The sequence below is a fragment of the Candidatus Polarisedimenticolaceae bacterium genome, assembly GCA_036275915.1.
Lineage (GTDB): Bacteria > Acidobacteriota > Polarisedimenticolia > Polarisedimenticolales > DASRJG01 > DASRJG01.
Genome location: DASUCV010000011.1, coordinates 56,952 through 171,747, shown reverse-complemented (window position 1 = coordinate 171,747; position 114,796 = coordinate 56,952). Strand labels below are relative to the sequence as shown.

Genomic DNA, 114,796 nt, shown 5'->3' with positions numbered 1-114,796 from the left:
ACCCCCGCCTGCTCGAAGACCGGCCCGTCGAGGAGAACGCGCGTGAGCCCGCCACCGCCTTCCGCGCGGTCCCAGGCGTCGCGGTGGAATCGCGCGCCGGCGTCCTCGCCTTCGAGCGCGGCGCAGAGACGATCCTGCAGCTCGAGAAAGAAGGCGCGGACGCCGTCGACCGAATCGGAATTCACCCGCGCATTATGAATGGGGACACAGTGTCCCCATTCTCAGATCTCTCCGCCCGCCGAGATCGTCACCGAGCCGCCGGACGTGTGGACGTAGAGCAGCTCGCCGCCGCTCCCGAGCGACCCCTTGATGCTCGATCCCGAGATCTTGCCGACGACCTTCACCGGGACGTCGCTGCGCACCGAGCCGCCGGAGGTCGAAGCGTCGATGTTGAGGTTCGCGTTCGGGTCGAGGCTGACGCGGATCCCGCCGCCCGAGCTCTCGATCTTGCCGCCGGCCGAGTTGCCCTTCGCGAAGCTCACCTCGACGCCGCCGCCCGACGTATCGGCCTCGACGCGCCCGTGCGCACCCTTGATCTCGATGCGCCCACCGGAGGTCTCGACGTGGATGTCCTTCCCGACGTTCGCAACCTCGATGTGGCCGCCCGAGGTCTCGCCGTGAAGCATTCCCGTCACCCCGTCGACCTCGATGTGGCCGCCGGAGGTCTCGATCTTGGCATCGCCGGAGATCGAGTGGAGCGCGATGTGGCCGCCGGAGGTCTCGCCGTTGAGGTTGCCGGTGAGGTTCTCGACCTCGATGTGGCCGCCCGACGTCTCGAGCTTGCTGTCACCCGTGAGCGACGCGATCGAGAGGTAACCGCCGCCGGTCGTGAGGTCGGTCCGCGTCTTGGTCGGCACCTGGATCTCGAAGGAGATCTTCGAGTTGTTGAACCAGTTCGACCAGAAGTTGAGCGACTCCTTCTTCTTCATGGTGATCTTGACCTCGCCCGGCAGCTCCTCGAACTTGAGATCGAAGCGCTGCTCGAGGTCGTCCCGGGACGACGTCAGAAGGATGTGCGCGCCGGACGCATTGCCGCCGGTCACCTGGACGCTTCCCGCGTCGGCGACGATCGTCAGCTTGCCGCCGGAATCCAGCTTCAGGTTCTTCTCGATGCGGGTGTCGGCCAGCGCGGGAACGGAGGCCAGCACGGCGACCACGGCGGCCGCCATCGCGAGGCGAGGGAAGGAGCGGTTCATGAGGTCCTCCGGATCGGAACGCCGGGGAACCTCCCCCGGCGGCGCCCAAGAGAACGGTTGCGGTGGGGCCGCGGTTTCAGGAATGAGGGGACAGGCACCGATTTAATAGAAGGGGACAGTAATCAGTCCCTTCTATCGCGTCCCCCCTTCGCCGGGGTTGGCGGCGTCGAGCGCCTTGATGACGAGGCGGACTGTGATGAGGTCCTCGTCGCCCTCGGGATAGAAGAGGCCGCCGCAAACCCCGCCGACTTGGTGGAGTGGGGTCACGTGCATGACGAGCAGGTCGCCGTGGAAGACCTTGCGCGAGACGCGAACCTCGATCCCCTTGATCATGTCCCCGGCCTGAAGCTCGGGGAAATCGTTGGGAAGAACCAGCGAAAGGCCGGAAAGGCTGATGTCGCGGAGCGGGAGGTCGTACGGCACCCCCGCGGGCGCCGGATAACGAAATCGGAGCGTCGCGCCCGCATCGGGCGCCAGGTTGTAACGCCTTTGAAGGCGCCGATTCCGATACGGCGCCGCAGCCCTCGACTCGGTCATGACCACCCCCATGGTCGGAACGGCGGCGAATATGGGTTCCGGCGCCGTTTGCGGCCACTCCGGCGCGGGCGGACAATCCGGAACGTGCATCGGAAACCGGGGCACGCCGCTTGCTGGGGATATCCGGTCAGTAAGTCAGTCAGGAAGGAGGACGTCATGAGGCGATCCACCCCGGCGCTCGCCGGTTTGACCGCGATGCTTCTGACCGTCGTCGCAGGTTGTTCATCCGGGAACAACGAATCCCACGGCTCGCTCAGCGTGGCGATGGGAGCGTCGCTCGGCACCGCCGCAGCTTCCCGGACCGTCTCCGCCGCCGACCCGATCTCGCAGCTCCAAGCGGCGATGATCACCGTCTCGGCGGTCGAGGCGCACCAGACGAGCGGGACCTGGGTGGTCGTCGATGCCGGGCTTCCGGCGACCGTCGATCTGCTGGCGATCCTGAACGGCGGCAATCCGATCTCGCTGCCGGCCGACGCGATCCCCGAGGGCGCATACGACGGTCTGCAGGTCACGATCACGAAGGCCGATCTCACGCTGACCGACGGGACGCAGGTATCGATCACACCGCCGTCGGGCGGCTGGGTCGTGCGGATCCCCGTCGACTTCAGCGTCGTCGCCGGCCAGGTCACCGAGATCACGCTCCAGCTCCGCTGCGACACGTCGTTCAAGGTGATCGGAGGCAGCTTCGTGTTCGATCCGGAGGTGGATGTGCAGGGAGTGGCGCACCACTGAGAGAACAGTTCACAGTTGACAGTTCACAGTTGACATTACTGTTGACTGTTGACTGTTAACTGTCGACTGTTGACTGTTGACTGTCGACTTCCCTCACGCCCACCACGGCGACAACCGCTTGCCGGTCGGTCCCGGCAGCGTGGCGTAGTGCGAGACGTCGTTGTAGAGGACGAGGCGCGCCTCGGCGCCCGACTTCACATCGACCACGCTCAAGCCGCACGGGCTCATGTCGAGCTTGTCCCGGTACCCCGGGAGGTCGACGCCGAGGAGCGATCCGATCGCGAGGCGAAGCGTCGCCTTGTGCGAGACGATGAGCGCCGCGGCGCCCTCGTGCCGGCCGGCGATGTCGAGCACCACCGGGAGTGCGCGCGCGAGCACCTGGAGACCGGTCTCGCCGCCCGAGGGAGCGAAGGTGAACGGGTCACGCTCCCACCGCGCGTATTCCGCGGGGAACTCCGTGCGCACGTCCTCCCGCGTCTTCGTCTCCCAATGCCCGTGATCGGTCTCGCGCAGCTCCGGGCGGGGCACCACCTCGACGTTTCGATCCCCCAAGATGAGACGAAGGGTCTCCCGGGTACGCGCCATCGGGCTGACGTACGCGGCGGCGATCGGGACCCCGTCGAGACGGCGGCCCAGGGCGCGCGCCTGTTCGCGGCCTTCGTCCGAGAGTGGGACGTCGGCCGAGCCGGCGAAGCGGTCCTCGGCGGAGAGGGTCGTGGCGCCGTGGCGGACGAGGAATAACCGGGTCGGCATTCCGTGATCGTAATCGCGTCCGGGGCGCTTGACGGGATTTTCCGGATTCGGTGCCTATATTCGTGAGCGTGGAGTCTTCAGAGAGAGCGGGAGCCGGTGGGGGCCCGCTTCCCCTGCTTCCCCTGATCAACGGGGAGCCGGGGACCGGTGCGGGTCCCCTGATTGCGGACGTCAATCCCTCGACCGGGGAGCCGTTCGCAAGGGTGGCGTGTGCCGACCCGGCGGAGGTCGAGCAAGCGGTCGACGCCGCGACGTTCGCCGCGAAGCTCTGGCGCGGTGCGCCGTTCGACGAGCGCGCGCGGCGGCTGACCCGTCTCGCCGAACGCCTGCGTGAGGAGGCCGAGTCGATCGCCGGCCTCATCGCGCTCGAGCAGGGGAAGCCGTACGCCGAGGCGCTGGCGCTCGAGATTCTGCCCGCGCTCGACCACCTGCGGTTCCTCTCGCGTCACGCGCGCGAGCTGACGCAGGGCGAGGCGATCGAGCCGCGGCACCCCCTCTGGGCGCACAAGCGGGCGCTCTACCTCTACGACCCGATGGGCGTCGTGCTCCTCGTGACGTCGTCGTCGCTACCGTTCGCGCAACCGCTCATCCAGACGGCGTCGGCCCTGGCGATGGGGAACGCGGTGATCCTGAAGCCGTCTTCGCGCACGCCGCTCACCGCGCTCCGCGTCGGCGAGCTGTGCGTGCAGGCCGGCTTCCCGGCGGGGCTCGTCAACGTCGTTCCCGCGCCCCCGGACGAGACGCTGCGCTTGGTCAGCCACGACAAGATCGACAAGGTGTTCGTCACCGGAACCGTGCAGGCCGGCCAAGCGATGATGGCGATTGCCGCGGCGGCGCCGCGTCCCGTCGTCCTGAGCCTCGGCGGCAAGCACCCATCGATCGTCGCCGCCGACGCGGACGTCGCGCGAGCCGCGAAGGGCATCGTCTGGGGCGCCTGCGCGAACGCAGGACAGAACTTTGGCGCCATCGAGCGCGTCTACGTCGAAGAGCGCGTCGCCGCACGATTCGTCGAGGCGCTCCTCGCCGAGGTCGACAAGCTGCGCGTCGGCGATCCGCTCGAGGCCGGAGTCGACGTCGGGCCTCTCATCTCGGAGGAGCGGCGCCAGACGGTCCACGAGCAGGTGTCCGAGGCGGTGCTCTTCGGCGCGCGCTTGCTCCGCGGCGGCACCCTGCCCGACGGACCGGGCTACTTCTACCCGCCCACCGTCCTCCTCGATCCGCCCGAAGGATGCCGCCTGCTCCAGGAAGAGACGCTCGGTCCCGTCATCCCGATCATGACCGTCGAGAACGTGGAGCGCGCGATCGAGAAGGCGAACGACAGCCCGTTCGCGCTGACCGCCTCGGGATGGACCGTTTCCGACGAGACCGGAGAGCGCCTCATGATCGGGCTCCAGGCGGGCGTCGTCACGATCAACGACGTCCTCTACGCTTACGGCGAGCCGGCGGCGACCTGGTCCGGCTTCAAGCAGAGCGGCCTCGGCGCCAGCCATGGACTCGCGAGCCTCAAGGAGATGAGCCGCCGCCGCTTCGTCTCGTTCGACGGCACGTCGCTCGAGGCGTCCGCGTTCGCGTTCCCCTACGGCGACGAGGCCAACGCCATCGCCGAGTCGACGCTGAAGGCGCTCCACGGCCCCGGCTGGTTCTCGCGCACCTACGCGCTCGGCAAGCTGATGCGCCGCAAACGATTCCGCGCGCGTGTTCCGTGGGGCTCGTTCCTCTTCGCCCGCAAGCGCGTGGGATAGGAAGCCCGGGACAGTAACCAGGTTTTTCTCAGTCGATCTTGCGATACACCGGCGCCAGCGCTTCGAACACATCTCCGACCAGTCCGCTGAGCGCCGGAGTGGTCACCACGTCGATCGACTCGGGGAGCTTCCACACCCTCCCGAGCTCCCACCAGACGCCGCGCCGCGCGACCTCGACGAACGCCTGATCCCAGTCAGTGCCGGTCTCGAAGACGCAGTGTGACCCCGCGGGCCACGGTGCGGCGGCGTAGACGCGGAAGGTGAGCTGGGACGCGGCGGCGGTCTCGGCGAGGAGCGTCCCCAGGCCGCTGAGCCGGCAACGGAACTCGAAGCGGCCGAAGGCGTCCGCGCCGGTATCCCACGCGAGACGCGCGGCGATGTAATCGGCGTGGACCCCGACGTTGAGCTGCGGCCCCGCCTGGTAGCCGTGCGGCAGGCGCGAGAGGGCGAGCCACGTGCAGAACGGGTCGTAGCCCTTCGGCCAGTCGAGGCGCGGCAGGTGCGCGTGGAACCTCCCGGCGGGATCGGTGTCGACGAGCGGCAGCACGTCCTCGGCGAGGAGGCGCAGGGCCGGGTGAAAGGCTTCCATGATCGCGTGACGCCTTTCGTCTCGATTTCTCAGGGAGAAAACGTCGAATCCGTCCCGCGGAAAACCGGGAAATCGGGGCGGCGGCCGCAGGAGCATGGACCGATCGTACGGCACCTCGCTCCCGTGGGCGCCAGTTGGGTTAACGTAGGCGGCGAACGCCGAGGCGTTTCCTTGAGGAGTGACAGCATGCATCGACTGCGAGCGCTCATCGTGATGACGGCCGTGGCCGTCCTGGCCGCGCGCGGGATCCGCGCGCAGGACGTGAAGGCCTTCGAGCAGAACCTCACCGTCCACAAGCTGCCGAACGGCCTGACGGTCCTCATCTACCGGCGGCCGGTCGCGCCGGTCTTCTCGTTCTTCACCTTCGCCGACGTCGGCGCGGCGCAGGAGGTCCCGGGGATCACGGGCCTTGCGCACATGTTCGAGCACATGGCGTTCAAAGGGACGAGCGTGATCGGCACGAAGGACTTCGCCGGGGAGAAAGTCGCGCTCGACAAGGTCGACGCGGCGTATCACGCGTACGACGCCGAGCGCCGGAGCGCGAGCCCGGATGCCGCGAAGCTCGACTCGCTCAAGAAGGCGTTCAAGGATGCGCAAGACGCGGCGGACAACTACATCGAGAAGAACGAGTTCTCGACGATCGTCGACCGCGCGGGCGGCGTCGGGATGAACGCGTCGACGAACTCCGACCAGACGGTCTACTTCTACTCGCTTCCGGCGAACAAGGTCGAGCTGTGGGCGTACCTCGAGTCGTCGCGCTTCTACGACCCGGTGTTCCGCGAGTTCTACAAGGAGCGCGACGTCGTCATGGAGGAGCGGCGCCTTCGCACGGAGAGCACGCCGGGCGGCCGCCTCATCGAGCAGTTCGACGCGACCGCGTACCTCGCCCACCCCTACAAGCAGCCGGTCGTCGGCTACATGAGCGATCTCCAGTCGTTCTCGCGCGAGGACGCCGTCGCCTTCTTCAAGAAGTACTACGTCCCGGCCGATCTCACGATCGCGATCGTCGGCGACGTGAAAGCGGAGGAGGTCATCCCTCTCGTCGACACGTACTTCGGGCGAATCCCGGCCGGGCCGAAGCCCGACACGCTCCGCACCGTCGAGCCGAAGCAGACGGCGGAGAAGTCGGTCACGCTCGTGGATCCATCGCAGCCGGTCTACATGGAGGCCTACCACCGGCCGGAAGACACGCACGCCGACGATCCGGTCTACGACGTCATCGCGGGCGTGCTCTCGTCGGGCCGCACGTCGCGGCTCTACCGCAGCCTCGTGCGCGACAAGAAGATCGCCGCGGGAGCGGCCGCGTTCAACGGCCTGCCGGGGACGAAGTACCCGACCCTCATCGTCATGCGCGCGGTGCCGACGCCCGGCCACACGAACCAAGAGGTCCAGGCGGCGATCCGCGAGCAGCTCACGCGCCTCCAGAACGAGCCGATCTCGGACGACGAGCTGAAGTCGGTCAAGACTCGCACGCGCGCCGCCTTGATCCGCAGCCTCGACGACAACGAGGGCATCGCCCAGCAGCTCGCCTTCTGCCAGGCGCGCTACGGCGACTGGCACGAGATGTTCAAGAGCGTGGACAAGCTGGACAAGGTGACAAAGGAAGACGTCATGCGGGTCGCGAAGGCGACCTTCGTGCCGACGAACCGGACGGTCGGGATGATCGAGAGCGCGGACGCCGCGATGGCCGCGAAGTGAAGGGGGCGAGAGACATGAAGAGGATCATCACGACGGGCCTCCTGGCCGGCCTTCTCGCGGCGCTGCCGGCGGCGGCGCAGGTGAAGCGCTACACCGAGATCAAGTCCACGCCCCTCCCCCAGTTCAAGGTCCCGCAGCCGGAGACCTACACGCTCAAGAACGGGATGCGCGTCTTTCTCATGGAAGACCACGAGCTTCCCATCGTCGCGGTGCGGGCGATCATCCGGACCGGATCGTACTGGGAGCCGCAGAACAAGGTCGGGCTCGCTCGGTTGATGGGCGTCGTGCAGCGAAGCGGCGGCACCAAGACGATGACCGGCGATCAGATGGACGACTATCTCGAGGCGCGCGCCGCGTTCGTCGAGACCGGCGCGGGCGGCGACCAGTCGTTCGCGACGATGAACGTCCTCAAGCAGGACTTCGACGACGTCTTCAAGGTCTTCGTCGACGTCCTCCGGAACCCGGCGTTCGCGCAGGACAAGCTCGATCTCGCGAAGGTGGGGGCGAACTCCGCGATCGCGCGACGCAACGACAACGTCGGCGGCATCACGAATCGCGAGATCGGGCGGCTCGTCTACGGGGCCGCCTCGCCGCTCGTCAGCCTCGAGGAGTACGGGACGATCGCCGCGATCACGCGCGACGATCTCGTCGCCTGGCACAAGGCGTACTACGTCCCGAACAACATCATGATCGGGGTCTCCGGCGACTTCGATTCGAAGACGATGAAGAAGTCGATCGAGGCGGCCTTCGGCGGCTGGCCGAAGGGCACGTCGCCGGCGCTCGGCAAGATCGCCTACCAGGCGAAGAACAAGCCGGGCGTCTACTTCATCGAGAAGCCGGACGTCACGCAGGCCAACATCGCGATGGCGCACCTCGGGATCGAGCAGACGAACCCCGACTACTTCGCCGCGCAGGTCATGAACGAGATCCTGAGCGGCGGCTTCTCGGGCCGCCTCATGAACAACATCCGCACGAAGAAGGGGCTCGCCTACGGCGTGAGCGGGGGCCTCGGCGCGGCGTTCGATCGCCCGGGCCTCATGCGCCTCGGGATGCAGACCAAGTCGGCGTCGGTCTACGACGCGATCGCGGCGCTCAAGGACGAGGTGCGCGCTTTGACGGTGGCGCCTCCCACCGATCTCGAGATGACGCAGGCGAAGGAGGCGATCCTGAACTCCTTCATCTTCAACTACGACTCGCGGTCGGGGATCCTCGCGCAGCAGATGAACTACGCGTACCACGGACTCCCGGCGAACTACCTCGAGATGTACCGCTCCAACATCGAGAAGGTATCGAAGGACGACGTCCTCCGCGTCGCGAAGGCGTACGTCCACGTCGACGACCTGTCGCTCCTGATCGTGGGCCGCGCGGCGGACTTCCCGAAGCCGCTCGACACGCTCGGCAACGTCACGAAGCTCGACATCACGATCCCGAAGAAGCCGGGAGCGTAGGAGCCTAGAGCAGCTCGGCGCGCAGCACGGTGACGGCGGTACCGCCCAGCACGACCCGGTCGCCCAGGGCCCGGCAGTGCACGGTGCCGCCGCGCCGGCTCGCCTGGTAGCCGGCGAGCGCCAGCTTCCCGAGCTTCGCCGCCCAGTACGGCGCGAGCGCGCAGTGTGCCGACCCGGTGACCGGATCTTCGTCGACCCCGGCCGCCGGCGCGAAGAATCGCGAGACGAAATCGACTCCGCTCGACGAAGCCCTGGCGGTGACGATGACGCCGCGCCCTCCCACGGCCGCGATCGCCGGCAGCGCCGGCACCACGGCGCGTACCGCCGCCTCGCTCTCGACCTCGATGAGCCAATCGAACCGATTCTTGCCGGCAAAAACCGGCTTCACGCCCAAGCCCGAGAGCAGGCCGGGAGGCGCCGGCGCTTCGGAGGCGTGCTCGGCGGGGAAGTCCATGCGGATCATCCCGTCCTCGCGCCACGCCGAAAGCATGCCGCTCTTCGTATGGAAGACCGCGCGCTCCGATGACGACAGCGCGCCGATCTCCCAGAGGACGTGCGCCGAGCCCAGGGTCGCGTGGCCGCAGAGATCGACCTCGACCGTGGGCGTGAACCACCGCAAGTCGTAGGCCCCGTCGGCACGCCGCACGAGGAACGCCGTCTCGGCGACGTTCATCTCGGCCGCCACCGCCTGCATCCACTTCTCCGGCGCTTCACGCTCGAGCAGGCACACCCCGGCGGGATTGCCGGCGAACGGACGATCGGCGAACGCGTCGACCTGAAATATCTTCCACGACATGACGACGAGGATAGCGCACGATGACGGCGTGAGCGCGCCTCCTCTCCGCTACGGGTTCGTCCTCTTCGACGTCGGCGATACGCTGATCGGCCCGCGCGCGTCGTTCGGCGCCGTCTACGCGCGCGTCCTCGGCTCCCTCGGGATCCATCGCTCCGCGGAGGAGATCGAGAAGGCGCTCCGTGCGCACTGGGGCCGGATCAACGCCGCGCTCACGCCCGGGGTAGACCGGTACGGGCTCTATCCCGGTGGCGAGGAGGAATACTGGCGCCGCTTCGTCGAGGGGACGCTCGGTGATCCGGCCCTCGCCGCGCGCGCCGTCACGCCGCTTCGCGACGCCTTTCGCGATCCCGCTGCCTGGCTGGTCTTCGACGACACGGTGCCCACGCTGCGCGCACTGAGTGAGATGAACGTGAAGCTCGGTGTCGTCTCTAACTGGGACTCGAGGCTGCGGCCCCTCTTGGACTCCCTTGGCCTGACACGATGGTTCGACACGATCGTCGTCTCCTGCGAGGAGGGCATCGAGAAGCCGGATCCACGGCTTTTCCTCCGCGCGGTCGAACGCCTCGGAGGAACGCCCGAGCGCACGCTCCACGTCGGCGACGTCCCCGAGCTCGACGAAGCGGGCGCTACGGCCGCGGGAATCGCGAGCGTGCTCGTGGATCGAATAGGAAAGCTGCCGAGCAGCCACCGGGCACTGAGCGATCTCTCGACGCTGCCGACTATTGTCGGGTCACGCTGACAGCATCAGCAGAACGACGTACGTCGCAGCGCCGACGAGCGGGGCGACGAGACCCGACCAGATGAGGAGACGCTTGCGCACCGGCTTCGACGCGGTGAACGCCGCCGTGATGCAGCCGAGCCAGAGCGAGACCGCCGACGCGATCGCGATCCCGGCGCGCATGGAGTTGGCCTGGGCTTGTGCGAGATCGCCGACGCCCGGCGCATGGGCGGAATAGAGAAAGACGATGAACGCGGCGATCGCCGCAATCGCGAAGACGATGGGCACGACGTCGCGCGGCTTCACGGGCAAACCTTCGCAGAGAGCGGGTGCGGCGACAAGAGGAAGTTGCGCGCCACGCACATTCCGCGTATGAATCCGCCGCGATGAGCGAGACACCTTGGGGACCGCACGGCCCTAGAGTCCCTGCGAACACCACCACGCCGAACCCCACTGCCGCCGACACGCCGATGAACATCGGCGGCGGCGGCGACCAAGGCACCTTCGTCACCGGGGGTGGCGGTGGAGGCGGGCTCTTCGCGAAGATCGTCGTCGGTCTGGTGATGGTCGCGTTGCTCTGGATCCCGATGCTCTGCCTCTACCCGTTGACGGGGCTGGCGGCGCTCACGACCGGCTTCGTGCTGTTCTCCGTGCTCGCTCACGTGTTTCCGCCGGACTTCCGGGAATCGGCGGTCGTGCTCGGCTTCGGCGCCGGTGCCGTGGTCGCGTTCTTCGTCTACCGCTTCGAGCTGCGGCTTGCGGAGCAGCCGGCGTTCCGGCGGATGCGCCACGTCGTGCGGATGGCGCTCCTCGCCCTATGGGCCATTCCGATCATTCAGCTCTCGACGGGAGCCACCGCGCCGACGACCTCGACGCGCTACATCCTGGCGGTCATGACCAGCCCAGGCGCGATGATCTCGTACCTGATGAACCCGATCCACCTCGTGATCTGGGTGGCCGTCGTCATCGGCCTTCACTACTTGATCTGGTCCTCCGAGCGGGTGCGGCAATTCTGGCATCGCCTGCTGGTCTACGTCGGGCTGAAGTAAGCCTCAGAGCTTCCACAGGCCGTGATGCACGCCGCCCTGGATGTAAATGGCGAACGTACCGTGGCCCGGGATCTCGAGCGGCGGGTGCGCGACCTGCGCGCCGGCTTCGACCGCCGCCGCGAGCGCGCCTTCGATGTCCGTCACGAGCCAATAGGGCCGCACGACCGGTTGCTCCGTCGGGTGCAGAGGCGCGCGCACGCCGAGCAGACCGCCTCCCGGCAACGACACCGTCCTCGCGTTCCCGAGCCCGGCGTCGGGCTGACCGAAAGGCGCCCCGAGCGCCGCAGTGTAGGCGGCACACACGGCATCCACATCGGGAGTCACGATCTCCAGGTAATGGACCCTCATCTCGACCTCAGCTTCCGCTCGGTGCCGACGGATCGGGCGTCGTGTCCTCGTTGGACTTCGTGAACAGCTTCTTCAGCCAGGCGAACAGCGCGACGATGCCGACGAAGATGAACTTCTTGGCCGCCAGCAGCCCGACCCACAGCATCTTGAACAGGCCGGCCTTCGCGGCGACGGTCGCCACACCGCCGACGATGAGGCCCGCGATGCCGTACTTCGCGACCTTGTCTTTCCCGGGAAGGTAATCCGCGTAGCGGTGGCCCTCGTTGAACTCTACCGCGGACAGGAGCGACTGCGTCTCCTGACGGATCGCGGGGAGCTGGTCGATGCCCGAGACCGCGTTCAGGACGAGAACCCCGCGCCGGCCGAGGATGCGAATGTTGTAGTTGAGCGTGTGCTTCCCCTTGCCCTCGAACGCCAGCTCCTTGGCCCAGTAAATTTTGTGCGCCGCTGCATCGTAGGACGGCCGCTCGGCCCACCCGATGAGCGTGACCGCCTCGTAGCCTTGCTTCTTCCGCTCGGCATTCGCTTCGGCCATCCCCTTCTGCATCTCCGACAGCATCTTGTCGTAATCGATCTTCGCGGCGTCGTCGTCATTGACGAAACCGTCCTCGTCGAAGGTGATGACGACGCCCCAGCCTTCTTTCGAAAGCGGACTCGTGGCGGTGGGGATCAACATGCCCAGCACGCCTTCGGTCGCTACCGGCGGATTGCCCCATCCCTCGGTGAGCAACCGGCGGCTGCCCTCGGCGCCGATGAACCTGAACGACTCCGGCAGCCGAATGGTCGCGATGCCGCCTGGGAGCTGAACCGTCCCGGTCTGATAGCCGAGCTTGGCCTCGAACTCCTCGGCCGTCATCTGGACGCCTTTCGGCTCCTCGGCGAGGACGCCGGTCACGGCAAGGAGGCAGAAAAGAATCGCAACCTTCCGCAAGCACCACGTGCACATGACATCCCCCTGTTTCTGCACGCATCGTACGACGATGGCGCCGCCCCTCCAAGATCGGGATTGTCTTGTGTATGCTCGCGCCTATCTTCGTCTCCAGGGGGAGCCCATGACCGAAATCGGTTCGAGCGTCGTCGCCGAGACCTGCGCACAGTGCGGCAAGACTCTCTCGACGGGCGATCGTGTCGCCAGCGGCGACAAGGTGTTCTGCGGTTCGTGCTATGCGTCGCTGCGCGCCGAGCTCGAGCACGCCGTCGGCTCGATGTCGACGGACATCCCCTGGGCCAAGGCGGCGGCCGGCGCCGTGCTGGGCGGCGCCGCAGGTGCGCTGGCGTGGTGGGGGTTCACCGTGATCACGCACGTCGCCCTGGGACTCATCGCGGTGGCGATCGGCTTCCTCACCGGCCAGGGTGTCGTCCGATTCTCGGGGGGCAAGCGTTCCGCCGGGCTCCAAGGACTGTCGGTGGCCGTCGCGGTGTTGAGCTTCTTCTTCGCGACCTACCTCGTGAACATGACGCTCATCAACAAAATGCTCGCCGAGAAGGGCACACCAGGTCACGTCCCCTTCCCGCCGACGTCGCCTGATATGTTCCTCCGCGTGATCTCGGCCGGCTTCGGCGTCATGGACCTCGTCTTCCTCGCGATCGCGATCTACGAAGCGTGGAAGATCCCGCGTCCCGTCAAGCTCCCCCGGGCACCCGCGTGAGCGAGCCGCAGGGCCCCGACGCCGAGCGGCGGCGGATCGAGAACCTCCGCGCCGTTCTCGCCGGGCCGCCTCCTCCGAAGCCCGCACCGACCGTCGCGCCTGCGCCGACCGAAACGCCGGACGCGCCTCGCTCGCCGCGAACCTGGAAGACCGCCCTCGGCGGCATCGGCGCGACGATCGCGATGCTCCTCGGCAAGTTCAAGTTCTTGGGCGTCCTCGCGGGCGCGCTGAAACTCAAGACGCTCGCGAGCATGCTGATCAGCATCGCGATCTACGGCACGCAGTGGGGGCTCCCGTTCGCGACCGGATTCGTCGTGCTCATCCTGATTCACGAGCTCGGTCACGTGGCGGTCTTGAGGCAAGAGGGAATTCCCGCGACGGCGCCGGTCTTCATCCCGTTCGTCGGTGCGTTCATCGCCATGCAGGGGCGGCCGCGCGACGCCTACGTCGAGGCGAAGGTCGGGATCGGCGGTCCGATCGCCGGCTCGATCGCGGCGTGGATCACCCTCGTCGCCGGCCTCGTCCTCGACAAGGGGCTCCTCGTGACGCTCGGCCACGCCGGCATCCTGCTCAACCTGTTCAACCTCGTCCCGGTGTCGCCTCTCGACGGTGGCCGGATCGCGGGCGCCTTCACGCGCGCCTTCTGGATCGGCGGCTACGCGCTCGGCGTCGTCGCGCTCGTCCTAACCCGCTCGCCGATTCTGCTCATCATCCTCGTCGTGGGCTTGTTCACGCTCTGGCAGCGCTGGAAGAACCCGATCCCCGGTTACGACGAGATCCCGCGCGGGAAGCGGTTGGCCATCGGTCTCGCGTACGCCGTGCTCGTCATCGCGCTCGCGGCGACGCTCCCGATCGGGATGCAGATCCATCCGGCGGCCGGCCAGGTCTGACGAAGATCAGTCCCTGAGCAACGGCTGCTTCGTGTATTCGGCCGGAATCGACACGATCGGCTCGTCCAGGCGGGTGTCATCGCGGAGCCGGCCGACGGCGCGAACGTAACCGAGCGTGCGGCCCTGATCCGCCTCGACGGCGGCAATCTCGACGCCATTGTCGGGCGCGATCTCGCGCTGCCAGTCGAGCCAGAAGCGCCAACCGTCGGTGAGCTCGTCCGCCGTGTCGACGGACACGATGCCCGTGCGTTCCCAGTGGCGGCGCCACCACGCGGCCGAATGGAGACAGCAAAGGCTCGGCTCCCACCACGCGCGAAGATGCTCCGGGACGTCGCCTTCGATCTCGTGCATGAGGCCGGTTTGCGCGATTCCAACGATGCCTCCCGGCTTCAGGAACCGCGCGAGATAGTTCAGGTAGAGATCGTCGGTGCCGTAGTACATGAACGAATCGATCGATAGGATCGTATCGAAGAAGCCCCTCTCGAACGGAAGCGACCGCGCTTCCGCATGGACCGCGAAGACACCGTCGATGCCGGCGTCGACGACGCGTTGCGCATTCGCTTCGGCGGCGAACCAAAGGTCGGCCGCCCACACCTGGACGTCGAACTCGCGGCGCAAGAAGATCGAGGACGACGCCTTCCCGCATCCCAGATCGAGCACGCGCATTCCCGGCTTGAGCGCGATCGCCTCGGTCAGCCACTCGGTGAGCCAGAGCGCGTTGGCTCCCCCGCTGACGCCGGCGGCGACCCACTCGGGGTGGTACCGGGACGAGCGTGGAAACCGGTCGCTCGAGAATCGTGGAGAGACGGGGCCCGCGTCCATTGCGCCATCTTAGGGCAATGGATGCGGGCCCGCGTAAGGGACAGGATCACGCGGCCTTCGGGAGCTTGGCGCCGAGCACTTCGATGCGCTCGATGACCGGCGGCGACGAGAGCATCTCCGGCGCCTTCGCCATCAGAGCCTGGGCGATCGGTCCGTTGAGGTGGGCCTGACGCCCGGCCTCGTCGGCGAACGCGTCGAAGACGCCGAACGTCGACGGGCCGAGACGCAGCGCGAACCAGACCGCCGTCGTCCCCTCCTGGCGCGCGAGCTGAAGACCCTGCGCGAGGAACTCCTGCACCTCGTTCTCCATCCCCGGTTTCGCTTCCATGCGCACGAACAAGCTGAGCATCGGCATTGTCGTTCTCCTTTCCGCTTCGGCAATACGCCGAAGCTGCGTGTCACGTTAGGACGCGGCCTCGGGTTCCACCATTGGCAAGATTGCCATCTATGATATTGTTATTGCCATGAGGGTCCATGTGCTGGCCGTCGATGGCGTTTTCGACCTCGGGCTCGCGTCCGTGCTCGATGCGTTCCAGACGGCGAATGAGCTCCTCGAAGCGACGGGGCTCGACGTCGAGCCGTTCCAGGTGAAGACCGTCGGCGTGCGGCGCCGCGTCACGACGGCTCAAGGCCTCTCCGTTCCCGTCCACTCCCCCGACCGGCGCACGCCCGATTGCGTCGTCGTCCCGGCGATCGGAACGAAGATGCCGGCGCCGCTCGAGAAGGCGTTGGCGCGGCCCGACGTGCACGACGCGGCCGAGCTTCTCCGGGACTACGCCAAGCGCGGTGCGACGATGACCGCCGCGTGCATCGGCACTTTCCTCATGGCGGAGTCCGGCCTCCTGAACGGCCAGCGCGCGACGACCACCTGGTGGCTCGCGCCGCTCTTCCGCCGCCGCTACCCCGACGTCGCGCTCGAGGACTCGAGCATGATCGTCGAGTCGGGCCGTTTTGTGACCGCCGGCGCCGCGCTCGGCCACATGGATCTGGCGCTGTGGCTCGTGAGGCGTGTCAGCCCGCAGCTGGCGGCGTTGACGGCGCAATACCTCATCGTCGATTCGCGGCCGTCACAGTCCGCGTACGCGCTGACCGACCATCTCGTGCACTCCGACCCGCTCGTGCAGAAGTTCGAGTCATGGGCGAGAGCGAGCGTCGCGCGAGGATTCTCGCTCGACCGCGCCGCCAGGGCGGTCGGATCGAGCAAGCGCACGCTCGCTCGGAAGCTTCAAGCCGTCCTCGGCAAGTCACCGCTCGAATACTTCCAGAGCGTGCGGGTCGAGCGCGCCGTCCATCTCTTGAAGACGACGCCAGCGAGCGTCGACGAGATCGCCGCGCGCGTCGGCTACGCCGACGGTGTCACGCTGCGCGCGTTGCTGCGGCGGCAGCTGCACCGGGGCGTGAGGGAGATTCGGCTCGGAGGCGGCGGCTGATCCTAGTCGCGCTCCGCTCGTTTAGGGCTCTTCCCCGTCCAACGCTTGAAGGCCCGCGAGAAGGCGGCCGCGTCCGAGAAGCCCACGAGCTGCGCCGTCTGGCGCACGGTGAGTTTTTCTTCGGTGAGGTACCGCACGGCGCGTGCGCGACGAAGCCTTTCCAGCACTGCGCCGAAAGTCACGCCTTCGGCTTTGAGCCGCCGGAGAAGTGTCGCTCGACTGAGACCGAGCTGACGGGCGATCTCCTCCATCCCGACTCGGCCATGCTCGAGGCCCCGGAGCAGGGCGTCCTCGACGGCCGCTTGCGTCGACGCCGGTCCCCTCAATCGAGCGAGAAGTTGCTCAGCTCGTTCGGTCAACGTTGCCGCCGCGGCAGGGAACGGCTTGGGCATCGACAGTGAAAGGAACGCCGGGTCCACGACGATCGCGTTCATGTCGCTCTCGAAAGTCAGCGCGACGCCGAACACCCGGTCGTACGCGTCTCGATGAGCGGGTTCGGCGTAGGTGAAATGGATCGCGTCGGGGAACGCGACGTCGGCCGCGCGGCCGCCGAGGGCCTTCATCATGCGGCGGGCGCCGGAGACCGAGCGCGCGACGCCCGACTCGGTGAGCACCCGATACCGTGCGTAAAGCGGGCTGGCGAGCTTCAGGCCGACCTTACCGCCGAGCCGGACGAGCTCCAGGCTCTCTCGATCTTCGCCGTCGTCGAGCGCGAGCGGCGCATAGCGGTTCGTCTTCTCGCGCGCGTCCTCCGCGTCGCGGCCGCTGATCGCGACCAGAGGCAGGATCGTCAGATCTTCCGCCGGCACCTCGTCCCCATAGAGCAGCGCGAGCGCGGGCTCGCGACAAAGGTCGATCGCCGCTTCCATCATGGCGACGTAGCGCACGACGGGAACCCTCGCATCGGCATCCGCCAGATCCGCCGGCTCGACGCCGGCGCGGCGCAAGACCGTTCGACGATCCGCGCCCCGCGCCACGGCGAACTCGAGAAACGCCTTGGGCGCGCTCGCGATCACGGTCGGCTCACGCATGACGCGGCACGGTGAAGCGGACGGACACGTCTTTGACGCGCGAGATCATGGTCGGTTGCGGGCCGCAGGCGTAGCGTCTCGGCGCATGGCAACGAGCTTCGGCGAGCAGGTTCATCCGGAAGGAGAGGGTACCAGGGCCGGCCGCCCGAGGTGGACTCCCGCGCAGGTGGCGCGCGCCGCCGCGATCCTCAACATCGCGAGCGGCGTCGGGGCCGGCTTCTCGGTCTCCGCCCTCTCGAAGATAATCGTTCGAGACGACGTCGCTCACACCGCGGCCAACCTCCTGCGCTTCGAATCGAAGTTTCGCTTCGGCATGGCGGCGGAGCTTTGCGCGCTCGGAGCATTCGCGAGCGCCATGCTCTTGGTCTACGCGCTCTTCAGACCGGTAGGCGACCGCTGCGCGCGGGCCTTCGTGGCTCTGACGCTGATGGGCGCCACGATCCAAGCCGCAGACGTGCTCACCGACGTCGCCGCGCTGATCTTCGTGAAGGGTGGGCCCGATCTCGCCGCCCTCCCGGTCGCGTCTGCGCAAGCGCTGGCGTACACGTGCCTGAGAATGCACTCCTTCGTGTACACCGTCGCGCTGATCTTCATGGGTTTCGGATCGCTCTGTCTCGCTCTGCTGGTGCGGCGCGCACGGTTCCTGCCGCGCCTCATCGGTTGGATCTACCCGCTCGATGGACTGGGCATCCTCGTGAGCGGCTTCGCCACCTTGCTCGTACCGGCGCTCGCCCTGCGCCTACGACCGATCGTGCCGTTCGGCACCGCGTTCGTCGCCGAGGCATCCCTCTACTTCTGGCTCCTCATCCGCGGTGTCGACGAGCACGAATGGAGCGAGCAGAGCCGCGCGGCCGAGTGAGTCACTTGGCCTTCGCCGGCTGCCAGAGCTGGATCGGGTTGCCTTCCGGATCCTCGAGCCGGGCGAAGTCTCCGGAGGGGTCGCTCCCCTCTTCTTCGACCTTGATCCCCGCCGCTCGGAGCTGCGCCATCATCGCCTTGAGATCGGCGACACGGAAGTTGACCATCCACATCTGCTCCGGCTTGCCGAAGTACTTTGTTTCCTTCTTGAACGGCGCGAAGACGGTCGGCCCCGCTTCCTGATGCCAGGGCTCCTGCCCCATGGCCGTCGGCGTGAGCGAGATCCCCAAGTTCGTCTCGTACCAGGCCGCGAGCTCCTTCGGATGCTCCGCCTTGAAGAACAGACCACCGATGCCGACAACCTTTTGCTTCGGCGCGTCGGCAGCGAAGACGAGCCCTCCGGTGACGATGACGAGGGTCGCGAGCAACAACGTGCGGAACCGCTCCTTCATGGGATCTCCTCCGAGGCTCCAAGGATCCTACAACGCTCGCTACCACCTCGCGGCCACGATGAAATCGCTCGCCGGCCGGTCGAGCCACGCCACGATGCGCATGGCCAGGCGCATTCCGATCGCGTAACGGGCGATTCGGATCCCCGTGAGCTGACTAGACGTGCATCGCAGCTCGACGGCGGCCGCGGCCCACGTGAGCTCCCGAGCCCTCCGCTCCGAGTCGAGCGCGGCGGCGAGCGCCTTGAGATCCCACCGAAGCCGGCGGTGAGGACCGACTGCCGGCGGTCGTACGCGCGTCTGCTTCGAGCCCGGGACGAATCGCTCCGGCGGCTCGCCTAGCCACCTCAGCATGAAGAGAGCGTGCTGACACGTGCAGTCGCCGCGACGCCCCAGCCCCGTGAGCGTCGCCGGACTGATGGGATGGTCGGCGCGCTTCGCGTTCAATGCGGCGGACTGCGCCCAGATTTCCCTTGCGACCTGTGGCCATGAAAGCTCTTCCTTCGAGCGCTTCGCGTCCATGGCGCGGAACAGCGCGAGACCGTCGAATTCAGCGATCGCGGGCCGCGTGCGTGTCATTGAGTGAAGATCGTCGTCACGACGTCTTGCTCCACTCGGACGCGAGAACGGCGTATACGGCGACGTCCTCGAAGCGGCCGAATCGTACGTACGCACTCCGATGAACACCCTCGAGGCGCATCCCCAACTTCTGCAGGACGCGCCCCGATGCCACGTTGCGGGTGAAATGGCGGCCTTGTACGCGCTCGAGGCCGAGCTTCTCGAATGCGAACGCCGTGACCGCGCGCGCGGCTTCGGTCGCGTATCCCTTGCCCCAGTGCGGGACGCCGATCCAGTAGCCGAGCTCGCCGTGCCGGTGTGCCATCAACATGGCGAGGCTGACTGTCCCGATCAGCACACCGTCGGCTGATCGGTCGCAAACCGCGAGAGCGAGTCCATGGCGGCGCTCCCACGCCATGGAGTGAGTGGCGATCCACTGCGCTCCTCCGCCGACGGGATACGGATGCGGAACGGTCAGCGTCGTATCGGCGATCTCACGAGCGCCCGCGAGGTGCTCGACTTCGGGACCGTCAGCCGCTTCGAACGGCCGAAGCATGAGGCGCGGCGTCTCGAGCCGAGGGATGTCAGTCGACATTGGGAATCTTAACGATGCGGCCATTGGCCTGCGCATCGTTCGGATCCTCGACGACGGTGACGTAGAGCTCCTTGTCGCCGGGACCGAACGCGACGTTGGTCGTGCCGTCGCCGGCGGCGATCGGGAACACGTGCAGCAGCTTGCCCTGGGGGGAGATCTTCAGGATCTTCCCACCGAACCACTGCGCGACGTAGAGGTTCCCCTTGCCGTCGATCTTCATGCTGTCGGGCCCGAGCCACCAGCTCTCGTTCTTGTTCGGCACCAGCAGGTTCAGCAGAGCGAAGTTCGAGCGGTCGCTTAGCGAGCCGTCGGCGTTGACGTGGAACTTGAGGATGCCGTTCCCCACCGTCTCGCTGACGTAGAGCGTCCGCTGATCGGGCGAGATACCGACGCCGTTGGCGTAGTTGAGATCGTTCGCCACCTCGACCCACTTGGTACCGCCTGCTGCGAGGTGAAGGATCTTGCCCGTCACCCCGGTCGGTGTGGCCTCGTAGTGGCCGAACACCGTGGCGTAGGCGCCGCCGTCGCGCGCGACGACGATGTCGTTGATGCCGCCGATGAATTTGCGGCCCTTGTCATCCGCGTCCCATCGCCGGAGCTGCCTTCCGGCCATGTCGAGCTCGAGGATCGCGCCCTTCTCGTCGGTGCAGGCCACGAGGAAGGTTTTCTGCTTGGTGAGGGCCAGCCCGTTGTGGCTGCAGCCTCTCAGGTTGTTGAGGACGGTCGCCGTCTTGCCGTCCCATTTCGACAGCGTGCTCGACGTCCATGCGACGTAATAGAGGTTGCCGTTGACGAAGAGCGGCCCTTCCGGGCCGAGCACATTGGCGACGACGGTGACCTCTTCGGCGCGGGCCGCGGATGCGGTCGCCTGAATGCAACAGACGATGATGACGATCGACAGATGCCTCAGATGGCGTCGTTTCATCCCGTTCACGGTGTGGCCAGACTACTCCGCCTGCGACGCGAACCGCTCGAGAATGTCCGCGATCTCCCGCGCGCGCGACACGTGCGGGCAATGCCCTGCCTGGATCTCGATCGGTGGTTGGCCGAGCAGGCGGCGGGTCGCGCGTCGGCCCCAGTCCGCCGTGAGGGTTCGATCGTCCGTTGCCACGATCGATGCCGTGCGCACACGCCGCCACTCGGCGAACGAGGCCGGCTCCGTCACGAGGTGCCGCGTGTCGAAGAGCTCAACCGTCTCGAGCGCCCAGGCGAGCGTCGCGTCGTCGCAGTCGTGGAAGAGGAACTCGCGGGCGAGGCCCGCCTGTTGCGACGTGTCGAACCATCGCGATCCCGCCTCGATCCAGCCGGGCGCGAACATGCCCGCATCCTCTGCGAACTGCTCGCGAACGCTCTTACCGGGCTCGGGGATCACCGCGGCCAGAAACACCAGACGAGGGCTTTCGCACAGCTCGGGCAACAGCGGGAGGAACACGCCGCTGAACGAGTGGGCAACGACCACACTGCCCGGCTCGGAGGCCGCCCGGGCGATCTCCGCGGCGTAGTCGACGAGCTTCCACTCCGGAGCGCGCTTCGGCAGGTCAGGGGCATCGACCGCGTGGCCTCGCGCCGTCAACACACGGGCGACTCGTGACCAGGAGTCAGCGTTCTGACCCGAGCCGTGGACGAGAACGAAGCGTGTCGGCGAGCCTAGCCCTTCGGCCCCGGCGTCTTGAGCAGCTCGCGCTTCTTCGCTTCGAGGGCTTGGCCGAGGTCGGTTTCGCCGGAGAGGAGGACGGAGTCGACGACGCCGTCGGGGCGGATGACGACGATGGTGGGTGTCGAGATCACCTGGTACTGGCCGCCGATCACCATGTCCTTGTCGACGAAGGTGGGGAAGACGAAGCCGCTGATGCGGCAGTACTCGGCGGTGCGGGTCTTCGTGGCGTCGTCGGTGACGCGCGCGGCGCCGATGACGTTCATCCCGTCTTGATGGCCCTTGAGCCAGTCGTTGAGCTTGGGAAGGCTCGCCTTGCAGTGGGGGCAATCGACCGACCAGAAGACGAGGACGTTGAGCTTCGTCGTGGAGAGCATGGAGTTGAAGCTGCGCGAGACCCCGTCACTCAGAAGCGGGGCGTCGAAGTCGGGGCACTTCTTGCCGACGAGCTCGGTGACCGGGTAGTACTGCTGAAGGAGGCCGTAGGTGCCGAGCTTGCCGGTCGAGGCGACGCGCTTGATCGCGCCCTCGACGTCGAGCTTGTATTCGAGGGTCTGCTTGAGGCTGCCGCCGTTGGAGAGACGCAGCTTCCCTTCGATGTCGACGATCGCGATGTTGGGGACCGAGTGGACGGCCAGCTCCTGGAGAACGCGGAAGCCTTCGTCGTAGAGGACCGGCGTCTTGAGCTTCAGCTCGCCGACGCGGGTCTTGAGAGGCGTGGTGTCGGACGAGCCGTACGGCGGAGCGGCAAACGAGAGGCAGACGACCTTCTCGCCGGCGGCGTCACACACGGCCTGCGTCTCTTGGAGGATCTTCTCGGAGCGCGGATTGTTGGCCATCCAGTAGATGAAGACCATCGGCTTCTTGCCGAGATAGGTGGCGAGATCGACGCTTGCCGGTTGGCCGGGGGCTGAGTTCATGTTCGCGAACTTCGCGGCCGGGAGGGCTTCACCGAATTGGACCACGGCTACGGCGGCGAGGCCGGGCGCGGCGGGCGGTGCGGCGGCCGGAGCCTGGGTCAGCGTCTGGGCCCGGCTGGCCGCCACGGCGGCGAGGAGCGCCGCCGAAAGGGTGACCGCTGCGAGCGTCTTCGGTCGGTTCATCGAAACCACCTCCACGGAACCACGGATTGTAGCCCAGGCGGGGCGGGGCCGCAGACCGGGAGCGCCGGCGGGGCGGCTCGAGCGGGAATAGAACTCGGTGCGCGTTTTTCGTCGCTCCCTGTCGCAACTCCGTAATTCGAATGCAGAGGTGCTGGAGTCTGTCGGGCTGATGCCGAACGGATCCCGCACGCACAGCGTTTAAGGATTGTCTCGGCGGCAGCCGGGACCTAGACTTCCCGCCGATGCGCGCGAGGTGCCTTCTGGCGGCGGCGGCTTTGGCCGTGAGCGGTTGCGCCGGCACCACCCATCGAGCTTCCGCGAACGTTCCCGTGCAAGAGGTCGCGCCGAAGGTACCGGAGGCGGCTTCGATCGCCGCGGTGACGGCTCCGGCCGCTCCCTCGAGCGAGGCGGCCCCTACGGAGGCGGGTGAGTCCGAGGACGGCGTCATGCACGTCGTGCAGCCGGGGCAAACGCTCTGGCGTATCGCGCGCGCCTACGACGTGCCGCTCGAGACGATCGCCCGCGTGAACAACATCGCCGATCCCACGCGCGTCGACGTCGGGACCCCGATCTTCATTCCGGGTGCCCGCGCGACGATCGACGTCGCGCCGTTCCCGGCACCGCTCCCCGGCTCGCGTCCGCCCGCGACGCTTCCGATCACGACCGCCGGGTCGTACATGTGGCCGGTCGAGGGCGGCGAGTTCATGCGCCCGTTCGGCGAGCCGCGGCGGCATCACATCCATGCAGGCGTCGACATCCGCGGCCTCAAGGGCCAGGACATCCTCGCCACGCGCGACGGCGTCGTCGCCTTCGCCGGGCACACCGCGAGCGGCTACGGCAACATGGTGATCCTCGACCATGGCGACGGCGTACAGTCGCTTTACGCGCACGCGATCTCGCTCATCGTCCACACCGGCGACTCGGTCACGAAGGGTGAGCCGATCGCGCACGTCGGCCGCACCGGAAACGCGACGACCGAGCACTGCCACTTCGAGCTGCGCCTCGAGAACCACCCGGTCGATCCGATGCCGTACTTCCAGTCGGTCGCGCAGGTCCGCCGGTGAAGGTCGAGATCCGCTGCGCGGGCTGCGGGAAGGGCTATCTGGTCGACGAGGCGAAGCTGCCGCTCGAAGGCGGGTTCGTCGCCTGCCAGGCCTGCGGCGCGACGATCGTCCTCCATCCGCGGCCGATCGCGGCGGAAGCCGCGGATGCGGTTCCCGCCGCCCCTCCGGCGCCAGCTCCCGCGCCGGCTCCCGCGCCGGCTGCGATCGCGGCTCCCGTGGGAGAGGTGTGCTGCCCGCGCTGCGGCCTCCACTTCACGCCGTCGGCCGAAACGCGGCGCGAGACGGGCGCGCGCCCGACGGTGCTCATCGTCGAGGACATGGAGTACTTCGCCCAGATCGCCCGCGACGCGCTCGCGGAACGGTATGAGGTGAAGCACGCGAAGACCGTCGCCGAGGCGAAGAGCTTCCTCGCCCAGGGCGGGATCCACCTGCTCCTCCTCGACCTGACGCTCGAGGGGGGCCAGGACGGGCTCCGGCTCCTCCGCGAGTTGCCGGGGAAGGTTTGCCCCGTGCTCGTGTTCACCGCCCAGGACGAATCCGAGATGTACGGCGAAGGCTGGAAGAAGCTCCAGGCGATGGGGATCGACGACGCCGTCATCAAGGGGATGAACATGGGCGAGTCGCTCGTAAAGAAGGTGGCCGCCCTCCTCGGCGAGACGCTGCCTCAAGACACCCTACAGCGCTAGAAGCGCAGCGCGCCTCCGACGAAGAACGAGAAGCCGCCCAGCTCGAGCCGCCCGGGTGGAGGCGACAGCGTCGAGAAGCTACCGCCCACCGCGGTGTCGCACCACGCGTAGCGCCCTTCGAGCGTGATCCCCCAGTTCGGAGAGACCGGGAACTCGAGCCCCGCGAACGCGTGCTGCTCGAACTCGACCCCCGAGTCGACGAATCGCGAGTAGACGATCGAGAGATCCGTGGCGACGAAGTCGCCCTGCTCCTCGTACTGCCAGTACACCGCGCCGATCCCGCCGCCGATGTACGGCACCGGATGGCGCACGTAATGATTGCCGCCCGTACCGCGGCGCGCGTAGCGCCCCGTGGGAAGGAACTTGAGATCGAGCGTGAGCGGCACCTCGTAGAGGCGCGTGTCGTGGAAGATCGGGTTGCCGATGGAATCGCTGAAATTCCGATCGGCGGAGCGGACGACCTCGTTGTAGAAGTCGATGTTGCCGCCGACTTCGAAGTAGTTGTTCACGGCGCCGGTGTAGCCGACGCCGCCGATGATCCCGTCGAAATCGCTGTGGTCGAGCGTGAACGCCGCCTCGTTCGCCCTCCAGAAATCGCTGTCGCCGCTCGGAAAGAACCCGCCGAGACGGAAGGTGAACGCCCCGGACGACCCGGCAGGCGCCGCCGACGCCGAACCGGCGGTCAGACATGCGGCGGTGATGCATGCGGCGAACACGAGGCTTCGTCTCATCGCTCGTCCTCCGATCGCGCGCGCGGCGCTCGAAGTCATTGAGGGTGCAACGGGCAGGCCAAGCGCCACCAAGGAAAAAGGGCCGGGATTTCCCGGCCCTTTCCCTCCCGCTGTCCCCGGGGTGGGACGTGCGAGACCTCCGAGCGTGACAGGGTTACCGCTGCACGGTCACCGTGGCGTTCTCCTCGAGCTTGAGCGCCAGGGTCGATCCGGCGGGCCATTCGACCTCCTGGCCCTTGGTCGCGGCGGCGGCGCCGGTACCCGCCGCGGCGCCGACGGCGGCGCCGATGAGCGTGCCTTTGGTCTTGTCGTGCTTGCTCAGGAGCCTCCCGAGAAGAGCACCGCCGGCGGTGGCGCCGGCAATCGTTCCGGCGTCCTTGCCGGTCTCGCTCTTCCCCTTCTGCTCGATGCTCGCGACGATCGGCACGCTGTGACCCTCGGCGAGCTCGAGCGTGTCGAACTTCACGCCGAGGAGCGCCTGGCCTCCGATCTTGCTCAGGGCGTGCGCCTCGGTGATCGTGCCGCTGATCGTCGCGCCGGCAGGGACGACCGTCATGCCATCGAGCTCGATCGCCTGCGTGAGCTTGGCGCGGATCGCGTCACCGATCTGGCTGGTCTTGCTGGACGCCGCGCTGACGAGCTGGATGTTGAGACCGGTCCCGGCCGGAAGAGTCTTGACGATCGGCTCGGGCGGCGGCGCCGGCTTCGACGCTTCCGCGACGGCCGCCGGAGCGGCCGTCGGGGCGGCCGTGGTCTCGTGCTTCTCGTGCTTGGGGGCGGGTGCTTGTGCTTGCGTCTGAGGTGCGGGTGCGGGTTGCGGCGTTGCCGGAGCTGCCTCTGCGGGCGGCTGCGCCGCCGGCGGTGTCGCCGTCTGGGCGGCGGCATCGGGCGCCGGCGCATCGTCGTGGTGGCCGCAGCCGGCAGAGGCCAGCGCCGCCAGCGCGACGAGCGAGGCGGCGACGACCTGGGCCCTTCGTGCAGTCATGGTGCGTTCCTCCTTGGTGGTGTGGTCAATCATTCGGTCCGCGCGGGCGAAATTCCAGTGCGCTTCTCCGCGGGGATCGCTTCGGCCACATCGAGCGCGGTCTGGTAGCGCCCGAACGGCGCGGAAATCTGCGTGCCTTGCACGATGGAGAGCAACGCGGCGAGCGTCTCGCGCGCGATCGCGATCCCTTCGATGCGGGCCTTTTCCTTCGTGTCGGCGCGGCGCATCCGCTCGAGCACTGCGTCGGGCACGCTGACGCCGGGGACTTCGTTGTTCATGAACTCCGCGTTGCGGAACGAGGCGAGCGGCCACACGCCCGCGATGATCGGGATCTTCGCGGGGCCGATCCGCTCGAGGAACCTGAGGAGCGCCTCGACGTCGAAGACCGGTTGGGTGATGCAGAATTGCGCGCCGGCATCGACCTTCCACTCGAATCGCGCGATCTCGCGATCGAGGTCGGGCGAGCCCGGATTCACGCCGCAGCCGACGAAGAACGAAGTCGGATCGCCGATCGCGTTGCCGCCGACGTCGTGCCCGCCGTTCAGGCGCGTGACCATATTCGTGAGGCCGATGCTGTCGACGTCGAAAACGGCGGTGGCGTCGGGGTAGTCGCCGAGCTTCGGCGGATCGCCGGTGATGATGAGCACGTTGCGAAGCCCGAGGGCGTGCGCGCCGAGCAGATCGGACTGCATGCCGAGGAGGTTCCGGTCCCGGCAGCAGTAGTGGATGATCGTCTCGATCCCGACCTGGCGCTCGAGGCTCACCGCCATCGCCATCGGGCTCATCCTGGCGGAAGCGCGCGGCCCGTCCGGGATGTTGATCGCGTCGACGCCGGCGGCTTGGAGCGCGACCGCTCCCGCGAGGTTCTTCGAGAGATCGTGGCCCCTCGGCGGCAGCATCTCGACGCTGACGACGAACTTCCCCGCGGCGATCGACGCCGCGAGGCGCGATCGCTCGGCGACCGGGACCGGCGGGACGCTCGCCTGCGCGCCGGCCGACGGCGCGACGACGGCAAACGTGCGACGCGCGGGTGACACGGCGCGCACCGCACCACGGATCGCCTTGATGTGGTCGGGTGTCGTGCCGCAGCAGCCCCCCAGGATTCGCACGCCGGCTTCGATGAAGCGCTTGGCGTAGACCGCCATGTACTCGGGGCTGCAGAGGTAGAGGTTCCGGTTGTCGACCGCGCGAGGCTTGCCGGCGTTCGGCTGCGCCGCGATCGGGAGGCTCACCGCGGTCGCCATCCGCTCGACGGCGTCGAGCATCGCGGCGGGGCCGACGGAGCAGTTCACGCCGACCGCCTGGACCGGAAGGGCGGCGAGACGCGGTCCGAACACTTCCGGCGCAACCCCCTCGAGGCTGCTTCCGTCGTCCTCGAGGGTCATGTGGGCCACGATCGGAAGGGATGAGACACGGCGGATCCCGAGGACCGCGGCCTCGACCTCGGCCAGGTCGTAGAACGTCTCGACGGAGAAGAGATCGATCCCGCCTTCGGCGAGACCGGCGGCCTGCTCGCTGAAGATGGCGATCGCCTCGTCGACCGAGGTCGGTCCCCACGGCTCGATACGGACGCCGAGCGGGCCGATCGCACCCGCGACGAGGGCGTCTTCACCCGCCGCCTTGCGCGCGAGTCGCGCGCCCTGCGCGTTGATCGCGGCGACCTGGTCGCCGAGCCCGTGCTTGTCGAGCTTGAGACGGTTGGCGCCGAAGGTGTTCGTCTCGATGACGTCGGCGCCCGCCGCGACATAGGAACGGTGCACCGTCTCGACGAGGCCTGCGTTCGAGAGGTTCAGCTCGTCGAAGCATTTGTTCAGGAACACGCCGAGATCGTAGAGACGCGTTCCCATGGCGCCGTCGAAGAGGATGATCCTCTCGGAGAGTCGATCGACGAAATCGCGTTTCATGTCTGCAATTTACCAGCGCCGGACACACGAAGGGCCGGCCCGTGTGACATAGCCACGGAGCCGGCCCTTGAGGATCCGATCGTGTCTACTCGAGGACGCGGATGACGACGCGGCGGTTCTTCGCGCGGCCGTCGGCGGTGTTGTTCGCCGCCACCGGCTTGGTCTCGCCGTACGAGATAACGTTCATCGCGTGGAGCGGAATCCCGCCGGTCTCGGCCAGGTAGTTCCGCACCGCCTCGGCGCGCATCTCACCGAGCTTCTCGTTGTAGGTGTCGCTGCCGATGTTGTCGGTGTGGCCCTCGATCTCGAGGTAGACCGTCTTGTCGAGGCCCTTCACCTTCGAGGCGAGGTCGTTGAGGATCGCCTGGGCGTCGTCGGGGATCTTGTCGCCGTCGAACTTGAACTTGACGCTGTCGTCCGACAGGGTCGTCGTCCAGAGGATCTTCCCGCGGGCGAGCTTCTGAGCGTCCTGCGCCGTGCTCATCGCCTGGTTGCCGATCTCGACGCCCTTGTCCGCCGTGGCCTTGACCTCGGTGATCTTGGTGTCCGTGTCCTTGGCGAGATCCGACGTCCGCTTCTCCTGAGTCTCGAGCCCGCTCTCGACGCCCTTGATCCGGGTGTCGGTCGCCTCGACGTTCTGTCTCCAGACCTTCTTCGTGACGCAGCCGTTCGCCGAGATCAGCGAAACCACCGCCACGCCCGCGACTGCCCAACCCAACCTCTTGTGCATATTTTTCGCTCCTTCGACTTGACCGTCGCCGACGCCACCAGGCGTCGTCGCGTGACGGTGAAACGTGTTGCGCGCCGCTCCGAACGGCTCCACGGCTTGGAATCGCGCTCCAACTTTACAAATTTGCTCGATTTCTCGCAATGGCATCCCGTCCAGTTCCGGACCGCATCCGGACTATTCTCAAGGGACGTGCCATCACGAAAGCGTCGTCCTACTTACAAATTCGTGGGATTTCCCGGGGTTAGAAGGCCCGAGTGACGCCTCTGCGGCGCGGCGGGAGTGTCAGATTTACGTGGGGCGGGAACTTAACCCGTCACGGGTTCGCGTAGTACCCCTTGCGGGTCTTGACGACGTAACGGCCGTTCCTGGCCTGGAGCTGGATCGAGCGGAAGTGGCCATCCCACCGCTGCAGGCCGGGCGAGTACCCGATCAGGTATTGGTAACGCAGGCTGGTCGAGATCTTGTCGACCGCCTCCTTCATCTCGTCGGGATCCTGGACCACGAAAGTGTCGCCCCCGGTTTCATCCGCGAACATCTTGAGCACGCCCATGTTCGTGGTCAGATCCGTGGGCTTCCTGTTGGTCTCCCAGGGGAGGGTCGAGAAGCCGATCGAGTAGATCGGCACCTCGACGTGGCGCGCGGTCTTGACCGCATCGTAGACCGTCAGCTTGCTCGCGTTGTCGACGCCATCGGTGATGAGGACGATCGCCTTCCGGCCGGTCGACGCCTCGTCGACGAGCTTCGGCGTGGCGGCGACCGCGTCGTTGAGCGCGGTCTGTCCGTACCCCTCCTGCACCGCCAAACGCTCCAGGAACACGGTGCGATCGGAGGTGAACTGCGTGACCCACGACACCTGCTCGTCGGCGAAACAGATCAGCGCGAAACGGTCCTGCGGGCGGAGCTGATCGACGAAGAAGCGGATCGCTTCTTTTGCGGCGTCCAGCTTGCCGCTCTGGCGCATGCTGCCGGAAACGTCGAGCACGAACGCGATCGCGACCGGAGCGTCGTTCTCGATCGAGAAGTACTTGATCTGCTGGGGGACCTTCTCGTCGGAGAGCTGGAAATCGTTCGCCTTGAGACCCGTGACGACGCGGCCGTGCTTGTCCTCGACGCTCGCCGGAATCAGGACGACACGCACCGCGACCTCTTCCTGATCCTGGAGCTTGAGGATGCGCTCGATCGTCGCGTCGTCGAGCTTCTTGCCTGGGACGGGCGGCGTGGGTTGCGCCGCGGCGGTCAGCGCCGGATCCGCGGCGGGCCCGTCGGCCCCGGCAGGCAGACCCGCCATGAGGATGGCGAGCGACGCGACAAAAATACCTTGTGTCCGGCGCATGTTGGGCACTCTCCGGTCATGCCGACGGTGCAATCGCCGGGCCAGGCAGCAGCGGGACGTCGCCCGCCAACTCCCGCACCGGAAGGCCGACGACTTCGAAAAACGAATCCGTGCTCGGATCGAGTCGCGCGGGCTTTTGGCGTACCACGTCGAGATGGCCGATCTCGTTTCCGAGCCGCGAGCGCAAAGTTCGTAGCGTCAGGAGTTCGGCCAGGCGGCGCTTCCAGCCGTCCCCCTGCTGTCGCAGCGACCAGCGCGCGACGGCCCGGGACGGCCAGCCGCGGCGGGCGATGTCGTCCTGCCAAGCCTGGGCCAGACGAGAAAGGGCGTGAGTCGAGAGGAGCGCAGACCGTACGGGCCTCTCGTCGAGGCCGGTGTCGGGGCGCTCGAGCGCGTCCGCGAGGAGGAGCGACCCGTCGCGATCGCCGATCGCCACCGCGGCGGCGAGACGCACAGGGCTTCCGGCCTCGACAGCGACGAGGACAGGCCGTCCGCGCCCAGGCTCGACCGCGGAGACGATCCTCTCCGTGAGCGTCGCCAGGCCTGACCGAGACAGCGCCTCGGATGCGCCGGCGACTCGCCAGTACAGGACCGCCGGATCCGACGGCTTCGCCGACGCGAGCGCCGCGCGGAGCATCTCGGGCTCTCGCTCGAGGTGTGCGTGGCCGGCCGCGACGGCGGAAGAGACGAGCAACGCCGCCGGTCTCCTCTCGGACGGCTGCGCCCGCATGAGCAGGATGAGCTCGAGGCTGGGCAGCTCGGGCCTCAGGGCGAGCAGGAACGCGAGATGGCGCTCGTCGCAGGCGATCGCCTGTACGACCTCGGATGCGGCGAGGGCGTGCGCGAGGCCGCGCTCACCGAGAGCGGGATCCGGCGAGACGAGGCAACCGCCGGCGACGAGAACCGCCAGCTCGGCTCGGAGGGCGTCGGCTCCCGCCTGTCCAAGGACAGCCACCCGTCCGGCGGGGGCGAGGCCGTAGCCGATCATCGCCGCGGCGAGCGCGCGGACGTCGGAGCCGAAGGCGGCACCCCCGTCGTCCCATCCGGACGAGGTGCGCACGCGCACCTCCGGCCGGGCGGTCGACGTCAGTCCGTCGAAGATCGAGGATGGGACCGACGCCGCCACTGCAAGGTCAGAATCGGTACTTGAAGGTGCCGCCGAACAGGTTGATCGACGTTTGGTAGGTGCCTGGGAGAACGCCGTCGGCCGGCGTGCCGGTCGCCGTCACGTCGTCGAAGTCGAGGCGCATCGCATAGACATCGATGCCGAACTTTTTCCCCTGCCATCCATAGCCCAGGCTGTAGCCGGTCCGGTCGGAGTCGGGAATCGAGGGACGGAGGTATTGGGTGGGGACCGGCGACTGGTCGACGTAGGCGCCGGCGCGGATCTCGTGGTGGCCTTCTTGGTCGATCCGGAACGCGAGGCCGAGCCGGTAGGCCCACACCGCCTTCCAGTTCTCGACGAGCGACACCGACGTCAGCGGGCTCGGCGTTTGGATGATGAGGCTCTGGAACGAGTTCCACGCCGTGTGATAGGCATCGGTCTCGACGTCGAACCGCTTGGTCGACCAGGCAACCGCGATGGTGGCCTCGGAGGGAAGGTCGATTGCCGCCGTCGCGGAGGAGTTGAAGAGGTTCCCCGCCGCGCCGCTGAAGCGGATCTGACCGTTGATCTTCGGCGTGAACCCCGACCGGTACGTCCCCGCGATCGAGAACCCGGCATGCCGGAAGGCGAGCGCGGCGTTGTAGCCGATCGCATCGCCCTCGCCGGTCAGGTTGCTCGTCGTTGGCGGAACGGCGATGTCCCGCGAGAATTCATGGACCTCGGCCGTCAGGTAGTCGAGCCCGATTCCGAGCGACCAGTACTCGTGGAGCTTGAAAGCAATGTTGGGGTTGATCAGGTAGGTGACCAACTCCGCGCGCTTGCTGAACTGCGATACGGGCGACGGCCACTCGGTCGCCAGGCCGAACGGGTTATTGACCCCGACCCCCCACGCCACGCGGTCGTTGATCTTCTGGGAGAAATAGATCTGCGCGGGCGTCTCGACGTTGCTGATGGCGTCGAAGGTACCGATGCCGGTGACGAGCTTCGTGTCGGAGCCGACGTCGAGGTAGTTCACACCGAACTGAAGCTCGCGGCCGCTCATGAACGCGAGGGCGGCAGGGTTGTACCAATTGGCCGACGCATCGTCGGCACGGGCGACCCAGGCGCCGGCCTGGCCGGAGGCCTTCGCCCCCTGCTCGTAGAACGCGAACCCCGACCCGAACGCCGGACCGACGGCTAGGGCCGCCGCGGTGGCCACGACGAACGCGAGACGCTTGTCCATCTCCCCCTCATTTCTGCGTGTGGAGCGCGCTGCGACGTGAAAATCGCTCGGACGTCCGGCCGGCGCATGGAGCGGCTGTCCCCAAAGCGGGCGGATCATAACACTGCACACATGCAGCGCGAATCGGCCTCGAGACCACCGAACACCCGAGCCGTGCTTGACGGGCGTCTGTCTTTTCTCTATATAGGCAGACTTTCGTATCAGTAGTGTGGCCGACGAGTGGCTTCGAGAAGCCGTGGTGCGGGGCGAAGCGCAGGGGGCGTTGCATGATCGGGTATCGGAGGGTGGTGGCTGTGTGCGTCGTGGCGCTCGGGGTGGCGTTCAGCCCCGCGGCCGCAGAAGACCCAGCCCCCAAGAAGACGGAAGCGACCCCGCCCGCGGAGCCGCCGAAACAGAAGGAGCCGTTCTTCGGCGACCACTTCGCGCTCTACCTCGAGGTCAGGGGTGGACCGGCGACGATCCACGACCTGGAGAACCCCGTGTCGAGCGGCCCCGACGCCTCGACGTCGAGCAAAGTCCAGCTCAACGGGAGCCAAGCCGGGCTGTTCACGGTCGGCTGGACGCTGCCCCGTGGCCGGGGCCAGTACCTGTTCACCTACAACGGTCTGCATGACGGGTCGTACGACCTTCACGCGACCGGCTACGAGCGCGCCTTCCCCGGCGGTGGCAGCACGGTCCTGCCCTCTCAGCTTCCGTGGTGGCACCTCGACATCGACAGCGGCCACTCGCACGTGACGCAGATCCCGCCGTTCTGGGACCCGTCCCACGACACCAATGGCAACGGCCTCCCCGACACGAACGAGTTCACCTACCCGACCACCACGGTCGACCTTTCGACGACCGTTCCCAAGGACCTGAACAACCGCCTCTCGACCTACGACCTCTACTACCGCCGCGACTGGGGCGGCCTCCGGTTTCACGGCGCCTGGACCGCGGGCATCCGCTATCTCGACTACCAGGGGGCCGTCCCGTGCCCGGCGTGGGTCATCGGCTCGAAGCAGGTCGTCGGCTTCGGCTTCACCGACACCGTCGCCACGAAGATGCTCCTCATGGGCGAGTCGACGAAGGGGTGGGGGCCGCTCGGCTCGGGTGAAGCGCAGTTCAACTTCTTCCGGCAGCGCCTCTCGCTCTACATTCAAGGCCAGGCGGCGCTCCTCCAAGAGAACCTCAACGTCGACTCGGGACCGTTCACCTACTTCGCGTTCCAGTCGATCGGCGGCGTGACCGTCGCCGTTCCAGGGTACGGCGTCCTCCAGCAGTCGGTCGGCAAGACCGCTTGGAACACGATGGTGGAAGCGGGCGCGCGCATCAAGGTGCTCGACGGCTTCCACGTCATCATCGACTGGAACACCACCGGCTACCTCGACACGGTTCTTCTTCCCGACAAGCTCTCGGTGCCGGCGAACGCCGCGCAGGTTTCGTTGGGCGCGGTCGCAACCTACGTCTCGCGTGACATCGTGCGCTCGACGATCAACGTGGGGTTGAGCTTCCAGTTCTAGTCAACAGTCGACAGTTCACAGTCGACAGTTCGGAACTGTGAGCGGTTATCTGTCGACTTTTGACCACTCTTCGAAATCTCGCCAGAACTGCGGATACGACTTCGCGACGACGAGGTCGTCGTCGATCGTTACCCCCGGCACCCTGAGGCCCGCGACGGCGAATGCCATCGCGATGCGGTGGTCGCCCATCGTCTCGATCGTCGCGCCGTGGATCGCCGGGCCCGGCGGCGTGATGCCGATCGTGCCGTCCGACACCGAGACGGCGGCGCCCATCCTCTCGAGGTTGCGGCGGATCGCCTCGACACGATCGGACTCCTTGAGACGCAGGTGATGGAGCCCCGAGAGGCTCGACGGCCCCTCCGCGAAGAGCGCGAGCACCGCCGCCCCGGGCGCGAGATCGGGCGCGTCGGATAGATCCCATGCGAACGCCGGGATCGCCCCGTCGGCGTCGACGACGATCCCGCCTTCGCTCTCGACGACACGAGCGCCGAGGCCGGCGAGGTCGCGGAGGAACCGTGCGTCGGGCTGTGCGCTCGCGCTCCTCAAGCCGGCGGCCGTCGTCCGCCCGCCGACCACGACCGTGGCGGCGAACGCGTACGACGCCGAGGAGTGATCGGCCTCGATCGTCACCGTCGTCGCCGTGAGCCGTTGCGGCGGCACGGCGAGGCCGCCGTCGTCCGCCACGACGACACGCGCGCCGAACGCTTCGAGCATCTCGATCGTCATGCGGACGTACGACCACGAGACGCGCGGCTCCGGGACGACGAGCTCGATGCCCTCGCGGCACGCGCAGCCGATCAGGAGCAGGGCGCTCGCGAACTGGCTGCTGCGATTGCCGGCGACGACGAGGCGGCCGCCCCGGACGGCGGTTCCGCCCGCCGCGAGAGGAAACCTTCCGCCCGCGCTCGGTGCGACGTGCGCTCCGGCCGCCGCGAGCGCATCGATCAGCTCGTGCATCGGGCGCTCGCGCAGGCGGGGCGTGCCGTCCAGGCGCGACGGTGCGCGGCCGAGCGCTGCCAGCGCCGTCAGGAATCTCGCCGATGAGCCGGAAGCGCCGAGGGCCACGTTGCCCCCGCCCGGGACGGGGCCGCCCGTGCCCGTCACGTGCCAACAGTCCCCCTCATCCGACACCGGTATCCCGAGCGCCGCGAGCCCGTCCAGGGTCACCCGTGTGTCCTCGGCGTCGAGGGGCAGGCGAACGGTGCTGCGACCGGACGCGAGAGCCGCCGCGAGGAGCGCGCGATGTGTCGCGCTCTTCGACGAGGGTGCGCGAAAAGTGCCGCGCAACCGGCCTCGTGCGGGTTCGATGCAGCGCGGCGGCATGAGAAACGGAGTGTATTATGCGTTGGGTGATGAACGTCCGCCTCAACGCGGCCGCCGGCGCGCTCGTCCTCTTCGCTTTCTCCAATCTTCCCGCCGAGTCTCCGACCGACGAGCTTCTTCGCTATGGGACCGAGATGGCGAAGGAAGGGAACTGGCGCGAAGCGAAGTACCGCTGGGAGCGCGCCCTCCGCGACGACCCGTCGGACGCACGCCTCCTCAACAATCTCGCGGTCGCGTCGGAAGCGCTCGGCGATGCCGACGCGGCGCGCTCTCTGTTCGAGAAGGCGGTCGCGGCCTCGCCGCGCGACGCGCGCATCCGCGACAACGCCGCGCGCTCCGCGATCTTCTGGCGCAAGGTGTCCGACGACGGCAAGGCCGGGCCGGGCGTTCCGCTCGAAGGCTCGAAGAAGAAGGGCCACGACATGGTCGAGGTCACGGTGTCGCTGCCGATGCCGGCGCGCGTCAAGGTCGACGGCGCGAAGACCCTCCTCGTCGCGGGATTCATCGTCAACGACTCGGACCTCGTCGACGTCAACCGGGAGATCGTCCACTTCTTGAGGAACGAGCTGCGCAAGCACACCTCGTTCGCGATTCTCGACGTCACGCCGCCGCCGGCCGTTCCGGAGCAGACACTGGACGACATGGCGAAGAACGCAGAGTTCTTCAAGTGGCTGGGGCGCGAGCACGGCGCCGACATCGTCGTCTCGGGCGCGGTCCACTACACGAAGCGCGACGCGTCGGGGTTCGAGGACGTCGACATCGTGAGCGAGTCGACCGGTCAGAAGGTCCGGCAGACGCGCTTCGTCGAGCAGGAGGAGTTCACCTTCGAGCTCGAGGCGCTCTACTTCCGCGGCGCCGACGGCTCGCTCCTCTTCCGCGACAAGACGCAGCGGCAGGCGGTCTACCGCGGCTCCGCGAACGACCCGATCAGCGCCTTCTACGAGCTGGGGAACGCCGCCTCACCCGACGTGCTCGCCGTCCTCGCCCCGCGCAACCTGCCGGACGTGCGCTTGCTCTTCAAGGGATGAGACGCACCCCGGCACGCTCGGGCCTCGCCCTGGCGCTCGCGGCCGCCGCCGCGATCACGGCGCTGCCGTCCCACGTGAACGCGCAGGCTTACACGTACTTCGGCCAGAACAAGATCGCCTACGACAACTACAAGTGGAAGGTGTACAAGGCTCCGCACTTCGACATCTACTACTACCCCGCCTCCGAGCCGTTCCTGGACGACGTCGTCTCCTACGCCGAGAGCGCCTACGTGCGGCTCAGCAAGGAGCTCGATCACGAGCTGCGCTTCCGGGTCCCGATGATCATCTACAAGACCCACGGCGAGTTCGAGGAGACGAACGTCTCGTCCGAGGAGCTCCCCGAGGCGGTGGGCGCCTTCGCCGAGCCGATCCAGAACCGGATGGTCCTTCCGATCGATCAGCCTCCGGACAAGCTGTACAAGCTCATCTCGCACGAGCTGACGCACATCTTCCAGTACTCGCTCTTCTTCGAGGGGTACATCGGCCGGGCGCTGCGCGCGCGCATCCCGACGTGGCTCATCGAGGGGATGGCGTCGTACTTCGGGCAGGACGAGGACAACCTCGACCGGATGGCGATCCGCGACGCGGTCGTCAACAACTACATCCCGCCGCTGCAGTACCTCGACCAGCTCTCCTACTTGAACTACCGCTTCGGCCACGCCGTCTTCGATTACATGGAGAAAGAGTACGGGAAGGAAGGCGTCCGCAGCTTCATCTACGAGTACCGCAAGGTCCTCCTCACGGGGAACATCCCGAAGGCGATCAAGGAGGCGTTCGGCATCGAGATCGAGGCGTTCGACCGGAACTTCAACCGCTATCTCCGTCAGAAGTACTTCCCGGTCCTCCTCGAGAAGAAGAGCCCCGACGACTACGGGAAGGAGGTCGGGATCCGCCAGCCGGGAATCTACTCGTTCTCGCCGACACTCTCGCCGTCGGGCGAGCTGATCGCCGCGCTCTCGACCCCGACCCAGATGGACCTCGACCTCGTCATCTTCTCGGCGGAGGATGGCAAGAAGGTCCACAACCTGACCAAGGGTTGGACGAACAAGTACCGGTACCTCGTCGCCGAGGCGTTCTCGGGGCGGCGCGACCTCTCGTGGTCGCCCGCCGGCGACGAGATCGCCGTCTTCGTGAGGAAGGAGAACGAGCGCCCGCTCGCGATCTTCGATTCGCTCCACGGCAAGCTGCAGAAGATCATCCCGTTGAAAGGCATCGCGCAGTGCTCGAGCCCGGCGTTCTCGCCCGACGGCACCAAGGTCGCGTTCGAGGGGAACAAGGACGGCGTCGTCGACATCTTCGAGCTCGATCTCAAGACGCACAAGGTCCGCAACTTGACGCAGGACGACGACTTCGACGCGAACCCGTGGTACGCCCCGGACGGCACGTCGGTTCTCTACAACCGGCGGATCGGCGAGTCGTGGAAGATCTTCTCGGTCGACGTCTCCGATCCCACGAAGAAGACGCAGCTCACGTTCGGTCCGTCGCTCGACATCCAACCGTCGTACTCGCGCGACGGGAAGACCGTCTACTTCTCCTCGGACCGGGGCGGCTTCGGCGTCTTCAACATCTTCGCCCTCGACATCGCGACCGGCGAGACGCGCCAGTACACCGACGTCGTGGGCGGCTGCTTCGCGCCGGTCGAGATGGCGCCGCGCGGCAACGAGACGAACCTCGTCTACGACGCGTACCAAGACGGGACGTTCCGCCTCTTCCGCATGCCGGTGAAGCCGACCGAAGTTCACACCGCGGCCGAGACGACCGTGCCCGGCGCGCCCGAGGCGGAGCCGTTCACTCCGCCTCTCCAGCTCAAGGCCGACCCGGCGACGGCGAAGAAGTACAAGCTGAAGTGGGACATCGAGGCGCCGCAAATCTCGGTCGGCGTCACCGACGACGGCACATTCCTCTCGAACGTCGCCCTCGAGGTCGCGGATCTGCTGGGCGACCACCGCGTCTTCGTCAACTTCTACAGCGTCGCTGATTTTTCGAACTTCCTCGTCAGCTACACGAACCTCAAGAACCGGACCCGGTGGGGCGCGACGATCTTCGACCTCCGCGACTACTACCTGTCGAGCAACGGTTACAACCTCAACCGCCAGCAGGTGCAGCGGAACACCGGCGCGCAGTTCTTCGTCCAGTACCCGTTCAACCGCTACTACCGGATCGACACCGCCGTCGGCGCGGCGGACAACACGCAGGACGTGTTCACCGGATACGCGAACGTCGGCGGGTTCGCCCAAGCGCAGTTCCAGAGCGTCAACGACAAGTTCCTCACCTTCCAGCCGAGCGTCATCGGCGACACGACGCGCTACCAGTCGTGGGGGCCGTTCCAGGGGAAGCGCCTCGACGTCGGTTTCCTCTACGGCTACAACCTCGGCAGCACCTATCCGGGAAACATCCTCCAGTACTCGCTCGACTTTCGCATGTACAAGCAGCTCACGAAACGCTCGCTCCTGGCGACGCGTTTCGTCGGGGTCTTGAATCGCGGAGGCCGGCAAATCTTCTACGGCGTCGGCGGGCTCAACACGCTGCGCGGCTACGGTTTCCGTACGCTCTACGGCTCGAACATCGCGGGGGCGCAGATGGAGCTGCGCTTCCCGTTCGTCGACGAGCTACGGTTCCCGCTCGGGCCGATCCGGAACATCCGCGGATTCCTTTTCCTCGACATGGGTACCGCGTGGCTCCCGGGCGACCTCTTCTACGACCCGGACGCCCACCAGATTCGCGCGACGCAGGCCAGTCCGGGAGCCCCGCTCGTTCCCATCAAGTTCAGGTGGTTCGATACCACGAACAACCGGCTGGAAGACCTGCGCGGCTCGTACGGCGGCGGCTTCCAGTTCTTCTTCCTCGGCGGGCTCCAGTTCAACTGGGCCTGGGCGAAGCGCCTCCCCTACACCCGCTACATCGACGACCCGTCGACGCCCTTCACGTACGACCCGATCCCCGTCAAGGCGGCGCTGCCGCCGTGGGACAGCGAGTTCTACATCGCCTTCGACTGGTAGGAGCAGGCGAGCCACGCTGAGGCGAGACCGAGGAGCGCGCCGGTCCCGACGAGCAGCGCGGCGGGCGCCAGAGCCAGCGGCCGGCCCGCCACGATCCCGAAGAGACCGTCGCCCGCCGTGTAGAGCGTCGCGGCGCGCCGCGCCGCCTCGACCGCGAAGATCGCGAGCGCTGCGCCGGCGAGCCCGTGGACGAGCCCGGTCACGAGGAACGGTCCGCGGACGAGCATCGGCGGCGCGCCGACGAGGTGCATGATCTCGATCTCGTCGCGGCGCGCGTGCACGGTGAGCCGCAGCACGCCCGCGACGACGAAGCCGACGGCGGCGAGGATCACGAGACCGAGCGCCGACCCGCCCCACCGCGCGACGTCGAGGAGGGAATCGACCTTGTCGAGGAACGCCTGGTCGTAGCGCACCTCCTCGACCGCCTTCGACCCCGACGCCGCCGATCCGATGTTCTGCGCCGTCACCTTCGCCTGCGCCCCGCCGCCGAGGTAGACCTCGAGCGAGGCGGGAAGCGGGTTCGTCCCCAGCTCGGTGGGAACGTCGGCGAGGTCCTTGAACGACTTCCGGAAGCGCGCGAGCGCCTCGTCCTTGTCGACGTACTCGATCTTCTCGACGCCGGCGACCCCCTGAACCTTCGCGCGGAGCGTCTCGACGTCGGACGCGGACGCGCCGTCGGCGAGATAGATCGACAAGCGAAGGTCGGACTTCCACCCTGCGACGCGCGCCGAGAGGTTCGTGAGCAGGAGAAGATTCACACCCGCGACGAAGAGCACCGCCGCCAACGTCGCGGCCGCGAGGACGTTCGGCCCGGGACTGTGCCGCCACTCGTCGAGCGCGTCGGTCACGAAGTACCGGAGGTGCGCGCCGGTCATACGAGCACCGCGCCCTCGGCGAGGCGCCCCTGATGGAGCACGATCGTCCTGCGCTGCATTCGCCGGATGAGGTCGCGATCGTGCGTCGCCACGACGACCGTCGTGCCCCGCGCGTTGATCTCGCGGAAGAGGCGCATGATCTCGACCGCAAGATCGGGATCCAGGTTCCCCGTCGGCTCGTCGGCGAGGAGCAGCTCCGGCTCGTTGACGACCGCCCGCGCGATCGCGACGCGCTGCTGCTCGCCCCCCGACAGCGCCTCGGGCGTCACGCCCAGCCGATGGGACAGGCCGACGCCTTTGAGCGCGTGATAGGCGCGGCGCTTCTGCTCGGCTCGCGGGATTCCCGCGACGTTCAGCACGTAGGCCACGTTCTCGAGCGCCGTCTTCCGCTTGATGAGCTTGAAGTCTTGGAAGACGACCCCCATCGATCGGCGCAGCTCCGGAACCTTCCGCGCGGGAAGGGTCGTGAGATCGCGTCCGAGGACGGAGATGCCCCCCCAGGTCGGTTTCTCGTGGCGCATGAGGAGCCGCAGGAGCGTCGACTTCCCGGAGCCCGACGGCCCCGTGATGAAGACGAACTCACCGCGGCCGACTTCGAAGGAAACGTCCTTGAGGGCGATCGCCCCCTCGGGGTAGCTCTTCGTCAGTCCGTCGATCTTGATCAGGGCCGCGCTACCAGCTCGTGTTGACTACGAGATCCTCTGCGAGGATCTCGCCGTCTTTGTTGAAGTAGACCTTCTCCGGCTCGTCTGGAACGATGACGCGGAACGGCGTCTCGGGGCCTTGCACCAGGAGCGGCTTCGCCGACTTCGTCTCCTTTCCGTTCAAATCGACGAACGAGAGAGGCGCCACGCCGCGGTAGTAGACGTCCTTCAGGGTGACCTTGTCCTTACCGAAGACGACGCGCTGCTTGATCGTGCCCTCGACGATCCACTTTCCCTGCTCGTTCTTCCGCTTCGTCCAGTTGATCGCGTACTGGGGGAGGCCGACACCGCGGACCCATTGATCGAAGAACCAGTCCATGTTGCCGCCGACGACCTTCTCCATGACGTCCTGCATATCGCGCGTGACGATTTCCTTGTGCTGGAGCTCTTTCGTCATCTCCTTGAGGAGCGCGAAGAACTTGTCGTCGCCGAAGGTGGATCGGAAGATGTGGAACGCGTACGGACCCTTGTTGTAAATGTTCGCTTGGGTCGCGTTGAGCGAGCCGCCCCACATCGTGTACCCCGACTGGACGTTCGAATCCGGCTCACTGCCGAGGATGACTTGACGCCAGTCGGCGACCTTGTCGAGGTACTTCTTCTTCCCCGCCGTGGTCTCGACGTACAACGCAGCCGACAGCTCGGCCATGCTCTCGACGAACCAGTAATTGCGTTGGTTCGCGTTCGTGATCAGGCCGCCCCACCACTGATGTCCGACCTCGTGCGCGACGACGTCCCGGTTGAATTTCGAGATCTGAGAAGCGTTCCTGTCCGTGGCGTTGATGATCGTACCTTCGCCGCGGAAGACCCCGAATCCGAGGTACACGATCGATGCGGGCGACTGCCCGTAGAGGAAACCGTTGGGGTCGGCGACGAGATCGAGCTTGGCGAACGGGTAGTCCGCGCCGTAGAGATCCTTGTAGTAATTGAGCGCGACGGCGGCTTGCGTAGCGATGGCCCCGAGCTGCTTGCCGCGGATGTCTCGTGCGCCACCGTTGAATCCTTCTTGGTCCGAAATTCCCTGCGTGCTGACCTTGTCGACGTAGACCCGCACCGGGATGACCGTGCCATCGCTTTTCTTCGCCTCGTACTTGCCGGCGTCGTCGCTGATGTACTCCCCGAAAATGATGGTCGGGAATGTGACGGGGCTGTCCGATCCCCAGACGGTGGTGCGGACGTCGTTCTGCACGTTTTCGGACACCTTCTTGCCGATGCCCAGGATCTCGTACTTCGCCGGGAGGCGTGTCGTCATGTGGAACGTGTCGATGAAATCCCCGAAGCGCACCAGGGGAAGCCAGCCCTCACGGTCGAGGGAGGCATACGACGGGTTGAGACGCGAGATGGAATCGAGATTCTCGAACTGAAGACGCAGTGTCAGCTTCGTTCCGGCGGGAACCATCTTCGGGAAGATGATGAGCCCGCTGAGCGCGCCCTCTTTCACCCAGGTCAGCTCGTTTCCGTCGCCGTCCTGGACCGAGTTCACGAACAGCTTGGGGCTCCGAGGATCCGTCACGGTGGCACCCGCGATGTGGCTGCGCGGAATGGCGAAGGGAAGCTCGCGAAGGTCGCGCTTCATGTTGATCTGATAGGTCACGTCGCCGACGAGGGAGTCGGGCTCGTCGAGCCCGATCTCGACCTTGGCGTCGAGACCTGCCAGATCGAAATCACGCGCGTCCAGGTCGTCGCGCTGCTCGAGAAGATACGGGGGCGTGCTGCCCTTGCGCGTCGCCTCGTCGTAGTAGCCGAACAACGGAATGTCGAACTGCCGTCCGTAGTCGGTGGCGTACATCGTCACCTGCCACGGGGCCCAGTTGTCCCAGAGCATGTCGACGAACCGCTCTTTGCCTGCGGTCTTGGTGTGAAACTCCACCTGCCAGAACCGCCGATCGGCTTCGGGAACCCTCGCGAACCCCCCGTACGAATTCTCGCGCCAATATTTGCGAGCGATCTCGCGCTCGCGCGTGAAGACGCCGAAGGGGTTCTTCGACTTCGTCGCCGCCATGTCGGACTGCGACGACGCCAAGTCGCTCTTGGCATTGCTCCACGCGCCGCCGGTCCCGCTCGTCGTCTTGTCCAGGCCGGAAAAGATGCTCTTCATGAAATCGTTGCACGTCGCCGGATCGCAGGCGATGTCGGCCCAATCCGTCTTGAAGACGATGTCCTGGGGATGGTCCTTGAAGATCTTGTTGCGAATCGCGCCGTAGTAGCCGGTGTCGGACGGCGGAACGAAGTCGTAGGTCAGGTCGTCCGCGAACACGCGAAACGCGACCGTCGAACCGTGACTGACGTAGGTGTAGAGATAGCCGTTGCTCGCGGAGAGCTTCAAGCCCTCTTTGTCCCACGTGAGCTTGTCGAACTTGTAGAGGTCGGGAGCAAAATCGCCTCGAAAGAGGCCGATGTAGGTGTCCTTCAGCTCTTCGTTCGCGATCGACCAGTTACCGCCGGAGCCCTTGAGCGTCAGCAAGTAACGCTCCGTCTTGAGCTGCTGGGTCAACGGGAACGTCGTCGGCTCGATCGTATCGACGTGGAAGGTTGCTTGGTACGTCCCGGCGTCGACCTTCTTGTATGTCTGAGAATAGGTCCCTCTCTTGTCGGGGTTACCGTCCTTGTCGTGCGATGCGAGGAGCTTCGAGACCTTGTCGTGGAGAACGACCGTGATCCCTTCCTGCACGGTGGCCGCAGGGGACTCCGCCGCGGCGAGGGCGCCGGTTGCGCTGCCGACCCATGCTCCAAGGAGCGCACCGACGACCCATTGAACTCGCATCGTGTTCCGCATGCCCATCCTCTCGTCGCTCTGATTGAGAGCGCGGTGAAGCTTGGATTCTAATCCCGGCTCCAAACGAAGTCGTTGTTCAAACGGTCCCGAACAGAGCCGGTTTCACGCCGGGTAAAAACGCCTCTCTTCGCGCACCATATCGCGGAGGAGCGGAGCCGGGCGAAACCTCTCGCCTTGGGAATCGGCGAGGCGCGCGAGCCGGTCGACGAGCACGGCGAGGCCGATCGAGTCGGCGTAGCGGAGGAGACCGCCGCGGAATGGAGGGAAACCCGTCCCGAAAACCATGCCGATGTCGACGTCGCGCGGCTCGCGGACGACGCCGTCCTCGAGGCAAACCGCGGCTTCGTTGACCATCGCCAGGACCATGCGCTCTTGGAGGGTCTCGACGGGGAGCGAGAGCTCGGGGCCGGAGGAGGCGAGCTTGGACGCTGCCGGGTCGGAGCCGGTGCGCTTGCCGTTCTTGTAGTGGTAGAAGCCCTTCCCGTTCTTCTTGCCGAGGCGGCCGGCGGCGACCTGCGCCTGCAGGATCGGCGTCGCGGCGCCGATGCGCTTCCCGAAGGCGCCTTCGAGCACCGCGGCGGCGTGCTGGCCGGTGTCGAGGCCGATCTCGTCCAGGAGCGCGAACGGACCCATCGGCATGCCGAAGTCGCGCATCGCGGCGTCGGCGGCGTCGATCGTCACGCCCTCGGCGAGGAGGCGGAGCGCCTCGTTGAAGTAGAGCATGAGGATCCGGTTCACGAGGAAGCCGGGGGCGTCGCGCACGACGACGGGAACCTTGCCGAGCTCGCGTGCGAAGGCGTGGACGGTGGCGACCGCTTCGGGCGAGCTGCGCACGCCGGCGATGACCTCGACGAGCGGCATGCGGTGCACGGGGTTGAAGAAGTGGAGGCCGACGACCCGCTCGGGGCGCACGGCACGCGCGGCGATGTCGGAGATGGGGAGGGTCGAGGTGTTCGACGCGAAGACGGCGCGGTCGCCGATCTTCTCCTCCATCGCGGCCAGCACCTTCTGCTTGACCTCGAGGTTCTCGACGACCGCTTCGAGCACGATGTCGACCTTGGCGAAGCCGGTGTCGTCGAGGGTCGGGGCGATGAAGCCGAGCTTCTGGCGCATCTCGCGGGGGGAGAGCCGTTTCCTGACGACCTGCTCCTTCCAGAGGCCGGAGGCGTGGCGGAGCGCCGTGAGGAGGGCTTCGCCCCTCACGTCCTTCATGCGGACCGGGATCCCCTTGTCGGCGATGAGCTGCGCGATGCCGCCGCCCATGATCCCGGCGCCGAGGACGGCGGCCCGTCTCACCTTGCGCGGCAGCGCGACGATGCCGCCGGCGTCTTTCTTGAGCGCCGATTGGCTCTTGAAGATCCAGATCAGGTTCTTCGAGGTGCGCGTGGGTACGAGCTCGCCGACGATCCGCGCCTCGAGGTCGAGCCCTTGGGAGAGCGGGAGCGCGAAGGCGGCGTCGATCGCCTCGATCGCGCGGAACGGCGCCGGGTACGCCTCGGGGGTCACCTTCGCGGCGGTCGCCTTCTCGGCCTTCTGCAGGACGAAGCGGCGTACCGGGGCGATCGACTCGACGAGGCGGGGGACGAGCGGGCGCCGGCGCTTCAACCCGGACGCCGCCTTCTGCATGAGCTTGATCGTCTCGCGCTCGAGGTACTCCTCGGGGGCGACGAGATCGACGACTCCGGCGCGGAGGGCGCGCTTCGCGTCGAGCTGCTTGCCGGTCAGGATGAGGTCGAGGGCCGTCGTGAGGCCGACGAGCCGCGGCAAGCGCTGCGTGCCGCCGAAGCCGGGGATGATGCCGAGCTGCGTCTCGGGGAGGCCGATCTTCGTCGCCTTCGTGTCGGCGGCGACGCGGACGGTGCAGGCGAGCGCGAGCTCGGTGCCGCCGCCGAGGCACGTTCCCCCGATGGCGGCCGCGGAAGGAACCGGCAGGTCGGCGATCTTCTGGAAGACGATCTGGCCGAAGCGCGCGCCCTCGGCGGCCTTGAAGGCGTCCGTGAAGGACGCGATGACCTCGACGTCCATCCCGGCGATGAAGCAATCCGGCTTGGTGCTCGCGAAGAGCAGGCCTCGCACCTCGTCGCGGCCGTGGACGGAGTCGAGGAGCTGCCCGAGGTCCTCGAGAATCGCCGGCGTGAGCAGGTTGACCTTGTCGTTCGGGCGGTCGAAGACGATGTGGACGATCCCGTTCGGATCGATCCAGTGGTTCATTCCGGACGGATCGCTCACCTAGCTCCTCTCGACCACGACGGCGCCGCCCTGCCCGCCGCCGATGCACAGGGTGGCGAGGCCCAGCGAGACATCGGCCCGCTGCATCTCGCGGAGAAGACTCAGGATGAGCCGGCCGCCGGAGGCGCCGACCGGGTGGCCGAGCGCGATCGCGCCGCCGTTGACGTTGACCTTTTCGAGCGGCGGCGCTCCGACTGCGCCGCTTCCCAGCGTCGCTTCGCAGAACGCCTTCGAGTCGAACGCCTTGAAGCAGGCGAGCACCTGTGCCGCGAACGCTTCGTTGATCTCGACGCGGTCCATGCGCGCCATCGAGAGACCGCCCGCGCGGCGGAGCGCGATCGGAGAGGCGACGACGGGGCCGAGCCCCATGCGCTCGGGGTCGCAGCCGGCGAACGCCCACGACCGGATCTTCCCCATGACCGGAAGGCCGAGCGCGCGGGCCCGCTCGGCCGACGCGAGCACGAGGGCGACCGCGCCGTCGGTGATCTGTGAGGAGTTCCCCGCCGTAACCGTGCCGAACTTGCGATCGAAGATCGGCCGGAGCTTCGCGAGCGCCTCGGGAGTCTGGTTCTCGCGGAAGCCGTTGTCTCGATCGACAGCGTCCTCGAAGCGGGGCGGCACCGGGACGGCCACGACCTCGCCCTGCATCCGGCCCTCGTTCCACGCCGCCGCGGCGAGCTTGTGACTTCTGAGGGCGAAAGCGTCCTGGTCCTCGCGCGGGATGCGGAATTCGCGCGCGAGCACTTCGGCCGTCTGGCCCATGTTGAGCCCCGAGACCGGGTCGGTGAGCCCGAGCTCGAGCGCGACGACCGGCTTGAAATGCCGTGGCCGGAAACGGGCGAAGGCGGCGATCCGCGCCGGAAAGCTGCGCGCGCGGGCGACCTGCGTCCAGATGTCCTGCGCCTCGTCGGAGAAGAGGAAAGGGATCCTCGACATCGACTCGACGGCGCCCGCGACGATGAGGTCCGCATCACCCGCGCGGATGCGATAGGAGGCGTCGACGACGCTCTCCAGTCCCGACGCGCAATTGCGGCTGACCGTGACGGCGGGGACCTTCTTCGGGATCTTCGCTTCGAGGGCGATCACGCGCGCGACGTTCGCGGCGTCGGCCGGACCTGCGATGTTGCCGACGACGACCTCGTCGATCGCCTCCGGGTCGAGCTCGGCCCGCTCGATCGCCTCTCGGACGGCGATGCGCCCGAGCTCGACGGCGCCGACGCGCCGCAGCGACGTGTTCGCCTTGACGAAGGGAGTCCTCGCCCCGGCGACGACGACGACATCTCGGTCGCCGATCATTCGGCGTCCCTACGTATACCGTAGGTCTCGAGCTTCTTGTAGAGGTTCGAGCGCGGCGTGTCGATCGCCTTCGCGGTCGCGGCGACGTTCCAGTCGTGCTCCTCGAGCTTCGCGAGGATGAACGCCTTCTCGGTGGCGTCCTTGAACTCCTGGAGGGTCGCCGCCTGGGAGACGGCGCCCGCGCCTGCGGCCGCCGGCTCGGCGGCGGGCGCCAGGCCCAGCCCCGGCGGAATGTCGGCGGCGCGGATCGACGGGCGCGGCGTCATGATGAGGAGCCGTTCGACCGCGTTGCGCAGCTCGCGCACGTTCCCGCGCCACGGCAGGCGGGCAAGCGCCGCGATCGCGTCCTCCGTGAAGGTCTTGGGCCTCATCCCGTTCTCCGCGCAGAACGCGGCGGCGAACTCCGCGACGAGCGCGGGAATGTCGTCGCGGCGATCTCTGAGCGGCGGCAGATGGATCGGCACCACGTTCAGGCGGAAGAAGAGGTCTTCTCGGAAGCGTCCGCCGGCGATTTCGTCGGGGAGGTGCTTGTTCGTCGCGGCGATGACGCGCACGTCGACCACGAACGACTTCGCGGCCCCGACCGGCTCGATCTCGCCGTCCTGGAGTGCGCGGAGGACCTTCGACTGGGTCCTCAGGCTCATGTCGCCGACCTCGTCCAGGAAGATGGTGCCGCCGTCGGCCTGCGCGAACTTGCCGAGCTGGTCGCGGCTCGCCCCCGTGAACGATCCCTTCTCATGGCCGAACAGCTCGGACTCGATGAGCTCATCGGGGATCGCCGCGCAGTTGACCTTGATGAAGGCTTTCGCCGCCCGCGGACTGTTCTTGTGGATACCACGCGCCACGAGCTCCTTGCCGGACCCCGACTCGCCGGTGATGAGGACCGAGGCCTTGGTCGGCGCGGCGAGGGCCATCGCCTCGCGCACCGAGGCCAGCGGCGCCGACGACCCGATGAGCTTGAAGCGCTCCTCGTAGCCGAGCTTGAGGTCGCGGTTCTCGTCCTCGAGGCGGCGCCTCTCGAGGGCGTTCCGCAGGACGAGGAGCACGCGGTCGCGCTCGAGCGGCTTCTCCATGAAATCGAAGGCGCCGAGCCTCGTCGCCTCGACGGCCGTGGCGATCGTGGCGTGTCCGGAGATCATGATGACGGGGAGTGTGGGCTCGGCCTGCTTCACCCGTGCCAACGCTTCGAGGCCGTCCATGCGCGGCATCTTGATGTCGCAGATCATCGCGTCCGGGCGCTCCCGCTCGATCCGCGCCAGCGCATCCTCGCCGGAGGCCGCCTCGACGAGGGCGTACCCTTCGTACTCGAGGATCATGCGCAGGGACGACCGGATGTCGCTCTCGTCGTCGACGACGAGCACGAGCGGCTTGCGGCGCGTCGCCATGCCGGAAAAATAACACACGCCGCGCGACCCTTTCGGGGCCGCGCGGCGCCTTCATCGTGGCGGGGAAAAGGTTACTTCGCTCCCGACTGCGGGACGGCGAGGAAGACGAACTCGGTGCGGCCTCCGACGAAGACCTCGACCTTGACCGTGTCGCCGGGCTTCAGGCCCTTGACGACGTGGTTCCAGTCGGCGACCGAGCGGATCGGTTTGTCGTCGAGCGAGACGACGAGCTGGCGCGGCGTCAGACCTTCGTCGGCCGCTTGCGATTCGGGATCGACCGAGCTGATGAGGACTCCCGCGTCGTCGTTCCCCAGCTGGAGCTGCGAGCGCAGGGCGGGAGGGATCGCCTGAACTTTGATGCCGAGCCCCTGCGCGGAGGAGGGCGCCGCCTGGTCGTCATCCGGCTCGGACTGCTGATTGCCGTTCTTGTCGAACGTGACCGGGCGCGTGGTCAGCTTGACGTCGACGTGGACCGGCTCACCGTCGCGCATGATCTCGAGGCGCACGGTCTCGCCGGGCTTCCGCGACGCGATGCGCGCGAGAAGGTCCTGGTTGTCCTTGACCGCCTCGCCGTCGATCTTGCGAACGACGTCGTTCTTGCGGACGCCGGCCTCGGCGGCGGGGCCCTTCGGGGCGACCTCGGCGATGATCACGCCGGTCGTGTCCGGGAGCTTGTAGTACGCCTTCGCGCGGTCGTTGACCGGGGACGAGTTCATCGTGATGCCGAGGTAGCCGCGCTTGACGCTGCCGCCCGCGCGAAGCTCCTCGGCCGCCTTGCGCGCCTCGTTGATCGGGATGGCAAACCCGATCCCCTCGGCCCATTCGCCTCGGAAGATGGCGGTGTTGATGCCGACGACGCGGCCCGCGCCGTCGAGGAGCGGCCCGCCGGAGTTGCCGAAATTGATCGCAGCGTCGGTCTGGATGAAGTTCGCAAGCGCGGGAACCGTGTCGCCGATCGGCACCTGGCGCTTCTTGCCGGACACGACGCCGACGGTGACCGTGCGCTCGAGTGCCAGCGGATTGCCGACGGCCATCACCCACTGGCCGACGCGCAGCGAGTCGGAATCGCCCAGCGGCACCGTGGGGAGCTTCTTCCCCTTCGTGTTCACCTTGATCAGCCCGAGATCGATCATCGGGTCGGTGCCGACGACGTCGGCCTCGTACTTCTCGCCGGTGTCGAGCGTGACCTCGAGCTTGGTCGCACCCTCGACGACGTGGTTGTTCGTCAGGATGTAGCCGTCGTCGGTGATGATGAAGCCCGAGCCCGACGAGACCTTCCGTTGCGGGCTCCGCGGCATCATGCGGGGAGATTGCTGCTGGTGCGGCCCGCCCGGGCCGAAGAAGAAGCGGAAGATCGGATCGTCCGGATCGCCGTTGCCGCTGCCGTCGTCGTCGCCGCCCTCGTCGGGAACGCCCTTCTTGTCGACCGTGGTGTTCTGGACGCCGACGACCGCGGGGAGGGTGGACGCGGCGATCTCCGAGAAATCGGGGAGCGCGATGGTGTGCGTCGGGCCCGTCGCGGCCGCGAACGCCGCCGGCGCGGCGCCCTGGGTCGCCGACGCCGCCTTGATCGCCGGGGGCGCGTTCAGCTTGCCGCCAAGCACCATGCCGAAGACGATGCTCGCGCCCACGACCGCGAGCAGCGCCGCGAAGCTCGACTTGCGATTCATAGCTCGACTCCCGTTGTCACGACGCACTATACGCGCGCCGATTGACCGAGATTCAGCCGGCGAGGTTCGCCGCCTGAGACCCGTCGGTCGGAAGAAGCTCCGTCATCACCGTGCGGAGTGAGCCGACGTCGACCGGCTTCTCGAGGATCTGGTCGACTCCGAGGTGACGCGCCTGCTGGCGAACGGCGTCGTTCAAGAACGCCGAGACGAGGATGCAGCGCGCCCGGAACTCCCGGCGCCGGAGCTCCGCGAGCAAGCTGAGGCCGTCCATCTCGGGCATCTTGTAATCGACGAGGAGCAGGTCGACCTCGCCCAGGTCGCGGCCTTCGGTCAGGACCTTGCGCGGGTTGCTCTCGACGAGGGTGCGGTAGCCGGCACGTCCGAGCAGCTTGCGGTAGCAATCGAGCACCGAGGTGTCGTCGTCGACGACCAAAACCGTGTACTGATGGTGCCCGAGCGGTGTCATGCCGCTCTTCGAGAAGGGCAATTGTCGTGCCGGGGCGCCGGCGGCGAGCCTGCCGCAAAAGCCTCGTTCTTCCGGGCAGCCCGCGGACGGCTGAGCGTCAAACTGGCGCCCAGGGCGCTCATCCCGGCCGCTTTGGCGGCCCGCTGCGGGTCAGGACTCGATGTCCGCATACCCGGCAACCTTGTACTCCTTCAGCTTGCGCTGGAGCGTACGCAGGCCGATCCCGAGCATCTCCGCGGCCTGCGTCCGGTTCCCGCCGGTGCGCTCGAGCGCCGCGAGGATGGCGCGCCGCTCGATCTCGTCCATGGTGAGGACCGCGCCCGGTGGGGTGGCGGGCGGCGCCGGGCGCGTGGCGGTGGCGGCGTCAAGCTCCGCCGGCCCGGTCGAGGTCTGCGTCGCCCGCAGCTCGTCGGGCAGGTCTTGCAGACCGATCTCGACGGTCGGTGTGAGCACGACGAGGCTCTCGACCAAGTTGCGCAGCTCGCGGACGTTCCCTTCCCAGCGCGCCTCCATGAGCGCGCGCATCGCCTCCGGCGCGAACTTCATCCCCTCCCGCTCGTTCTCCTTCGCGAACGCCGTCAGGAAGTGGGTGGCGAGGAGCGGGATGTCCTCGCGACGCTCTCGAAGCGGCGGGATGCGCAGGGTCACGACCTTGAGCCGGTAGTAGAGGTCGCTCCGGAACGCGCCGCGCTCGACCGCCGCCTCGAGATCCGCGTTCGTCGCCGCGACCAGCCGGATGTCGACGCGGATGTTCTCCGTGCCGCCGACGCGCATGAACTCGCGCGTCTCCAAGACGCGGAGGAGCTTGACCTGCATGTCGAGCGGCAGCTCCCCGATTTCGTCGAGAAAGAGCGTGCCGCGATCCGCGAGCTCGAACTTCCCGATCTTGCGTCCGGTCGCGCCGGTGAACGAGCCGCGCTCGTGGCCGAACAGCTCCGACTCGAGGATTTCCGCAGGAATCGCGGCGCAGTTGATCGGAAGGAACCGCGCGTCCTTGCGCGGCGAGTTGTCGTGGAGCGCGTTGGCGACGAGCTCCTTGCCGGTCCCGGACTCGCCGACGATGAGCACGTTCGACCGCGTCGGCGAGACGAGGTCCATCTGGCGGAAGAGCGCCTCCATCGGCTTCGAATGGCCGACGAGGCTGCCGAATTTCTCGACGAGGCGGCTCTCGAGCTCGACGACGCGCCGGCTGAGCAGCCGCTTCTCGACGATCGCCGACGCGCGCTTCCTGAGCTCGAAGACGTCGACCGGCTTGGTGAGGTAGTCCTCGGCGCCCCGTTTCATCGCGTCGACCGCCGACTCGACGGAGCCGTGTCCCGTGATCATGAGCACGCCGATCTCGGGGTCGATCTCACGCGCCGCGGCGAGGACGCCAAAGCCGTCGATGCCCGGCATGATGAGGTCGGTCACGACCAGGACGACGTCGCGGTGCGCGCGGAGGAAGTCGAGCGCGGGCGCGGCCTGGCCGAAGCCCGTGACCTTGTAGCCGATCTTCGAGAGCGCGCGCTCGTAGCTCTCGCGGCTCGGCTGCTCGTCCTCGATGACGACGACGTGGATGACATCGCTCATGCGCTCATGCCCGCCGGGGGATACTAGCAGCCAGAAGCTCGGCGAATTCGTCCGGGCCGACGACGCGGACGCCCAGGGCACGCGCCTTCTCGAGCTTGCTGCCGGCGTCCTCGCCGGCGACGACCATGTCGGTCTTGGCGCTCACGGATCCCGCCACGCGCCCGCCGAGCGACTCGACGAGCGCCTTCGCCTCTTCGCGGCCCATCGCCGGCAGCGTTCCGGTGAGAACGACGGTCTTGCCTGTGAACGGACTCTCGGCCAGCGCCGGCGAGCGTTCCTCGGGGGCCGCTTCCATCGTGAGCCCGGCCTCGCCGAGACGCCGGAGGAGGTCGCGGTTCGTCTCCTGGTCGAAGAACGTACGGACCGCGGCGGCGGTCTTGGGCCCGACCTCTCGCGTCGCCTCGAGCGCCTCGACCGAAGCTTTCCCGAGCGCCTCGATCGAGCCGAAGGCCGACGCGAGCACGCGCGCGGCACGCTCGCCGACGTGGCGGATGCCGAGCGCGAAGAGGAGGCGGTGCAGCGGCCGCGCCTTCGACGCGTCGAGCTCCGCGATGACGTTCGCGGCCGACTTCTTCCCCATCCGCTCGAGGCCGGCCAGCGTCTCGACCGGCAGCGCGTAGAGATCGGCGACGTCGGCGACGAGGTTCTTCTCGAGGAGCTGGGCGACGAGCGCGTCACCGAGCCCCTGGATGTCCATCCCGGTGCGCGAGGCAAAGTGGAGGAGCGCCTCGCGACGTTTGGCCGGACAGGCGACCCCGGTGCAGCGGCTCGCGACCTCGCCCTCCTCGCGCACCGCCTCTGAGCCGCACGCGGGGCAGACCTTCGGCATGACGAACGGCACGGCGGTCTCGGGGCGGCGCTCGACGACGACGTGGAGGACCTGCGGGATGATCTCGCCCGCCTTCTCGATGACGACGGTGTCACCGACGCGGACATCCTTGCGGGCGATCTCGTCCTCGTTGTGGAGTGAAGCCCGCGACACGGTGGTTCCCGCGAGCACGACCGGCGCCAGCTCGGCGACCGGTGTCAGAGCTCCGGTCCGGCCGACGTGGACGGTGATCGCGCGCACCGTCGTTTCCGCCTGATCGGCCGGGTACTTGAACGCGACGGCCCACCGCGGGAACTTGCTCGTCATGCCGGCGGCCGCCTGGACGTCGTGAGCGTCGGCCTTCACGACGGCGCCGTCGATCTCGTACGGGAGGCCGCCGCGCGCCGCCTGGATCTCGCCGATCCGTACGATGACCTCCTCGAGCGTCCTGCGCGTCGCGTTCTCCGGATTCGTGGGAAGACCCAGCTCCGCGAGCCGCGCGAGCGCAGCGCTCTGCGACGCCGGGGCCGCAGCCCCTTCGATCCCCGCAAGGAAGTAGAAAAAGACGTCGAGGCGTCGCGACGCGGTGACCTTCACATCCTGCATTCGAAGGGTCCCCGCGGCCGCGTTCCGCGGATTCGCGAAAGGCGCGAGACCGGCCTCGGCGCGCGCCGCGTTCAGCGCCTGGAACGACGCGCGCGGGAAGAAGATCTCACCGCGCGCCTCGACGAAGCTCGGGGCGCCGACGAGGCGCTTGGGCACGGCCTCGATCGCACGCACGTTGGCCGAAACGTCCTCACCGACCACACCGTCTCCACGCGTGAGCGCGCGCTCGAGGCGCCCGTCCCGGTACCAGACGGCGATCGAGAGGCCGTCGATCTTCGGCTCGACGACGTAGGCGTCGACCGGCCGGCCGGCGGCCCGGCGCAGGCGATCGTCCCAGGCCTTCAGCTCGTCCAACGAGTAGACGTTGTCGAGGGACAGGAGCGGAGAGCGATGGGGCGCGTGCGGAAGCGACGGCGCCGCTTCTCCTCCGACGGTCTGCGTCGGCGAGTCGACCGTCACGAGGTCGGGGAACGCCGCTTCGATCGCGCGGAGCTCCCGCTCGAGCGTGTCGTACTCGGCGTCGGAGATCTCCGGCGCGTCGTCGAGGTAGTACCTCCGCCGGTGGTGCGCGATCCGCTCGCGAAGCTCCGCGGCGCGCCTCTCCGCCTCGGGGCGGGTCCCGCTCACCGTGCGCGCCCCGGCGTGACGGACGCGGCGGCATCGTGGCGGCGCGGCAGCCGGATCCGGAAGGTCGTTCCCCGGCCGAGATGGCTCTCGACCTCGATCCGTCCACCGTGGGTCTCGATCATCTGTCGTGCGATCGCCAGGCCCAGACCGGTCCCGCCGGCGCGCTTCGAGAAGAACGGCTCGAAGATCCGGTCGAGCATGTCGGGCGGGATTCCCGGACCGTCGTCCGCGACCTCGACGAGGACCTCGCCCCCGGACCCCGCACGCGACGTGAGGCGCACGTGGCCGCCCTCCGCAACGACCTGCCGCGCGTTGCCGAGGATGTTGAGCAGCGCCTGGCGAATCTGCGCCTCGTCGAACTCCACGGTCGGGAGGAGCGGCTCGAGGTCGAGCGCGAGATCGACCCCGCTCCGGCGGAAGTCCGCCTGGAGAAACCGCGCGATCGTCGTGAGCGCGTCGTTCAGGCTCTTGACCTCGAACTGCGCGGGCGCCGGGCGGGCGTACTGGAGGAAATTGTCGATCAGGTTCTTGATCCGCTTGATCTCCCCCTGCATCGAGCGAAGCATCTCGACGTGCTCGCCCCCTTCGAGCCCGGGCACGCCCTGCAGCTCCTCCTCGAGCATCTGCAGGTTCATGTTCATCGAGTTCAGAGGATTGCGGATCTCGTGCGCCAGCCCCGAGCCGACGACGCCGCGAAAGGCCGCGCGCGCGGTGGATTGACGCGCGCGCTCGAGCGCGCGGTTCTTCCGGATCAGATGGAGGACGTACGCGAAGCCGAGGACGAGGAGGATCGCCCCGATTGCGGCGACCGAGATGACCTTGTTCCGGAGCGAGCGCTGGAGCCGCTCGATGTCGCGATCGATCGCGTCGGTCGAGATGCCGACCCGCACATCGCCCTGCGGAATCCCGGCGACGACGAGCGTGTACTCCGCGGAGAGCGTCGCGGCATGGGCGGCCGCGAGGGACGAGCGCACCTGCGCGATCGGAATCTGGAACCGGTCCCGTATCTCGACCCAGCTGAAGTCGGGCTGCCGAGCGAGACGGTCCTGAATCCAGCCGGTGATCATCGGGCGGTTTTGCTGGATCCGGTAGAAGTCGATCCCGGTGGGCCCCCGCCCGAGCGCTGCGATGGCATCGGCGACGTGTCTCGCCTCCCGCGTCCCCTTCTGAAGCTCGATCTGGACGGCGAGCCGCCGGACGTCGCCGAGGGAGGCCGCGTGGGCGGTCCAGACCAGCCCCGCCAAGAGCGCGGCAAAAATGGCGAAGGCCCGGACCGTCTCGCCGCCACCGGGAGGGATCCAAGCCCGTCCGCGAGAGAAGATTTGCGCCATCGGTCGCGACATTCTAGGGGGCGAACCCTCGGATGTCGCGGATCCGGCCGCTGCAAGATCCCCGCACGCCAGGCCCCCCGAAAGAACTGCCACTTGCCGGGTCGAAAACGATGATGTAATTCATTGTGGTACCGGAGTCCGCGGACAGATTCTGGCGATTCGACGAAGCACCCGTTCAAGGGGCTCACCGCCAGGATGAAAGCGGCCGGGGAGCGGAGGGGACATGGCGATGGAAGCCCAAGCGGAAAACGCACTCAAAGGGAGCGTGCGCCTCGGGAACTACCTGAAGCGGCTCCGGGCTGGGTACGGGTACTCGCTCAGGAGGGTCGAGGAGCGCGCCAAGGCCGAAGGCGGCGAAATCGACAACTCTCAGCTCTCCCGGTATGAAAAGGGGATCTGTTATCCCTCGTTCGACAAGCTTCGCGTCCTGGCCAGCGTCTTCAACGTTTCGGTTCAGGCGTTCTCCGACGTCGTCGACCTGGAAGCTTATGAAGAACTGAAGCCGATCGAGGGTGATCCGGCCGCCATGGTCACGGAAGGCAATCTCGCGCTGAAGGCCGGCGACTTCGGCCAGGCTTTCGCGTACTACGAGTTCGCCCTCGACCGCCTTCACGACGGCACGACCGAGGGCGGGGACGTGCTCATCGCACAAACCCGGGTCAATCTCGCCATGGCGCTCTCGCGCCTCGGCAAGCTCGCGCTCGCGGAACAGGAGCTTCGCCAGGCGCTTCGCGGCGGGCCCGGCCTCAGCACGCTCATCAGCGCCCGCGCGCTGCTCAATCTGGCGAATCTCCACGCGGACCAGGGTGACTTGCTCCTCGCGGAGATCGAGGCTGAAAAGGCTCTCGGATTAGCGAAAACCGAGGAGCAGAGCATCCTCGCCGCGCGTGCGCTCCACACCCTCGGGCGCGTCCTCGCCTCCCGGCAGCGGCATCTCGAGGCGATCGAGCGGTACCGCGAGGCCGGAACGCTCTACGACACCTGCGGCGAGCCGCATGAAGCCGTGCGCGTCCGCATCAACGTCGGCGACAGCTACGTCGCCTTGGGCAAGACGAGGGAAGGGATCCGGCTGCTCCGGGCATCCTTGGCCGAAGCGCGGGCGATCGGACACCGCCGCCTCGAAGCCCAAGCGTGGAGCAATCTGGGCGAAGCGTGCCTGCGCGCCTCGGACCCCACCCAGGCCCAAGCGTGCTTCCGGCAGTCCGATGCGCTTGCCGGCTCGCCCGAGAAGTACCCCGACGTCCTGTTTTTCAACGCGTACTACGAATGGAAGATGGCGATCGATCAGGGGAACCCGACACGGGAAAAGATCGCTTTCGGACGGCTCAAGGTGCTCCGTTCGAGCCTCGAGCGCCGATTCCCCGAGGTGGAAGCTTTCGATTCGTTCGTCGAAAGGAGGCGGAGCGATGCTTGACCGTCGCGCGTTCCTCTCTTGCGTCATCGTTCTCGGCGTCGCGGCCGGCGGTGCGGCTCATGCCGGCATCGGCCGCGCGGACGCCGTCGCCCAGCCCGCGGCAAGCTCAGCTCATGCGCCTCTGCCCATGTTGAGCGTCCCGGCGACGCAGCGCGCCTGGCATCGCGTGCTCGCGACCTATGGATCGCTGCTCGGACTGGGCGGAATGCACTTCGTCGTCCTCCCCGAAGAGCCGACGATCGAGGGAATCCAGGACGGACCTGACGGCGTCGATCCGCTCGGGATCAAGGGATTCAAGGGTCTCCAGCCGAAGTACCAGGACGACCCGAACCCTTCGCGCTGATTTTCGTTCTGTTTTCGCCCGAGCGGCTGGTCGAATTCTGCCAGAAAACCCGTTGACACCCTTCATTTAGCTCCCTATCATCCGCGAGGTGGTCGGAAGTGGAATGAAGTGGGCCGACGTGCCCCTCCTCCTCCCCTTCTGATCGTCCACGGGCGGCTGAAAAAGACGAGGCGAGGTCTGGCGCGCGCGAATCCTGTCGCGCAACCGCCCGCTCTCTCCTGAGCCCGTGGACGGGAGGCGGCGATGTTGCGTGGGAGCGCTCTGGCGAAGCTCGACGACAAGGGCCGCCTGAAGCTTCCCTCGACGTTCCGGCCGGTGCTCGACGCCAAGCATTCGAGCGACTTCTTCGTCACGAGCCTCCGCGGCGAGTCCGTTCGGGTCTATCCGATGGACGTCTGGTCGCGCATCGAGGAGCGCCTGTCGCACGCGTCGTCCATGAACCCCGCGGTCATGCGGTTCAAGAACGCCGTGAATTACTACGGTCAGTCGTGCCCTCTCGACGCCCAGGGCCGGATTTTGGTTCACCCGTTGCTGCGCGAGCGAGCCGGCGTCCGCGGCGAGGTCGTCGTCCTGGGCCAGCAGGATCACCTGGAAATCTGGAACCGGGCAGCGTTCGAGGAGCGCTTGGCGGCCGAGCCGCTCAGCGATGCCGATCTCGGGACGCTCGCCGATCTGGGCATTTGACATGCTTGCCGAGCGGATGATGAACGACGCGGAAAGGGTCCACGAGCCCGTCCTGCTCGAGGAATCGATCGAGCTGCTCCGGGTCGTGCCCGGTGCCGTCGTCATCGACGCGACGCTGGGGCCGGGCGGCCACGCCGAGGCCCTGCTCGAGAGGGTCGGTCCCGAGGGCCGCGTCATCGGGATCGATCGCGATCCCGCGGCGCTCGATCTCGCGCACCGGCGCCTCGCGAGGTTCGGACGGCGATTCGAAGCGCACCAGGGCCACCATCGGGACATCGCCGCTCTCATGCAGGACTCGGGCGTCGTGATCGTCGATGCCGTCCTCGCGGACCTCGGCATCTCCTCCGCTCAGCTCGACGATCCGGCCCGCGGATTCTCGTTCGCCGCCGACGGCCCGCTCGACATGCGCCTCGATCCCGCGTCGGGCGAGCCGTCCGCCGCCGATCTCGTCGCGCGCTTGGGCGAGGGCGAGCTGCGCGAGCTCATCGCGACGTGGGGCGAGGAACGGCTGGCCGGCAGGATCGCGCGTGCGATCGTCCGCGCGCGTGAGGAACGGCCGATCCGTACGACCGGTGAGCTGGCCTCCCTGGTCGAGCGGACGGCGGGACCCGCCGCGCGGCGATTCCGGATCCACCCGGCGACGCGCACGTTCCAGGCGCTCCGGATCGCCGTGAACCAGGAGGTGTCCTACCTGCCCGCGTTCGTCGCCGGCGCGGTGTCGCTCCTCCGGCGTGGCGGGCGCCTGGCCGTCATCTCGTTCCACTCGCTCGAGGACCGGGCGGTGAAGCGCGCGATGCACGGTCTCGCCGATCGTTGCGTCTGCCCGCCTGGACTTCCGGTCTGCGGCTGCGGCCGCGAGAACATCGTCCGCATCGTCACCTCCCGCGCGGTGGTTCCCGGCCAGGCCGAGGTCGAGGCGAATCCCCGCGCGCGGAGCGCGAAGCTGCGCGTGGTCGAGAGGTTGTGATGGGACCCCAAGCATCCGAGCACGTCCGCCGTTGGCGGAACCAATCGATCCACCGCGAGGTCGACAAGCGCCATGCGCGCTGGGTTTGGACGGTCGCCCTCGGCCTCGCCGTCGCCGGCATCCCGTTCATCGTCTACCTCCTGCAGACGATGAGCTACGTGCAGGCGAGCTACGCCATCGAGAACATCCGCGCGAGCGAGGCACGCCTCGACGAGCGGGAGCGGCGCCTGCGCATCGACAAGGCGTCGCTCGAATCGCTCCCGTCCGTGGAGTCGCGGGCGGTCCGCGACCTCGGCCTCGAGCATCCGTCTCCCTCGCGCGTCGTCGTCGTCGCGCCGGGAGAGCTTCCGGCCGCCCGGCCGCGCTGATCGGAACGGTGACCGTGCGCGCGGCAGCCGAGGATCCGTAGCGTGAGGAAGCAAGACCCGATCCGCAGTCGCGCCGTGATCGTCGCCGCCGTACTCGGATGCGCCGCGTGCGGGATCGCGTGGCGTCTCGTCACCCTCCAGATCTTCGAGGCGGATCACCTCCGGGCGCGCGCGCGGCGGCAGCACGAGCAGGTCATCGAGGTCGGCGGGCAGCGCGGTTCCATCCTCGACCGGAACGGCCGCGAGCTGGCCGTGAGCCTCAACACGCAATCGCTCTACGCCCACCCGTCGCGTATCAAGGATCCCGACCGGCTCGCGCACCTCATCGCTCCCTACCTGGGACGCCCCGAGCAGGAGCTTCGGACGCAGCTGCGGTCGGACGAGCCGTTCGTCTGGCTGAAGCGCCGCATCGACCCCGTGCAGGCGAAGCCGATCGCCGAGCTCGATCCGCAGATCGGCCACGGCGGCCCGATCGACTTCCAGGAGGAGCCGAAGCGTTTCTACCCGCAGGGGGCTCTCGGCGTGCATATCGTCGGGGCCACCGATACCGATCAGCACGGGACCGCGGGAATCGAGAAGAAATACGACGACGCGCTCCAGGGTGACTCGACGAAGTTCCTCGCCGTGCGTGACGCGAAGGGCGCGATGCTCCTCCAGCAGCTGCGCCCTCCGGCCAAGCGCAGCGGGGACGTCGTCCTCACGATCGACCTCGTGCTCCAGCACATCGTCGAGCGCGAGCTGGACCGCGCCATGGAAGAGACCGGCGCGCGGGCGGCCACCGCGATCGTCGTCGACCCCAAGACGGGCCAGGTGCTCGCCCTCGCCAACCGGCCGACGGTCGACGCTCAGTCCTACGGCAAGGGATCGGACGAAAGCCGGCGGAACCGCGCCGTCGAATCGCTGTACGAGCCGGGCTCGACGTTCAAGCTCGTCAGCGCGTCCGCGGCGATCGAGCGCGGCACCGTCACACCCGAGCAGCGGTTCGACTGTTCGAAGATCACCGTCGCCGGCAAGACCTACACCGACGTCCACAAGTTCGGCGTCCTGTCGGTGCGCGAGATCCTGGAGCACTCGTCGAACGTCGGGATGGTGCAGGTCGGAAGGACGGTCCCCAAGGAGTTCCTGCGCGAGACGATCGTGAACTTCGGGTTCGGCCGCAAGACCGGCATCGAGCTGCCTGGAGAGCGGAACGGGAACATCACGTCGCTCGCCCGGATGTCGCTCAACACGCCGTGCGCCTTCTCCATCGGCTACGAGATCGACGTGACGCCTCTCCAGATCGTGCAGGCGTACGCCGCGATCGCGAACGACGGCGTCCTCAATCCCATGCGCATCGTCCTCGGGACCCGCGACGAGAACGGCACGGTCACGCCGGTCGAGGCGCCAGAGCCGCGGCGGGTTGTCTCGTCCCGCACCGCGGCCTCGATGACGAACATGCTCGAAGGGGTCGTCATCCGCGGCACGGGCGAGAACGCGAAGATCCCCGGCTATCACATCGCCGGGAAGACGGGCACCGCGAAGAAGGTGCTCCCCGGAGGCGGGGGCTACACGGAGCACGAGTACTTCGCGTCGTTCGGTGGATTCGGCCCGCTGAACGATCCGCGCCTTTGCGCGTTCGTCGTGCTCGACACGCCGCGCGGGAGCTTCTTCTACGGCGGCCAGGTGGCCGCTCCCGTCTTCGAGCGCATCGTCGCGGACGGCCTCGCTTACCTGCGCGTGCCTCCGGACGACGATCCCTGGCAGGCGCGACGCGACGAGCTGAAGGCCGCGGCGGAGAAGAAGGCGAAGGCCGAGAAGGGAACGAAACGCAAGGACGAGGAGAAGTCCGACGGTCCCGCGCTCGTCGAGACCGCCTCCGGCCAGGTGCCCGACGTACGTGGGAAGACGGCGCGCGAGGCGATCGCGGCGCTCGTCGCGCGCGGCTATCGCGCGCGGGTCGAGGGCGACGGCGTCGTCGTGCGCGTGACGCCGGCCGCGGGAACGCCTCTCGCCGCGGGTCAGGCGTGCGTCCTTCACCTCGGCGATCCGAAGGCGATCGAGAAGGATCCGGCGCCGCTCGACTCCGGGACCGACGCCCCCACCCTGCTCGCGGCGCGCAAGACGTCACGGCGGGCGCGATGACGCCACGTCCTCTGGCGTCGCTCCTGGCCGGAGCCGGGGTCACCCCTCGATCGATGCCGTCCTCCGATCCTCCCGTGAAGGGACTGAGCTCGGATTCGCGCCGCGTCGCGTCGGGCGATCTCTTCTTCGCGCTTCGCGGCCTCAAGGACGACGGCGTCCGGCACGCGGGCGAGGCCGTCGCGCGCGGTGCGGCCGCCATCGTCGCCGAATCCAAAGCACCTCCCGGAATCGGCACGGAATGGGTCGAGGTCGCGTCGGCGCGGCTCGCCATGGGTCTCGTCGCTCGTGAATGGTTCGGCCGGCCCGACGAGGCGATGACGCTCGTCGGCGTCACCGGCACGAAGGGCAAGACGACCGTCACCTACCTCGTCGAGTCGATCGCGGCGGCGGCCGGGCGTCGCGCAGGACGGATCGGGACCGTCGGCGTCGCCTACGGCGGCCGCGAGACGACGGCGGAGCGCACGACACCCGAGGCCACCGACCTCTACCGCTTGCTCGCGGCGATGCGCGATGCGGGCACCGATCTCGTGGCGATGGAGGTGTCGTCCCACGCGCTCGTCCTCGACCGCGTCGCCGGAGCGCGCTTCACGGTGGCGGCGTTCCTCAATCTCGGCCGGGATCATCTCGACTTTCACGGCTCGCCGGCCGCGTACTTCGAGGCGAAGGCGCTCCTGTTCGACAGGCTGCGCGTCGGCGATACGGCGGTGTTGTCGGCCGACGACGAGGCGCACACCGCCCTCGCCGCCCGGACGCGAGGGCGCGTGCTCACCTTCGGGCGCAGCCCGGGCGCCGCGGTATGGATCTCGTCCGAGCGCTCCGGGCTCGACGGATCCGCGCTCCGCCTCGAGACGCCGAAGGGCCCGCTGGATCTCGAGACGCCGCTTCCCGGCCCGTTCAACGTCATGAATGCCGCCGCCGCGGCCGCGTGCGCCCTCGCGCTCGAGGTCCCGCCGGACGCCGTCGCCACGGGCATCGCTCGGGTCGCGCGCGTCCCCGGGCGGCTCGAGCCCGTCGGTTCCGGGCAGCCGTTCGCGGTGCTCGTCGATTACGCGCACACGGAGGAGTCGCTCGACGCGGTCTTGCGGGCGGTCCGCGCGATCACGCCCGGCCGGCTCACGGTGGTGTTCGGATGCGGCGGCGACCGGGACCGCGGAAAGCGGCCGGGGATGGGCCGGGTCGCGGCGCGTCTCGCCGACCGCGTCGTCCTGACCTCCGACAATCCGCGCAGCGAAGATCCCGAAGCGATCCTGCGGGACGTTGCCGCGGGAGCGCTCTCCGAAGGCAGGAGCCGGGTGACGACGGTCTCCGATCGTGCCCGCGCGATCGCGACCGCGCTCGGCGAGGCGCAGGCCGGCGACGCCGTCGTCATCGCGGGGAAGGGCCACGAGACGACCCAGACCTTCGCCGACCGCGTGGAGCCGTTCGACGACCGCGACGTGGCGCGCCGCGTGCTTGCCGATCTCGGATATGCCGGAGGCCGACGTGCCGACGCTTAGCGTCGAAGAGCTGGTCGAGGCGACCGGCGGACACCTCGTGTCCGGCGATCCACACGTGCGTGTCGCGTCGTACGCGATCGACACGCGCAAGCTGGCGGCCGGCGGGGCCTTTTTCGCGCTCCCCGGCACCAAGACCGACGGCCATGCGTTCCTCGGGGACGCCGCCCGCGCGGGCGCCGCTGCGGCGATCGTCTCACGCGTCCCCGAGAGCGGCCGGCCGTTTCCCGGAGCGCTGATCCAGGTCGACGATGTGACGGCAGCCCTCGCGCGCTGCGGCGCCTACGCCCGCCACCGCGTCGGCGCCACGGTCGTCGCCATCACCGGAAGCGCCGGCAAGACGACGACCAAGGAGTTCGTGGCGGCGGGGCTCGCCGCGGGGCAGCGGGTCCACCGCACGACCGGCAATCTCAACAACGAGCTCGGCCTCCCCCTCTCGCTGCTCGGCTGCCCCGACGATGCCGAAGCCGCCGTGTTCGAGATGGGAATGAACGGCCCGGGCCAGATCGCGTTCCTCGCGCACCTCGCGGATCCGGACGTCGGACTGGTCACGAACGTCAGGCCGGTCCACCTCGAGTTCTTCAGCTCGATCGACGACATCGCCGCGGCGAAGGGCGAGCTGTTCGCCGTACTTCGCGACGACGCGATCTCCGTCGTGAACCTCGACGATCCGCGCGTGCGGGTCCAGGCCGCCCGCCACGCCGGCCCGCGCGTCACTTACGGCCGGTCGGAGAGCGCCGACCTCGTCCTCACCGGCCTCACCGACCGGTTCGTGCCCGGCGCGACCGTGACGTTCCGCCACCAGGGCCGCTCGTACGAGATCGCGCTCAAGATCGGCGGATCGCACGCGGCGCTCGACGCCTTCGCCGCGGCGGCGGTCCTCGTCGCCTGCGGCGCGCCGCTCGACCACGCGCTCGAGGCGATCGCGCGCGTCGAGCCCGCGCCGGGGCGCGGCAGGCTCTCCCATCTGCCGGGCGGCGTCATCGTCGTGGACGACACCTACAACAGCAACCCTGAGGCGCTCGCGTCGGTCCTCGCGACGCTCGCCGCCAGCACGCCGCCGGGCCGCCGCGTCCTCGTGATGGGCGACATGCTCGAGCTGGGACCGGAAGCGCCCGAGTTCCACCGATCGTCGGGAGAGCTGGCGGCGCGTTCCGGCGTCGCGCTCGTCGTCGGCGTGGGCCCGCTCGCGCGTCACGCGGTCGAGGCGGCGCGCCGCGCGGGCGTCGACGCTCAGGGCGCCGACGATGCGGCGCAGGCCGCGCGTCTCGTGCCGCCGCTCGTCCGTCCGGGCGATCTCGTCGTCGTCAAGGGCTCGCGGGGTGTGAAGCTCGAGCTCGTGGTGGAAGCCCTGGTCGCACGGCAGGGCGAGGCTGCCTGATGTTCTACCACCTGCTCTACCCGCTCCACACCAGCCTGCGGGTGTTCAACGTCTTCCGTTACATCACGTTCCGCACGGCGATGGCGATCCTAACCGCGATGATCGTCTCGTTCATCCTCGGGCCGTGGCTGATCCGCCGCCTCCGCCTCTTCCAGATCGGCCAGGAGATCCGCGAGGAAGGGCCGAAGAGCCATCAGTCCAAGCGCGGCACGCCGACGATGGGCGGGCTCCTCATCCTCACCTCGGTCCTGCCGACGACGCTCCTCTGGGCCGATCTGACGAACGTCTTCGTGTGGATCGCCGTCGTGTCGATGGCCGCGTTCGGCGCGATCGGATTCTGGGACGACTACACGAAGGTCGCGAAGAAGAGGAATCTCGGCCTCACCGCGCGCCGCAAGTTCACGCTCCAGATCGCGCTCGGTCTCGTGATCGGTTTCTTCCTCTACTGGATGTCGCTCGAGGGCGTGTTCTCGACGCGCCTCATCTTCCCGTTCTTCAAGTCGTTTTCGCCGATGCTCGGCGTTGCGTTCCCGCTCTTCGTCGTGCTCGTCCTCACGGGGGCGTCGAACGCCGTGAACCTGACCGACGGATTGGACGGTCTCGCGATCGGCTCGACCCTGATCGCATCGACGACCTTCATGGTGCTCGCGTACGCCGCCGGGAACGCGATCGTCGCCGACTACCTGGGCATCGCGAACGTCAAGGGCACCGCGGAGCTGACGATCTTCTGCGGTGCGCTCGTCGGCTCCTCGCTCGGCTTCCTCTGGTTCAACGGCCACCCGGCCGAGGTCTTCATGGGCGACGTCGGGTCGATGGCGCTCGGAGGCGCGCTCGGGACGGTCGCTCTCTTGATCAAGCAGGAGTTCGTGCTCGTCATCGTCGGCGGCCTCTTCGTGCTCGAGGCGTTGTCGGTCATCCTTCAGGTCGCGTCGTTCAAATCGCGGGGCAAGCGGATCTTCCTCATGTCCCCGCTGCATCACCACTTCGAGCTGTCGGGCTGGAGCGAGACGAAGGTCGTGATCCGTTTCTGGATCGTCGCCATCATCTTCGCGCTCCTCGGCCTCGCGACGCTCAAGCTGAGGTAGCCGTGCCGAAGCGCCGCTCGTTCGACCGATGGCTCCTCCTGACCTCGCTCGTCCTCGGCCTCGCGGGGTTCTTCATCGTCGGCAGCGCGTCCCACTACATCGCAATGAGTATGGGGAAGGACCCGACCTACTTCCTCGTGCGCCACGGCGTCTTCCTCGCGGTCGGGGTCCTCGCCATGGCGGGAACGATGGCGCTGCCGCTCGAGCGCTTGGACGAGCGCCGCACGGCGCTCTCGCTCGTCGGCATCACAGTGGTCCTCCTCCTCCTCGTGCTCGCGATGCCGGCCGCGGGCGGCGCGCACCGGTGGTTCCGGCTGGGTGGGCTCGGGCTGCAGCCGTCGGAGCTCGCGAAGATCGCGACGGTGATCCTCCTCGCGCATCTCCTATCGAGGAAGTCCGCCGCCGAGGTCAACGATTTCCGCCGGTCGCTCGGACCGATCGCGGCGCTCGTCGGCGCGATGGCCTTCCTCATCGTCATCGAGCCCGACCTCGGATCGGCGGTCATGGTCTTGGCGACGGCCGCCGTGATGGTCTTTGTCGCCGGCCTCGAGTGGCGTTACATCGGCGCCGCCGCCGGAGTCGGGATCCTCTTCGTCGTGCTGGCGGTCGTCGCGCAGCCGTATCGGATGAAGCGCATCGAGACGTTCCTCCACCCCGAGAGCGACACGCAGGGCGCCGGCTTCCAGCTCGCGCAGTCGCTGCTCGCCGTCGGGAGCGGCGGAGCCACCGGGGTCGGGTTCGGCATGGGCCAGCAGAAGGCGTACTACCTCCCGGCCGCCCACACCGACTTCGTCTTCTCGGTCGTCGGCGAGGAGCTGGGCCTCATCGGCACGCTGCTTCTCCTCGTGGGTGTGGGCCTCTTCACGTGGCGGGGCCTGAGGGCGGCGGTCTATTCGCCCGGGCGGTTCTCGTTCTACATCGCGCTCGGGGGCACGATGCTCGTCAGCCTCCAGGCGCTCATCCACATGGGGGTCTGCGTCGGCCTGTTGCCGACGAAGGGACTTCCGTTTCCGCTCTTGAGCTACGGCGGCTCTTCGCTCATCGCGTCGTTCGCCGTGATCGGGCTCGTCCTGAACGTCTCGCAGCATTCGAACTGAGGAGCCGGGTGGCAGCGTGGAGAGGAATCGCGACATCGTCTTCGCCGGCGGCGGGACCGGTGGCCACCTCTTCCCTGCGCTCGCCGTCGCGGACGAGCTGCGCCGCCGCCATCCCGAGCGCCGGGTCCGCTTCGTCGGGGCGCGCAACGGCCTCGAGGCGAAGCTCGTGCCCCGGGCCGGGTACGACCTCACGCTGCTGCCACTGTCCGGACTCAAGGGTGCCGGGGCGCTCGCCCGTCTGCGATCCGCGGCGTCGGCCTCGCTCGCTGTGGTCCGCTCGGTGGGAGCGTTCGTGCGGCGCCGGCCCGCGCTCGTCGTCGGGGTCGGCGGGTACGCGTCCGGGCCCGCGGTGCTCGCGGCGTGGCTCGTGCGGGTCGAAACGATGCTGATGGAGCAGAACCACTTTCCCGGAGCGACGAACCGCTGGTTGGCGCCGCGCGCCTCGGCGGTGTGCGTGCCGTCCGAGGCGGCCAAGGCCCGGCTCCACGGGATCGGCATCGTCACCGGAAATCCAATCCGTCCCGAGTTCGCGGCGATCGGGCCCGCGCCGGGAGGAGCACGCCTCTCGCTCCTCGTCTTCGGCGGCAGCCGGGGGGCGAGGTCGATCAATCGGGCGGCCGTCGACGCCCTCCCGCGCCTCGCCGCCATGAGCCCGCCGCCGCGGGTCGTCCACCAAACCGGCGTGGAGGCGCACGAGCAAGTGGCGCAGGCCTACGCGGCGCACCCGGAGCTCGACGCCCTCGTCCGGCCGTTCTTCGACGACATGCCGGAGAGGCTCGCCGCGGCCGACCTCGTCGTCTCGCGCGCCGGGGCGACCACGCTCGCCGAGCTGGCGGCCGCCGGCCGCTCCGCGATCCTCGTGCCGTTCCCTCACGCCGCCGACGATCACCAGAGGATGAACGCGGAGGCCGTGCGGGACGCCGGCGCCGCCGTCGTGATTCCCGATGCGGAGCTCGAGGGCGCGCGCTTGGCCGCGGAGATCGCCTCGCTCGCGGCCGATCCGGCCCGTCGCGCGAGCATGGCCGCCGCCGCGAAGACGCTCGCGAAGCCGGACGCCGCGCGACGGATCGCCGATGTCGCCGATCTCCTCCTCGGCGGGACGACGGAGGGCCGCGGTGTTTCGTAAGGTGCGCCGCATCCACTTCGTCGGCATCGGCGGCTCGGGGATGAGCGGCATCGCGGAGGTCCTCGTCAACCTCGGCTATCGCGTCACGGGATCCGACCTCGCCCAGGGTGACGCCACGCGACGGCTCAAGAAGCTGGGTGCCAAGGTCATGAAGGGTCATCGCGCCGATCACGTCACGTCGGCCGACGTCGTCGTCGTCTCGTCGGCGATCCGGCCCGACAACCCGGAGGTCGTCGAGGCCCGCCGGCGAAAGATCCCGGTGATCCCTCGCGCCGAGATGCTCGCCGAGCTGATGCGGCTCAAGTACGGGATCGCCGTCGCCGGAGCGCACGGGAAGACGTCGACCACCGCGATGATCGCGGAGGTGCTCACGGAGGGTGAGCTCGATCCGACCGTCGTGATCGGCGGCCGAGTCAAGTCGCTCCGCTCGGGGGCGAAGGTCGGCAAGGGCGAGTTCATGGTTGCTGAGGCCGACGAGTCGGACGGCTCGTTCCTCAAGATGAAGCCCACGATCGCGGTCGTCACCAACATCGACCGCGAGCATCTCGACCACTACGCCGGCCTGGGTGAGATCCAGGACGCCTTCGTGAAGTTTCTCTCACGCGTCCCGTTCTACGGGGCGGCGATCGTCTGCCTCGACGAGCCGAATCTCCGCGCGATCCTCCCCCGCGTCGACCGCAAGCTCGTCACCTACGGCCTCTCGAGCGACGCCGATCTCACCGCCGACCACGTGACGTTCGACGGCTTCGGCGCGACGTTCACCGCGCGGCAGCGGCGGGACAAGCTCGGCTCCGTGCGTCTCAAGGTACCGGGGCGCCACTCGGTCGCGAACGCGCTCGCCGCGATCGCGGTGGGCCTCGAGCTCGACGTGCCGTTCTCGAAGATCGCCAAGGCACTGCGCCGGTTTCGCGCGGTCGACCGGAGGTTCCAGCTCAAGGGCGAGGCGTTCGGGGCGCGCGTCGTCGACGACTACGGGCACCATCCCACCGAGATCGAGGCGACGCTCGCGGCGGCGCGCGACGGCTTCGGTGCGCGCACGGTCGTCGTGTTCCAGCCGCACCGGTACACCCGGACGCGCGCGCTTCTCGAGGAGTTCGGCCGCGCATTCGCGCTCGCCGACCGCGTCGTCGTCACCGAGATCTACGCGGCCGGCGAGCCGGCGATCGAAGGGGTCGACGGCCGCTCGGTCGCGGAGGCGATCGCGCGGAGCGGCCACCGTGACGTGACATTCGCCGAACGCCTGGCCGAGGTGCCGAAGATCGTCCGCGCGGCGATCCAGCCCGGGGATCTCGTGCTGACGCTCGGCGCTGGAGACGTCTGGAAGGTCGGCGATGCGCTCCTCGCCGAGGCGGCGGAGGCGACACCGTTGCGCCGCAGGAAGGAGGCCCGTTGATCGAAGAGGGCCGCACCTTCCCCGAGCCCGACCGCCGCTACTGGCGTCGCCGCGTCAACCGGCACGTCCGGAAGGCCCGGCGCACGCGCGTCCTCCTGCGGTGGGCCGGAATCCTCGCGGCCAACCTCGCCATCGGCGCGATCCTCGTCGCCTTCGGAGCGTCGGTGGCTCGGCACTTCGCGACCTCGACCGAGCTTTCGGTGAAGACGATCGATGTCGAGGGCGTCCTTCACACGAACGCCGATTCGGTGCGCGCCGTCCTCCGGCCGTACGTCGGCCGGAACCTCGTCGAGCTCGATCTCGACGAAGTCGCGAAGGCCGCGACGAAGGATCCTTGGGTCAAGGAGGCGACGGTGAAGCGGGTCCTGCCGGGGGTCCTGCGCGTTTCCGTCACCGAGCGCACGCCGGGCGCGCTCGCGCTCCTCCGGGGAATGGTTTACGTCGTCGACGACGGCGGGTTCGTCATGGGTCCGGTCGGCCCCGATTTCCCGTACGACTTGCCGCTCCTGACCGGGCTCGACCGCTTTCAGGGCGAGGCGCTGGGAGCTGCGCTCGCGCGCGGCGTCGGGCTCCTCATGACCCTCCACCGTTCGCGGACCGCTTGGGCGCGCGGAATCTCCGAGCTAGATCTCTCCCAGCCGGACCGCGTCGCCGTCTCGCGCGTCGACGATACCGCCGAGATCCTCCTCGATCCCGACGACGTCGATCGCAACCTCGATGCGTACCTCGCCTTGAAGCCGATGATCGCGCGGAAGGTCGGACCCGGGGGACGGGTCGATCTCCGCTGGAACCGAAGAATATCCATCCTTCCCGCCGCGGAACCTCCCGCCATGGAGAGTGATTAGACATGCCGAAGAACGAGCGCTACATCGTCGGACTCGACATCGGAACCACCAAGATCTCGTGCGTCGTCGCCGAGATGCGGGAGAGCGGGTCGGTCGACATCGTCGGCCTCGGCTCAGCCCCTTCGCGCGGCCTGAGGAAGGGCGTGGTCGTCAACCTCGATGCGACGGTCGATGCGGTCCGGTCGTGCGTCGAGGAGGCCGAGATGATGGCCGGGGTCGCCGTCGAGTCGGCGACCGTCGGGATCGCCGGCGGCCACATCCGCTCGTTCAACAGCCGCGGGGTCGTCGCGATCGCCGGGAAGGAGCGGACGGTCTCCCGGGAGGACCTGCGCCGGGTCATGGACGCCGCCCGCGCGGTGTCGATCCCTCAGGACCGGGAGATTCTCCACGTGCTCCCGCAGGAGTTCGTCCTCGACGACCAGGGCGGGATCACGCAGCCGGTCGGGATGACCGGCGCGCGCCTCGAGGCCAACGTCCACATCGTGACCGCCGCGACGACCTCGATCCAGAACCTCGTCACATGCGTGAACCGCGCCGGGATCGAGGTGCGCGACACCGTGCTCGAGCAGCTCGCGGCCTCCGAGGCCGTCCTCGCCGCCGACGAGCGCGATCTCGGCGTCGCCCTCATCGACATCGGCGGCGGCACGACCGACCTTGCGATCTTCGAGAAGGGATCGATCTGGCACACCGCAGTGCTGCCCGCGGGCGGCGATCACTTCACCAACGACCTCGCGGTCGGCCTGCGGACGCCGATCCCCGATGCCGAGCGCCTCAAGAAGAAGCACGGCTGCTCGCTCGCGACGCTCGTCGAAGGCGATGAAGGGATCGAAGTGCCGTCGGTCGGCGGACGCAAGCCGCGCATGCTCAGCCGTCAGGTGATGGCGGAGATTCTCCAACCGCGCGCCGAAGAAATTTTTACTCTCATCCACGAAGAGGTCGGACGCGCCGGCTTCGAAAAATTATTGAACGCGGGAGTCGTTCTCACGGGCGGAGGCAGCCTACTTCCTGGTATGGTGGAGGTCGCGGAGCAAGTGTTCGATCTCCCCGTGCGCCTCGGGCAGCCCGGGGGGGTCAACGGCCTGACCGAGCCCGCCTCAGGACCGCAGTTCGCGACTGCGGTCGGCCTTGCGCTGTACTCGGCGCGACACACGAAAGATCACCCGCGTGGCTTCTCCGTGGCACCGGGCATGTTCGTGAAGTTGGGCCATCGCGTTCGTAATTGGTTCGCGGAGATGTTCTGACCATGACGAGGAGATCGCGCATGATCACGATGGACGACAACTCGGGTCGCAAGAATCAGCCCGTCAAGGTCAGCTTCGACGACACCGCACCGGCCGCGGCGAAGATCCGCGTCATCGGTGTCGGCGGAGGCGGCGGCAACGCGGTGAACCGCATGATCGCCGCCGGTGTCGCGGGGGTCGAGTTCGTCGCCGCGAACACCGACGTCCAGGCGCTCCGCAGCAACCGCGCGCCGCAGAAGCTGCAGCTCGGGATGAAGCTGACGAAGGGGCTCGGCGCCGGCGCGAACCCCGAGGTCGGGAAGAGCGCGGCGAACGAGGACAAGGAAGAGATCCTCGAGGCGCTCGCGGGCGCCGACATGGTGTTCATCACCTCGGGGCTCGGCGGCGGCACCGGCACGGGAGGCGCGCCAGTCATCTCGCAGATCGCACGTGACGCGGGAGCGCTCGTCGTCGCGGTGGTGACGAAGCCGTTCGCGTTCGAGGGCCGCCGGCGCCGTATCCAGGCCGACGAGGGGCTCGCCGCCCTCCGGCAGGTCGTCGACACGGTCATCACGATCCCGAACGACAAGCTCCTCCACACCGTCGAGAAGGGAACGCCCCTCGCCGAGGCGTTCCTCATGGCCGACGACATCCTCCGGCAAGCGGTGCAGGGGATCTCCGACCTCATCACCGTTCCGGGCGAGATCAACCTCGACTTCGCCGACGTCAAGACGATCATGTCGGGGATGGGCATGGCGCTCATGGGAACGGGGATCGCCGACGGTGAGCACCGCGCCGTCGAAGCGGCCCAGCGCGCGATCTCGTCGCCGCTCCTCGAGGACACGTCGATCCACGGCGCGCGCGGCGTCCTCATCAACATCACCGGCGGCGAGGACATGTCGCTCCACGAGGTCTCGGAGGCGGCGAACATCATCCAGGAGGCCTCCGACCCCGACGCCAACATCATCTTCGGGACCGTCATCGACCGTGCGATGCAGGGCAAGGTCAAGGTCACCGTCATCGCGACTGGCTTCAACCGCGACGACGTGCGCTCCGGGATGTCGATGTCGATGAAGACACCGGTCCGGACGATGGAGCGGATGGCACCGCCGGAACCCGCCGACGAGCCGGTCCCGAACCGCCCGAGCCGCGGTTTCTTCCGGCGCGGGCGCGTCGAGGAGCCGGAGCTCGAGCCGGCCGATCAGGGATTCGGCCCGAACTTCGGCAAGATGAAGGACGATCTCGACGTCCCGGCGTTCCTGCGCAAGCAGATGGATTGACGGGAAGTTCACAGTTGACAGTTCACAGTCGACAGTACTGTTGACTGTGAACCGTAGACTGTAAACTTCCCCCGCGTGGACACCGTACGCATCCTGGTCGTCGACGACGATCCCCAGACGGCGCGGCTCGTCCGCGAGTGGTATCGGAATCAGCCGTTCGTGATCCTGGAGGCGGGCGACGGCGACGAAGGAGTCCACCGCGCCGCCTCGGAGCACCCCGACATCATCCTCATGGACCTGATGATGCCGCGGACGAACGGGTTCGCCGCGTCGAAGCGCCTGAAGTCTTCCGCCGCCACTCGGAACATCCCGGTCATCCTCCTGTCGGCCAAGCGCGACCCGCAGACGAAGCGTGAAGGGTTCGACGACGCGGGGATCGACGACTACGTCGAGAAGCCGTTCAATTTCGACGAGGTCGACGCGCGGATCCGCGCCATGCTGCGGAAGCGTGAGGTCCTGCTCACGCTCGAGACGACCAACCGCGAGCTGCAAGCCTCGAACGCCCAGCTCGAGGAGATGGCGACGATCGACTCGAAGACCGGACTCGCGAACTACCGGCTCTTCATCAAGCGTCTCCACGAAGAATGGGTCCGCTCGGAGCGCTACGGACAGGCGCTCTCCCTCGTCATGCTCGATCTCGACGACTTCAAGAGGATCAACGACACGCTCGGCCATCAGGCGGGCGATCGCGCCCTCCGCGAGTTCGCCATGCTCGTCTCGGGCGGCGCACGCGCCACCGACCTCCCTGCACGCTACGGCGGCGAGGAATTCGCGGTTCTCTTGCCTCACACCGAGGGCGAGCAGGCCGAGCGGGTCGCCGAGCGTATCCGCGCGGCGGTGGCCGAGTTCAACTTCCTGGAATCCGACCACCGGCTCAGCCTGACGGTCTCGGCAGGTGTCGCGACCTTCCCCTCGAACTCCGAGATCGCCTCCGCCGATCAGCTCGTCGCCGCGGCCGATCGCGCGCTCTACGCGGCGAAGAAGGCGGGGAAGAACCGGATCGTCGTCGCTCCGGCCTAAGGACGGAGCTCCCGCCAACCGGCGAATACGTCGCCGATCGAGACATCGATCGCCTGGACGACGCGATCGAAGAACGCCTTCGCCTTCGACGGATCGAGAACGGGCGCGCCTTCGCCCTTCGTCTCGGGGCGGTCGAGGATGATCGAGGCGGGAAAGGGGCGCGCGCGTAAGCCGTGACGTCGGGCGAACCGGCGAATCGCCGTCGCACGCTCCGTGTCGATGAGATCGGGCGCCACCGCGAGCACCATCGCGGTCTCCTCGACACCGGCGTGGCCGGAGACCGTGCCGGGGTAGATCTCCGCCGTCGCGTCCTCGGCGAACCCCCACCACTCGACCGCGACGGCGAACGCGCGTTTCTCGTTCCAGAGCCGCGCGACGACGTCGGCCACCTCTTCGCTCTGACCGCCGTGCCCGTTCAGGATGACGATCCTCCTGAAGCCGGTGTCGACGAGCCCCGCCGCCGCCTCGAAAAGATAGGCACGGAACGTCGCCGAGGAGACGGTGGTCGATCCCGGATACGGAAGCAGAGAGTTCGTGACACCGTAGGCGACGCTGGGTGCGATCAGCGCGTTCCACTTGGGCGCCAACCGCACGGCGAGCGCCTCCGGGATGATCGTGTCGGTCCCCAACGGGATCGCGCCGTGCGCTTCGATCGTCCCCACCGGAACGATCGCGAGATCGCACGAAGCGGGAACGAGCGCGCGGAACCGCTCCCAGCTCAGATCGTTCAAGCGATGTGTCATCGGGATCGTCTCCATGCGGCGGCGCAGGCGGTGACGAGCCCCGCCGCCGCGAGCCAGGCGGGAACGTCGCCCGCGCGATCGTAAACCGTCGGCGGGCCTGCGAGCGGCAGCTCCCCGACGCGCACGTCCTCGACATTGAGATCGGTCCACGCGAGATCCCGGCCGAGAGGATCGATGAACGCCGAGATACCGCTGTTGGCGACGCGGACGAAAGAAGTACGGTTCTCGATCGCCCGGAGGCGGTCGGTGTTCGCCTGGTAGGTCTGGAAGAAGGTGGTGCCGAACCAGGCGTCGTTCGTGATCACCGCCTGGATCTTCGCTCCCGCGTTACGGAGCTTCCGCTGCAAGTCGAAGTACAGCTCCTCGTAGCAGACGCTGACGCCGATCGCCGTGCCATCCACCGGCAGCGGTGCGATGCGGGGCCCCGGCGTGAACCCGCCGGCGAGCCAGTGCATCCATCCCCCGCGGCCGGACAGGAGCGGGCCGAGGACCGGCTTGAACGGCACCGCCTCGACGAACGGCACGAGGTAGACCTTGGCGCTCCACGCATCGTCGAGCTTGCCGTCGGGGTGTACGACGAAGACCGCGTTGTAGAAGGCCTGCGGCCGGTTGTTGCGCACGATCCCATACTCCGCCCCGACGACGAGCGTCACCCCCAGCTCGCGTGCGAGCGACTGCACGTCACCGATCGCGTAGGTTTGCGGCCGGTCGGGCCAGTGGTAGAACGGCCTCGGCCACGCGGTTTCCGGCCATACGATGACCTGGGCCCCCTGCCCCGCCGCACGGCGCGTGAGATCGAAGAGCAGCTTCTGCTGCGCCGCGTCGGTGGCGGGATCCATCTTCTCGAGGAGCGGGACGTTGGGCTGGACCAGGCCGACCTTGAGCGTGCCGGCGGGTTGCGGAGGATGCCCCCACGACCAAGCGTCGTACGCCAGGACACCCCCGATCAGAACGAGCCACGAGGCCACCGCGAATGCGCGGGGCTTCCGCCCCGAAGCAGACCACGCGTCGAACAGAAACACGTTCGAGAGCAAGAGCACCAGACCGATTCCGTACGGACCCCCGAGATCGGCGAATTGAACGAGAAACGGGTACGTCGCGGCGGATTGGCCGAGGTGTTGCGCGGTCATTCTGAGGTCGCCATGGGCGAGCACCCACTCGAGGGTGAGCCACACCGACGGCAGGAGGATCGCGTACGACCAGCCGGTCCGCTTCCGCGTCCACGCGAGAACGATCACGAGCAGGGCACTTCCGGCGGCAAAGATCGCGGCGAGGCCGACGTAAGCGAAGATCGCGAGGAAGCTCATCTGCAGCATCGCGCGCATCCAATGCAGGATGAGAAGGTTCCACGCCATGCCGAAGACGAAGCCGCCGTTGCGGAAGAAGCGCCACGGCCGGTCGAGGTTCGCATCGAGCCAGATCAGCAAGGGGACGAGCGCGACGAGGCTGGGGACGACGAGGCCGAGCGTGAAGTAGCCGAAGGCGAGGAGGACGCCGGCGAGGACGGGAAGCTTGAAGGGGTGGCGAGCGAGAGCGGTCAAAGCGCGATGCTATCATCCGCTCGATGGGGAAGTCCAGCAGAGAGAACGAGATCAAGCTGGCGTTCCCTTCGGCAGGCCTCGCGCGGGAAGCACTCGAAAGAGCGGGCGCCCGTCTCTCCATCCCGCGCCGGTTCGAGGACAACGTCGTCTACGATCGCGACGGCGGCGCGCTCGCGCGGAGCGGTCGCGTCCTTCGCGTGCGCCGCGACGGGAACCGCATCGTGCTGACCCTGAAGACGCCGGTCGAGGGGACGCACGTGCACAAGCTCAAGAACGAGTTCGAGACCGAGGTCGGCGATCAAGGAATGCTGATGCGCATCTTGGCCGAGCTCGGTTTCGCGCCTGCGTACCGGTACCAGAAGTACCGGACGTCGTTCGCGCTCGACGAGGTCGATGCCGAGCTCGACGAGACGCCGATCGGCACCTTCGTCGAGCTCGAGGGTGGCCCGGAGGCGGTCGATCGCGCCGCAGCCTCGCTCGGTGCCTCGCCGGGTGACTACATCGTGTCTACGTATCGCGAGCTGCACGAGCACGACGCTTTGCTTCGGGGTGTCCCCGTGGGTGACCTCTTGATGACGGAGGAAGCATGAAGGCGATGCTCCTCGCGGCGGGGATCGGCGAGAGGATGCTTCCGCTCACGCAAACGGTGCCGAAGCCGCTCATCCCCGTGCTCGGCCGGCCTCTGGCACCTCAGATCATCGCGCGCCTCGCCGCCGAGGGAATCGAGGAGGCCGTCGTCAACGTGCACCACCTTCCCGACGAGCTCCGTCATGCTCTCGGCGACGGACGCCTCCTCGGTCTGAACGCGCTCGATTTCTCGGTCGAGAGCGAGCGCCTTCTCGGGACCGGCGGAGGCCTGAAGGCGGCGGAGGCGATGCTGCGCGGGAGCGGGACGATCCTCGTCCGCAATGCGGACTTCCTGGCCGACATCTCGCTCGCGAGCGCGCTCCGCTCTCACCTTCGCTCGGGATGCCTCGTCACGCTCGTCGTCGTCCCGCATCGGCCGGGATACACCCCCCTCACCGTCGGCGACGACGGTCGCGTCGTCGCCTTCGGAAGCAAGAAGGACAAGGGCGGTTCGGGCCGCTACCTCTTCACGGGCTACCACCTCATCGAAGAGGAGGTGCTCGACAGGATCCCCAGCGGCCGGCCGTCCGACATCGTGCGCGAGGTTTACTTCGATCTCGTCGCAGGGGGACAGCTCAACGCCTACGTGCACGACGGCTTCTGGTGGGAGTTCGGTGAGCCGCACGAGTACCTCGAGGGATCGATCCGGCTCGTCTCGATGGATCCCGAAGCGCGGGCGCGCCTCGGCAACTTCGACCCTGTGCGCACCTTCGATACCGCCACGGTCGCCGTCGGGCCTGGGGCCGATCTCCACGCGGAGCACATCCGACTTCGTGGCACGCTGGCGATCGGCCTGGGGGTCATGGTGGGAGAGCACGCCGTTCTCGAAGATTCGGTCGTCATGCCCGAGAGCTGGGTGGGACCGGGCTCGTCCCTGACGCGGTGCATCGTCGGCCCGGGCACCGAGATTCCGATCGACTTCGAGGCGGCGAATGCCGTCATCGTGGCGGCGCCGGAAGGCGACATGGCCGTGCCCATGGGGGCCGAGCGCATCGCAGACCTCCTCGTTCGGCGGTTCGACGGGGCGTCCGCCCGTTGACCGCACTGCGGCCCGATCTCGGATCGGCCATCGAGGCGCTCCACCCGGGCGCACGCTGGTCGACGCTGCCGGGAGACGCATCGACCCGCCGCTTTCATCGCCTCTTCCTCGAATCCGGCGGCACGCGCATCGTGATGGACTATGGGGCGCCGTTCACCGGCGAAACCGATGACGTCAAGCTCGCGAGGATCTTCGAGCGCGCGGAGCTCCCCGTGGCGCGCGTCCTCGACGTGCTACCGGATGCCGGCGCGATCGTCCTCGAGGATCTCGGCGACGTGACGCTGGAAGAGGCGCTCGGTCGCGCCGATGAAGGGCGGGCGCGGTCGCGCCGCGAGCTCTACGGCTCGGCGGTCGGCCTCGCGGCGCGGATCGCGACGCGGGGAACGGACGCGCTCGGGCGCTCGGACCGGGCCGGCGGACCGGCACTCGACCAGGAGCGCTTCCTCTTCGAGATGCGGTATTTCCTCGAACACTACGTCGGCGGGCTCCTGCGCCGCCACGATGCCTGCGCCGCACTCGAAGAGCCTCTCTTCGCGCTCGCGGTGACGGTGGCGAAGCATCCACGCGTGATGTGCCATCGCGACTACCACAGCCGGAATCTGATGGTCACGCATCACGGCTCGCTGGCGATGGTCGACATCCAGGACGCCCGATGGGGTCCCGACACGTACGACCTCGCTTCGCTTCTACGCGACGCCTACGTCGACTTCAGCGAGGAGGAAGTGCGCGAGCACCTCGAGGCGTACCGCGTTCACCTCGACGCGGCCGCGGATGGCGAGGCGTTCCGCCGCCGCTTCCACGAGGCCGGCGCGCAAAGGATGATCAAGGCGCTCGGCACCTTCGGCTATCAGATCTCGCGGCTCGGGCGCGAGCGCTACCGGAGCGCAATCCCACGCACCGTTGAGCGCTTGCGCCGGCTCCTCCCGGGCGACCGTTCGACAGCACCGCTCGGCGCTCTTCTCGAAGAAGTGAAGGCTCTAGCCGGATAGTCTTTGGGTGTCCACGATGATGCCCGGCACGATCGGTCCGTCGGCGGTCACCCGAGGCGCACCGAACGTCGCGCAGCAGGCTTGCGCCAGGTGCGCGGGCTCTCCCCGAAACCAACGTTTCTCCCCGTGAGGAAGGTCGAGCTCCACCACCCAATCCTCCGGACCAAGCGGAATCACGCGGGCTCGTGACGCGATTCCCGCGACTCGTGGAGACATTTCGGTATCGGTGGATCGGAGAACTTGGTTCGTCGGCCGCATTTCCGGCGGGTCACGGAATGAGCGACGGCAAAGACACCCGCCGCTATCGGTTTTCGTTGGGAAGCCTGCGTCATCGAACCGGCCACCCACAAGCCCTTCGGGGTGCGAGGGCTCGTCGGTCAGCACCCACGATGTGGGAAGTTCTTCACCACCTCGAGCCGCGAGCGCCGCGACTATAGGTGCCGCCCCGTCGGGCAAGAGCGCGATCTTGGCGGTTCCCGATTCTATCGACACTTTCAGAAGCTCGTTCGAGCCGGGTTCCCATTGGGTGGTCACCCGCTTGGCGAGGATCCTCGCCGGCTCCTCGAGTGTTCGCCACCAAATCCGCTGCCGCCGTCGCTGCGCCACCCAGCCGGTCGGACCGATCAGGATCTCGGTGGTGGTCCCCGCCTCGATCCACTCCAGACGATCTCGCCTCACCCACTCGCGGAGCTCTTCGGGCTCCGCCGGCGCGAGCATCGGGTCGAGGTCGGTCGATCGATAGTCGCCCTCTCGCCCGTCGGGCGTGAGACCGCAGACCTGCTCCCCTCCTTTGTGCGCCTCACGCGCGGCCCACACGATCGCGCCGTCAGAGGAACCAACGCACGCGCCGAAGCGCGCGCGACCGCCACGCTCGTCGAACAAGCGCACCGCAACCCCGGCGTCGTGCACCTCGCGGACCGCATCGTTCGCTTCGACGCGTCGCCGATCGCTGACCTTCACGTACAACTCGATGCGGCCAGACTCGCGCGCGATGCGCCGCCAACACCCAAGCGCGCGCTCCATGATGACCTCGGTGTCCATGGCGGTCATCGTTCCTCGCTCAAAACTTTCTCGTCAGGTTTTTCTAACAATTGACCGTGATCACCCCTAATCGAATTGTCGGCGCGCCGACGCTTACGGCCAGGGGTTGGCCATCGCGTACGCACGATCCCACGCATGCATCGAAGACGAGATCGGTCCCGATTCGATCAAGCGACGACCACACGTCGCGCCCGCGCACTTCCATCACGAACGGTTCGAGCGGGGTCGTGCATCGCCCCGCTTCGATGAGGTCGGCGTCGGTGACGATGAACGAGGCCACGCCTCGGACCGCATCGGTGTGGCCCGCGATCATGCGTCGAACGAACACGCCGCCGGATGTCTCGGAGAGGATCGCCGCCGGGTCGTCGTCGCCGGCATGGACGAACGTGCAACCCATCCTCGGGCGCACCGGATCGCGGAAGCTCGACCGGCGCCCATGACCGGTCGACGCCGCCGACCGGGCCGCTGCGGACGTCCGGTCGAGCAGGTACCCGGCGACACGATCGTCGTCGGTCAGCAGGACCGACCGGCTGGAGACGCCCTCGTCGTCGGTCTTCCATGCGGCGCGCCCGCGCCGGGGATCGTCCTCGACCCGGAACGGGCGGCAGGTTTTGGGTAGACCGCCTTGGATCCACGTCCGACGCCGCTGGAGTACATCCCCTTCGAGAGCATGGCCAACCAATTCATGGGCGATGAGTCCGGCGATCCCCGCATCGAAGACGGCGCAGGTGGTACCGGGGGAAAGCCGTCGCCTCGGTCCGGCGATCAGACGCTCGATCGCGGATGCAAGCTTTCCCTCCGGTGAGGCGACCCAATCCACCGTGTGGGAGCGCGATCCGAGTCCGAGCTTCAGCTCGGCGCGACAACCCCGACGCGTGTCGGAGGACAAATTGCCGTCGGGGTCGCTCACCCAAATGTTTTGGTGGAACGCAACAACCCTCAGCGTCCAGTCGAGGTCCTCGTGTCCGGCGATCGCGGCTTCGAAGAGGCCTTCTTGCCGCTGCGCTTCCTCGACAGCGGCGGCTTCTGCCCGGATCGGCTCGCTGAAAGCGTCGAGCAGAGGATCCGTGACGTGGATCGAGCTCAGCGCATCGCCGAGTGCCGCTCCGCGGGACGGCATGATCGAGACGGCGCGTGGACGGTCCCGTCCGGCGGTCAGAACGACGTCGGTGCGCTGCTCGAAGAAGACGGAACCACCGCCGCTGCGAGCGGCGAGCGCGCGGACCCCATTTCCCCACGTAGAAACGCTCACGGGAGTGACTTTACTGCGACTTGAATCCGCCTCCACCGGCACCTATGTTTTCCGCGGGCACCAGGGGGTGTCCACGGGGCCGAGCGAAGAACTTTCAGGGCGGGTGGGCATGGCGCACCGCACGATTCTCTTGATCGACTACGAACCGCGAAGCATCGAGCGGTTCCGCCAACCGCTGACCGATGCGGGGTACGGCGTCGAGGTCGCCACCGATGGCGTGAGCGGCATCGAGGCGTTCCATCGCCTCAGCCCTGACATGGTCCTGGTCGAGGCGATGATCCCGAAGCGGCACGGCTTCGAGGTGTGCCAGGAGCTGAAACGAACCCCTCACGGGAAGCGCACCCCGGTCCTCATCACGACGGGGGTCTACAAGGGACGGAAGTACCGGACGCAGGCGCTGCACATCTACGGCTGCGACGAGTACATCGAGAAACCGATCGCTCCGGAGCAGCTCCTCGCGGTCGTCGGCAAGTTCTTCTCGGGATCGGCGAGCGCCGGGAGCGGCGGCGGTGAGAGTCGCGAAGCGGCCGGCGTCACCGCGAGCGAGCCTGCCGCTACGGCGAAGGCGATCACGGTCGAGCCGGCGCCCGCGCGGCCCGTGCCGATGAAATCGTCGACGACGCCTTCGGTCATCAAGGACTTCACCGAAGAAGAGATCATGGCTCGCCTCGACGCGATTCTTCCCGGCAACGAGCTTGTGCCGTCGCCACCGGCCGAGATCCCTCCGCCGATCGAGGTCGCGCCGGCGCCGATCGCCGAGATGCCCGTTGTCGAGCCGATGGCACACGAGATCGACGATCCGTTCGCGCAGATGCAGAAGGAGCTCACCGCCGAGCTGGGGTCGATGTCCGGCTCGCTGGCACTCGAGGCGGCGCCGGTCTTCGATCCCATGCCGCAGACCTTCCCGTCCGACCAGGAGGCGGCTCCGTCGCTGCTGGAGTCGCTTCCCGTTCAAGAAGAGGTCGCGGCGCCCGCGCCTCCCGAGACGGCACCCGCCGCCGAGACGCCGGGTCAGCTCGTCAACTTCGAGGCCGGGCGATCGCGCCGCAAGAAGAAGGGCAAGGCGCAGGCGTCCCCGGCTCCGCAGCCGCCTCCCGCGCCTGCCCGCGTGACCCCGATCGCCGAGACCGCTCGCCCGCAGGCTCCCTTGCCGCCCGTGGCCACGATGACCTTGCCGCAAGGCACCCTCGCGGAAGCCGAGCTTGCCGGGAAGCCGGCGCGCCGCGGCGTTCCCGTGTGGATCTGGGCGCTGCTGGTCCTCGCGGGGCTCGCCGCCGCGGGCTATTTCGTCTTCATGAAGCCGAGCGTGTCGAGCGCCGAGTCGTCGACGAGTGAGACCGTTCCCGCGCCTCACCGTGCGCCGGAGCCGGCAGCGCAGGCACCCACGCCGGCACCTCAACCGCCATCGGTCGTCCTGAATGCGATCCAGCCGCTCCCCCAGCGCCCGGCACCGCTGGCGACCGCCTCGACACCCTCGGCGACGAAGCCCGCGGCCAAGACGGAGCAGGCGGAGCTCCCGAAGGCGACTCCGCCGCACCAATTCCCCGCCACAAAGCCCTCGCCGTCGAGCCAGCAGAAGGCCGCCGAGCCGGTTCCGATCGCGGCGCCGGCGGGCGCGGACGAAGGCGTCCCGAGCGTCGAGCCGGTCGACCTGCCAGCGGCCGCAGCTGCGGCTCCGAGTGTCGTCCCCGGAACGACGGTCGACAGCGCCGAGGCGGAGACGTCGCCCGTATCGCTTTCCCGCAAGCTCCCGGTCTACTCGATGCAGGCGCGGCAGCTTCGCATCCAGGGCACGGTCGTCATGAAGGTGCTCGTGAACGAGCAAGGAACGGTCGACGACGTGACCCTCGTCCAGGGTGTTCCGGGAGCCGATCTCAACGAAGCGGCTGTTCGCGCGGCGCGCTCCTGGACGTACCGGCCGGCGACGAAGGCCGGCGTCCCGGTCAAGGTCTGGAAGATCGAGCAGGTCACGTTCAAGATGTGACCATGCCGCGGCCGGGATAACATCCCCGCCGTCGTGTTTTTGATCACCCTCACCCTGATCGCCGCGCTGGCCGCAACACCTCCGCCGGCCGCACCGGCGCCTCCCGCACGGATCGTCTCGCTGACACCGGCACTCACCGAGATCCTCTTTGCCGTCGGCGCCGGCGATCGCGTCGTCGGGGTAACCGACTTCTGCGATTACCCGCCCGAAGCGAAGACCCGCGCGAAGGTCGGCGGCTACGTGAACCCGTCGGTCGAGGCGGTGCTCGCGCTCAAGCCCGACCTCGTCGTCGTCAGCCCGGGTCCGGGGAACCGCGATGCAGCGCTCGCCATGCAGCGTGCCGGTTTGCGCGTCGAAGTCGTCCAGGCCGAAACGCTCGAGGAATCGCTGAGCGCCATCGAGGCGGTCGCCCGCTTGGTGGGAAACGCCGAGAAGGGTCGCTCCCTCGTCGCCTCCATCCGGGAGCGTCTGAACGCGGTGCGACGTAAGGTCTCGGGCCTTCCGGCGGTACCGACGCTCTTCTGTGTACAAACCGAGCCGATCTATGCGGCCGGGCGCGACACTCTTCCCTCGGAGCTCGTCGTGATCGCCGGCGGGAAGAACGTCGTCACCGAGCCTCGCTACCCGCGCCTCGGGCTGGAAGCGGTCGTCGCGGCGAAGCCGCAGGTGATCCTCCAAGCGCGGATGGACGTACCGCCGTCGGGGAAGGAGAGCCCGGAGGAGGCGTTCTGGGCGCGCTGGCCGCAGATCCCGGCGGTGGCGGCGAAGCGCGTCGTCCTCCTCGACAACGGCGTCGCGCTCCGGCCCGGTCCGCGCGTTGCCGATGCCGCCGAGCAGCTCGCCGCGATCCTCCACCCCAGCGGCACACCGTGAGCGGTTCGCGGTCGCGCCTTGCCGGCCTGGCGGTCGTCACCGCGGTGGCCGCGGCGGCGCTCGTCCTCGCGGTCAGCGTCGGGCCGAGCCGCGTTGGACTCTCCGATCTCTTGAGCGGTGACCCCTCGAGCCGCCTGATCCTCTTCGACGTGCGACTGGCGAGAGTGCTCCTCGCCGCGTGTGTTGGTGCGGCGCTCTCGGTCGCCGGGTGCGCTTATCAAGCGGTCCTGCGGAACCCGCTGGCCGATCCCTACATCCTCGGCGTCTCGGGAGGCGCGGCTCTCGGCGCCGTCATCTTCATCGCGGCGGCGCCGCCAGCGGCCCTCACGTTCTCCGCGGGCCGTCCCGTCGCAGCCTTTGTCGGCGCGCTGACGACCCTGATCATCCTCTTCGGCCTCGCGCGTTTTCGCGGCAGGACCGAGACGACCGCCCTTCTCCTGACCGGGGTCGTCCTCAACGCCTTCGACTCCGCGATCATCCAGTTCTTCGTGAGCGCCGGCGACCCGGCGCGGTTCCAGGGAACGCTCTCCTACCTGATGGGGGCGATGGTGTCGCCGCCCTGGTCGTCGCTCGTCACCGTCGCGGCGCTCTGCACGATCGGCGTCGCGGCCCTCGGCGCCCATGCCCACACGTTGAACCTGCTCGCGCTCGGTGACGAAGAGGCCAGCCAGCTCGGCGTCGGGGTCGAGCGGGCGACCTGGACGGTCGTGATCGCGGCATCTCTGATCACCGCCGCTGCGGTCGCCTTCACCGGGATCATCGGTTTCGTCGGCCTCATCGTTCCCCACGCGATGCGCCGGATCTTCGGCGCCGACCACCGCGTCCTGATTCCGGTCTCGGCGGTCGGCGGCGCCGCGATCCTCATGCTGGCCGACGCCGTGGCCCGTACGCTGCTCGCTCCCACGGAGCTGCCGGTCGGCGTCGTCACCGCGATCGTCGGCGGACCGTTCTTCCTCGTTCTCTTGATGCGGCGCTTGAGGGAAGCATGAGCGCGCCGGCGCTGGCGTTCGAGCGCATCGACTTCGGCTATGGGCGGACACCGGTCCTGCGAGGCCTCGACCTCGCGGTCGCGGCGGGGAGCATCACGGGAGTGCTCGGCCCCAACGGCACCGGCAAGACGACGCTCGTCCGCCTCGCGTCCGCGGCCCTCCGCCCCTCGAATGGTCGCATCGCCCTCTTCGGCGACGACCTCGCCGCCCTCCCCTCGCGCGAGCGCGCCCGTCGCGTCGCCGTCGTCCCTCAGGAGACGCACCCCGTCTTCGAGTTCTCGGTGGACGAGATCGTGCGCATGGGGCGCGCCCCGCACCTGGGCCTGCTCGGTATCGAGTCCGCGTCCGATCTCACGATCGCGCGCGACGCGATGGAGCGGTGCGAGATCGCCGTTCTCGCCGAGCGGTCGTTCCGCGCTCTGTCGGGCGGTGAGCGCCAGCGCGTGCTTCTCGCCCGCGCGCTGACGCAGCAAGCGCGCCTTCTCTTGCTCGATGAGCCGACGGCGTACCTCGACCTCAAGCACCGCCTCGCCGTTTACACCCTGCTGTCTCGCCTTCGCGATGAACAGGGCCTGACCGTCGTGGTCGTCAGCCACGACATCAACCTCGCGGCTCGCTACTGCGACCGGCTGGTCCTGCTCCGCGACGGCGCCGTCGTCGCCGACGGTGCGCCGGCCGAGGTGCTCCGCCCCGAGCCGATCCGGGCGGTTTACGAGGTCGACGTCGAGATCGCGACCGATCCGTCGTCGGGACGGCCGTTCGTGATTCCGGTCTCCCGTGGTAACGTCCACGGTTCGTAACGTTCTTTCACAACAGACGCTCGTCGAGGGAAGCGGGTGAGAATCCCGCGCGGCCCCCGCCACTGTGAACGGGGACGCCACGGGCGGCATCCACTGAACGTCAGAGATCCCGAGAGGGGTTGGGCGTTCGGGAAGGAGCCCGGGGCGGACGATCCGTGAGCCAGGAGACCGGGCGAGCGTCCCATGCGCCATCGCGCCAGCCGAACGGGAGGTTCGCATGCGGCGTCTCGAATCCGGTCTCCTCTTCTCTCTTCTTCTCATCAGCTCGATCTTCATCCCCGCCTTTGCCGACGACGAGAAGGACGTCAACGAGCACGTCCTCGTCACCGCCACACGTCTGGAAGACGCCGGCGTCGCGAAGAGTGACGTGCCGGCGCACGTCACGGTCATCGATCGCGAGGCGATCGAGAAGAGCGGGGCGCGGAACCTCCAGGACCTGATCTCCCAGGAGGCCGGCGTCGTCTTGATCGACCAGGTCGGGAACGACGTGCAGAAGTCGCTCGACCTCCGCGGGTTCGCGGGAGACGAGGGGCTCGCCGTCTTCGTCGACGGTGCCCGGATCAACGACCCGCGGAACAACGTCGCGGCGCTCGAGCAGATCCCGCTCAACGCGATCGAGAGGGTCGAGATCACGCGCGGTCCGTCGGCGGCGCTGGCAGGCGGCGGGTCGGAGGCCGGAGTCGTCCGCGTGATCACACGACGCGGCACCTCGCCGAGCGCCGCGATCGCGGCGTCGGGTGGAACGTGGAACACGTGGCGCGTGGATGGAAGCTACGGCGACCACTATGGGAAGTTCGACCTGTTCGTGTCGGGCGCCTACGACACGACCGACGGCTTCCGCCCCAACTCGGGGGGCGATCAGAAGCGCTTCGACGCGAACGGCGGCTTCGATCTCGGGGGCGGACGGAGGCTCGGTTTGCTCCTGACCTCCTCCAGTCTCGATTACGGCAACCCCGGCGCGCTGACCCTCGCCGAGTTCCACGCCGACCCGACGCAGAACACCTTCAATCTGCTCGACAACTCGAACGTCGATCAGCGTCAGGCCTCCATGACGTTTCAGGGTCCCGTGGGCGCGGGGTTCTCGGTCGCGACGACGCTCGGCTTCCGAAACGACAAGGCGAAGACCCTCACGACGGGGCGGGCCGCGCCGACGTTCGGCGGGTTCTTCCTGGACGCGGACGCCGACACGTGGAGCCTCGTGGCTCAGGCCTCCCGTGAATTCAAGAGCGGCGACGGCTCGCACCTTCTGGCGTTCGGGCTCGAAGGGCTCGATGGGTCGTCGGACGACACCGGCTTCTCGACCCCGCCGGCCGATCCCGGCACGTACGACCCGAACGCCCCCTCGTCCAGCAACACCGCCAAGACGCGGAACGCGGCCATCTTCGCGCAGGACTCGTGGACGATCACGTCACGATGGAACGTCATGGCCGGGGTCCGCGGGGACTCGAGCCGCGTGAGCTACGACGAGACGATCGCTGGGCCAGCGAGCGGACAGACGACGTTCGACCAGATCTCGCCGCGCGCAGGCGTGACCTTCCACCCGTCGGTCGCGGTCGATCTCTATGCGTCGTACGCCGACGCCTTTCTCCCGCCGACGGCGGAGCAGCTTTACGCGTTTCCGGGATTCGGCAGCAATCCGGATCTGAAGCCCGAGGATGCGCGAGCCTTCGAGCTGGGCACGCGGAGCCGCGGGCGGATCGGCTCGCTCGAAGCCGCGCTCTTCTGGACGACGACGAAAGACGAGATCATCTTCGACCCAACGCCGACGGCGACGGATCCGTTCGGACGCAACGTGAACGCCGGGGAGACGGCTCGGCGCGGCGTGGAGGTATCAGGGCGCGGCACGATCGGACGCGGGGTCTCGGCGTTCGCGAATGCGACGTACACCGATTCGTCGTTCACGAGCGGCCCGAACGACGGGAACGAGGTTCCCCTCGTCCCGAAATGGCGGCTCGCCGCGGGGGTCGACGCGGCGCTGCCACGCGGGTTCGGCCTGCGCGCGGACGCGCTCTACGTCGGCTCACAGGTTCTCGACAACGATCCCGAGAACGCCCAGCAGCGGCTGCCGGACTACACGGTCGTGAACGTGCGGCTGAGCTGGGAACGTTCCTTGGGAACGAAGCGCGGCCGTGTCCAGGTCTTCGCGTCGGCGCTCAACCTGCTCGACGAGACGTACGCGACTCGCGGAATCTACGCCTTGGATTTTTCGACGTTCGTCAACGAGGTCTTCGTGACCCCTGCCCCCGGCCGGCGCTATCTTGCCGGCATCGGCTGGCGCCTGTGACGCCGCCCGTGGAGCGAGGATGCCGAAGCTCACGAAGATCTACACGAAGACCGGCGACGACGGGACGACGGCGCTCGGCGGCGGCCGGCGCCTGCCGAAGGACGCGCTCCGGATCGAGGTCTACGGCACCGTCGACGAGCTGAACTCGATCATCGGCGAGGCGGTCGCAGGCGGCCTCGAGCCGTCGCTCATGTCCGGCTTGACGCGGATCCAGAACGAGCTGTTCCACCTCGGGTCCGATCTCTGCGCCTTCGAGGAGGACAAGGCGAAGCGCCCGGTGCCGCGGATAGAGGAGCGTCACGTCCAGGAGCTCGAAGCGGCGATCGACCGGATGAACGAAACGCTCGGCCCGCTCCAGAATTTCATCCTTCCCGGCGGCTCCGAGGGAGCGGCCCGCTTGCACGTCGCTCGTACCGTCTGCCGGCGCGCCGAGCGTCTGGCCGTCGGGCTCGCGCGCGAGGAGGCGGTCGGCGCTTTCGTCGTCCCCTACTTGAACCGGTTGTCGGATGCGCTCTTCGTCATGGCGCGCTTCGAGAACAAGCACCGCGGCATCGCCGACGTCCTCTGGAACTCGAGATTGTGAAGGGGACCAATTCTCAGAAGGGACAGCTTCCGAAACTCGAAGTGCAGAGTTTCGGAAGCTGTCCCTTCTGAGAATTGGTCCCCTTCACAATCTCGACGTCACCGACACAGGTTTACGCGCGCCGATCATGAACTGAAGGCACTGGATGAGCGTGTCGCGCATCTGCGCGCGCTCGACGATGATGTCGATCATACCGTGCTCGAGGAGGAATTCGGCGCGCTGGAAGCCGACCGGGAGCTTCTGGCGGATCGTCTGCTCGATGACGCGCGGGCCGGCGAAGCCGATGAGCGCCTTCGGCTCGGCGATGATGAGGTCGCCGAGCATGGCGAACGACGCGGTGACCCCTCCCGTCGTCGGATCGGTCAGGATCGAGATGTAGGGAATCCCCTTTTCGTCGAGGCGAGCGAGCGCGGCGGAGATCTTCGCCATCTGCATGAGCGAGAGCGCGCCTTCCTGCATACGCGCGCCGCCGGAGCATGAGACGACGAGGAGCGGACAGTGGACCGAGTAGGCGCGCTCGGCGGCGCGGGTGACCTTTTCGCCGACGACGCTCCCCATCGAGCCGCCCATGAAGCCGTATTCCATGACGGCGGCGATGACCGGCATTCCGCCGATGAGCCCTTCGCACGCGATCAGCGCGTCCTTGAGCCCGGTCTCTTTCTGATAGGACTCGAGGCGCGCCGCGTACGGCTTCGAGTCGACGAAGCCGAGGGCGTCGACGGGAGCGATCTCGGTGTCGAATTCGCGGAAGCGCCCGTCGTCGAAGAGGCCTTCGAGCCGCTCACGCGCGCTGATGCGGAAGTGGTAGTTGCACTTGGGGCAGACGTTGGCGTTCCGTGCGACTTCCTTCTTGTAGATGATCTCCTTGCAGTTGTCGCACTTGACCCACAAGCCCTCGGGGATCGTGATCTTCCGTTCACCGGCTTTGAGCTTGGGGGTCTTCTCCTTCTTGAACCACGCCATGACGGCGAACCTAACAGTGCGCTCCGTCGCGCGTCAAGGCGTGGGGGGCTTACTTTCGTCCGAGTTTCGTTGCCGGTCCGAGCGCTCCATGACTTTGAGCTTCCCGCTCCGCCCGATTTCGCGGAGCCCGGCGCGAACCTCGGGGGCAAGCGCCGGCCAATCGGAATCGCTGATCACGACGAGCGGATTGTCGCCCTGCGCGAGGCGTGCGGGGAGCTGCGGTCCCGAGAGGCGCTCGGGCACCCGGTCGGCGTAGTACGTGAGGCTCGGCAGGTTGATGTCGACTTCCACGAGAGGACGGACCGAGAGCAGCGCGGGAACCTTGGTAACGAGCGGAGCTGTGCTCCTCGTCTCGGCGAGAAACGGCGGGATCCCGCAGACGACGCCGATGAGGAAGACGATGCTGCCCATCGCCGCGGCAGCGTAGGAGATGCGCGGCGCGTTCTTCACGGTGCCGTAGAGGGCGACGACGGCGGTGAGCCCGTACACGGCGGCGCCGAAGTACGCGAGCCCCTCGGCGCGGTTCTCGAGACGCGTGGCGCCCGCGGCGCCGAGGACGATGGCGAGCGCGACGAGTGTCGCGGTCAGGAGCTGCGGGCCGGCGCGGTTCCTCGAGGGATGAACCAGCTCCTGCCCTAGCTCGAACGTGACGACGAGCGCCGCCAACGGCGCGAGCGGGAGGATGTAGTTCGCCAGCTTCCCCTTGCCGAGCGAGAAGAAGACGAGGCCCGCGACGAGCGCCGCCGCCGCGTAAGGCCCGGTCGGCGATTCGGCATCGCGCCAGCGGAGGAGCCCGCGGATCGTCCCGAGCACCAGCGGGACGATCCACGGCAGGAAGCCGAGCGCGGCGACGCCGCCGAAGAACCACCACGGCTGGACGTGAACGGTACCCTCCACGTACCGGTCGAGCACCTCGGATCGCAGCGTCGCCGCGGCGCGAACGCCGCCGATGCGCTGGATGAAGACCAGCCCCCACGGAAGCGTCACCGCGGCCCACCCGAGAAGCGCCGTGATCGCGGACCGCAACGAAGGCACCAGCTCGCGCCCGGTCGCCGTCCGCCCCGCGAGCATGATGAGAAGGGGAAGCGCGACACCGACCGGCCCCTTCACGAGGAAGGCGAGACCGAGAAGACCGCCGATGACGGCGCTCCTCTGCAGCCCGCCGTCGTCCGGCTGGACGAGATCGAGAGCGACGACGGCGAGCACGTGGACGGAGAGGAGCGCGTCGAGCGTGCCGATCCGACCGATCATGACGACGATCGGGAAGGTGAGGAAGATCGCGGTCGCCCACGCGGCGCCCTCGACGCCGAAGCGGCGCCAGCCGATCCAGGCGACGAGGAGGAGGGAGACGAGGGTCGCGGCCGCCGCGGGAAGGCGCGCCAGCATCTCGGAAGGGCCGGCGATGCGAAAGAGCGAGGCCTGGATCCAGTGGAGGAGCGGCGGCTTGACGAGGCGCGGCTGGCCCTCGAACGTCGGCACGACGTAGTCGTGGCTCCGCACCATCTCGACCGAGGTGCGGGCGAAGCGGGCTTCGTCGGGATCGAGGAGCGGGGTGGCGCCGAGCCGAAGGAAAAGAACGGCGAGGGCCGCGAGGATCACCGCGAAGAGTGCGAGGACGCCCTTCTCCTCCACGGCCGTATCATAGCCCTCACACGATGCGGGATTCGGTCGCCTGGCTCTACGGACTGCAGACCCACGGCATCAAGCTCGGCCTCACCGGCATTCGTTCCCTGCTCGCCCTTCTCGATCATCACGAGGATGAGCTTTCGATCGTGCTCGTCGGTGGCACGAACGGCAAGGGCTCGGTCGCCGCGATGCTCGACGCGATGCTCGCGGCCGCGGGCAGGAGGAGCGGCCTCTACACCTCGCCCCATCTCGTCCGGCCCGAGGAGCGGATCCGCATCGCGGGCGCCGACATCGATTCTCGTGTCTTCGACGAGATCCTTGCTCGCGTGCGCGACGCCGCCGAGCGCCTTCCGGTGCATCCCTCGTTCTTCGAGGTCATGACGGCGGCGGCGCTGGTCGCGTTCCGGGAGGCGAAGGTCGGCGACGCCGTCCTCGAGGTCGGGCTCGGCGGCCGCCTCGACGCGACGAACGCGACGGAGCCGCGCGTGAGCGCAATCGTCACGGTCGACCTCGACCACGTCGCGATCCTCGGCGGCACGCTTCCGGCGATCGCAGCGGAGAAGGCCGAGATCGCACGCGCCGGCCGGCCGCTCGTGTCCGGCATCGAGCAGGAAGAGGCGATCGCCGTCGTGAGATCTCATTGCGCCGCGATCGGCGCGACGTTCCTCGACGCGCGCGACGCGCCGCTTCCCGAGCCGGTCGACCTCGCTCTCGCGGGAGAGCACCAGCGTGCCAACGCGCGGGTCGCGGTCGCGACGTTTTGCGCCTACGCCTCCGCGGCCGGTTTTCCTGCCGCGGAAGGCGCGATACGCCGGGGGCTCGCCTCCGCGCGCTGGCCCGGGAGGCTTCAGCGATTGGCGGGAGCTCCCGAGATGCTGCTCGACGGCGCGCACAACGCCGCTGGTGCGGAAGCGCTCGCGCGGTATCTCGCCGCGCGGCCGGGACCCCGTCCCGTGCTCGTCTTCGCCGCCATGGCCGACAAGGACGCCGGCGCGATCCTGTCGCCGCTCGTGCCGCACGTCGCAGCGGCGGTCATGACGCGGCCGCCCGTCGAGCGGGCTGCCGAGCCCGGCGTCCTCGCCGGCCTCGCGCGCAGGCTCGGTCTTTCCGCCGAGGCGCGGACCGAGCCGCTCGCGGCAATCGCGCGGGCCCGCGAGGTCGCCGGCCCTGAGGGCACGGTTCTCGTCGCCGGCTCGCTGTACCTCATCGGAGCGGTGCTCGCGCTCCTCGAGGGGCCGGAGGCGCCCGGTCCGATCTCGATGTAACAATGGCCGGCATGTCGATCAAGGTGGCTTCGACCTCGACGCTCCGGCTTGATCCGGTGGCCTCCGTCGACGGGATCGATTGGCGCTCGACCTTCGGGCGGGCCGGCCGTGTCGAGATCGAGATCGGGATCGGCAAGGGACGATTCCTCCTCACGGTCGCTCAGGCACGCCCCGACGTGCTGCACCTCGGCGTCGAGTGGTCGAACGAGTACCTCAGGATCGCCGAGGCCCGTGCCGAGCGCGCCGGGCTCGAGAACGTGCGTTTCATTCGCATCGACGCGAACGAGCTCGTGCGCCGCGCGGTGCCCGAGCGCTCGGTCACGGCGTACTACGTCTTCTATCCCGACCCGTGGCCGAAGAAGCGCCATCAGAAACGGCGATTCCTCCAGCCGGCCAACGTCGACGCGATGGCCGCGACGCTCGTCCCAGGCGGTTGGCTCCACGTCGCGACCGACCACGACGATTACTGGGCCGCCATCGAGCCGCTCGTCGACGGCCACGCGGCGTTCGCGCGCCAACCGGCGTTCGGCGGCGTGGAGTTCCCGCTGCCGGTCGACGGACCGCTCACGAATTTCGAGGAAAAGTACGAGAAGGAAGGCCGGCGGCGCTTTCGCGGGACTTGGCGGCGGGTCGGATGAGACGGTACACTCCGCCCGTTTCGAACGATCGGGTCCGCACAGGAGAGTAGCTCAATTGGCAGAGCACCGGTCTCCAAAACCGGGGGTTGCAGGTTCGATTCCTGTCTCTCCTGCCACGCATGACTCCCCCACCTCCTAAGCTCCTTCTCACCGGCGATCCTGGCTCAGGAAAGACGACGGCGATCCGCCGCGTCGTCGAGCGCCTCGACGGACGGATTCCGATGTGCGGCTTCTTCACCGAAGAGCTTCGCGAAGGATCCCGGCGCGTCGGCTTCCGCGGTGTCACGCTCGACGGCCGCGACTTCCTGCTCGCTCACGTGCGGAGCGCGGGATCGGCGCGCATCGGCCCCTACGGCGTCGATCTCCAAGGCCTCGAGACGATCGGACTTGCGTCGACCGTTCCCGCAGGCCCAGGCACGCTCGTCGTCGTCGACGAGATCGGCAAGATGGAATGCCTGTCCGAGAGCTTCAAGGCACGCATGATCGAGCTCCTCGACGACGCGAGTCCGCTCCTCGCCACCGTGGCGGCGGTCGGGGTTGGATTCGTCAAACGGGTGAAGCAGCATCCGCGCGCGAGGCTCCTGACGGTGAGCCGCGGCGGGAGCGAGGCGATGGCGGCCGAGATCGTGCGCGCGATCGAGGGGGGACTCCGATGAGCGACGTTCCGGACGACGTGGCTTCGTTGATCGGCGAGGTGCGGCACGACACGAACAACGCGCTGATGGCGATCTTCGGCTATCTCGAGCTTCTGCTCCTGCGTCCGAACCTTCCCGACGACGTCGCGGCGAAGCTGCGCCTCGTCGACGTCGAGGCGAAGAAGATCCGCGATCACATCGCGCGGACGTCGTTCATTCGCCGCCCGCGGGCCTGAGCCAGCTCCTTCGCCCGGCGCTTCGCGACCTCGGCGTCGGCTGGGCGGCCCGCGCGCTCGAGCAGGGTCGCGTACGCCTCCCACGTCGAAGGACCTTCCGGGTCGAGGCGGAGCGCCGTCTCCGCCTCCGCGATCGCGTCCGGGTGCTTCTCGAGCGCGGAGAGCATCATCGCGGCGTTCGCGTGGAGGGAAGCGACCCACGGCTCGCACCGGATCGCCCGCGCGAACAGCGCCGACGCGCCCGCGTAGTCGCCCTGGCCGGCTCGAGCGCGCGCCATCTCCGCCCAGGCCCCGGCCCGATCGGGATCCTTGACGCTCGCCGCCGAGAGCACCTTCATCGCCTCGTCCGCCTGATGCTTCCTGAGGAGCGCCTGCGCCTGCGCGAGCGCGACGTCGTAGTCGCCTGGGTCCTTCGCATACGCCGCGGCGTACTCGGATGCGGCCTCATCGTGATGTCCCTCCGCGGCGAGCGACTTCCCCAAGAAAAAATGAGCCTGCGGGTCGGCAAACCCCTGGGCGATCGCCTCGCGGAACTTTGCCTCGGCCGCCGGCCACATGGGACGGCTCATCTGGGGCGGCACGGCGAAGGTCCTGAGCGAGATCGCGCGCGCGAGATAGTAGGCACGATCGGCTGCGGGAAGCGCGGCGGCCGCCGCAGGCAGGTACGGCTCGACCGAGAGATCGGTCCGCGGCGCCGGCGCTTCGTCGATCTTCCGGCGGATCCAGTGATCGGTGAAGAGCGCGTGATTGTGGTCGTCGGGCGTCGCCTTGCGCATGTGGCAGAGGACGCAGTCGTCCGGCGGCGACGTCGCCTGGCGCGCGGCCGCGGGTGCCTTGCACGCGTCCGGACCGTGACATCCCTTGCACTTCGACGTGAAGAAATCGGCGGGACGGTCGGCGCGGTAGACGGTGACGTGCGGGTCGTGACAGGTCACGCACTCGAGCTTGCCGCCGCTCTCGCGGAAGCAACGGGAGAGGAGGAGGCGATCGGCTTGAGCCGAGAGACCGTAGTCGTGCGGCGTCGCCTGCGAGAACCGGTAGGGCAGCATCGCATCGGTGATCGCCTCGCCCGGACGGAAGTCCTCGAGCGGCTTCTCGTTCCGCTGCACGCGCTCGGTCGCCTTCGAGTCGCCGAGATGGCATTGGAAGCAGATCTGCATGCGCCGCTCGGCGGTGAGACGGCGCGGATTGACGATCGCCGCGTCGCCCTCCCCCGTCGGCGTGTCGCCGCGCGACCACTTCGCGACGTGCCGCTCGCCGGGGCCGTGGCAGCGCTCGCAGTCGATCCCGTGGGGAATCGCCGTGTACGCGTTGTGGGCCCCGGGTTGCAGCTCCATCTTCGCGTTGTGGCAGAAGACGCAGGTGTGCGAGATCTCGCGAGAGAAGTAATCGTTCTTGAACTCGTAGCCGGGGCAGAGATCCCAGGCCGCGTCCTTCGTGTACCAGCAGACCGGCGCCTGGAAGAGCTTGTCGCCGTCGGTGACGAGATAGGTCCGGCTGTGGTGCGCCGAGCCGACGATCCACGTCAGCTCGCGCTCGTCGACCGCGGCCTCTCCGCCGCGTCCGTCCGAGATCGACTGTCGCATGAAGAACTTCCCGTCGCGCCGGAGCATGCGGTAGCGCAACCCCGTCGCTTGAACCTCGAAGACGTTCTTCTGCGTCCAGTCCTCGATGACCGGTGCGCCGGCGACGGGGTACCAGGAGAGTCCCATCCCGGTGTGCGCGAAGGTCGACCAGGTCTCGGTGTGACACGACCGGCACGCGTCGCGGCCGACGTAGTGCGCGTCGGCGTTTCCCGGGCCTGCGGACGGAGCCGGAGCTCCGCCGCGAGAGCACGCGACGAGGCCGGCGAGGCCGAGGGCGAGCGAAAGACGGCCTAGTCCCATGCCCTCTTTCGCGCGATCGCGCCGACGAGCTCCGCGTCGGCCCCGTACGGGATCTCGGGGCGCGCACCCGCCTCGATCGGCGGGATGTCGATCGGCATCGGTGCCGTGAGGCGGTTGAAGGTGAGCGCGAGCAGCGGCATGAGGTTGACCACGTCCTCGAGGCAATAGCGAACCAGCGTGTCGAGGGCCGTCGCGTTCCCCGCGCGGTGCTCGTGCCACAGAAGCACCGCCATGAATCCGTCGACGCCGGCGAGCGCCTCGGGCCGTTCGATCCCGAGCTGCCGCTCGGCGCCCTTGAGGCCGCCGCGAACGCCGAGCCGCCGGAGCGGATAGCGGAGGTCGATGTGGTGGAAGCCGTCGAATTCGACTTCGGGGAAGGCGCGGCGAAGGACCGGGAGATCGAACGACGATCCGTTGTAGGTCACGAGGATGCTGACGTCGCGGAGAGCTTCGGGAAAGCGCTCGAGATCGCGCCCGCGCACGAACGCGCGCACCTCGCGCCCGTCGCAGGTTCCGATGCACGTCACCGCATCGCCGTCGACCGAGAGCCCGGTCGTCTCGATGTCGAGGTAGAGCATGCGGCCGGGGAACGCGCGCGCGAGCCGCCACGCCTCCCGCGCGGGAAGGGCGCGCGCCGCCGTCTCCTCGTCGAGCCGGTCGAGGATGAGGTCGCGCCAGGGGCCCGGCGGGTAGGCGTTCCGGAACGCCGACCAATCGGTGAAACCGCGCTTCCAGAGATCGCGCTCGCGCTTCTCGCCGATGCCGGGAACGTGGAGGAAGGTGTGCCGGAGCATCCCCGGAGATTCTACCGGCAAGCTGCTAGACTCGGCGGTCTTCCACCTCCGATCCGCGTGGAGACCCTCATGCGCTTCGCGAAGAGCTTCGTCCCCTACGGCGCCTACTGGAGCACGCCGTTCTCGAAATGGCAGGGCAGCTTGGCGCATCTGAACGCCATGGCGCTCGGCGCCGAGACCGCGAAGCGCGCGCTCGCCGAGCGAAAGATCGACCCCAAGGCGCTCGACTCTCTCGTCCTCGGCTACACCGTCCTCCAGAAGCATCAGCTCTACGGCGGGCCGTGGCTCGCGGCGATGATCGGCGCCGAGGCGACGACCGGCCCGATGGTGAGCCAGGCCTGCGCGACCGGCGCCCGCACGACGGCGGCCGCGGCGGCCGAGATCGAGGGCAACGCCAACGCGACCGTCCTCGCCATCACCGTCGATCGCTGCAGCAACGGGGCGCACGTCTACTACCCGAACCCCGGCGGCCCCGGCGGCATGGGCGAGAAGGAGGACATCGTCATGGACTCCTTCGGCTTCGACCCGTGGGCACGGAATTCGATGATCCAGACCGCCGAGAACGTCGCCGCCGAGGCCGGGATCTCGCGCGATGAGCAGGACGCGTGCACGCTCGTCCGCTACCAGCAGTACGCGAAGGCGCTCGCCGACGACCACGCATTTCAAAAGCGCTACATGCTCCTGCCGTTCGAGGTGAAGGACGCGTCGGGCCGGAAGACGGTCGCCACGCTGACGGGCGACGAGGGGGTCTTCGAGACGACGAAGGACGGCCTGGCGAAGCTCAAGCCGGTTCTCCCCAACGGTACGGTGACCTTCGGCAGCCAGACGCACCCGGCCGACGGAAACTGCGGTATGGTCGTCACCTCGCGCGAGCGGGCGAAGGAGCTTTCGAGGGACGCGGCGATCGAGGTCCAGATCGTCGCTTACGGTCAGGGCCGCGCGAAGAAAGGATTCATGGCGATGGCAACCGTACCGGCCGCGAACGCAGCGCTCGACGCCGCGGGGATCAAGCTCGGCGATGTGAAGGCGATGAAGACGCACAATCCGTTCGCCGTGAACGACGTCTACCTCGCCAAGACCCTCGGCCTCCCGATCGAAGGGTTCAACAACTACGGTTCGTCCTTGATCTACGGGCACCCTCAGGGCCCGACGGGGATGCGCCTCATCATCGAGCTCGTCGAGGAGCTCGCGATCCTCGGCGGAGGTTACGGCCTCTTCGTCGGGTGCGCCGCGGGCGACACCGCCGCGGCGACGGTCGTGAAGGTGGGACGATGAGCGCCGCCGAACCTAGACGCCGGGACGGGTTCTCGATCTTCCTCGTCATCGCCTGCGTGGCGCTGTCGGGCCTCGTCGTCGCGCTCGCGATCCAGAATCGCTCGCTCAAGCAGCAGCTCGCCCACGGGGGCGGCCCCCCGCCGCCACAGCTCGCCGCGGGCGACGTCGTCACGCCGTTCCCCGTCGTCACCGACACCGGCGACACCAAGACGATCGGTTTCGGCGAGGGCGAGTCCAAGACGGTGCTCTTCGTCTTCTCGTCGACCTGCCCCGCCTGCAAGGAGGCGGTCCCCATCTGGCGAACGCTCCTTCAGTCGCCGCCGGCGGCCGGCATCCGTCTCGTCGGGCTGCAGACCGACAAGCTCGACCAGAACCCCGCCGCTCCCGCCGAGGTGACCGCGGCGTACCCGTTCCCCGTCTACGGCTACAAGCGCCCCAGCCCCGACCCGCTCGCGAAGGTTCCGTTCATCCCCGCGGCGGTCGTCCTCGATACCAAAGGTGTCGTTCAGCACGCCTGGTTCGGCGTCCCCGCTGATGACGTCGTCGCGGACTTGAAGCACGAGCTCGGAATCTGAAGGGGACAGTAACCTTTCAGCGCTGCGGCTCCACGATCACTTTCAAGGAATCTCCGGCTTCGGCGACGAGGCGGAAGCCCTCTTGTGCGTCGGCGAGAGGGAGACGGTGCGTGATGAGAGAACGCACGTCCACGCGCCGGTTGGCGATCGCGTCGAGCGCGGTCTTCATGTCGGCCGGAGGCCCGGCGTAGGAGTGCACGATCGAGATACCGTCCCGTCCGAGCTCGTGAAGCGGCAGGCTCGCCGTCGTCCCGGGCGGGAAGAGGGCGAAGACCAGAAGCGTGCCGCCGCGGTCGAGCATGCGGATCGCGGCGTCGAGCGCCGGCATCGAGGCGGCGCAGAGGATGGCGACGTCGGCGCACCGCGGAGGTAGGGCCTCGGCTCTCGCGTCGAGCGTCTCGGTCGCCCCCGCTCGGCGCGCGGCGGCCAGGCGGTACGGCGAGAGATCGCTTGCGACGATGCTCGCCGCGCCCGATGCCTTCGCCCAGACGATGTGTAGGAGACCCGAGAGGCCGCTTCCGATGACGGCGACACGCTTTTCAGAGGCGCCTCCTGCGACCCGTTGGCCCCTCACGGCGCAGGCGAGCGGCTCGACGAACGAGCCTTCCTCGTAGCTCACGCCAGGCGGGAGCGCGAGCGTGCCGCGGAGCACGTTCACGGCGGGGAGACGGACCAGCTCCGCGAGGCCGCCGGGATCGAAGTGCGTCGTTCGAAGCGTCTCGCACACCGGGTGATGGCCGGCACGGCAGTAACGGCACGTGTTGCAGGGAACGTGGTGCGTCGCGACGATGCGGTCGCCGGCGACGAAGCCGGCGAGCCCTTCGCCGATCTCGACGACCTCGCCCGCGACCTCGTGCCCGAGCACGACCGGCGCCTTCGGCTTGCGGTACCACTCCATGACGTCCGAGCCGCAGAGGCCGGACGCCATCACGCGGAAGACCAGCTCGCCGGGGCCGGCGAGGGGACGTGGACGCTCTTCGAGGCGGACGTCGTCGTTCGCGTAGTAGACCGCGGCCCTCATCGCGCGATCCGCGGCTTCTCCCCCTCGTAGATCGCCGTCGCCTCTTCGATCGAAACGCCCTGGTGCACGACCGCGCGGACGGCGCGGATCATCCCGACCGGCGCGTCGGATTGAAAGATGTTGCGTCCCATGTCGACGCCCGCGGCACCGGCGTTCACCGCGTTCCACGCGAGCGCGATCGCGTCGCGCTCGGGCGTCTTCTTCCCGCCGGCGACGATGAGGGGCACGGGAGTACTGCCGACGACCTCTTCGAAGCCGTCGCAGTAGTAGGTTTTCACGAGGTGCGCGCCGATCTCCGCCGCGATGCGGCAGGCGAGTCCGAGATAGCGCGCGTCGCGGACCATGTCCTTCCCGACCGCGGTGACGGCGAGCACGGGGATGCCGTAGCGGTGCCCGGCATCGACGAGCTTCGCGAGGTTGAGGAGGGTCTCGCGCTCGCCTTCGGCACCGACGAAGATCGACAACGTCACCGCCGACGCGTTCAGGCGGATCGCGTCTTCCATCGCAACCGTCAGCCCCTCGTGCGACAGCTCGCGGAGGATCGACGCGCCGCCGGAGACGCGGAGCACGATCGGGACGCCGGTCCCGGCAGGCACCGAGGTGCGGAGCACGCCGCGCGTGAGCATGAGCGAGTCCGCGAACGGAAGGAGCGGCTCGATCGTCGTCCTCGGCTTCTCGAGGCCGGAGGTCGGACCGAGAAAGTAGCCGTGATCGACCGCGAGCATGACCGTGCGCCCCGCGGGCGGTCTCAGGATCCTCTGCAAGCGGTCCGACAGTCCCCAGTCCATCGCTCCCTCACTTCGCCGAGGCGTGCCATGCGGCGAGGATCTCCGCTTCCTTCTCGGCGGTGATCCCCGCACTGAGCTTACCGCGACGATCTTCCGGAAGCGTGCGGAACCAGGCGCGCGTGTCCTTCGCGGTGGCGGACGGCGAACGGAAGGAGAGGCCGGCGGCGATCGCCCTCTTGCAATCGATCTGCGTGAACCCGGCGTCGCCCGGGACCCACACCGGCATGTCGCTCCAGGGCGCGACCTCTTTCTTCTCGAGGAAGTCGGCCGGGACCCAGGTGAGCTTCGGGTCGCCGCCCACCCCCTTCTTCGTCTCCTCGAGGAACTTCTTCATGGTGAGCTTCTTCTCCGGCCCGGTCGCGTTGTAGGTGCCGTTCAAGTTCTTCTCGACCGCGAGGATGACCCACGCGCCGAGATCGCGAACGTCGACGAACTGCACCGGGTCGCTGCCGTCGCCCGGGGCGAGGACCTCACCGCCGCGCGCGAGACGGACCGGCCAGTAGGTGTACCGATCGCTCTTGTCGCCGGGACCCACGATGAGTCCGGGGCGGATGTTGCACGCGCGGCCGGACATCGCCTTGTCGGCCGCCTTCTCCGAGAGCGCCTTCAGAGCGCCGTAGTACTTCTGCACGTCCTCGCTCGTCTCGTCGGGCATCGTGGCGAGAGGTCCGTTCTCCGCCGTCCCCGGCTTCAGGTTCTCGGCGAATACCGAGATCGTCGAGATGAAGACGTACTGCTTGACGCTCGGCGCCAGGAGCGACGCGGAGAGCGTGACGAGCCGGGGCACGAACCCCGACGTGTCGACGACCGAGTCCCACTGGCGCCCCTCGAGGCTTTTGAGATCGCCGTTCCGGTCACCGTGGAGCTTCTCGACGTCGGGGAAGAGGCCGGGGTTCGTCTTCCCGCGATTGAAGAGCGTGATCACGTGGCCGCGCGCCTGCGCCGCCTCGACGATCTGCGGGCCCAAGAACGAGGTGCCGCCGAGGATCAGGATCTTCATCGGCTTCGACGCCGGTGCCGCAAGGACCTTCGGCAAAGAGGCGCTCAGCGCGGCTCCGGCCCCCGCGACCGCGGCGGCCTTGATGAACGTCCTTCGCCTCCGATTCATGCCTGGCTCCTCTCGAGCGTCGCCTGGCGCCGCGACGCGAAGACGGCGAGCGCGATCCAGCCGGCGCAGATCAAGAGCATAACCGTGGTCGTGAGCCACTGTGGCGGAGACAGGGACGTGAAAGCGGTATAGGCCCAGAGCGAAAAGGCATCCCCGCCGCGAAAGACGACGGTGTCGATGAACGACTTCGCCTTGTACTTCTCTTCGGACGTGACGGCGGTGAAGAGGACCTCCCGCGATGGACGCTCGAGGCCGTACTGGAGGCCGCGCCGCGCGATTTGAAACGCCACGAGCACCGAGATCCCCGGGGAGAGAGCGAGCGCGGCGAAGCCGCCGGCCGTCACGAGCGGGAGAACGCACAGCGCGACGAGGAGGCCGAGCGCCGTCAGCACCCAGCCGGTGAGAACGGTCTGCGACGCCAGCGCGACGATGTTGACCCAGAAGTCGATTCTCGCGAAGAGCGCCGTGCGCGCCGACGAGTCGGCGATCGAGGCCTGGACGATGTGCGCTTGGTCGCTGTAGAGAACCGACGAGGTGAACGTGTAGGCGAGCAGCATCCCCGAGATCGCGAGCAGATAGGGCGATGCGAGCGCCGACCTGAAGCCCGCCAACACGCCTCCCCCGATCGGACGGTCGGGTGCGACGCCGACGGAGCCGGCCTTGTGCTTCTCAGCCCACGCGATGAGATGACGCACGCAGTGGACCGCCAGCTCGATCGTGAGCGCCGAGGCGACGAAGAGCGCGGCCCTTCCGAACGGCTGCACCAGCACCGAGGCGATTCCCGGGCCGGCGATCGCGCCGAGCCCGCCGCCGGCGGCGATGATGCCGAAGAGGCGCTTCCCCTGCCCCTGGCCGAACGCATCGACGACGGAGCTCCAGAACACGGACACGACGAGAAGGTTGAAGACCGACACCCAGACGAAGAAGACGCGCGCGACCCAGATCTCGCCGATCCCGAGCCGGTCGAGCACGAGGAACGCGAGGAGGTTCGCCTCGCAGAAGCGATAGACGATGGGAATGATCTTCCGCCGCGGAACACGTGCGACGACGGCTGAGTAAAAGGGGACCACGAGGAGCATGACGACGAACGTCGCGGTGAACATCCACGGCAGGTTCTTCACCCCTCCGAGGATTCCCATCTCGTCCCGCAGCGGGCGGAGCATGTAGTAGCCGCAGAGAATCAAGAAGAAGTGGGCGAACGCCCAGAAGACGGCCGGCCGCTCCTCGGGGAGCACGCGCGGAACGCGGCCGGTGCCCGCTACCACGCCGCGGGCGCTTGCGCGCCGACCCCCGGCCCGTAGAGCAGCGCGTTCAACAGGAGACGGCGCGTGCCGATCGTCCATCCGCGAAAGTCCGGGTGGTCGATGAAGAGGATCACTTGGCCGCGGCCGACCGACTCCTGCGAGGCGTAGGCGGTCTTCGCGAGACGGGCCGCGAACTCGGGCCAGAGCAGACCGCCGCGTTGGATCGTGTCGATCCCGGAGAAGACCGCGAGCGCGCGCACCGGTGGACGCACGATGAGCGCGTCGTCGGCGCCGTAGTAGACGGTGAGATCGGACGGCTGTCCCCAGGTGAGATAAAGATCGGGATCGACGTCGGCTCGCAGGAGCGCCCCCTGCGGCGCGAAGCGGCGAAGACGATCGTCGACGCGCCGGCGGTCTTCGTCCTTCGGCGCGCTCTGCCCCGAAGGGAGAACCGGCTTGAGCCACGTGTCGAGATCGACCGGCGCTCCTCCGAGCGGCGTGCCGATGTCCGTGCCTTCCACGAACGCCTTCGCGCCGGGGCCGATGACCGGCGCGACGTCGTAGGGCGACGTGCGCTTCGGTGGGCTCGCCTTCGCATCTTTCTTATCCTCGGGAGCGTCGAGGCCTGGCGCCGCGAGGGTGCCCGCGGCCTCCGCCTCGTCGGCGCGGAGGCTCCAGACGAGCGGCGGCGACGTGTCGAGAGCCTGGCTGCGCAGGCGCGCCTTCGTGAGCCCGAGGTCCTTATCGGCCAACAGCTCCGAAGCACCGACCCCGATGAGCGTGCCGCCTCCTTCGACCCATTCCTTCAGGCCGTCGAGGCCGCCCTTGCCGAGAACCGCCTTGACCGCGGACGCCGACCAGTCGAGCGGCGGCACGACGACGACGTTGTAGCGGCGGAGATCGGTGCCGGGAAGCGAAGCGAGGTCGATCGCGGAGAAGCGCAGACCGACCACCGTGTCGAGCCAATGCCAGATCGCGCCGTAGCCTTCGCGCGAGACGGCAGGACCGGTGAGGACCGCGATGTGCGGGGCCGCGAGCGCGTGGAAGAAGCCGCCGCCGAGATCGGCGCCGGTCTCCGCGAGCGCCGTCGAGGCGGTCATGATCGCAATGCCATGCTTCTTCCCCACGTCGTCGAGCAGGCGCCCGACGTCGGTCCCGTTCGCCTCCTTCTTCACGAGGATCGATCCGGCCGCGAACTCACGGCCGTCCACGCGGAACGGCTTCTCGGCGAGGCGCAGCGAGACCCCGGCCTGAAGGAGATCGGCGACCGCGAGACCGGCGCCGTCGGATGATCCCTCGAACACCCAACCGAACGTCGTCGGCGCAGGCGACCCCTCGACACCCGCCGGCGGCAGCGGCAGCTTGATGTCCGGCTGCCATGCGCCCGCCGGCTTCGTCGCGCTCCAGTACGCCTCGACCCCGAAGAGCAGCGGCAGCGACCAGGCGGTCGTGTCGTAGCTCCGCGTCCCCTTCCCGGTCTCGATCGACTTCCGTTCCGCGAAGAGGAAATCCGCATTCATCGGAACGTGGGGATCCAGGATGGCGCGCGCCAGGTTGCCCGAAGGCTGATCCATCGGCACGAGCCAGCTCCCGGCCGGAAGATCGACCGATCGTGACTCGCCGGTCGCACTATCGACGAGACCGGACACGGTCGTCTGCGCCGACAGCCGCTGCACCTCGATCCCCTGATTCATGAGGAGACGGCCCAAGGCGTCGGTCCGATCCGGGAATCGTCCGCGCGGAAGAACCCACGCCCTCACCTTCCCCGTCGTGCCCCGCTCGATCCCGTCGCGGCGCGTCGCCAGCGTCACCGCGATCGCCTTCGGCCCGCTCGCGGCGAGCGTCGAGAGATTCGCTACCGAGCTGATGACGTGATGCTCGACCGCCTGCAGGTACGTCCGCGTCTCGCCGGACGACTTGAGCACGAAGGTCCCGTTCGTCTGCGACATCTCGTAGAGGATTCCGACCGCCCCGCGGTACATCGCCCACGACGACCCGTATCCAGGGAAGAACTCGTCGTCCCACTCACGCGTGTAGTAGGGATAGCTGCGCGCATCGAGCGCCTTCGCCTGATCGGCGGCGTAGAGCCGCGCCTGCTCGAGGTAGCTCTTCGGGAGGAACGGATTGAGCGGCGGGCGCGCCGGCGAGAAGAGGTAGGTGCTCTCCTGGCCCATCTCGTGGCTGTCGACCATGACCTGCGGATTCCACTTCGCGATCTCGGCGACCCGGCGCGACTCGGGCTGCGTGAGCGTGATCCAGTCGCGGTTCATGTCGAACATGTAGTGGTTGCCGCGGCCGTACGGCCAGATCGCCGTGTGTGACAGGTCGTCGAGGTCGCCCGTCGGCGTCTTGTGGGCGAACCATCGGATCTGCGAGAGCGCGCGCTCGCGCCCGTCGGGGTTCTCGCAGGGGTCGATGAGGACGAGCGACGCCTTGCGGACCGCGCGTGCTCGATCGTCCTCGCCGGCGGCGAGCCAATACAGGAGCGCCGCCGCGGCATCGGTCGACGAGATCTCGTTCCCGTGGATCCCGTACGCCATCCATGCGACGGACTTCGCACCCGAAACAGCTGCATCACTCGTTCGGCGAGGATCGGTGAGCTTGGCGTGCTCGTCGCGAAACGCGTCGAGACCGGCGATCGTCGATTCCTCGCCGACCGCGATGACGACGAGCTCGCGATCCTCGTAGGTCTTGGCGTATGGGAGCACCTTGACGCGCTTGCTCGCCGCGGCGACCGCGCCCACGTACCGCATCAGCTCGTCGTAGGTGATCGGTCGCGAGCCGGGCGTGAACCCGACTACCGACTCCTGCGTCGGCACCGCCGGATCGAAGCGGGCGCCGGGGAACAGGCGATCGAGGCCCACGCCGGGAGCCGGCGCGGCGGAGGAGAGGGTCGCGCAAGACAAGAGCGCGACGAGTAGGGTCCAGCGTCTCATGCGGACTCCGTCGGCGTGGGAATCGGTTTACGGCTCAGGCGGTGAGGAGTTGCGCGAGCCGGTCGAGGGCGTCTCCCCAGTACGCCTTCTGCGCCGCGGCGGCCCGCGCCGAAGCGAGCCGGCCGTGCTGGACGGCGATCTGCGTCTTCCGCGCCCCCTTGGAGAACAGGCCGACCTCGATCATCGTGCCGTCCCCCCAGGTGATGCGCAGGTTCTTGTTCTCGGTCGCCTTGCGGATCGTCAGCCTGGCCCCGGGGAGCCACTGCGCGCGCTTGCGCGCGTTCCCCCACGCCTCGAAGACGTCCCCGACGGGGGCCGCCATCGTCTTGCTCCGCGAGACCTGGTAGCCCGACGTCGTCTCGTGCTTGGCGCGCAGGCCGTGTGTCTGCTCGTAGCCGACGGCGACCATCTGCTGCCACCACGGAACGAGGTCGTACGACTTGGTCAGCACCGAGACGAGCTGCTGGTGGGTCATCTTCCGCCCGCCCGCGCGATCGAGAATCGCGGACCACTGCTTCCACGTCTTCCCGGTCTTCGCGGCGACGGCATCGTTCGAGATCTTGGGCGCGGTGCCCGGCTTTCTTCGCGTCGTCATGGTCTCGACCCCAGTCCCAGGAGCCCCGTGCTCGGGCATCTTGCCACCGCCCGCTTGCATCGCAAAGGGATAATCCGAAGATGCGCCGGGTCGGCAGCGTCCTCTTCGCGATCGTGCTCGCCGGCTGCGCCGCGCGGAAGCCACCGGTCTGCCATCCGTGCTTCTGGGAGTACCAGCCCGCCGACCAGAAGAAGGAGCTTCTCGAGGTCTACGGCGATCGTCACATGGACGATCCGTTCCTCGACGCGCAGCGGAAGCTCCTCCTCGCCGTCGTCAAGCAAGACGCGAAGGCCGCGTGCGATGTGCGCGAGGAAATCGAACGCCTCGATCAGGCCGATCCCGCACGTAAGCTCCTGGCTTCGGAAATCGTCGCCTTCACCGCGGAGGGCTGCGGCGCGGACACCAAGGCGGCGTTCCAGACCGCCTCGGCGAACGCGCGGGCCGCCGGAGCCTCATGGAAGTCGCGCGTCTACCTCGCGCTCGCCGAGCACCGCTTCGAACCCGAATTCGCCGAGACGACGATCGCGAAGAAGCTCGTCGTCCCTCCCGGCACGACCTCGTTCGTCCTCGGCGCCAGCAGGATCGTTGTTCAACCGGGAACGCGCGTCGGCGCCCAGGTCGAGCGCACCGTCAGAGACTGGCTCTCCTACCAGCTCGCCTGGGACGAGAAGGCCGGCGATGTGGACGCCGGCAAGCTCCTCACCTGGCACGAGGGCGCGCGCCTGCGCGACCTCGCCGCCGCGGCACCGGTGAAGATCGTCCCGCTCACCGGCGCGCTCGCCGTCAAGCACGGCGACAAATGGCTCGGCGCCGACGCGAACGGCGTCTTCCGCTACGAGATCCTTGACGACAAGATCCAGTACCCCACGACCTTCGTCTGGCACGACGTCGCCCTCATCGTCGATACGCACGGGATTTCAGCGCTCGTCGAGCCCGCGCGCCGTGCGGGAGTCTCGCTCGTCGTCGGCTGCGGCGACACCACCGGCAAGATGCAGGCCGCCTACGACCTCGCACGCGCCGGCGTCGACGCGTGGTTCCCCTGCGACCGCTTCACCGGCGACATCGTCGGCTATGAAGCGCCCGGAGTCTTGCTCGGCTCCGCCCCCGTGCGCGCCGAAGGCGATCACGCCATCATCGGCGACCGCCCTATCCGCTTCGCGATCGACGAGACGTTCGTCGTCGAGGACTTTGAGGGGCGCGGACCGCTGCGCTACTACGACGCGCCCGCGCGCTACTTCCGCGCGCTCGCAGCGTTCATCCCTTCATTGAAGATCGAGTACGTTCCCGTCGAGGACGCGGGGCAGTCAACGCGCGTCGTCGAGCGTGCGAGCGCGCTTGGAGCCGATGCCATCGCAGTTCGCGTGCAAACCGACGAAGATGCTGGACCGGTTCGAGAGTGGCTCGCGGCGTCGGATAAGCATCGAGCGATTCTCTTGCATACCGCGCCGTACCCCGCCGGGTATGCGCTGTTCGGGGAGTTCCCGAGTCAGACGACGTTCGCCGATCCAAAGCCCACGTTCTGACGTTTCCGGGACGCAACCCGAATCAGCAGAGTTCTACGGCCAGCCGAAGTCGGGTACCGGTATCTTCGCTTCGTGAGTCTATTTTCCCCGATCTTCGCCGCTCTCAACGGCGCCAACGTGCGTTACGTCATCGTGGGCGGACTCGCCACGGTCTTGCACGGTTACACGCGTCTGACGGATGACGTCGATCTCGTGATCGACCTCGCTCCCGAAGCTGCTCGTAGAACAATGGAGGCGTTGCGAGATCTGGGCCTCAAACCGCGAGCCCCCGTCGAGCTTCTCGACTTCGCCCTTGCAGATCGTCGGAGGCAGTGGAACGAAGAGAAGGGGATGCGTGTCTTCTCGCTCGTCGATCCCGCCCAACCGATGAGGGAGCTGGATCTGTTCGTCGAGAACCCGCTGGAGTTCGAGATGCTCTGGCGGGACTCGGTGGTCAAGGACTTGGGCGAATGCTCCGTGCGCATCGCCTCCATTCCTCACCTCATCCGAATGAAGCGAGCCGCAGGTCGTCCGCAAGATCTGCTGGACATCGACGCACTCGAGATCATCGCCAAGAATCAAAGAGGTGCGGTGTCCGAGTCGTACGGTGGCGGCTGGGAAGCGCACCGGAAGGACCAGCTCATCCGCGGTTTGGCCGCGAGCCCCGCACAGCGACTCGAGTGGCTCGACTCGGCGATCGAGCTGGCGTGGCACACTGGCGCGCTGCCGCGTAAGCGCAATGAGATCTTGCCGACTTAGCTCGACGCCATCGTTCAGGGCTTCTTAGCTTTCAACTGCTCGTCCATGCGCCGCAATTCCTCCGCTGCTTCTTTCTCTCGGTAAGGTCCCCACGCGGCGGTGACCGGAACGCCGTCGAAGTAGAGCGTTCCACCGAACGGAGGCCCGTCCTTCGAGTTGTACCAGCGGAGACATACCACCTTGCCATCCTCCCAGAGCTCAATGGTCGCTCGTCCGTGGGCTGTGTCGAGCTCGCTGATTCGGAGACGGTATGGTCGTGCGCAGAGATTTCTGAGATTGCACCATCTGCTGAAAACCGGATCTTGAGGACTTTGTCCAAATCCTCTTGAGTGAGTCTCGCCGGGGGCCTTGTCCCAGCGATCGCTGCCCCGATTCCTATAGCACCTAGCAACCAAACGGGAGATCTCATCTGCACCTCCGAAGCTAGCTCTCCACCCTCGCCGGCTGGAACCCCTTCCGCTGCATCTTCCCCCACGCTCGACGTCTGCGGATCGCGTCCCAGAACGCCTTGACCTTGATCGCGGAGAGGAGCTGCCGGTAGCCGAGGTTCTCGAGGACGCTGTAGGCGACGAGCTTGGCGAGATCGGTCCAACCGGGGTAGCGGCGGAACGAGATCTCCTCGAGAAGCACCGCGGCGATCGAGAGGAAGACGCCGTAGAGCACCGAGACCGCGAGGAAGAGTAGGAAGTACTGCACGTCGAGGATGCCGAGCAGGTAAGAGAAGATGACGGCGATGTAGCCGAACGTCTCGATGAACGGACCGAGCAGCTCGAAAATGGCGAAGTACGGGAAGGCGAACATGCCGACGGTGCCGTAGCGCGGGTTCAGGAACATGCGCTTGTGGATCCAGATCGTTTGGAGGAGGCCGCGGTGCCAGCGGTTGCGCTGGCGCGCGAGCACGCGGAGCGACTCGGGCGATTCGGTCCAGCAGACGGGATCGGGCACGAAGACGACGCGGTAGGGCTGCTTCTTGCGGCGCATGTGCTCGTGCAGGCGCACGACGAGCTCGAGGTCTTCGGTGTCGGTGTCGTGCGTGTAGCCGCCGATCTCGACGACCTCCTGCTTCTTGTAGATGCCGAACGCGCCCGAGATGATGAGGAGCGACTGGAGGTTCGACCAGCCGACGCGGCCCGTGAGGAAAGCGCGGAGATACTCGACGACCTGGAAGATCGGGATCGCGCGGTCGGGAAGAGCGATGCGGGTGACGCGGCCTTCCTTGACCTCACAGCCGTTGACGATGCGGACGATGCCGCCGGCGGCGACGGTCTCGTGCGGCTTCTCCATGAACGGCTTCACGACGCGGAGGAGCGCGTTGTCCTCGATGACGGAGTCGGCGTCGATCGAGCAGAAGAGCGGGTAGCGCGCGAGGTTGATGCCGGCGTTGAGCGCGTCGGACTTGCCGCCCTTCTCCTTGTCGACGACGACGAGGTTGGGGTGCGCGAGCGAGCGGTAGACCGCCCGGACCTGCTGCGTCGGGATCACGCGGCGGTACGGCTGGTCGGTGCGGCGCAGCTCGTACGCTTCGACGAGGCGAGCGAGCGTCTTGTCGTTCGAGCCGTCGTTGATGACGACGATCTCGAACTCGCCGTAGTTGACCATGAGCATCGAGCGCACGGTCTCGACGATCGTCTTCTCCTCGTCGTGCGCGGGGATGAGGACCGAGATCGGCCACGTCATGTCGGACTGCATGATCTGGCGGTAGTCGGAGAAGAAGGTCCGTCGCACGAACCTCAGAACTTCGAAGAGCGAGATCACGAAGAGGATGAGGTAGATCGAGTTCAATGCGAGGAAGTAGATCAAGACAAAGATGTTGAAGTACAGGAGCGCCTGAGCGAGGAAGCCGGTGAAGGTCATCGCTGCACCTCCTCCCGGTCTCTCTCCATCGGAGCGTTGTCCAGCGGGAGGAGGCGCGCGAGGGCGTTCCTCACGCCGGGATCGCCGTGGGTCACCGCCAGCTCGCGCAGGCGGCCGGTTTGACCCGCCGCGACGAAGCGTTGGATGACACGCTCGGCGCTGTCCCTGACCGTGCCGGTCGACCCGAGCTGCGCGACCCTTCGCTCGAGGATGCCCGCGGCTTCGAGGACGACGCACGCCTGGTGGCGCGCGTAGAGATCCTCGTCGGCGAGCATGCCTTCCAGCGCTTCGATTCCCATCGGCCCGGCTTGCTTGAGCGCTTCCGCGGCGTTGGCGCGCACCCACCACTCGCGGTCGCGAAGGGTCGCGCACAATTCGGGGATCGCTTCCGCGTCGTGGATGCGGCCGAGCGCCTTCGCGGCCATCGCACGCACCGGCCACGCGGGATCGGCGAGTGCGCTTCTGAGTCTCGGCGCGCCTTCGAGCACGCCGATCGCGCCGAGCGCATGCGCGGCGCGCGCTCGGATGTCGGCATCGTCGTCGTCGAGACGCGCGAGCAGCCAGCCGATCGTTTCGAGCGCGTGGACGCGGCCGACGATGTCGAGCGCTGCGAGCCGGCCGTGGCGGTTCAGCTCCGGGTACGCCTCCATCAGCTCGTGGACGACTTCCCTTCCCATGTCGCTCAGGATGTCGGCGATGCGGATCGTCGACCAGCGGTTCGGCTCGCCGAGCGCTTGAAGGAGCGGGCGCACCGCGGCGCGGCCGCCGACGAGGCCGAGCGATTTCGCCGCGCGGAGCCGGACCTCGGCGACGTCGTCGCCGAGCGCGGAAACGAGCTTCGACGTCGCCCGCTTGGCGCCGGCGAGGCCGAGGTTCTCCGCCGCATGAGCGCGCGTCCACCAGCGTGTGCTCCCGAGCGCGTCCATGTACGCGTCCACGTAGCCCAGCTCGTCGAGCCCTCGCGCGAGGCGCTCGCGCTCGACCCCGCGCACCCGCTGGACGTGGTCGAGCAGGATCGTCTCCACGACCGGTCGGTCGCTGCGCGCGAGACCGCCCCGGAGCGCGGCGAGGATCGAAGGATCTTCTCCGTGGACATAACGAAGGATCGAGGGCTCGAGCGCGTTCCGTCGCGATCGCCGGCGCGCATCGCGGATTTCGCGCACGGCCTTTCCCGACACGATGAAGAGCGTGAGCGCGAGGAAGACCCCCGCGGTCGCGATGATCGCCGCGACGAGGACCTGGAACATCAGGCCCGCCTCGGTTCGAGGAGCTTCTTGACGCGCGCCACCAGCTCGCGCGCGTTGAACGGCTTGACGACGTACTCGTCGGCCCCCGACTCGAGGCCGCGGACGATGTCGTCCTCGTGGTCGCGCATGGAGAGGATGAGAACGGGCAGGTGCGCGATCTTCGCGTCATTCCGGATCGCGCGGAGGACCTCGAAGCCGTCGCGGTACGGCATGACGAGATCGCTCACGAGGAGATCGGGCGAGGCGCTCTTCGCCAGCTCGAGAGCGTGCTCGCCGTCTTCCGCGACGAGGACCTCGTAGCCGCGCTCCTCGAGGAGCGAGACGACGAACCGGCGGGTCACCGGATCGTCCTCGGCCACGAGGATCGTCTTCGCGAGGCCCACCCTCAGCCTCCGAAGGTGTAGCGCACCCCCGCGCCGAAGAAGATCGAGTTGAAGCCCGGGCCCGACGCGGCCGACGAGTTGCCATAGTTCGCGTCGAGCTGGAACGAGAAGCCGCGGCCGAGGGGATGCGCGAGGAGGCCGTAGAAGTTCCAGAGCGGCTTTCCGGTGTTCGTCGCGCCGTTGAAGGTGTAGCGCTGCACACCGCCTTCCGCGGTGGTCTCGTATTCCCACCTGGAACGGCCGATCGTTCCGTTCGAGCGGACGGAGGCCAAGCCGGCGACCAGGTTCGACGGATCGAAGTAGCCGTGGTTCAGGTCATCCGCGAAATCGAGGTAGCGGACGACACCGCCGGCGAGGAGGCGACGCGCCGGCCACGTCCAGACGTACCAGGCACCGGCGTCGGCGTTCAAGCGTGTGTTGCCGTCGGAGAAGTGGCCGTACCCAGCGCCGGCCTCGACCTGGACATGCTTGCTGGCAAGCCCCGCGGCGGAGAAGGTCACGGAGGTGACGTCGATGTCGTTGTCGAGGATCTGCGGCGAGTAGAGGAACGGGTCGTACGCCGCCCCGGCACGCCCGGTCCACGTTCCGATGGGGAACGAATACGAGAGACCGCCGATCGCGGTCGTGCGGTCGTTGCCCCCGCTATCGGTGAGGCGCGCGGCGCCGAGGCGCAGCTCGCCCCTCTGCCGCGGGCGCGGGTCCCACCCGAGGACGCCATAGAGAAGATCGGCGGTGCCGTTCGCATCGGCGTTCCCCGGCACCGGGCCGTTGAAGTCGTCGTGCCGGTAGCCGAAGCGCAGGTCGAAACGCGTGGCGAAGCCGAAGCCCCCTTCGGCGATGTACCCGTTCATGCGGTTCTCGTCGGAGTCGTCGAGGTGCTCGTAGCCGACCTGGACCCACGCGGCGCTCGACTTCTTCGCCGCCTCGTTCAACGCTTTGACCTCGGGATCGTCGGGGTACTTCACGGCGAGGGCCGCCGCGGCCTCGCGCGCCGCGGGAGCGTTCCCCGTCTCGAGATCGGCGTAGGCGAGACCGATCCGCGCATCCTTGAGGTCCGGATCGGCCTCGACCGCGCGCACGTAGAACGGCCGCGCCTCAGCGGAGCGCCCGCGCCACGCGTACGCCTGCGCCGTGCCGAGAAGCGCCCAGGCGTCGTGGGGCCTCTGCTCGAGCACTTTCGCGTAGCTGTCGATCGCCTCGTCGTAGCGCTTGCTCCAGAGGAAGACCTTGCCGCGCTCGAGGAGGACGTCGGGGTTCTTCGGCTCGCGGGTGAGCGCGCGCTCGTAGCGGGCGAGCGCGTCGTCGTACTTCTTGTCCCACGAGAGGAGCATCCCCGAGCGCAGGAGCGCATGGACGTTCGACGGATCCTCCGCGAGGACCTCGTCGTAGAGCTTCAGCGCCTGGACGTGATCGTCGTCGTCGAACGCCGCGTCGGCCGAGGCGATGTCCGCGCGCGCCGTCGTCGCGAGGAAGAGGGCGAGGAGCAGGGCGCTAGCGCGCATCGGGAATCGCCTTCCACGCCTCGCGGAGCGCGTCGAGACCGGCCTTCCGGCGCGTTCGATACTTGGGCACGTCCCACGTCGGCCACGTGTAGAGCGGAGCCTTGACGCCTTCGGCGGGCAGTCTCGACTTGTCGGCGAAAGCGTAGAAGCGGAAGCCGTCGGTGACGACCGTGTCGAGAGGGGCGTCGTGCTCGGTCGTCTGGTGGAGGACGCGCCGCGACGAGGGATCGGTGACGTTCAGGAGCTGCCACGGGATGCGAAGCTCGATCGCTCCCGAGGCCGCGCCGACCGCGACGTCGGTGCGCGTGTCGGTCGCCACGGAGCCGAACCGCAGGGCGCCGCGATCGACGACGATCGCGGGGTAGCGCGTGCCGTCGCGGCCGAAACGCTCGCGGTTGGTCTCCATGAGGAGGTGCGTGAAGGTGATGTCGTCCCCTGCCTCGGGCGATGCGACCGGGCCGCTCTCGATCGCCTGGTAAGGCTCGTACGGCGCCGCAACGGTGACGAAGCTCGCGCCGGGGCCGTGGAGCTCGATCAGGAACTCGGCGCCCGTTGCGATCGGCTCGGGGACGTGGGTCGCGCCGCGCCCCGGGTCGTAAGTGTCGATCGCGACGTGGAACGAGGTCGTCGTCCAGTCCGGCGGCTTCGGGCCGCCCGCGGTGCGGAGGAGCAGGTAGACGTACCCCTCGTCGGAGGTCACGCGCGTCTCCTTGATCGTTCCCCATCCGGAAGCGTTCGCGTTCTTTGCCGTGAGGTAGGCGGGTCCGAGCCAGTCGGACGGGTCGCCGTCGACGCGGATCGGCTCCGCCGGCCGGTACGCGAGAAGGCCGTACGACTGCTCGGGGCTCTCCGCGTTGAACCACAGCCGCCTTCTCTCGGCGGGGATCGTGAGAGGCGCGACCGACCACGTCCCCTTGAACCACTCGTCGATCAGCTCGAAGACGATGCCGCCCGCGTAGCCGTTCTCGTGGAGGGCCGAGAACATCGTCCCGAGCAGCTCGCCCTGGCGCCTCTCGTCCTGGCCGCCGTGGTCCCAACCTTCCGGCTGCACGTGCGCCACGCCGCGGCTCGTCGAGATCCCGAGCTCGGCGACGAGGAGCGGCTGATGGCCGTGGTAACGCTTCAGATCGGCGAGGTACGCGGAGTACCGGTTCGGACCGCGCGCATACGCCGGCTCGAGGTTCAGGAAGTCCGGATAGTTCGGGTAGATGTGATAAGCCGCGAAGAAGCCGGCCGGCATCTTCGCGGTGGGGACGATCTTCGTGGCATCGAGCGAGACGGCGTCGTTCTCCCACGGCGCATCGCGGTAGGCCTCGGGGAACGGGACGCCGTACCTCTTCTTCCACGCGTCTTCTTCCGCGCGATCGGCGTCGGTGTCGTGACGCAGCGGATCGAGCGTCGGCCAGTTCGCGAAGGCGAGCGGATGGAGCGTGCGGTAGCGCTTGACCTCGCGCGCGGCGGCAGCCTCACAGATGCCGGCCGCCCACACTTCCATCGCCGGAACTTTGTAGGCGCGAAAGTACGTCCCCGCGAACGACGCCGGCGGCTTCCCGGCATCGAATGCCTTGACGGCGTACGGCTCCCACTCGCGCCCGAGGATGAGCGCGAGGAGGGACGACGACGCATCGGTCTCGTAGATGCCGCCGGCGTGCCCCGGCCGCGGCGGCGAGACGAGATCGCCATGGACCGCGTCGATGACCCGGTCGATCTCGGCGCGGAACTCCGCGAGGAAGTCCGGATCGTCGAAGTTCCCGTCGTCGGGAAGCTCGGCCCAGATTCCCTGCACGAG

104 protein-coding genes, 1 tRNA gene, 1 pseudogene and 1 riboswitch (2 of these 107 only partly in view) are annotated in these 114,796 nt (G+C 68.1%); of the genes and pseudogenes, 49 read left to right on the top strand and 57 right to left on the bottom strand.

Annotated elements, in window-relative coordinates:
* From hemF to VFV19_10345, 3 genes are all read right to left on the bottom strand, one after another.
* Positions 1–185: the start of an oxygen-dependent coproporphyrinogen oxidase gene (gene hemF / locus VFV19_10355; protein HEX4824707.1), read on the bottom strand. Its footprint begins 721 nt before the window's first position; 185 of the gene's 906 nt are visible here — the first part of the coding sequence; it begins with the start codon at positions 183–185; its stop codon lies off the left edge, out of view.
* A 36-nt stretch (positions 186–221) separates the two neighbouring features.
* Complete coding sequence (locus tag VFV19_10350; protein HEX4824706.1) at positions 222–1,196, bottom strand: DUF4097 family beta strand repeat-containing protein; 975 nt, start codon at positions 1,194–1,196, stop codon at positions 222–224.
* Positions 1,197–1,328: 132 nt separating this feature from the next.
* Positions 1,329–1,733 carry a hypothetical protein gene (locus VFV19_10345; GenBank protein ID HEX4824705.1) on the bottom strand — a complete coding sequence of 135 codons (405 nt, stop codon included), beginning with the start codon at positions 1,731–1,733 and terminating at the stop codon, positions 1,329–1,331.
* Between the two features lie 156 nt (positions 1,734–1,889).
* Between VFV19_10345 and VFV19_10340 the strand changes: the two genes are divergently transcribed.
* Complete coding sequence (locus VFV19_10340; GenBank protein HEX4824704.1) at positions 1,890–2,465, top strand: DUF4382 domain-containing protein; 576 nt, start codon at positions 1,890–1,892, stop codon at positions 2,463–2,465.
* A 93-nt stretch (positions 2,466–2,558) separates the two neighbouring features.
* On the opposite strand, the gene VFV19_10335 is transcribed toward VFV19_10340, so the two are convergent.
* On the bottom strand, positions 2,559–3,218 hold the full coding sequence (locus VFV19_10335; GenBank protein ID HEX4824703.1) for a histidine phosphatase family protein: 660 nt from the start codon (positions 3,216–3,218) through the stop codon (positions 2,559–2,561).
* Positions 3,219–3,286: 68 nt separating this feature from the next.
* Here VFV19_10335 and VFV19_10330 point away from each other — a divergent pair, with 68 nt between their 5' ends.
* Complete coding sequence (locus VFV19_10330; GenBank protein HEX4824702.1) at positions 3,287–4,960, top strand: aldehyde dehydrogenase family protein; 1,674 nt, start codon at positions 3,287–3,289, stop codon at positions 4,958–4,960.
* Between the two features lie 28 nt (positions 4,961–4,988).
* Here the strand turns inward: VFV19_10330 and VFV19_10325 are convergent, their stop codons facing one another.
* Positions 4,989–5,645: a DUF1054 family protein gene (locus VFV19_10325; protein HEX4824701.1), complete on the bottom strand. Its 657-nt coding sequence runs from the start codon at positions 5,643–5,645 to the stop codon at positions 4,989–4,991.
* A gap of 90 nt (positions 5,646–5,735) precedes the next feature.
* On the opposite strand from VFV19_10325, the gene VFV19_10320 reads away from it, so the two are divergent.
* Together VFV19_10320 and VFV19_10315 are read left to right on the top strand one after the other, a co-directional pair.
* Positions 5,736–7,247: a pitrilysin family protein gene (locus VFV19_10320; protein HEX4824700.1), complete on the top strand. Its 1,512-nt coding sequence runs from the start codon at positions 5,736–5,738 to the stop codon at positions 7,245–7,247.
* A 14-nt stretch (positions 7,248–7,261) separates the two neighbouring features.
* A complete protein-coding gene (locus tag VFV19_10315; protein HEX4824699.1) occupies positions 7,262–8,695 on the top strand; it encodes a pitrilysin family protein in 1,434 nt (477 codons plus the stop codon).
* A 4-nt stretch (positions 8,696–8,699) separates the two neighbouring features.
* Here the strand turns inward: VFV19_10315 and VFV19_10310 are convergent, their stop codons facing one another.
* Positions 8,700–9,491, bottom strand: a complete 792-nt coding sequence (locus tag VFV19_10310; protein HEX4824698.1) for a PhzF family phenazine biosynthesis protein — start codon at positions 9,489–9,491, stop codon at positions 8,700–8,702.
* Here VFV19_10310 and VFV19_10305 point away from each other — a divergent pair.
* The gene (locus tag VFV19_10305; GenBank protein HEX4824697.1) at positions 9,490–10,230 is read left to right on the top strand and encodes an HAD-IA family hydrolase; all 741 of its coding nucleotides are present in this window, start codon (positions 9,490–9,492) and stop codon (positions 10,228–10,230) included. The genes VFV19_10310 and VFV19_10305 overlap by 2 nt on opposite strands.
* Here VFV19_10305 and VFV19_10300 read toward each other — a convergent pair.
* Positions 10,222–10,515: a hypothetical protein gene (locus VFV19_10300; GenBank protein HEX4824696.1), complete on the bottom strand. Its 294-nt coding sequence runs from the start codon at positions 10,513–10,515 to the stop codon at positions 10,222–10,224. The two genes, VFV19_10305 and VFV19_10300, sit on opposite strands and share 9 nt — an antisense overlap.
* An 80-nt stretch (positions 10,516–10,595) precedes the next feature.
* On the opposite strand from VFV19_10300, the gene VFV19_10295 reads away from it, so the two are divergent.
* Positions 10,596–11,258: a hypothetical protein gene (locus VFV19_10295; GenBank protein ID HEX4824695.1), complete on the top strand. Its 663-nt coding sequence runs from the start codon at positions 10,596–10,598 to the stop codon at positions 11,256–11,258.
* A gap of 3 nt (positions 11,259–11,261) precedes the next feature.
* On the opposite strand, the gene VFV19_10290 is transcribed toward VFV19_10295, so the two are convergent.
* Together VFV19_10290 and VFV19_10285 are read right to left on the bottom strand one after the other, a co-directional pair.
* Complete coding sequence (locus VFV19_10290; GenBank protein HEX4824694.1) at positions 11,262–11,606, bottom strand: hypothetical protein; 345 nt, start codon at positions 11,604–11,606, stop codon at positions 11,262–11,264.
* Positions 11,607–11,613: 7 nt separating this feature from the next.
* On the bottom strand, positions 11,614–12,552 hold the full coding sequence (locus tag VFV19_10285; protein HEX4824693.1) for a DUF2167 domain-containing protein: 939 nt from the start codon (positions 12,550–12,552) through the stop codon (positions 11,614–11,616).
* 106 nt (positions 12,553–12,658) lie between these two features.
* Here VFV19_10285 and VFV19_10280 point away from each other — a divergent pair, with 106 nt between their 5' ends.
* A complete protein-coding gene (locus VFV19_10280; GenBank protein HEX4824692.1) occupies positions 12,659–13,255 on the top strand; it encodes a hypothetical protein in 597 nt (198 codons plus the stop codon).
* Entirely contained in the window at positions 13,252–14,145 is an 894-nt protein-coding gene (locus tag VFV19_10275; GenBank protein HEX4824691.1) for a site-2 protease family protein, read from the top strand. The genes VFV19_10280 and VFV19_10275 overlap by 4 nt, the downstream gene beginning before the upstream one ends.
* A gap of 6 nt (positions 14,146–14,151) precedes the next feature.
* On the opposite strand, the gene VFV19_10270 is transcribed toward VFV19_10275, so the two are convergent.
* A complete protein-coding gene (locus VFV19_10270; GenBank protein ID HEX4824690.1) occupies positions 14,152–14,967 on the bottom strand; it encodes a methyltransferase domain-containing protein in 816 nt (271 codons plus the stop codon).
* Between the two features lie 46 nt (positions 14,968–15,013).
* Positions 15,014–15,322 carry an antibiotic biosynthesis monooxygenase gene (locus VFV19_10265; GenBank protein HEX4824689.1) on the bottom strand — a complete coding sequence of 103 codons (309 nt, stop codon included), beginning with the start codon at positions 15,320–15,322 and terminating at the stop codon, positions 15,014–15,016.
* A gap of 109 nt (positions 15,323–15,431) precedes the next feature.
* On the opposite strand from VFV19_10265, the gene VFV19_10260 reads away from it, so the two are divergent.
* Complete coding sequence (locus tag VFV19_10260) at positions 15,432–16,397, top strand: helix-turn-helix domain-containing protein (protein HEX4824688.1); 966 nt, start codon at positions 15,432–15,434, stop codon at positions 16,395–16,397.
* A 2-nt stretch (positions 16,398–16,399) separates the two neighbouring features.
* Here the strand turns inward: VFV19_10260 and VFV19_10255 are convergent, their stop codons facing one another.
* Positions 16,400–17,428, bottom strand: coding sequence for an AraC family transcriptional regulator ligand-binding domain-containing protein (locus VFV19_10255; GenBank protein ID HEX4824687.1), 1,029 nt, complete (start codon positions 17,426–17,428; stop codon positions 16,400–16,402).
* An 85-nt stretch (positions 17,429–17,513) separates the two neighbouring features.
* Between VFV19_10255 and VFV19_10250 the strand changes: the two genes are divergently transcribed.
* Positions 17,514–18,287, top strand: coding sequence for a DUF4386 domain-containing protein (locus tag VFV19_10250; GenBank protein HEX4824686.1), 774 nt, complete (start codon positions 17,514–17,516; stop codon positions 18,285–18,287).
* Between the two features lies 1 nt (position 18,288).
* Here the strand turns inward: VFV19_10250 and VFV19_10245 are convergent, their stop codons facing one another.
* From VFV19_10245 to VFV19_10220, 6 genes and pseudogenes are all read right to left on the bottom strand, one after another.
* Positions 18,289–18,738 carry a VOC family protein gene (locus VFV19_10245; GenBank protein ID HEX4824685.1) on the bottom strand — a complete coding sequence of 150 codons (450 nt, stop codon included), beginning with the start codon at positions 18,736–18,738 and terminating at the stop codon, positions 18,289–18,291.
* 39 nt (positions 18,739–18,777) lie between these two features.
* Positions 18,778–19,314, bottom strand: a complete 537-nt coding sequence (locus VFV19_10240) for a hypothetical protein (GenBank protein ID HEX4824684.1) — start codon at positions 19,312–19,314, stop codon at positions 18,778–18,780.
* A gap of 16 nt (positions 19,315–19,330) precedes the next feature.
* On the bottom strand, positions 19,331–19,888 hold the full coding sequence (locus tag VFV19_10235; GenBank protein ID HEX4824683.1) for a GNAT family N-acetyltransferase: 558 nt from the start codon (positions 19,886–19,888) through the stop codon (positions 19,331–19,333).
* Entirely contained in the window at positions 19,878–20,813 is a 936-nt protein-coding gene (locus VFV19_10230; protein HEX4824682.1) for an SMP-30/gluconolactonase/LRE family protein, read from the bottom strand. The genes VFV19_10235 and VFV19_10230 overlap by 11 nt, the downstream gene beginning before the upstream one ends.
* Positions 20,814–20,834: 21 nt before the next feature.
* Positions 20,835–21,509 (bottom strand): annotated as a pseudogene (locus VFV19_10225) (alpha/beta hydrolase).
* Positions 21,510–21,535: 26 nt separating this feature from the next.
* Positions 21,536–22,645 carry a TlpA disulfide reductase family protein gene (locus VFV19_10220; protein HEX4824681.1) on the bottom strand — a complete coding sequence of 370 codons (1,110 nt, stop codon included), beginning with the start codon at positions 22,643–22,645 and terminating at the stop codon, positions 21,536–21,538.
* Positions 22,646–22,887: 242 nt separating this feature from the next.
* Here VFV19_10220 and VFV19_10215 point away from each other — a divergent pair, with 242 nt between their 5' ends.
* Both VFV19_10215 and VFV19_10210 read left to right on the top strand, forming a co-directional pair.
* Positions 22,888–23,709 (top strand): M23 family metallopeptidase, encoded by an 822-nt coding sequence (locus VFV19_10215; protein ID HEX4824680.1) that lies wholly within the window; start codon positions 22,888–22,890, stop codon positions 23,707–23,709.
* Entirely contained in the window at positions 23,706–24,395 is a 690-nt protein-coding gene (locus VFV19_10210; protein ID HEX4824679.1) for a response regulator, read from the top strand. Before VFV19_10215 ends, VFV19_10210 begins: the two co-directional genes overlap by 4 nt.
* Here the strand turns inward: VFV19_10210 and VFV19_10205 are convergent.
* From VFV19_10205 to VFV19_10175, 7 genes are all read right to left on the bottom strand, one after another.
* Positions 24,392–25,126 carry a hypothetical protein gene (locus tag VFV19_10205; GenBank protein HEX4824678.1) on the bottom strand — a complete coding sequence of 245 codons (735 nt, stop codon included), beginning with the start codon at positions 25,124–25,126 and terminating at the stop codon, positions 24,392–24,394. The genes VFV19_10210 and VFV19_10205 overlap by 4 nt on opposite strands.
* Before the next feature lie 154 nt (positions 25,127–25,280).
* A complete protein-coding gene (locus VFV19_10200) occupies positions 25,281–26,111 on the bottom strand; it encodes a glycine zipper 2TM domain-containing protein (GenBank protein HEX4824677.1) in 831 nt (276 codons plus the stop codon).
* A 29-nt stretch (positions 26,112–26,140) separates the two neighbouring features.
* Entirely contained in the window at positions 26,141–28,015 is a 1,875-nt protein-coding gene (locus VFV19_10195) for a bifunctional homocysteine S-methyltransferase/methylenetetrahydrofolate reductase (protein HEX4824676.1), read from the bottom strand.
* Between the two features lie 85 nt (positions 28,016–28,100).
* Complete coding sequence (locus VFV19_10190; protein ID HEX4824675.1) at positions 28,101–28,745, bottom strand: OmpA family protein; 645 nt, start codon at positions 28,743–28,745, stop codon at positions 28,101–28,103.
* Between the two features lie 313 nt (positions 28,746–29,058).
* Positions 29,059–30,078, bottom strand: a complete 1,020-nt coding sequence (locus tag VFV19_10185) for a VWA domain-containing protein (GenBank protein ID HEX4824674.1) — start codon at positions 30,076–30,078, stop codon at positions 29,059–29,061.
* Between the two features lie 16 nt (positions 30,079–30,094).
* Positions 30,095–31,204: an AMP-binding protein gene (locus tag VFV19_10180; protein ID HEX4824673.1), complete on the bottom strand. Its 1,110-nt coding sequence runs from the start codon at positions 31,202–31,204 to the stop codon at positions 30,095–30,097.
* Positions 31,205–31,211: 7 nt separating this feature from the next.
* Positions 31,212–32,405: an outer membrane protein transport protein gene (locus VFV19_10175; GenBank protein HEX4824672.1), complete on the bottom strand. Its 1,194-nt coding sequence runs from the start codon at positions 32,403–32,405 to the stop codon at positions 31,212–31,214.
* Between the two features lie 266 nt (positions 32,406–32,671).
* On the opposite strand from VFV19_10175, the gene VFV19_10170 reads away from it, so the two are divergent.
* Positions 32,672–33,904, top strand: coding sequence for a hypothetical protein (locus VFV19_10170; protein HEX4824671.1), 1,233 nt, complete (start codon positions 32,672–32,674; stop codon positions 33,902–33,904).
* A 45-nt stretch (positions 33,905–33,949) separates the two neighbouring features.
* Here the strand turns inward: VFV19_10170 and aroA are convergent, their stop codons facing one another.
* Positions 33,950–35,227 (bottom strand): 3-phosphoshikimate 1-carboxyvinyltransferase, encoded by a 1,278-nt coding sequence (gene aroA, locus VFV19_10165; protein HEX4824670.1) that lies wholly within the window; start codon positions 35,225–35,227, stop codon positions 33,950–33,952.
* A gap of 29 nt (positions 35,228–35,256) precedes the next feature.
* Between aroA and VFV19_10160 the strand changes: the two genes are divergently transcribed.
* On the top strand, positions 35,257–36,255 hold the full coding sequence (locus tag VFV19_10160; GenBank protein ID HEX4824669.1) for a tetratricopeptide repeat protein: 999 nt from the start codon (positions 35,257–35,259) through the stop codon (positions 36,253–36,255).
* Positions 36,252–39,254, top strand: a complete 3,003-nt coding sequence (locus VFV19_10155; protein ID HEX4824668.1) for a hypothetical protein — start codon at positions 36,252–36,254, stop codon at positions 39,252–39,254. The genes VFV19_10160 and VFV19_10155 overlap by 4 nt, the downstream gene beginning before the upstream one ends.
* Here VFV19_10155 and VFV19_10150 read toward each other — a convergent pair.
* The 11 genes from VFV19_10150 to VFV19_10100 all read right to left on the bottom strand — a co-directional run bounded on the left by VFV19_10150 (position 39,233) and on the right by VFV19_10100 (position 55,593).
* On the bottom strand, positions 39,233–40,129 hold the full coding sequence (locus VFV19_10150; GenBank protein ID HEX4824667.1) for a permease-like cell division protein FtsX: 897 nt from the start codon (positions 40,127–40,129) through the stop codon (positions 39,233–39,235). The genes VFV19_10155 and VFV19_10150 overlap by 22 nt on opposite strands.
* A complete protein-coding gene (ftsE, locus tag VFV19_10145) occupies positions 40,126–40,785 on the bottom strand; it encodes a cell division ATP-binding protein FtsE (protein HEX4824666.1) in 660 nt (219 codons plus the stop codon). Before ftsE ends, VFV19_10150 begins: the two co-directional genes overlap by 4 nt.
* A 16-nt stretch (positions 40,786–40,801) precedes the next feature.
* On the bottom strand, positions 40,802–43,606 hold the full coding sequence (locus tag VFV19_10140) for a M1 family aminopeptidase (protein HEX4824665.1): 2,805 nt from the start codon (positions 43,604–43,606) through the stop codon (positions 40,802–40,804).
* A gap of 102 nt (positions 43,607–43,708) precedes the next feature.
* Positions 43,709–45,835: a 3-hydroxyacyl-CoA dehydrogenase NAD-binding domain-containing protein gene (locus VFV19_10135; GenBank protein ID HEX4824664.1), complete on the bottom strand. Its 2,127-nt coding sequence runs from the start codon at positions 45,833–45,835 to the stop codon at positions 43,709–43,711.
* Entirely contained in the window at positions 45,836–47,131 is a 1,296-nt protein-coding gene (locus VFV19_10130; protein ID HEX4824663.1) for a thiolase family protein, read from the bottom strand.
* Positions 47,128–48,516, bottom strand: coding sequence for a sigma-54 dependent transcriptional regulator (locus VFV19_10125; protein HEX4824662.1), 1,389 nt, complete (start codon positions 48,514–48,516; stop codon positions 47,128–47,130). The genes VFV19_10130 and VFV19_10125 overlap by 4 nt, the downstream gene beginning before the upstream one ends.
* Positions 48,517–48,587: 71 nt before the next feature.
* On the bottom strand, positions 48,588–50,186 hold the full coding sequence (locus tag VFV19_10120; GenBank protein ID HEX4824661.1) for a Do family serine endopeptidase: 1,599 nt from the start codon (positions 50,184–50,186) through the stop codon (positions 48,588–48,590).
* Positions 50,187–50,238: 52 nt separating this feature from the next.
* Positions 50,239–50,652, bottom strand: a complete 414-nt coding sequence (locus VFV19_10115) for a response regulator (GenBank protein ID HEX4824660.1) — start codon at positions 50,650–50,652, stop codon at positions 50,239–50,241.
* A 150-nt stretch (positions 50,653–50,802) separates the two neighbouring features.
* Positions 50,803–52,221, bottom strand: coding sequence for a sigma-54 dependent transcriptional regulator (locus VFV19_10110; protein HEX4824659.1), 1,419 nt, complete (start codon positions 52,219–52,221; stop codon positions 50,803–50,805).
* Between the two features lie 4 nt (positions 52,222–52,225).
* On the bottom strand, positions 52,226–54,262 hold the full coding sequence (gene ligA / locus VFV19_10105) for an NAD-dependent DNA ligase LigA (GenBank protein ID HEX4824658.1): 2,037 nt from the start codon (positions 54,260–54,262) through the stop codon (positions 52,226–52,228).
* On the bottom strand, positions 54,259–55,593 hold the full coding sequence (locus tag VFV19_10100) for an ATP-binding protein (GenBank protein ID HEX4824657.1): 1,335 nt from the start codon (positions 55,591–55,593) through the stop codon (positions 54,259–54,261). Before VFV19_10100 ends, ligA begins: the two co-directional genes overlap by 4 nt.
* Before the next feature lie 223 nt (positions 55,594–55,816).
* Here VFV19_10100 and VFV19_10095 point away from each other — a divergent pair, with 223 nt between their 5' ends.
* The 16 genes from VFV19_10095 to VFV19_10020 all read left to right on the top strand — a co-directional run bounded on the left by VFV19_10095 (position 55,817) and on the right by VFV19_10020 (position 73,430).
* A complete protein-coding gene (locus tag VFV19_10095) occupies positions 55,817–57,007 on the top strand; it encodes a tetratricopeptide repeat protein (protein HEX4824656.1) in 1,191 nt (396 codons plus the stop codon).
* The gene (locus VFV19_10090) at positions 57,000–57,350 is read left to right on the top strand and encodes a hypothetical protein (protein HEX4824655.1); all 351 of its coding nucleotides are present in this window, start codon (positions 57,000–57,002) and stop codon (positions 57,348–57,350) included. The genes VFV19_10095 and VFV19_10090 overlap by 8 nt, the downstream gene beginning before the upstream one ends.
* Positions 57,351–57,593: 243 nt before the next feature.
* On the top strand, positions 57,594–58,034 hold the full coding sequence (locus VFV19_10085) for a hypothetical protein (protein ID HEX4824654.1): 441 nt from the start codon (positions 57,594–57,596) through the stop codon (positions 58,032–58,034).
* Between the two features lie 19 nt (positions 58,035–58,053).
* Positions 58,054–59,001 (top strand): 16S rRNA (cytosine(1402)-N(4))-methyltransferase RsmH, encoded by a 948-nt coding sequence (gene rsmH, locus VFV19_10080; GenBank protein ID HEX4824653.1) that lies wholly within the window; start codon positions 58,054–58,056, stop codon positions 58,999–59,001.
* On the top strand, positions 59,001–59,369 hold the full coding sequence (locus tag VFV19_10075; GenBank protein HEX4824652.1) for a cell division protein FtsL: 369 nt from the start codon (positions 59,001–59,003) through the stop codon (positions 59,367–59,369). Before rsmH ends, VFV19_10075 begins: the two co-directional genes overlap by 1 nt.
* A gap of 42 nt (positions 59,370–59,411) precedes the next feature.
* Complete coding sequence (locus tag VFV19_10070; GenBank protein ID HEX4824651.1) at positions 59,412–61,490, top strand: penicillin-binding protein; 2,079 nt, start codon at positions 59,412–59,414, stop codon at positions 61,488–61,490.
* Positions 61,487–62,986, top strand: coding sequence for a UDP-N-acetylmuramoyl-L-alanyl-D-glutamate--2,6-diaminopimelate ligase (locus VFV19_10065; protein HEX4824650.1), 1,500 nt, complete (start codon positions 61,487–61,489; stop codon positions 62,984–62,986). Before VFV19_10070 ends, VFV19_10065 begins: the two co-directional genes overlap by 4 nt.
* On the top strand, positions 62,973–64,364 hold the full coding sequence (murF, locus tag VFV19_10060; protein ID HEX4824649.1) for a UDP-N-acetylmuramoyl-tripeptide--D-alanyl-D-alanine ligase: 1,392 nt from the start codon (positions 62,973–62,975) through the stop codon (positions 64,362–64,364). The genes VFV19_10065 and murF overlap by 14 nt, the downstream gene beginning before the upstream one ends.
* Entirely contained in the window at positions 64,364–65,449 is a 1,086-nt protein-coding gene (gene mraY, locus VFV19_10055; GenBank protein HEX4824648.1) for a phospho-N-acetylmuramoyl-pentapeptide-transferase, read from the top strand. Before murF ends, mraY begins: the two co-directional genes overlap by 1 nt.
* Positions 65,450–65,451: 2 nt before the next feature.
* Entirely contained in the window at positions 65,452–66,546 is a 1,095-nt protein-coding gene (ftsW, locus tag VFV19_10050) for a putative lipid II flippase FtsW (GenBank protein HEX4824647.1), read from the top strand.
* A 16-nt stretch (positions 66,547–66,562) separates the two neighbouring features.
* Positions 66,563–67,672: an undecaprenyldiphospho-muramoylpentapeptide beta-N-acetylglucosaminyltransferase gene (gene murG / locus VFV19_10045; GenBank protein HEX4824646.1), complete on the top strand. Its 1,110-nt coding sequence runs from the start codon at positions 66,563–66,565 to the stop codon at positions 67,670–67,672.
* On the top strand, positions 67,662–69,065 hold the full coding sequence (gene murC / locus VFV19_10040; protein ID HEX4824645.1) for a UDP-N-acetylmuramate--L-alanine ligase: 1,404 nt from the start codon (positions 67,662–67,664) through the stop codon (positions 69,063–69,065). Before murG ends, murC begins: the two co-directional genes overlap by 11 nt.
* Positions 69,062–69,910 (top strand): FtsQ-type POTRA domain-containing protein, encoded by an 849-nt coding sequence (locus VFV19_10035; GenBank protein HEX4824644.1) that lies wholly within the window; start codon positions 69,062–69,064, stop codon positions 69,908–69,910. Before murC ends, VFV19_10035 begins: the two co-directional genes overlap by 4 nt.
* Before the next feature lie 2 nt (positions 69,911–69,912).
* Positions 69,913–71,151 carry a cell division protein FtsA gene (ftsA, locus tag VFV19_10030; GenBank protein HEX4824643.1) on the top strand — a complete coding sequence of 413 codons (1,239 nt, stop codon included), beginning with the start codon at positions 69,913–69,915 and terminating at the stop codon, positions 71,149–71,151.
* Between the two features lie 2 nt (positions 71,152–71,153).
* Entirely contained in the window at positions 71,154–72,410 is a 1,257-nt protein-coding gene (gene ftsZ / locus VFV19_10025; protein HEX4824642.1) for a cell division protein FtsZ, read from the top strand.
* Positions 72,411–72,485: 75 nt separating this feature from the next.
* Positions 72,486–73,430 (top strand): diguanylate cyclase, encoded by a 945-nt coding sequence (locus VFV19_10020; protein ID HEX4824641.1) that lies wholly within the window; start codon positions 72,486–72,488, stop codon positions 73,428–73,430.
* Here VFV19_10020 and VFV19_10015 read toward each other — a convergent pair.
* Together VFV19_10015 and lnt are read right to left on the bottom strand one after the other, a co-directional pair.
* A complete protein-coding gene (locus VFV19_10015) occupies positions 73,427–74,173 on the bottom strand; it encodes a creatininase family protein (protein ID HEX4824640.1) in 747 nt (248 codons plus the stop codon). The genes VFV19_10020 and VFV19_10015 overlap by 4 nt on opposite strands.
* Positions 74,170–75,714 carry an apolipoprotein N-acyltransferase gene (gene lnt, locus VFV19_10010; GenBank protein HEX4824639.1) on the bottom strand — a complete coding sequence of 515 codons (1,545 nt, stop codon included), beginning with the start codon at positions 75,712–75,714 and terminating at the stop codon, positions 74,170–74,172. Before lnt ends, VFV19_10015 begins: the two co-directional genes overlap by 4 nt.
* A 23-nt stretch (positions 75,715–75,737) precedes the next feature.
* On the opposite strand from lnt, the gene VFV19_10005 reads away from it, so the two are divergent.
* The 3 genes from VFV19_10005 to VFV19_09995 are packed head-to-tail and all read left to right on the top strand — an operon-like array spanning position 75,738 to position 78,369.
* Positions 75,738–76,304: a class IV adenylate cyclase gene (locus VFV19_10005; GenBank protein ID HEX4824638.1), complete on the top strand. Its 567-nt coding sequence runs from the start codon at positions 75,738–75,740 to the stop codon at positions 76,302–76,304.
* A complete protein-coding gene (locus tag VFV19_10000) occupies positions 76,301–77,380 on the top strand; it encodes an NDP-sugar synthase (protein HEX4824637.1) in 1,080 nt (359 codons plus the stop codon). The genes VFV19_10005 and VFV19_10000 overlap by 4 nt, the downstream gene beginning before the upstream one ends.
* Positions 77,377–78,369, top strand: coding sequence for a phosphotransferase (locus VFV19_09995; protein ID HEX4824636.1), 993 nt, complete (start codon positions 77,377–77,379; stop codon positions 78,367–78,369). The genes VFV19_10000 and VFV19_09995 overlap by 4 nt, the downstream gene beginning before the upstream one ends.
* Here the strand turns inward: VFV19_09995 and VFV19_09990 are convergent.
* Together VFV19_09990 and VFV19_09985 are read right to left on the bottom strand one after the other, a co-directional pair.
* Positions 78,358–79,419: a hypothetical protein gene (locus VFV19_09990; protein ID HEX4824635.1), complete on the bottom strand. Its 1,062-nt coding sequence runs from the start codon at positions 79,417–79,419 to the stop codon at positions 78,358–78,360. The genes VFV19_09995 and VFV19_09990 overlap by 12 nt on opposite strands.
* A 34-nt stretch (positions 79,420–79,453) precedes the next feature.
* Complete coding sequence (locus VFV19_09985; GenBank protein ID HEX4824634.1) at positions 79,454–80,662, bottom strand: metallopeptidase TldD-related protein; 1,209 nt, start codon at positions 80,660–80,662, stop codon at positions 79,454–79,456.
* Between the two features lie 109 nt (positions 80,663–80,771).
* Here VFV19_09985 and VFV19_09980 point away from each other — a divergent pair, with 109 nt between their 5' ends.
* From VFV19_09980 to VFV19_09955, 6 genes are all read left to right on the top strand, one after another.
* Complete coding sequence (locus VFV19_09980) at positions 80,772–82,646, top strand: TonB family protein (protein HEX4824633.1); 1,875 nt, start codon at positions 80,772–80,774, stop codon at positions 82,644–82,646.
* A gap of 33 nt (positions 82,647–82,679) precedes the next feature.
* Complete coding sequence (locus VFV19_09975) at positions 82,680–83,519, top strand: cobalamin-binding protein (protein HEX4824632.1); 840 nt, start codon at positions 82,680–82,682, stop codon at positions 83,517–83,519.
* Positions 83,516–84,508, top strand: a complete 993-nt coding sequence (locus VFV19_09970) for an iron ABC transporter permease (GenBank protein ID HEX4824631.1) — start codon at positions 83,516–83,518, stop codon at positions 84,506–84,508. The genes VFV19_09975 and VFV19_09970 overlap by 4 nt, the downstream gene beginning before the upstream one ends.
* Entirely contained in the window at positions 84,505–85,308 is an 804-nt protein-coding gene (locus VFV19_09965; protein ID HEX4824630.1) for a heme ABC transporter ATP-binding protein, read from the top strand. The genes VFV19_09970 and VFV19_09965 overlap by 4 nt, the downstream gene beginning before the upstream one ends.
* A riboswitch (cobalamin riboswitch) is annotated at positions 85,286–85,501 on the top strand. It overlaps the preceding gene by 23 nt.
* 24 nt (positions 85,502–85,525) lie before the next feature.
* Complete coding sequence (locus tag VFV19_09960; GenBank protein ID HEX4824629.1) at positions 85,526–87,592, top strand: TonB-dependent receptor; 2,067 nt, start codon at positions 85,526–85,528, stop codon at positions 87,590–87,592.
* A gap of 19 nt (positions 87,593–87,611) precedes the next feature.
* Positions 87,612–88,175 (top strand): cob(I)yrinic acid a,c-diamide adenosyltransferase, encoded by a 564-nt coding sequence (locus VFV19_09955; GenBank protein ID HEX4824628.1) that lies wholly within the window; start codon positions 87,612–87,614, stop codon positions 88,173–88,175.
* 84 nt (positions 88,176–88,259) lie between these two features.
* Here VFV19_09955 and accD read toward each other — a convergent pair whose 3' ends face one another.
* Together accD and VFV19_09945 are read right to left on the bottom strand one after the other, a co-directional pair.
* The gene (gene accD, locus VFV19_09950) at positions 88,260–89,138 is read right to left on the bottom strand and encodes an acetyl-CoA carboxylase, carboxyltransferase subunit beta (protein HEX4824627.1); all 879 of its coding nucleotides are present in this window, start codon (positions 89,136–89,138) and stop codon (positions 88,260–88,262) included.
* Between the two features lie 33 nt (positions 89,139–89,171).
* Positions 89,172–90,770 carry a glycosyltransferase family 39 protein gene (locus tag VFV19_09945; GenBank protein HEX4824626.1) on the bottom strand — a complete coding sequence of 533 codons (1,599 nt, stop codon included), beginning with the start codon at positions 90,768–90,770 and terminating at the stop codon, positions 89,172–89,174.
* Positions 90,771–90,793: 23 nt separating this feature from the next.
* Between VFV19_09945 and VFV19_09940 the strand changes: the two genes are divergently transcribed.
* From VFV19_09940 to VFV19_09920, 5 genes are all read left to right on the top strand, one after another.
* Positions 90,794–92,029, top strand: a complete 1,236-nt coding sequence (locus tag VFV19_09940; protein HEX4824625.1) for a cyanophycin synthetase — start codon at positions 90,794–90,796, stop codon at positions 92,027–92,029.
* Between the two features lie 11 nt (positions 92,030–92,040).
* Positions 92,041–92,667 carry a tRNA (guanosine(46)-N7)-methyltransferase TrmB gene (gene trmB / locus VFV19_09935; protein HEX4824624.1) on the top strand — a complete coding sequence of 209 codons (627 nt, stop codon included), beginning with the start codon at positions 92,041–92,043 and terminating at the stop codon, positions 92,665–92,667.
* Positions 92,668–92,707: 40 nt separating this feature from the next.
* A tRNA-Trp gene (locus tag VFV19_09930) sits at positions 92,708–92,783 on the top strand.
* Positions 92,784–92,786: 3 nt separating this feature from the next.
* Entirely contained in the window at positions 92,787–93,323 is a 537-nt protein-coding gene (locus VFV19_09925) for a nucleoside-triphosphatase (GenBank protein HEX4824623.1), read from the top strand.
* Positions 93,320–93,538 carry a hypothetical protein gene (locus tag VFV19_09920; protein ID HEX4824622.1) on the top strand — a complete coding sequence of 73 codons (219 nt, stop codon included), beginning with the start codon at positions 93,320–93,322 and terminating at the stop codon, positions 93,536–93,538. The genes VFV19_09925 and VFV19_09920 overlap by 4 nt, the downstream gene beginning before the upstream one ends.
* Here VFV19_09920 and VFV19_09915 read toward each other — a convergent pair.
* Positions 93,496–95,424 carry a tetratricopeptide repeat protein gene (locus VFV19_09915; protein HEX4824621.1) on the bottom strand — a complete coding sequence of 643 codons (1,929 nt, stop codon included), beginning with the start codon at positions 95,422–95,424 and terminating at the stop codon, positions 93,496–93,498. The two genes, VFV19_09920 and VFV19_09915, sit on opposite strands and share 43 nt — an antisense overlap.
* The gene (locus VFV19_09910; protein HEX4824620.1) at positions 95,415–96,218 is read right to left on the bottom strand and encodes a ribonuclease H-like domain-containing protein; all 804 of its coding nucleotides are present in this window, start codon (positions 96,216–96,218) and stop codon (positions 95,415–95,417) included. Before VFV19_09910 ends, VFV19_09915 begins: the two co-directional genes overlap by 10 nt.
* 69 nt (positions 96,219–96,287) lie before the next feature.
* Between VFV19_09910 and VFV19_09905 the strand changes: the two genes are divergently transcribed.
* Both VFV19_09905 and VFV19_09900 read left to right on the top strand, forming a co-directional pair.
* Positions 96,288–97,493, top strand: a complete 1,206-nt coding sequence (locus VFV19_09905) for a thiolase family protein (protein ID HEX4824619.1) — start codon at positions 96,288–96,290, stop codon at positions 97,491–97,493.
* The gene (locus tag VFV19_09900; GenBank protein ID HEX4824618.1) at positions 97,490–98,068 is read left to right on the top strand and encodes a hypothetical protein; all 579 of its coding nucleotides are present in this window, start codon (positions 97,490–97,492) and stop codon (positions 98,066–98,068) included. The genes VFV19_09905 and VFV19_09900 overlap by 4 nt, the downstream gene beginning before the upstream one ends.
* Before the next feature lie 16 nt (positions 98,069–98,084).
* On the opposite strand, the gene VFV19_09895 is transcribed toward VFV19_09900, so the two are convergent.
* Genes VFV19_09895 through VFV19_09870 form a run of 6 tightly spaced genes read right to left on the bottom strand, consistent with a single transcriptional unit; the run spans position 98,085 to position 105,760 of the window.
* Entirely contained in the window at positions 98,085–99,089 is a 1,005-nt protein-coding gene (locus VFV19_09895; protein ID HEX4824617.1) for an alcohol dehydrogenase catalytic domain-containing protein, read from the bottom strand.
* Positions 99,086–99,877, bottom strand: coding sequence for a 3-hydroxy-5-phosphonooxypentane-2,4-dione thiolase (lsrF, locus tag VFV19_09890; protein ID HEX4824616.1), 792 nt, complete (start codon positions 99,875–99,877; stop codon positions 99,086–99,088). The genes VFV19_09895 and lsrF overlap by 4 nt, the downstream gene beginning before the upstream one ends.
* Positions 99,878–99,884: 7 nt before the next feature.
* Positions 99,885–100,985, bottom strand: coding sequence for an NAD-dependent epimerase/dehydratase family protein (locus tag VFV19_09885; protein HEX4824615.1), 1,101 nt, complete (start codon positions 100,983–100,985; stop codon positions 99,885–99,887).
* Complete coding sequence (locus VFV19_09880; GenBank protein HEX4824614.1) at positions 100,982–102,250, bottom strand: hypothetical protein; 1,269 nt, start codon at positions 102,248–102,250, stop codon at positions 100,982–100,984. The genes VFV19_09885 and VFV19_09880 overlap by 4 nt, the downstream gene beginning before the upstream one ends.
* A complete protein-coding gene (locus VFV19_09875) occupies positions 102,244–105,165 on the bottom strand; it encodes a M14 family zinc carboxypeptidase (GenBank protein ID HEX4824613.1) in 2,922 nt (973 codons plus the stop codon). Before VFV19_09875 ends, VFV19_09880 begins: the two co-directional genes overlap by 7 nt.
* A gap of 34 nt (positions 105,166–105,199) precedes the next feature.
* Positions 105,200–105,760, bottom strand: coding sequence for a hypothetical protein (locus VFV19_09870; protein HEX4824612.1), 561 nt, complete (start codon positions 105,758–105,760; stop codon positions 105,200–105,202).
* An 80-nt stretch (positions 105,761–105,840) separates the two neighbouring features.
* Here VFV19_09870 and VFV19_09865 point away from each other — a divergent pair, with 80 nt between their 5' ends.
* On the top strand, positions 105,841–107,283 hold the full coding sequence (locus VFV19_09865; GenBank protein HEX4824611.1) for a hypothetical protein: 1,443 nt from the start codon (positions 105,841–105,843) through the stop codon (positions 107,281–107,283).
* A 117-nt stretch (positions 107,284–107,400) separates the two neighbouring features.
* Complete coding sequence (locus VFV19_09860) at positions 107,401–108,021, top strand: hypothetical protein (GenBank protein HEX4824610.1); 621 nt, start codon at positions 107,401–107,403, stop codon at positions 108,019–108,021.
* A gap of 14 nt (positions 108,022–108,035) precedes the next feature.
* Here VFV19_09860 and VFV19_09855 read toward each other — a convergent pair whose 3' ends face one another.
* The 6 genes from VFV19_09855 to VFV19_09830 all read right to left on the bottom strand — a co-directional run.
* Positions 108,036–108,200 carry a hypothetical protein gene (locus tag VFV19_09855; GenBank protein ID HEX4824609.1) on the bottom strand — a complete coding sequence of 55 codons (165 nt, stop codon included), beginning with the start codon at positions 108,198–108,200 and terminating at the stop codon, positions 108,036–108,038.
* Positions 108,201–108,444: 244 nt separating this feature from the next.
* On the bottom strand, positions 108,445–109,875 hold the full coding sequence (locus tag VFV19_09850; protein ID HEX4824608.1) for a glycosyltransferase: 1,431 nt from the start codon (positions 109,873–109,875) through the stop codon (positions 108,445–108,447).
* Entirely contained in the window at positions 109,872–111,122 is a 1,251-nt protein-coding gene (locus VFV19_09845) for a HEAT repeat domain-containing protein (GenBank protein HEX4824607.1), read from the bottom strand. Before VFV19_09845 ends, VFV19_09850 begins: the two co-directional genes overlap by 4 nt.
* Entirely contained in the window at positions 111,122–111,505 is a 384-nt protein-coding gene (locus VFV19_09840) for a response regulator (protein HEX4824606.1), read from the bottom strand. The genes VFV19_09845 and VFV19_09840 overlap by 1 nt, the downstream gene beginning before the upstream one ends.
* Before the next feature lie 2 nt (positions 111,506–111,507).
* Positions 111,508–113,007 carry a tetratricopeptide repeat protein gene (locus VFV19_09835; GenBank protein HEX4824605.1) on the bottom strand — a complete coding sequence of 500 codons (1,500 nt, stop codon included), beginning with the start codon at positions 113,005–113,007 and terminating at the stop codon, positions 111,508–111,510.
* Positions 112,997–114,796 carry the 3' portion of a hypothetical protein gene (locus VFV19_09830; GenBank protein ID HEX4824604.1) on the bottom strand. It continues 570 nt past the right edge of the window, so only the last 1,800 of its 2,370 coding nucleotides appear in the window; the start codon falls outside the window, past its right edge — the gene reads right to left on this strand; the stop codon is at positions 112,997–112,999. Before VFV19_09830 ends, VFV19_09835 begins: the two co-directional genes overlap by 11 nt.

Coding starts and splice junctions, on each gene's coding strand:
- VFV19_10350 (HEX4824706.1), bottom strand. CDS start 1,196: ATGAACCGCTCCTTCCCTCGCCTCGCGATGGCGGCCGCCGTGGTCGCC.
- VFV19_10345 (HEX4824705.1), bottom strand. CDS start 1,733: ATGACCGAGTCGAGGGCTGCGGCGCCGTATCGGAATCGGCGCCTTCAA.
- VFV19_10340 (HEX4824704.1), top strand. CDS start 1,890: ATGAGGCGATCCACCCCGGCGCTCGCCGGTTTGACCGCGATGCTTCTG.
- VFV19_10335 (HEX4824703.1), bottom strand. CDS start 3,218: ATGCCGACCCGGTTATTCCTCGTCCGCCACGGCGCCACGACCCTCTCC.
- VFV19_10325 (HEX4824701.1), bottom strand. CDS start 5,645: ATGCTCCTGCGGCCGCCGCCCCGATTTCCCGGTTTTCCGCGGGACGGA.
- VFV19_10320 (HEX4824700.1), top strand. CDS start 5,736: ATGCATCGACTGCGAGCGCTCATCGTGATGACGGCCGTGGCCGTCCTG.
- VFV19_10315 (HEX4824699.1), top strand. CDS start 7,262: ATGAAGAGGATCATCACGACGGGCCTCCTGGCCGGCCTTCTCGCGGCG.
- VFV19_10305 (HEX4824697.1), top strand. CDS start 9,490: ATGACGACGAGGATAGCGCACGATGACGGCGTGAGCGCGCCTCCTCTC.
- VFV19_10310 (HEX4824698.1), bottom strand. CDS start 9,491: ATGTCGTGGAAGATATTTCAGGTCGACGCGTTCGCCGATCGTCCGTTC.
- VFV19_10295 (HEX4824695.1), top strand. CDS start 10,596: ATGAGCGAGACACCTTGGGGACCGCACGGCCCTAGAGTCCCTGCGAAC.
- VFV19_10290 (HEX4824694.1), bottom strand. CDS start 11,606: ATGAGGGTCCATTACCTGGAGATCGTGACTCCCGATGTGGATGCCGTG.
- VFV19_10285 (HEX4824693.1), bottom strand. CDS start 12,552: ATGTGCACGTGGTGCTTGCGGAAGGTTGCGATTCTTTTCTGCCTCCTT.
- VFV19_10280 (HEX4824692.1), top strand. CDS start 12,659: ATGACCGAAATCGGTTCGAGCGTCGTCGCCGAGACCTGCGCACAGTGC.
- VFV19_10270 (HEX4824690.1), bottom strand. CDS start 14,967: ATGGACGCGGGCCCCGTCTCTCCACGATTCTCGAGCGACCGGTTTCCA.
- VFV19_10265 (HEX4824689.1), bottom strand. CDS start 15,322: ATGCCGATGCTCAGCTTGTTCGTGCGCATGGAAGCGAAACCGGGGATG.
- VFV19_10260 (HEX4824688.1), top strand. CDS start 15,432: ATGAGGGTCCATGTGCTGGCCGTCGATGGCGTTTTCGACCTCGGGCTC.
- VFV19_10255 (HEX4824687.1), bottom strand. CDS start 17,428: ATGCGTGAGCCGACCGTGATCGCGAGCGCGCCCAAGGCGTTTCTCGAG.
- VFV19_10250 (HEX4824686.1), top strand. CDS start 17,514: ATGGCAACGAGCTTCGGCGAGCAGGTTCATCCGGAAGGAGAGGGTACC.
- VFV19_10245 (HEX4824685.1), bottom strand. CDS start 18,738: ATGAAGGAGCGGTTCCGCACGTTGTTGCTCGCGACCCTCGTCATCGTC.
- VFV19_10240 (HEX4824684.1), bottom strand. CDS start 19,314: ATGACACGCACGCGGCCCGCGATCGCTGAATTCGACGGTCTCGCGCTG.
- VFV19_10235 (HEX4824683.1), bottom strand. CDS start 19,888: ATGTCGACTGACATCCCTCGGCTCGAGACGCCGCGCCTCATGCTTCGG.
- VFV19_10230 (HEX4824682.1), bottom strand. CDS start 20,813: ATGAAACGACGCCATCTGAGGCATCTGTCGATCGTCATCATCGTCTGT.
- VFV19_10220 (HEX4824681.1), bottom strand. CDS start 22,645: ATGAACCGACCGAAGACGCTCGCAGCGGTCACCCTTTCGGCGGCGCTC.
- VFV19_10215 (HEX4824680.1), top strand. CDS start 22,888: ATGCGCGCGAGGTGCCTTCTGGCGGCGGCGGCTTTGGCCGTGAGCGGT.
- VFV19_10205 (HEX4824678.1), bottom strand. CDS start 25,126: ATGAGACGAAGCCTCGTGTTCGCCGCATGCATCACCGCCGCATGTCTG.
- VFV19_10200 (HEX4824677.1), bottom strand. CDS start 26,111: ATGACTGCACGAAGGGCCCAGGTCGTCGCCGCCTCGCTCGTCGCGCTG.
- VFV19_10195 (HEX4824676.1), bottom strand. CDS start 28,015: ATGAAACGCGATTTCGTCGATCGACTCTCCGAGAGGATCATCCTCTTC.
- VFV19_10190 (HEX4824675.1), bottom strand. CDS start 28,745: ATGCACAAGAGGTTGGGTTGGGCAGTCGCGGGCGTGGCGGTGGTTTCG.
- VFV19_10185 (HEX4824674.1), bottom strand. CDS start 30,078: ATGCGCCGGACACAAGGTATTTTTGTCGCGTCGCTCGCCATCCTCATG.
- VFV19_10175 (HEX4824672.1), bottom strand. CDS start 32,405: ATGGACAAGCGTCTCGCGTTCGTCGTGGCCACCGCGGCGGCCCTAGCC.
- VFV19_10170 (HEX4824671.1), top strand. CDS start 32,672: ATGATCGGGTATCGGAGGGTGGTGGCTGTGTGCGTCGTGGCGCTCGGG.
- aroA (HEX4824670.1), bottom strand. CDS start 35,227: ATGCCGCCGCGCTGCATCGAACCCGCACGAGGCCGGTTGCGCGGCACT.
- VFV19_10160 (HEX4824669.1), top strand. CDS start 35,257: ATGAACGTCCGCCTCAACGCGGCCGCCGGCGCGCTCGTCCTCTTCGCT.
- VFV19_10155 (HEX4824668.1), top strand. CDS start 36,252: ATGAGACGCACCCCGGCACGCTCGGGCCTCGCCCTGGCGCTCGCGGCC.
- VFV19_10150 (HEX4824667.1), bottom strand. CDS start 40,129: ATGACCGGCGCGCACCTCCGGTACTTCGTGACCGACGCGCTCGACGAG.
- VFV19_10140 (HEX4824665.1), bottom strand. CDS start 43,606: ATGCGGAACACGATGCGAGTTCAATGGGTCGTCGGTGCGCTCCTTGGA.
- VFV19_10130 (HEX4824663.1), bottom strand. CDS start 47,131: ATGATCGGCGACCGAGATGTCGTCGTCGTCGCCGGGGCGAGGACTCCC.
- VFV19_10125 (HEX4824662.1), bottom strand. CDS start 48,516: ATGGCGACGCGCCGCAAGCCGCTCGTGCTCGTCGTCGACGACGAGAGC.
- VFV19_10120 (HEX4824661.1), bottom strand. CDS start 50,186: ATGAATCGCAAGTCGAGCTTCGCGGCGCTGCTCGCGGTCGTGGGCGCG.
- VFV19_10115 (HEX4824660.1), bottom strand. CDS start 50,652: ATGACACCGCTCGGGCACCATCAGTACACGGTTTTGGTCGTCGACGAC.
- VFV19_10110 (HEX4824659.1), bottom strand. CDS start 52,221: ATGAGCGATGTCATCCACGTCGTCGTCATCGAGGACGAGCAGCCGAGC.
- VFV19_10100 (HEX4824657.1), bottom strand. CDS start 55,593: ATGGCGCAAATCTTCTCTCGCGGACGGGCTTGGATCCCTCCCGGTGGC.
- VFV19_10095 (HEX4824656.1), top strand. CDS start 55,817: ATGGCGATGGAAGCCCAAGCGGAAAACGCACTCAAAGGGAGCGTGCGC.
- VFV19_10090 (HEX4824655.1), top strand. CDS start 57,000: ATGCTTGACCGTCGCGCGTTCCTCTCTTGCGTCATCGTTCTCGGCGTC.
- VFV19_10085 (HEX4824654.1), top strand. CDS start 57,594: ATGTTGCGTGGGAGCGCTCTGGCGAAGCTCGACGACAAGGGCCGCCTG.
- rsmH (HEX4824653.1), top strand. CDS start 58,054: ATGAACGACGCGGAAAGGGTCCACGAGCCCGTCCTGCTCGAGGAATCG.
- VFV19_10075 (HEX4824652.1), top strand. CDS start 59,001: ATGGGACCCCAAGCATCCGAGCACGTCCGCCGTTGGCGGAACCAATCG.
- VFV19_10065 (HEX4824650.1), top strand. CDS start 61,487: ATGACGCCACGTCCTCTGGCGTCGCTCCTGGCCGGAGCCGGGGTCACC.
- mraY (HEX4824648.1), top strand. CDS start 64,364: ATGTTCTACCACCTGCTCTACCCGCTCCACACCAGCCTGCGGGTGTTC.
- ftsA (HEX4824643.1), top strand. CDS start 69,913: ATGCCGAAGAACGAGCGCTACATCGTCGGACTCGACATCGGAACCACC.
- ftsZ (HEX4824642.1), top strand. CDS start 71,154: ATGACGAGGAGATCGCGCATGATCACGATGGACGACAACTCGGGTCGC.
- VFV19_10015 (HEX4824640.1), bottom strand. CDS start 74,173: ATGACACATCGCTTGAACGATCTGAGCTGGGAGCGGTTCCGCGCGCTC.
- VFV19_10005 (HEX4824638.1), top strand. CDS start 75,738: ATGGGGAAGTCCAGCAGAGAGAACGAGATCAAGCTGGCGTTCCCTTCG.
- VFV19_10000 (HEX4824637.1), top strand. CDS start 76,301: ATGAAGGCGATGCTCCTCGCGGCGGGGATCGGCGAGAGGATGCTTCCG.
- VFV19_09990 (HEX4824635.1), bottom strand. CDS start 79,419: ATGACCGCCATGGACACCGAGGTCATCATGGAGCGCGCGCTTGGGTGT.
- VFV19_09980 (HEX4824633.1), top strand. CDS start 80,772: ATGGCGCACCGCACGATTCTCTTGATCGACTACGAACCGCGAAGCATC.
- VFV19_09965 (HEX4824630.1), top strand. CDS start 84,505: ATGAGCGCGCCGGCGCTGGCGTTCGAGCGCATCGACTTCGGCTATGGG.
- VFV19_09960 (HEX4824629.1), top strand. CDS start 85,526: ATGCGGCGTCTCGAATCCGGTCTCCTCTTCTCTCTTCTTCTCATCAGC.
- VFV19_09955 (HEX4824628.1), top strand. CDS start 87,612: ATGCCGAAGCTCACGAAGATCTACACGAAGACCGGCGACGACGGGACG.
- accD (HEX4824627.1), bottom strand. CDS start 89,138: ATGGCGTGGTTCAAGAAGGAGAAGACCCCCAAGCTCAAAGCCGGTGAA.
- VFV19_09940 (HEX4824625.1), top strand. CDS start 90,794: ATGCGGGATTCGGTCGCCTGGCTCTACGGACTGCAGACCCACGGCATC.
- trmB (HEX4824624.1), top strand. CDS start 92,041: ATGTCGATCAAGGTGGCTTCGACCTCGACGCTCCGGCTTGATCCGGTG.
- VFV19_09925 (HEX4824623.1), top strand. CDS start 92,787: ATGACTCCCCCACCTCCTAAGCTCCTTCTCACCGGCGATCCTGGCTCA.
- VFV19_09920 (HEX4824622.1), top strand. CDS start 93,320: ATGAGCGACGTTCCGGACGACGTGGCTTCGTTGATCGGCGAGGTGCGG.
- VFV19_09915 (HEX4824621.1), bottom strand. CDS start 95,424: ATGGGACTAGGCCGTCTTTCGCTCGCCCTCGGCCTCGCCGGCCTCGTC.
- VFV19_09910 (HEX4824620.1), bottom strand. CDS start 96,218: ATGCTCCGGCACACCTTCCTCCACGTTCCCGGCATCGGCGAGAAGCGC.
- VFV19_09905 (HEX4824619.1), top strand. CDS start 96,288: ATGCGCTTCGCGAAGAGCTTCGTCCCCTACGGCGCCTACTGGAGCACG.
- VFV19_09900 (HEX4824618.1), top strand. CDS start 97,490: ATGAGCGCCGCCGAACCTAGACGCCGGGACGGGTTCTCGATCTTCCTC.
- VFV19_09895 (HEX4824617.1), bottom strand. CDS start 99,089: ATGAGGGCCGCGGTCTACTACGCGAACGACGACGTCCGCCTCGAAGAG.
- lsrF (HEX4824616.1), bottom strand. CDS start 99,877: ATGGACTGGGGACTGTCGGACCGCTTGCAGAGGATCCTGAGACCGCCC.
- VFV19_09885 (HEX4824615.1), bottom strand. CDS start 100,985: ATGAATCGGAGGCGAAGGACGTTCATCAAGGCCGCCGCGGTCGCGGGG.
- VFV19_09875 (HEX4824613.1), bottom strand. CDS start 105,165: ATGAGACGCTGGACCCTACTCGTCGCGCTCTTGTCTTGCGCGACCCTC.
- VFV19_09870 (HEX4824612.1), bottom strand. CDS start 105,760: ATGACGACGCGAAGAAAGCCGGGCACCGCGCCCAAGATCTCGAACGAT.
- VFV19_09865 (HEX4824611.1), top strand. CDS start 105,841: ATGCGCCGGGTCGGCAGCGTCCTCTTCGCGATCGTGCTCGCCGGCTGC.
- VFV19_09850 (HEX4824608.1), bottom strand. CDS start 109,875: ATGACCTTCACCGGCTTCCTCGCTCAGGCGCTCCTGTACTTCAACATC.
- VFV19_09845 (HEX4824607.1), bottom strand. CDS start 111,122: ATGTTCCAGGTCCTCGTCGCGGCGATCATCGCGACCGCGGGGGTCTTC.
- VFV19_09835 (HEX4824605.1), bottom strand. CDS start 113,007: ATGCGCGCTAGCGCCCTGCTCCTCGCCCTCTTCCTCGCGACGACGGCG.